This window comes from Synechococcus sp. PROS-U-1 (genome assembly GCF_014279755.1).
Taxonomy (GTDB): Bacteria; Cyanobacteriota; Cyanobacteriia; order PCC-6307; family Cyanobiaceae; genus Parasynechococcus.
In genome coordinates, this window is sequence record NZ_CP047951.1 from 2467650 (window position 1) to 2576003 (window position 108354).

At 59.4% G+C, this 108354-nt stretch carries 108 protein-coding genes (1 of these 108 cut by a window edge); 65 read left to right on the forward strand and 43 right to left on the reverse strand.

Annotated features, from left to right (window positions below; translation table 11 throughout):
• Both speE and speB read left to right on the forward strand, forming a co-directional pair.
• Positions 1–751 carry the 3' portion of a polyamine aminopropyltransferase gene (gene speE, locus SynPROSU1_RS13275; protein ID WP_186572413.1) on the forward strand. 92 nt of this gene lie to the left of the window's left edge, so only the last 751 of its 843 coding nucleotides appear in the window; the start codon falls outside the window, past its left edge; it ends in the stop codon at positions 749–751.
• On the forward strand, positions 748–1638 hold the full coding sequence (speB, locus tag SynPROSU1_RS13280) for an agmatinase (protein ID WP_186570906.1): 891 nt from the start codon (positions 748–750) through the stop codon (positions 1636–1638). Before speE ends, speB begins: the two co-directional genes overlap by 4 nt.
• Here the strand turns inward: speB and SynPROSU1_RS13285 are convergent.
• The gene (locus SynPROSU1_RS13285) at positions 1632–2027 is read right to left on the reverse strand and encodes a cyclic nucleotide-binding domain-containing protein (protein ID WP_186570907.1); all 396 of its coding nucleotides are present in this window, start codon (positions 2025–2027) and stop codon (positions 1632–1634) included. The two genes, speB and SynPROSU1_RS13285, sit on opposite strands and share 7 nt — an antisense overlap.
• A gap of 85 nt (positions 2028–2112) precedes the next feature.
• Positions 2113–2325, reverse strand: a complete 213-nt coding sequence (locus tag SynPROSU1_RS13290) for a hypothetical protein (protein ID WP_186570908.1) — start codon at positions 2323–2325, stop codon at positions 2113–2115.
• Positions 2326–2453: 128 nt separating this feature from the next.
• On the opposite strand from SynPROSU1_RS13290, the gene gcvT reads away from it, so the two are divergent.
• From gcvT to SynPROSU1_RS13345, 11 genes are all read left to right on the forward strand, one after another.
• Positions 2454–3557, forward strand: coding sequence for a glycine cleavage system aminomethyltransferase GcvT (gene gcvT, locus SynPROSU1_RS13295; RefSeq protein ID WP_186570909.1), 1104 nt, complete (start codon positions 2454–2456; stop codon positions 3555–3557).
• Positions 3558–3606: 49 nt separating this feature from the next.
• A complete protein-coding gene (gene aspS, locus SynPROSU1_RS13300; protein WP_186570910.1) occupies positions 3607–5436 on the forward strand; it encodes an aspartate--tRNA ligase in 1830 nt (609 codons plus the stop codon).
• A 103-nt stretch (positions 5437–5539) separates the two neighbouring features.
• Positions 5540–6673 carry an RpoD/SigA family RNA polymerase sigma factor gene (locus SynPROSU1_RS13305; protein ID WP_186570911.1) on the forward strand — a complete coding sequence of 378 codons (1134 nt, stop codon included), beginning with the start codon at positions 5540–5542 and terminating at the stop codon, positions 6671–6673.
• A gap of 29 nt (positions 6674–6702) precedes the next feature.
• On the forward strand, positions 6703–7179 hold the full coding sequence (locus tag SynPROSU1_RS13310; protein WP_186570912.1) for a Dps family protein: 477 nt from the start codon (positions 6703–6705) through the stop codon (positions 7177–7179).
• A gap of 69 nt (positions 7180–7248) precedes the next feature.
• Positions 7249–8898 (forward strand): CTP synthase, encoded by a 1650-nt coding sequence (locus tag SynPROSU1_RS13315; RefSeq protein WP_186570913.1) that lies wholly within the window; start codon positions 7249–7251, stop codon positions 8896–8898.
• A gap of 9 nt (positions 8899–8907) precedes the next feature.
• The gene (locus SynPROSU1_RS13320) at positions 8908–9525 is read left to right on the forward strand and encodes a 7-carboxy-7-deazaguanine synthase QueE (RefSeq protein WP_186570914.1); all 618 of its coding nucleotides are present in this window, start codon (positions 8908–8910) and stop codon (positions 9523–9525) included.
• A gap of 627 nt (positions 9526–10152) precedes the next feature.
• Positions 10153–13191 carry a S8 family serine peptidase gene (locus tag SynPROSU1_RS13325; protein WP_255444695.1) on the forward strand — a complete coding sequence of 1013 codons (3039 nt, stop codon included), beginning with the start codon at positions 10153–10155 and terminating at the stop codon, positions 13189–13191.
• Between the two features lie 3 nt (positions 13192–13194).
• The gene (locus tag SynPROSU1_RS13330) at positions 13195–14049 is read left to right on the forward strand and encodes an NAD(P)-dependent oxidoreductase (protein ID WP_186570916.1); all 855 of its coding nucleotides are present in this window, start codon (positions 13195–13197) and stop codon (positions 14047–14049) included.
• Positions 14046–14726, forward strand: a complete 681-nt coding sequence (gene queC / locus SynPROSU1_RS13335) for a 7-cyano-7-deazaguanine synthase QueC (protein WP_186570917.1) — start codon at positions 14046–14048, stop codon at positions 14724–14726. Before SynPROSU1_RS13330 ends, queC begins: the two co-directional genes overlap by 4 nt.
• Positions 14723–16021 carry an anthranilate synthase component I family protein gene (locus SynPROSU1_RS13340; protein WP_186570918.1) on the forward strand — a complete coding sequence of 433 codons (1299 nt, stop codon included), beginning with the start codon at positions 14723–14725 and terminating at the stop codon, positions 16019–16021. Before queC ends, SynPROSU1_RS13340 begins: the two co-directional genes overlap by 4 nt.
• Complete coding sequence (locus SynPROSU1_RS13345) at positions 16018–16830, forward strand: aminotransferase class IV (protein WP_186570919.1); 813 nt, start codon at positions 16018–16020, stop codon at positions 16828–16830. The genes SynPROSU1_RS13340 and SynPROSU1_RS13345 overlap by 4 nt, the downstream gene beginning before the upstream one ends.
• On the opposite strand, the gene SynPROSU1_RS13350 is transcribed toward SynPROSU1_RS13345, so the two are convergent.
• On the reverse strand, positions 16831–17643 hold the full coding sequence (locus tag SynPROSU1_RS13350) for an HAD-IIB family hydrolase (RefSeq protein WP_186570920.1): 813 nt from the start codon (positions 17641–17643) through the stop codon (positions 16831–16833).
• On the reverse strand, positions 17640–19379 hold the full coding sequence (locus SynPROSU1_RS13355) for an alpha-amylase family glycosyl hydrolase (RefSeq protein WP_186570921.1): 1740 nt from the start codon (positions 19377–19379) through the stop codon (positions 17640–17642). Before SynPROSU1_RS13355 ends, SynPROSU1_RS13350 begins: the two co-directional genes overlap by 4 nt.
• Positions 19380–19448: 69 nt before the next feature.
• On the opposite strand from SynPROSU1_RS13355, the gene SynPROSU1_RS13360 reads away from it, so the two are divergent.
• Positions 19449–20726 (forward strand): glycosyl transferase, encoded by a 1278-nt coding sequence (locus tag SynPROSU1_RS13360; RefSeq protein WP_186572414.1) that lies wholly within the window; start codon positions 19449–19451, stop codon positions 20724–20726.
• Between the two features lie 19 nt (positions 20727–20745).
• Here the strand turns inward: SynPROSU1_RS13360 and SynPROSU1_RS13365 are convergent, their stop codons facing one another.
• Positions 20746–20988 carry a hypothetical protein gene (locus tag SynPROSU1_RS13365; RefSeq protein ID WP_255444696.1) on the reverse strand — a complete coding sequence of 81 codons (243 nt, stop codon included), beginning with the start codon at positions 20986–20988 and terminating at the stop codon, positions 20746–20748.
• Between the two features lie 217 nt (positions 20989–21205).
• On the opposite strand from SynPROSU1_RS13365, the gene SynPROSU1_RS13370 reads away from it, so the two are divergent.
• Positions 21206–21451, forward strand: coding sequence for a DUF1830 domain-containing protein (locus tag SynPROSU1_RS13370; RefSeq protein ID WP_186570922.1), 246 nt, complete (start codon positions 21206–21208; stop codon positions 21449–21451).
• Between the two features lie 19 nt (positions 21452–21470).
• Here SynPROSU1_RS13370 and SynPROSU1_RS13375 read toward each other — a convergent pair whose 3' ends face one another.
• Complete coding sequence (locus SynPROSU1_RS13375; protein ID WP_186570923.1) at positions 21471–21890, reverse strand: hypothetical protein; 420 nt, start codon at positions 21888–21890, stop codon at positions 21471–21473.
• Between the two features lie 223 nt (positions 21891–22113).
• Here SynPROSU1_RS13375 and SynPROSU1_RS13380 point away from each other — a divergent pair, with 223 nt between their 5' ends.
• The 4 genes from SynPROSU1_RS13380 to SynPROSU1_RS13395 all read left to right on the forward strand — a co-directional run bounded on the left by SynPROSU1_RS13380 (position 22114) and on the right by SynPROSU1_RS13395 (position 25503).
• Positions 22114–22596 (forward strand): hypothetical protein, encoded by a 483-nt coding sequence (locus SynPROSU1_RS13380; protein ID WP_186570924.1) that lies wholly within the window; start codon positions 22114–22116, stop codon positions 22594–22596.
• Positions 22597–22713: 117 nt separating this feature from the next.
• Positions 22714–23763: a formamidase gene (locus SynPROSU1_RS13385; RefSeq protein ID WP_186570925.1), complete on the forward strand. Its 1050-nt coding sequence runs from the start codon at positions 22714–22716 to the stop codon at positions 23761–23763.
• A 183-nt stretch (positions 23764–23946) separates the two neighbouring features.
• Positions 23947–25152 carry a formamidase gene (gene fmdA / locus SynPROSU1_RS13390; protein WP_186570926.1) on the forward strand — a complete coding sequence of 402 codons (1206 nt, stop codon included), beginning with the start codon at positions 23947–23949 and terminating at the stop codon, positions 25150–25152.
• 75 nt (positions 25153–25227) lie between these two features.
• Complete coding sequence (locus SynPROSU1_RS13395; protein WP_186570927.1) at positions 25228–25503, forward strand: FmdB family zinc ribbon protein; 276 nt, start codon at positions 25228–25230, stop codon at positions 25501–25503.
• A 65-nt stretch (positions 25504–25568) separates the two neighbouring features.
• On the opposite strand, the gene urtE is transcribed toward SynPROSU1_RS13395, so the two are convergent.
• The 8 genes from urtE to ureE all read right to left on the reverse strand — a co-directional run bounded on the left by urtE (position 25569) and on the right by ureE (position 32671).
• Positions 25569–26324 (reverse strand): urea ABC transporter ATP-binding subunit UrtE, encoded by a 756-nt coding sequence (gene urtE, locus SynPROSU1_RS13400; protein ID WP_370586232.1) that lies wholly within the window; start codon positions 26322–26324, stop codon positions 25569–25571.
• A gap of 21 nt (positions 26325–26345) precedes the next feature.
• Positions 26346–27095: an urea ABC transporter ATP-binding protein UrtD gene (gene urtD, locus SynPROSU1_RS13405; protein WP_186570928.1), complete on the reverse strand. Its 750-nt coding sequence runs from the start codon at positions 27093–27095 to the stop codon at positions 26346–26348.
• A 32-nt stretch (positions 27096–27127) separates the two neighbouring features.
• Positions 27128–28276: an urea ABC transporter permease subunit UrtC gene (urtC, locus tag SynPROSU1_RS13410; RefSeq protein ID WP_186570929.1), complete on the reverse strand. Its 1149-nt coding sequence runs from the start codon at positions 28274–28276 to the stop codon at positions 27128–27130.
• An 18-nt stretch (positions 28277–28294) separates the two neighbouring features.
• Positions 28295–29455 carry a branched-chain amino acid ABC transporter permease gene (locus SynPROSU1_RS13415; RefSeq protein WP_186570930.1) on the reverse strand — a complete coding sequence of 387 codons (1161 nt, stop codon included), beginning with the start codon at positions 29453–29455 and terminating at the stop codon, positions 28295–28297.
• A gap of 74 nt (positions 29456–29529) precedes the next feature.
• Positions 29530–30828: an urea ABC transporter substrate-binding protein gene (urtA, locus tag SynPROSU1_RS13420; protein ID WP_186570931.1), complete on the reverse strand. Its 1299-nt coding sequence runs from the start codon at positions 30826–30828 to the stop codon at positions 29530–29532.
• 120 nt (positions 30829–30948) lie between these two features.
• On the reverse strand, positions 30949–31551 hold the full coding sequence (gene ureG / locus SynPROSU1_RS13425) for an urease accessory protein UreG (RefSeq protein ID WP_186570932.1): 603 nt from the start codon (positions 31549–31551) through the stop codon (positions 30949–30951).
• On the reverse strand, positions 31551–32222 hold the full coding sequence (locus SynPROSU1_RS13430) for an urease accessory protein UreF (protein ID WP_186570933.1): 672 nt from the start codon (positions 32220–32222) through the stop codon (positions 31551–31553). Before SynPROSU1_RS13430 ends, ureG begins: the two co-directional genes overlap by 1 nt.
• Complete coding sequence (gene ureE / locus SynPROSU1_RS13435) at positions 32219–32671, reverse strand: urease accessory protein UreE (RefSeq protein ID WP_186572417.1); 453 nt, start codon at positions 32669–32671, stop codon at positions 32219–32221. The genes SynPROSU1_RS13430 and ureE overlap by 4 nt, the downstream gene beginning before the upstream one ends.
• Positions 32672–32776: 105 nt before the next feature.
• On the opposite strand from ureE, the gene SynPROSU1_RS13440 reads away from it, so the two are divergent.
• From SynPROSU1_RS13440 to SynPROSU1_RS13470, 7 genes are all read left to right on the forward strand, one after another.
• The gene (locus SynPROSU1_RS13440; RefSeq protein WP_186570934.1) at positions 32777–33712 is read left to right on the forward strand and encodes an urease accessory protein UreD; all 936 of its coding nucleotides are present in this window, start codon (positions 32777–32779) and stop codon (positions 33710–33712) included.
• Between the two features lie 18 nt (positions 33713–33730).
• Positions 33731–34033, forward strand: coding sequence for an urease subunit gamma (locus SynPROSU1_RS13445; protein ID WP_186570935.1), 303 nt, complete (start codon positions 33731–33733; stop codon positions 34031–34033).
• Between the two features lie 10 nt (positions 34034–34043).
• A complete protein-coding gene (locus SynPROSU1_RS13450; RefSeq protein WP_186498340.1) occupies positions 34044–34364 on the forward strand; it encodes an urease subunit beta in 321 nt (106 codons plus the stop codon).
• A gap of 3 nt (positions 34365–34367) precedes the next feature.
• Positions 34368–36077, forward strand: coding sequence for an urease subunit alpha (gene ureC, locus SynPROSU1_RS13455; RefSeq protein ID WP_186570936.1), 1710 nt, complete (start codon positions 34368–34370; stop codon positions 36075–36077).
• Complete coding sequence (locus SynPROSU1_RS13460) at positions 36074–36832, forward strand: type 1 glutamine amidotransferase (RefSeq protein ID WP_186570937.1); 759 nt, start codon at positions 36074–36076, stop codon at positions 36830–36832. The genes ureC and SynPROSU1_RS13460 overlap by 4 nt, the downstream gene beginning before the upstream one ends.
• A gap of 214 nt (positions 36833–37046) precedes the next feature.
• Positions 37047–37214 carry a DUF4278 domain-containing protein gene (locus SynPROSU1_RS13465; RefSeq protein WP_186570938.1) on the forward strand — a complete coding sequence of 56 codons (168 nt, stop codon included), beginning with the start codon at positions 37047–37049 and terminating at the stop codon, positions 37212–37214.
• Between the two features lie 80 nt (positions 37215–37294).
• The gene (locus SynPROSU1_RS13470; RefSeq protein ID WP_186570939.1) at positions 37295–37513 is read left to right on the forward strand and encodes a hypothetical protein; all 219 of its coding nucleotides are present in this window, start codon (positions 37295–37297) and stop codon (positions 37511–37513) included.
• An 87-nt stretch (positions 37514–37600) separates the two neighbouring features.
• Here the strand turns inward: SynPROSU1_RS13470 and SynPROSU1_RS13475 are convergent, their stop codons facing one another.
• The 6 genes from SynPROSU1_RS13475 to SynPROSU1_RS13495 all read right to left on the reverse strand — a co-directional run bounded on the left by SynPROSU1_RS13475 (position 37601) and on the right by SynPROSU1_RS13495 (position 44543).
• Positions 37601–38275: a DUF1028 domain-containing protein gene (locus SynPROSU1_RS13475; protein WP_186570940.1), complete on the reverse strand. Its 675-nt coding sequence runs from the start codon at positions 38273–38275 to the stop codon at positions 37601–37603.
• The gene (locus SynPROSU1_RS13480) at positions 38272–39474 is read right to left on the reverse strand and encodes a Zn-dependent hydrolase (RefSeq protein ID WP_370586233.1); all 1203 of its coding nucleotides are present in this window, start codon (positions 39472–39474) and stop codon (positions 38272–38274) included. Before SynPROSU1_RS13480 ends, SynPROSU1_RS13475 begins: the two co-directional genes overlap by 4 nt.
• 181 nt (positions 39475–39655) lie before the next feature.
• The gene (gene asnB / locus SynPROSU1_RS13485) at positions 39656–41680 is read right to left on the reverse strand and encodes an asparagine synthase (glutamine-hydrolyzing) (RefSeq protein ID WP_186570942.1); all 2025 of its coding nucleotides are present in this window, start codon (positions 41678–41680) and stop codon (positions 39656–39658) included.
• A gap of 9 nt (positions 41681–41689) precedes the next feature.
• Positions 41690–42805 (reverse strand): aspartate carbamoyltransferase, encoded by a 1116-nt coding sequence (locus SynPROSU1_RS13490; RefSeq protein ID WP_186570943.1) that lies wholly within the window; start codon positions 42803–42805, stop codon positions 41690–41692.
• A gap of 161 nt (positions 42806–42966) precedes the next feature.
• Positions 42967–43095 carry a hypothetical protein gene (locus SynPROSU1_RS14105; protein WP_255444700.1) on the reverse strand — a complete coding sequence of 43 codons (129 nt, stop codon included), beginning with the start codon at positions 43093–43095 and terminating at the stop codon, positions 42967–42969.
• A 17-nt stretch (positions 43096–43112) separates the two neighbouring features.
• A complete protein-coding gene (locus SynPROSU1_RS13495; RefSeq protein ID WP_186570944.1) occupies positions 43113–44543 on the reverse strand; it encodes a sodium:solute symporter family protein in 1431 nt (476 codons plus the stop codon).
• A gap of 315 nt (positions 44544–44858) precedes the next feature.
• Between SynPROSU1_RS13495 and SynPROSU1_RS13500 the strand changes: the two genes are divergently transcribed.
• Genes SynPROSU1_RS13500 through SynPROSU1_RS13510 form a run of 3 tightly spaced genes read left to right on the forward strand, consistent with a single transcriptional unit; the run spans position 44859 to position 48195 of the window.
• The gene (locus SynPROSU1_RS13500) at positions 44859–46334 is read left to right on the forward strand and encodes a circularly permuted type 2 ATP-grasp protein (RefSeq protein WP_186572418.1); all 1476 of its coding nucleotides are present in this window, start codon (positions 44859–44861) and stop codon (positions 46332–46334) included.
• The gene (locus SynPROSU1_RS13505; protein ID WP_186570945.1) at positions 46328–47323 is read left to right on the forward strand and encodes an alpha-E domain-containing protein; all 996 of its coding nucleotides are present in this window, start codon (positions 46328–46330) and stop codon (positions 47321–47323) included. Before SynPROSU1_RS13500 ends, SynPROSU1_RS13505 begins: the two co-directional genes overlap by 7 nt.
• Positions 47296–48195: a transglutaminase family protein gene (locus tag SynPROSU1_RS13510; RefSeq protein WP_186570946.1), complete on the forward strand. Its 900-nt coding sequence runs from the start codon at positions 47296–47298 to the stop codon at positions 48193–48195. The genes SynPROSU1_RS13505 and SynPROSU1_RS13510 overlap by 28 nt, the downstream gene beginning before the upstream one ends.
• Here the strand turns inward: SynPROSU1_RS13510 and SynPROSU1_RS13515 are convergent.
• The 3 genes from SynPROSU1_RS13515 to SynPROSU1_RS13525 all read right to left on the reverse strand — a co-directional run bounded on the left by SynPROSU1_RS13515 (position 48183) and on the right by SynPROSU1_RS13525 (position 50387).
• Complete coding sequence (locus SynPROSU1_RS13515; RefSeq protein ID WP_186572419.1) at positions 48183–48674, reverse strand: redox protein; 492 nt, start codon at positions 48672–48674, stop codon at positions 48183–48185. The two genes, SynPROSU1_RS13510 and SynPROSU1_RS13515, sit on opposite strands and share 13 nt — an antisense overlap.
• Positions 48675–48753: 79 nt before the next feature.
• The gene (locus SynPROSU1_RS13520) at positions 48754–49797 is read right to left on the reverse strand and encodes a GTP 3',8-cyclase MoaA (protein ID WP_186570947.1); all 1044 of its coding nucleotides are present in this window, start codon (positions 49795–49797) and stop codon (positions 48754–48756) included.
• Positions 49794–50387, reverse strand: coding sequence for a molybdenum cofactor guanylyltransferase (locus tag SynPROSU1_RS13525; protein WP_255444917.1), 594 nt, complete (start codon positions 50385–50387; stop codon positions 49794–49796). Before SynPROSU1_RS13525 ends, SynPROSU1_RS13520 begins: the two co-directional genes overlap by 4 nt.
• 265 nt (positions 50388–50652) lie before the next feature.
• On the opposite strand from SynPROSU1_RS13525, the gene SynPROSU1_RS13530 reads away from it, so the two are divergent.
• Both SynPROSU1_RS13530 and SynPROSU1_RS13535 read left to right on the forward strand, forming a co-directional pair.
• The gene (locus SynPROSU1_RS13530) at positions 50653–52194 is read left to right on the forward strand and encodes a NarK family nitrate/nitrite MFS transporter (RefSeq protein WP_186570948.1); all 1542 of its coding nucleotides are present in this window, start codon (positions 50653–50655) and stop codon (positions 52192–52194) included.
• A gap of 81 nt (positions 52195–52275) precedes the next feature.
• Positions 52276–54507, forward strand: a complete 2232-nt coding sequence (locus tag SynPROSU1_RS13535; protein WP_186572421.1) for a nitrate reductase — start codon at positions 52276–52278, stop codon at positions 54505–54507.
• Here SynPROSU1_RS13535 and SynPROSU1_RS13540 read toward each other — a convergent pair.
• On the reverse strand, positions 54488–54955 hold the full coding sequence (locus SynPROSU1_RS13540; RefSeq protein WP_186570949.1) for a nitrate reductase associated protein: 468 nt from the start codon (positions 54953–54955) through the stop codon (positions 54488–54490). The genes SynPROSU1_RS13535 and SynPROSU1_RS13540 overlap by 20 nt on opposite strands.
• Before the next feature lie 277 nt (positions 54956–55232).
• On the opposite strand from SynPROSU1_RS13540, the gene SynPROSU1_RS13545 reads away from it, so the two are divergent.
• From SynPROSU1_RS13545 to glp, 4 genes are all read left to right on the forward strand, one after another.
• Entirely contained in the window at positions 55233–55544 is a 312-nt protein-coding gene (locus tag SynPROSU1_RS13545) for a hypothetical protein (protein ID WP_186570950.1), read from the forward strand.
• A 66-nt stretch (positions 55545–55610) separates the two neighbouring features.
• Complete coding sequence (locus SynPROSU1_RS13550) at positions 55611–56309, forward strand: carbonic anhydrase (RefSeq protein WP_186570951.1); 699 nt, start codon at positions 55611–55613, stop codon at positions 56307–56309.
• Positions 56306–56782, forward strand: coding sequence for a cyclic pyranopterin monophosphate synthase MoaC (gene moaC / locus SynPROSU1_RS13555; protein ID WP_186570952.1), 477 nt, complete (start codon positions 56306–56308; stop codon positions 56780–56782). The genes SynPROSU1_RS13550 and moaC overlap by 4 nt, the downstream gene beginning before the upstream one ends.
• Entirely contained in the window at positions 56766–58016 is a 1251-nt protein-coding gene (gene glp, locus SynPROSU1_RS13560) for a gephyrin-like molybdotransferase Glp (RefSeq protein WP_186570953.1), read from the forward strand. The genes moaC and glp overlap by 17 nt, the downstream gene beginning before the upstream one ends.
• On the opposite strand, the gene SynPROSU1_RS13565 is transcribed toward glp, so the two are convergent.
• Positions 58013–58810 carry a DUF3598 family protein gene (locus tag SynPROSU1_RS13565; protein WP_186570954.1) on the reverse strand — a complete coding sequence of 266 codons (798 nt, stop codon included), beginning with the start codon at positions 58808–58810 and terminating at the stop codon, positions 58013–58015. The two genes, glp and SynPROSU1_RS13565, sit on opposite strands and share 4 nt — an antisense overlap.
• 60 nt (positions 58811–58870) lie before the next feature.
• On the opposite strand from SynPROSU1_RS13565, the gene SynPROSU1_RS13570 reads away from it, so the two are divergent.
• Positions 58871–59734, forward strand: coding sequence for an NAD-dependent epimerase/dehydratase family protein (locus tag SynPROSU1_RS13570; RefSeq protein ID WP_186572422.1), 864 nt, complete (start codon positions 58871–58873; stop codon positions 59732–59734).
• Here the strand turns inward: SynPROSU1_RS13570 and SynPROSU1_RS13575 are convergent.
• Together SynPROSU1_RS13575 and SynPROSU1_RS13580 are read right to left on the reverse strand one after the other, a co-directional pair.
• Positions 59698–60126, reverse strand: coding sequence for a molybdenum cofactor biosynthesis protein MoaE (locus SynPROSU1_RS13575; RefSeq protein WP_186570955.1), 429 nt, complete (start codon positions 60124–60126; stop codon positions 59698–59700). The genes SynPROSU1_RS13570 and SynPROSU1_RS13575 overlap by 37 nt on opposite strands.
• 3 nt (positions 60127–60129) lie before the next feature.
• The gene (locus SynPROSU1_RS13580) at positions 60130–60366 is read right to left on the reverse strand and encodes a MoaD/ThiS family protein (protein WP_115024668.1); all 237 of its coding nucleotides are present in this window, start codon (positions 60364–60366) and stop codon (positions 60130–60132) included.
• Positions 60367–60411: 45 nt separating this feature from the next.
• On the opposite strand from SynPROSU1_RS13580, the gene moaB reads away from it, so the two are divergent.
• Complete coding sequence (moaB, locus tag SynPROSU1_RS13585; RefSeq protein WP_186570956.1) at positions 60412–60909, forward strand: molybdenum cofactor biosynthesis protein B; 498 nt, start codon at positions 60412–60414, stop codon at positions 60907–60909.
• A gap of 11 nt (positions 60910–60920) precedes the next feature.
• Here moaB and cobA read toward each other — a convergent pair whose 3' ends face one another.
• Together cobA and SynPROSU1_RS13595 are read right to left on the reverse strand one after the other, a co-directional pair.
• Positions 60921–61709 carry a uroporphyrinogen-III C-methyltransferase gene (cobA, locus tag SynPROSU1_RS13590; protein ID WP_186570957.1) on the reverse strand — a complete coding sequence of 263 codons (789 nt, stop codon included), beginning with the start codon at positions 61707–61709 and terminating at the stop codon, positions 60921–60923.
• Complete coding sequence (locus SynPROSU1_RS13595; RefSeq protein WP_186570958.1) at positions 61706–62368, reverse strand: DNA mismatch repair protein MutS; 663 nt, start codon at positions 62366–62368, stop codon at positions 61706–61708. Before SynPROSU1_RS13595 ends, cobA begins: the two co-directional genes overlap by 4 nt.
• Positions 62369–62395: 27 nt before the next feature.
• Between SynPROSU1_RS13595 and SynPROSU1_RS13600 the strand changes: the two genes are divergently transcribed.
• The 5 genes from SynPROSU1_RS13600 to SynPROSU1_RS13620 all read left to right on the forward strand — a co-directional run bounded on the left by SynPROSU1_RS13600 (position 62396) and on the right by SynPROSU1_RS13620 (position 66320).
• Positions 62396–62662 (forward strand): hypothetical protein, encoded by a 267-nt coding sequence (locus tag SynPROSU1_RS13600; protein ID WP_186572434.1) that lies wholly within the window; start codon positions 62396–62398, stop codon positions 62660–62662.
• 257 nt (positions 62663–62919) lie between these two features.
• Entirely contained in the window at positions 62920–64461 is a 1542-nt protein-coding gene (locus tag SynPROSU1_RS13605; RefSeq protein ID WP_186570959.1) for a ferredoxin--nitrite reductase, read from the forward strand.
• Positions 64462–64533: 72 nt separating this feature from the next.
• A complete protein-coding gene (locus SynPROSU1_RS13610) occupies positions 64534–64668 on the forward strand; it encodes a hypothetical protein (protein WP_006851080.1) in 135 nt (44 codons plus the stop codon).
• 34 nt (positions 64669–64702) lie between these two features.
• A complete protein-coding gene (locus tag SynPROSU1_RS13615; protein WP_186570960.1) occupies positions 64703–65590 on the forward strand; it encodes a formate/nitrite transporter family protein in 888 nt (295 codons plus the stop codon).
• A 7-nt stretch (positions 65591–65597) separates the two neighbouring features.
• Positions 65598–66320: a HEAT repeat domain-containing protein gene (locus tag SynPROSU1_RS13620; protein ID WP_186572423.1), complete on the forward strand. Its 723-nt coding sequence runs from the start codon at positions 65598–65600 to the stop codon at positions 66318–66320.
• A gap of 53 nt (positions 66321–66373) precedes the next feature.
• On the opposite strand, the gene cynS is transcribed toward SynPROSU1_RS13620, so the two are convergent.
• A complete protein-coding gene (gene cynS, locus SynPROSU1_RS13625) occupies positions 66374–66859 on the reverse strand; it encodes a cyanase (protein WP_186570961.1) in 486 nt (161 codons plus the stop codon).
• 216 nt (positions 66860–67075) lie between these two features.
• Between cynS and SynPROSU1_RS13630 the strand changes: the two genes are divergently transcribed.
• Both SynPROSU1_RS13630 and SynPROSU1_RS13635 read left to right on the forward strand, forming a co-directional pair.
• A complete protein-coding gene (locus tag SynPROSU1_RS13630) occupies positions 67076–67225 on the forward strand; it encodes a cyanate hydratase (RefSeq protein ID WP_255444703.1) in 150 nt (49 codons plus the stop codon).
• A gap of 72 nt (positions 67226–67297) precedes the next feature.
• The gene (locus SynPROSU1_RS13635) at positions 67298–68368 is read left to right on the forward strand and encodes an anthranilate phosphoribosyltransferase family protein (RefSeq protein WP_186570963.1); all 1071 of its coding nucleotides are present in this window, start codon (positions 67298–67300) and stop codon (positions 68366–68368) included.
• Here SynPROSU1_RS13635 and SynPROSU1_RS13640 read toward each other — a convergent pair.
• The gene (locus tag SynPROSU1_RS13640) at positions 68329–68796 is read right to left on the reverse strand and encodes a GNAT family N-acetyltransferase (protein WP_186570964.1); all 468 of its coding nucleotides are present in this window, start codon (positions 68794–68796) and stop codon (positions 68329–68331) included. The genes SynPROSU1_RS13635 and SynPROSU1_RS13640 overlap by 40 nt on opposite strands.
• Between SynPROSU1_RS13640 and SynPROSU1_RS13645 the strand changes: the two genes are divergently transcribed.
• From SynPROSU1_RS13645 to SynPROSU1_RS13660, 4 genes are all read left to right on the forward strand, one after another.
• Complete coding sequence (locus tag SynPROSU1_RS13645; RefSeq protein ID WP_186570965.1) at positions 68795–70084, forward strand: MFS transporter; 1290 nt, start codon at positions 68795–68797, stop codon at positions 70082–70084. The two genes, SynPROSU1_RS13640 and SynPROSU1_RS13645, sit on opposite strands and share 2 nt — an antisense overlap.
• A complete protein-coding gene (ppk1, locus tag SynPROSU1_RS13650; protein ID WP_255444705.1) occupies positions 70085–72268 on the forward strand; it encodes a polyphosphate kinase 1 in 2184 nt (727 codons plus the stop codon).
• Positions 72269–72471: 203 nt separating this feature from the next.
• On the forward strand, positions 72472–73458 hold the full coding sequence (locus SynPROSU1_RS13655) for an RpoD/SigA family RNA polymerase sigma factor (RefSeq protein WP_186570967.1): 987 nt from the start codon (positions 72472–72474) through the stop codon (positions 73456–73458).
• A 5-nt stretch (positions 73459–73463) separates the two neighbouring features.
• Entirely contained in the window at positions 73464–74114 is a 651-nt protein-coding gene (locus tag SynPROSU1_RS13660) for a diacylglycerol/polyprenol kinase family protein (RefSeq protein ID WP_255444706.1), read from the forward strand.
• A 2-nt stretch (positions 74115–74116) separates the two neighbouring features.
• On the opposite strand, the gene SynPROSU1_RS13665 is transcribed toward SynPROSU1_RS13660, so the two are convergent.
• Positions 74117–75184: a 3-deoxy-7-phosphoheptulonate synthase gene (locus SynPROSU1_RS13665; protein WP_186570968.1), complete on the reverse strand. Its 1068-nt coding sequence runs from the start codon at positions 75182–75184 to the stop codon at positions 74117–74119.
• Positions 75185–75280: 96 nt separating this feature from the next.
• Between SynPROSU1_RS13665 and acnB the strand changes: the two genes are divergently transcribed.
• From acnB to SynPROSU1_RS13680, 3 genes are read left to right on the forward strand one after another with little or no spacing between them, the layout of a single operon-like run.
• Positions 75281–77863 (forward strand): bifunctional aconitate hydratase 2/2-methylisocitrate dehydratase, encoded by a 2583-nt coding sequence (gene acnB, locus SynPROSU1_RS13670; RefSeq protein ID WP_186570969.1) that lies wholly within the window; start codon positions 75281–75283, stop codon positions 77861–77863.
• 18 nt (positions 77864–77881) lie between these two features.
• Positions 77882–79327 (forward strand): ClC family H(+)/Cl(-) exchange transporter, encoded by a 1446-nt coding sequence (locus SynPROSU1_RS13675; protein ID WP_186570970.1) that lies wholly within the window; start codon positions 77882–77884, stop codon positions 79325–79327.
• 56 nt (positions 79328–79383) lie between these two features.
• Positions 79384–80970 (forward strand): radical SAM protein, encoded by a 1587-nt coding sequence (locus SynPROSU1_RS13680; RefSeq protein WP_186572425.1) that lies wholly within the window; start codon positions 79384–79386, stop codon positions 80968–80970.
• Here the strand turns inward: SynPROSU1_RS13680 and SynPROSU1_RS13685 are convergent.
• Both SynPROSU1_RS13685 and purU read right to left on the reverse strand, forming a co-directional pair.
• Entirely contained in the window at positions 80888–82165 is a 1278-nt protein-coding gene (locus SynPROSU1_RS13685) for an O-antigen ligase (RefSeq protein WP_186570971.1), read from the reverse strand. The genes SynPROSU1_RS13680 and SynPROSU1_RS13685 overlap by 83 nt on opposite strands.
• Positions 82162–83016 (reverse strand): formyltetrahydrofolate deformylase, encoded by an 855-nt coding sequence (gene purU, locus SynPROSU1_RS13690; RefSeq protein WP_186570972.1) that lies wholly within the window; start codon positions 83014–83016, stop codon positions 82162–82164. Before purU ends, SynPROSU1_RS13685 begins: the two co-directional genes overlap by 4 nt.
• Before the next feature lie 72 nt (positions 83017–83088).
• On the opposite strand from purU, the gene psbQ reads away from it, so the two are divergent.
• Together psbQ and SynPROSU1_RS13700 are read left to right on the forward strand one after the other, a co-directional pair.
• The gene (gene psbQ, locus SynPROSU1_RS13695) at positions 83089–83538 is read left to right on the forward strand and encodes a photosystem II protein PsbQ (RefSeq protein WP_186570973.1); all 450 of its coding nucleotides are present in this window, start codon (positions 83089–83091) and stop codon (positions 83536–83538) included.
• Entirely contained in the window at positions 83535–84605 is a 1071-nt protein-coding gene (locus SynPROSU1_RS13700; RefSeq protein ID WP_186572426.1) for an FAD-dependent oxidoreductase, read from the forward strand. The genes psbQ and SynPROSU1_RS13700 overlap by 4 nt, the downstream gene beginning before the upstream one ends.
• A 43-nt stretch (positions 84606–84648) precedes the next feature.
• Here SynPROSU1_RS13700 and dnaK read toward each other — a convergent pair whose 3' ends face one another.
• On the reverse strand, positions 84649–86556 hold the full coding sequence (gene dnaK, locus SynPROSU1_RS13705; RefSeq protein WP_186570974.1) for a molecular chaperone DnaK: 1908 nt from the start codon (positions 86554–86556) through the stop codon (positions 84649–84651).
• A gap of 116 nt (positions 86557–86672) precedes the next feature.
• On the opposite strand from dnaK, the gene SynPROSU1_RS13710 reads away from it, so the two are divergent.
• The 4 genes from SynPROSU1_RS13710 (at position 86673) to SynPROSU1_RS13725 (ending at position 88888) form a co-directional block, all read left to right on the forward strand.
• A complete protein-coding gene (locus SynPROSU1_RS13710; RefSeq protein WP_186570975.1) occupies positions 86673–87542 on the forward strand; it encodes a shikimate dehydrogenase in 870 nt (289 codons plus the stop codon).
• A 10-nt stretch (positions 87543–87552) separates the two neighbouring features.
• Positions 87553–88044, forward strand: coding sequence for a Tic20 family protein (locus tag SynPROSU1_RS13715; RefSeq protein ID WP_186572427.1), 492 nt, complete (start codon positions 87553–87555; stop codon positions 88042–88044).
• Positions 88045–88124: 80 nt separating this feature from the next.
• Positions 88125–88502, forward strand: coding sequence for a 30S ribosomal protein S6 (rpsF, locus tag SynPROSU1_RS13720; RefSeq protein ID WP_186570976.1), 378 nt, complete (start codon positions 88125–88127; stop codon positions 88500–88502).
• Between the two features lie 47 nt (positions 88503–88549).
• Positions 88550–88888 carry a hypothetical protein gene (locus tag SynPROSU1_RS13725; RefSeq protein ID WP_186570977.1) on the forward strand — a complete coding sequence of 113 codons (339 nt, stop codon included), beginning with the start codon at positions 88550–88552 and terminating at the stop codon, positions 88886–88888.
• Here SynPROSU1_RS13725 and SynPROSU1_RS13730 read toward each other — a convergent pair.
• Together SynPROSU1_RS13730 and SynPROSU1_RS13735 are read right to left on the reverse strand one after the other, a co-directional pair.
• Positions 88880–90091 (reverse strand): argininosuccinate synthase, encoded by a 1212-nt coding sequence (locus tag SynPROSU1_RS13730; protein ID WP_186570978.1) that lies wholly within the window; start codon positions 90089–90091, stop codon positions 88880–88882. The two genes, SynPROSU1_RS13725 and SynPROSU1_RS13730, sit on opposite strands and share 9 nt — an antisense overlap.
• A complete protein-coding gene (locus SynPROSU1_RS13735; RefSeq protein ID WP_186572435.1) occupies positions 90091–90303 on the reverse strand; it encodes a hypothetical protein in 213 nt (70 codons plus the stop codon). The genes SynPROSU1_RS13730 and SynPROSU1_RS13735 overlap by 1 nt, the downstream gene beginning before the upstream one ends.
• An 80-nt stretch (positions 90304–90383) precedes the next feature.
• Here SynPROSU1_RS13735 and SynPROSU1_RS13740 point away from each other — a divergent pair, with 80 nt between their 5' ends.
• The 4 genes from SynPROSU1_RS13740 to SynPROSU1_RS13755 all read left to right on the forward strand — a co-directional run bounded on the left by SynPROSU1_RS13740 (position 90384) and on the right by SynPROSU1_RS13755 (position 92777).
• A complete protein-coding gene (locus SynPROSU1_RS13740; RefSeq protein ID WP_006850710.1) occupies positions 90384–90653 on the forward strand; it encodes a DUF3134 domain-containing protein in 270 nt (89 codons plus the stop codon).
• Positions 90654–90790: 137 nt separating this feature from the next.
• The gene (gene mraY, locus SynPROSU1_RS13745; RefSeq protein WP_255444918.1) at positions 90791–91825 is read left to right on the forward strand and encodes a phospho-N-acetylmuramoyl-pentapeptide-transferase; all 1035 of its coding nucleotides are present in this window, start codon (positions 90791–90793) and stop codon (positions 91823–91825) included.
• Between the two features lie 536 nt (positions 91826–92361).
• Positions 92362–92610 carry a hypothetical protein gene (locus SynPROSU1_RS13750; RefSeq protein ID WP_186570980.1) on the forward strand — a complete coding sequence of 83 codons (249 nt, stop codon included), beginning with the start codon at positions 92362–92364 and terminating at the stop codon, positions 92608–92610.
• The gene (locus tag SynPROSU1_RS13755; protein ID WP_186570981.1) at positions 92610–92777 is read left to right on the forward strand and encodes a hypothetical protein; all 168 of its coding nucleotides are present in this window, start codon (positions 92610–92612) and stop codon (positions 92775–92777) included. The genes SynPROSU1_RS13750 and SynPROSU1_RS13755 overlap by 1 nt, the downstream gene beginning before the upstream one ends.
• A 116-nt stretch (positions 92778–92893) precedes the next feature.
• Here the strand turns inward: SynPROSU1_RS13755 and SynPROSU1_RS13760 are convergent, their stop codons facing one another.
• Positions 92894–93328 (reverse strand): L,D-transpeptidase, encoded by a 435-nt coding sequence (locus SynPROSU1_RS13760; RefSeq protein WP_186570982.1) that lies wholly within the window; start codon positions 93326–93328, stop codon positions 92894–92896.
• A 137-nt stretch (positions 93329–93465) separates the two neighbouring features.
• Between SynPROSU1_RS13760 and purT the strand changes: the two genes are divergently transcribed.
• Entirely contained in the window at positions 93466–94635 is a 1170-nt protein-coding gene (gene purT / locus SynPROSU1_RS13765) for a formate-dependent phosphoribosylglycinamide formyltransferase (protein WP_186570983.1), read from the forward strand.
• Between the two features lie 51 nt (positions 94636–94686).
• On the opposite strand, the gene SynPROSU1_RS13770 is transcribed toward purT, so the two are convergent.
• The 5 genes from SynPROSU1_RS13770 to recN all read right to left on the reverse strand — a co-directional run bounded on the left by SynPROSU1_RS13770 (position 94687) and on the right by recN (position 104392).
• Positions 94687–95775 carry a hypothetical protein gene (locus SynPROSU1_RS13770; protein ID WP_186570984.1) on the reverse strand — a complete coding sequence of 363 codons (1089 nt, stop codon included), beginning with the start codon at positions 95773–95775 and terminating at the stop codon, positions 94687–94689.
• A gap of 99 nt (positions 95776–95874) precedes the next feature.
• Positions 95875–97998 (reverse strand): HAD family hydrolase, encoded by a 2124-nt coding sequence (locus SynPROSU1_RS13775; protein ID WP_186570985.1) that lies wholly within the window; start codon positions 97996–97998, stop codon positions 95875–95877.
• A 206-nt stretch (positions 97999–98204) separates the two neighbouring features.
• Positions 98205–99701 (reverse strand): alpha/beta fold hydrolase, encoded by a 1497-nt coding sequence (locus SynPROSU1_RS13780; protein ID WP_186570986.1) that lies wholly within the window; start codon positions 99699–99701, stop codon positions 98205–98207.
• Entirely contained in the window at positions 99701–102664 is a 2964-nt protein-coding gene (gene uvrA, locus SynPROSU1_RS13785; RefSeq protein WP_186570987.1) for an excinuclease ABC subunit UvrA, read from the reverse strand. The genes SynPROSU1_RS13780 and uvrA overlap by 1 nt, the downstream gene beginning before the upstream one ends.
• Positions 102665–102709: 45 nt before the next feature.
• Positions 102710–104392, reverse strand: coding sequence for a DNA repair protein RecN (gene recN, locus SynPROSU1_RS13790; RefSeq protein ID WP_186570988.1), 1683 nt, complete (start codon positions 104390–104392; stop codon positions 102710–102712).
• A gap of 76 nt (positions 104393–104468) precedes the next feature.
• On the opposite strand from recN, the gene SynPROSU1_RS13795 reads away from it, so the two are divergent.
• The 3 genes from SynPROSU1_RS13795 to thrC all read left to right on the forward strand — a co-directional run bounded on the left by SynPROSU1_RS13795 (position 104469) and on the right by thrC (position 108094).
• On the forward strand, positions 104469–106328 hold the full coding sequence (locus tag SynPROSU1_RS13795; protein WP_186570989.1) for an AarF/ABC1/UbiB kinase family protein: 1860 nt from the start codon (positions 104469–104471) through the stop codon (positions 106326–106328).
• Between the two features lie 24 nt (positions 106329–106352).
• Positions 106353–106934, forward strand: a complete 582-nt coding sequence (locus SynPROSU1_RS13800; RefSeq protein WP_186570990.1) for an alpha/beta hydrolase — start codon at positions 106353–106355, stop codon at positions 106932–106934.
• Positions 106935–107035: 101 nt separating this feature from the next.
• Positions 107036–108094, forward strand: coding sequence for a threonine synthase (thrC, locus tag SynPROSU1_RS13805; RefSeq protein WP_186572428.1), 1059 nt, complete (start codon positions 107036–107038; stop codon positions 108092–108094).
• Positions 108095–108354 lie beyond the last annotated feature (260 nt).

The window sequence follows — 108354 nt, forward strand, 5'->3', positions numbered from 1 at the left end:
CAGCGTGATTCGCAGTGAGCGCTATGGGCGGGGACTGTTGCTCGATGGCTGCTGGATGACAGCGGAACACCAAGAACGGCATTACCACGAAGCGTTGGTGCACCCAGCGCTCTGCAGTGCCAGCTCCATCGAGCGGGTCCTGGTGATTGGCGGTGGAGACGGCGGCACCGCCCGGGAGTGCCTGCGCCATCCAGGGGTCCAGCGGCTGGACATGGTGGAAATTGACGGGCGGGTGGTGGAACTCAGCCGAGAACACCTCCCAGAGATCGGCGGATCCGCCTGGGCGGATCCGCGTTTCAAGCTCACGGTGGGGGATGGCATCGCCTGGGCCGCCGAGGCTGAAGACCAGAGCTATGACGTTGTTTTGGTCGACGGCTCTGACCCGGCAGGACCGGCAGAAGGTTTGTTCAACCAAGCCTTCTTCGAAAACTGCCGACGCCTGCTCAAGCCCGGCGGGGTATTCGGCACGCAGAGCGAGTCTCCGGAAGCCTTCCGCGATGTCCACATCGCCATGGTGCGGCTGTTACGCGAGGTGTTTGATCACGCCGACCCGCTCTATGGCTGGGTGCCGATGTACCCCAGCGGCTGGTGGAGCTGGACCTTCGCCGCGATGGGAGCGCCCCACTACCGCACTCCCGACCCCGAGCGCACCAAGGCCATTGCCGCAGGATGTGAAATCTGGTCACCGCGCTGGCAACGGGGGGCCATGGACGCCATGCCGGCCTTCATCGAACGGGAGTTGCAGTCATGACGGCAATGCCGCTGAGTGAGCTGCTTGACGGGTTGTTTGACAGCGACGGAACCATTTTCATGGGCTCCCGACGCGACCCTGCCGACTGCCGCGTCGGCCTATTCGGGGTCCCGTACGACGGCACCACCTCCTTTCGCCCTGGCACCCGCTTCGGACCCGCCGCCATCCGAGAGGTCAGCACCGGCCTAGAGACCTATTGCCCGCAGCTCAATCGGGATCTGGAGGATCTCAACTTTGCGGATCTCGGTGCCGTTGATATTCCCTTTGGCAACCCTGAACCCGTTCTGATCAAGGTGAAGCAGGCAACCGAAGCTGTGCTTGCTCTAGGCCTCAAGCCCCTGATGCTGGGCGGGGAGCATTCGATCAGCTCCGGTGCGGTGGAGGCCGTTGCCCAACGCCACCCCGACCTGGTGCTGGTGCAGCTGGATGCCCATGCCGATCTCAGGGACACCTGGCTGGGGGCGCGCCACAGCCACGCCTGCGCCATGCGCCGCTGTTTGGACATCCTTCCAAGCCAGACGCTGTTTCAACTCTCGATCCGAAGTGGAACGCGGGAGGAATTCAACGAACTGCATGGAAGCGGTCGGCTGATGCCAGACATCGATGCCCTTCGACAGGCGCTCTCTCCCCTCAAAGGAAGGCCCCTCTATCTCACCGTCGACCTGGACTGGTTCGATCCCTCCGTTCTTCCTGGAACCGGTACACCCGAACCTGGTGGTTACTACTGGTCTGATTTCGCCCGGCTTGTGGAGGTGCTCCGAGAGCATCACCTGGTGGCTGCCGATGTTGTGGAACTGGCCCCACAACTCGACACCAGTGGCATCAGCTCCGTACTGGCCGCCAAGGTGTCCCGCAGCCTTCTGCTCCTCCTAGGAGCCGATCAATAGAAGTGGCGCGCATCAACCCGCTGCTGCCGCAAACGGCTGTGTTGCTTGCTGAGAAGTTGCAGCACCAGTGTTGGGTGCCGGTGGATGAGCGTCAGAAAGTTGGAACGACTGAGGCGGAACAGCGAAACAGGTGTCACAGCCGTGGCATCACGGCTGTGACACTCGGTGGGATCCACCAGATCCTCATAGAAAAACAATTCACCGGAACCAAACCGAATGCGGTTCAACAGACCACTGCTCAGTTCCATCCATCCACGTTCAATCACATGAATGAACTGCACAGGCTCCCCTGCTCGGAAGACGGTTGTGCCGGTCGGCAACATCATGCGATCTACCTCAGGCTGTTCCTGGATGAGTTCCAAAGGAGTCAGCGGAGCTGAGGCAGACAACGTCAAAAACCTGAATGAATGGAGTATCCCGTGACCGCCGAATGCTGACCATCACAGAGGACACGGCGAATTTGTCGATCCGAGCTCAAGTAAAGCTGCGATCCAGTTCCAGCTGACACTCAGCAACGCCAGTGCTCTGCAGAACAGGAAGCTTTGGAGTACGGGGGGTCCAGTGGTGACAGACCACGAGATCCGAAAGTTCGGAATGCACCTCCAACCGGCGCAGTCGGCACCAACCTTTCGACCCTGCAGCAAGGCTGCAGTGTTGACAACTGCGACAGCAGGGACTGTTGGCCAAGGAGGAAATCTGAGTCCGCCAACGGTAGTGACGGTTTGGGAAACGGACCGCAGCAAAGGGCCGATTTCCGGGTTCCCTTCCGGATGGTGAAGCCCTCCATAAGAATGCGCTTCGCAACGGCCGCCCCCATGTCTCTGCAGCGCACTCCCCTATTCGAGCTCTGCCGCAGTGTTGGTGGCCGCATGGTGCCATTTGCCGGCTGGGAGATGCCGGTTCAATTCAGCGGCCTCATCCAAGAACACAAGGCCGTTCGCGAACGGGTCGGCATGTTCGACATCTCCCACATGGGAGTGCTGCGCCTGGAAGGTGCCAATCCCAAGGATGCGCTGCAACGGCTCATCCCCAGCGATCTGCACCGCATCGGTCCCGGCGAAGCCTGCTATTCCGTTCTGCTGAACGAGCAAGGCAACATTCGCGACGATCTCATCGTTTACGACTGCGGCGCCATCGATGCCGAACGAGGTGCGTTGGTGCTGGTGATCAATGCCGCCTGCGCCGACAGCGATACCGCCTGGATCCGTGACCAGATGGAACCCGCTGGCCTGACGGTGACTGACATCAAAAACGGAGGGGTGCTGCTCGCGCTTCAGGGACCTGAGGCCATGCCATTGCTGCAGGAGCTGAGCGGCGAAGACCTCAGCGGCCTGCCCCGCTTTGGCCACCGGGTACTCCAGCTCAACGGCCTAAGTCAACCGGTGTTCAGTGCTCGCACGGGTTACACCGGCGAAGACGGTGCAGAGCTGCTGCTCAAGGCCGAGGACGGACAAAAGCTCTGGCAGCTTTTGTTGGATCGCGGCGTTACCCCCTGCGGCCTTGGGGCGCGGGACACCTTGCGCCTGGAGGCCGCCATGCACCTTTACGGCCAGGACATGACCGACGAAACCAACCCCTTCGAGGCAGGGCTGGGTTGGCTCGTGCACCTCGAAATGCCCATGGATTTTGTGGGCCGACAAGCTCTGGAGCAGGCGGCGGAATCCGGCCCCGCCAAACGCCTGGTGGGCCTCAAGCTTCAGGGTCGCGCGATCGCCCGCCACGACTACCCCGTCATGCACAACGGGGAGACGGTCGGCATCGTCACGAGTGGAACCTGGTCGCCCACCCTGGGAGAAGCGATCGCCCTGGCCTACGTGCCCCGATCCCTGGCCAAAATCGGCACTGAACTGAGTGTTGAGATCCGCGGCAAGGCCCAACCGGCCACGGTCGTTCGCAAGCCCTTCTACAAACGAGCCTGAACCTCACCGCTGCTGTGGGAAACTCGCTCTTCTCCAGTTGAGATATCCCATGCGCAGCAACGGTTGCGGCGACCTGCGCGAACAGAACATCGATCAGCAGGTGCAACTGTGCGGCTGGGTAGACCGACGCCGTGATCACGGTGGGGTGATCTTCATCGACCTGCGGGACCGCAGCGGCACGGTGCAGATCACGGTGGACCCAGATCTGGGGGCCGACGCCTTCGCCGTCGCCGAGCATCTGCGCAGCGAAACCGTGCTGCAGGTTGAAGGCAAAGTTCGAGCACGCCCTGGCGAATCCCTGAACGACAAGCTGGCCACCGGGGCTGTGGAAGTGCTGGCCAGCGGCATCACCGTGCTGAACAGCGTGAAGGGCAATCTGCCGTTCCCGGTGTCTGTGCACGACGAGGAGAACACCCGCGAGGAACTGCGGCTGCGGCACCGCTATCTGGATCTGCGCCGGACGCGCATGAACGACAACCTGCGGCTTCGGGCCCAGACGATCCAGGCCGCCCGTCGTTTCCTGGAGGACGAAGGCTTCATCGAGGTGGAAACACCGGTGCTCACCCGCTCCACACCCGAAGGCGCCCGCGACTATGTGCTGCCCAGCCGAGTCTGCGGCGGTGAATGGTTCGCATTGCCCCAGTCGCCGCAGCTGTTCAAACAGTTGTTGATGGTGGGTGGGATTGAGCGGTACTACCAAGTGGCCCGCTGTTTCCGCGACGAGGATCTGCGCGCTGACCGTCAGCCGGAATTCACGCAGCTGGACATCGAGATGAGCTTCATGGATCAGGAGCAGATCCTGGAGCTGAACGAATCGCTGATCTGCGCCATTTGGAAGGCGGTCAAAGGCATCGAGCTGCCTCGTCCCTTCCCCCGCATGACCTGGCATGACGCCATGGAGCGCTACGGCACCGATCGGCCGGACACCCGCTATGGCATGGAGCTCACCAACGTCAGCGACATCGTCAAGGACATGGGCTTCAAAGTGTTTAGCGGTGCCGTGAAGTCAGGCGGCGCGGTGAAGTGCATCGCCGTGCCAGGCGGCAATGACGCCATTTCCAACGTACGGATCAAACCCGGCGGCGATGTGTTCAGTGAAGCTCAGAAAGCCGGTGCCGGTGGCTTGGCCTTCATCCGCGTGCGCGATGGCGGGGAGATCGACACGATCGGTGCGATCAAGGACAACCTCAGCGATGAACAGAAGCAGGAGCTGCTCAGCCGCACCGGCGCGGAACCCGGCACGCTTCTGCTGTTCGGCGCTGGCGACACCGCCACGGTGAACAAGGCGCTCGACCGCGTGCGCCAGTACCTGGCCAAGGAGCTGGGCATGGTAAAGGCCGAGCGCGACAACGATCAGTGGAACTTCCTCTGGGTGGTGGACTTCCCGATGTTCGAGTTCAACAGCGACGAGAACCGCTACGAGGCGCTGCATCACCCCTTCTGCGCTCCCAATGCCGATGATCTCGGCAGCGATGCGACGCAATGGGCCGAGACCCTCCCCGGCGCTCGGGCCCAGGCCTACGACCTTGTGCTCAATGGCCTTGAGCTCGGTGGCGGCTCCCTGCGGATCCACGACTCCGCCCTGCAGCGCCAGGTGCTGCAAACCGTTGGCCTGCCACTCGAGGAAGCCCAGGAGCAGTTCGGCTTCCTGATGGATGCTCTCGATGTGGGCGCGCCTCCCCACGGCGGCCTGGCCTTCGGTGTAGACCGCATGGTGATGCTGCTGGCCGGCGAGGAATCGATCCGCGACACGATCGCCTTCCCCAAGACCCAGCAAGCCCGCTGCCTGATGACCAATGCCCCTGGTGGCGTGGCCGACAAGCAGCTGGAGGAACTGCATGTGGCCAGCACCTGGGTGGAGCCCGACCAGGAGGACTGACCTCTGAAGCTGGACTGAGCAGATCCCGAAGGGAATCAGCGCATTTGTCGCACCGCGGTCAACGGCGAGGAACCCTGAAGTTGGACTTCACCAAGGCCAGCTTTTGCCCAGTAAGCCCCGACGGACAGGGGGAACCCGTGAGCGCCGCAGCAGCGGCACGACGGATCTGCTGCGGCTGTATCTCCAGGACATTGGCCGCGTCGACCTTCTCACCAACGAAGAGGAGGTCACACTGGCGCGTCTGGTGCAGCGCCGCGAAGCACTACTGCACCAGCAACGGGATCTGGCCGATAGCCATGCGGCCATTGGGGAACTTCATCGTCTCGAAGAGCTGCAGCGCCGCGAAGCGAACCAGCACAGCCACTGGCCGACCAAGCAAGAATGGGCCCGGGCGGCCGGGCTGCCCTTGCCGGAGTTGCAGCAGCGAATCGACGTGGGCTACCAGGTCTGGGCTGAGCAGGCACAACTGGAGGCCAAAGACTTAAGGGTTGCCCTTCGCAACGGGCGGCGGGCCAAAGACCACATGATTCAGGCCAACCTGCGGCTTGTGGTGGCGGTGGCCAAGAAATATCAGCAGCGAGGCATGGAACTCCTGGACCTTGTGCAGGAAGGGACGCTCGGGCTGGAACGGGCGGTGGAAAAGTTCGATCCCACCCGTGGCTTTCGCTTCAGCACTTACGCCTACTGGTGGATCCGTCAGGGCATCACCAGGGCGATCGCCACCCAGAGCCGCACCATACGTTTGCCCGTCCACGTCACCGAAAAACTGAACCGGATCAAGCGGGTTCAGCAAGAAATTGCGAGCAACGAAGGGCGCATCGCCTCCATCGCGGATCTGTCGAGAGAGCTCGGCATCAGTGAGGACACCGTGCGCCAGACCCTGGCCCGGGTGCCACGCTCGGTCTCTCTGGACACCCGCGTCGGCCGCGAACAGGACACCCAGCTCGGGGATCTGATCGAAGACGGTCATGCCACCCCTGAGCAAACCCTCACCCACCACGAACTCCACAACGATCTGGAACATCTGCTGGACGAACTCACCAGCCGGGAAGCCGCTGTGCTGCGCCGCCGCTTTGGGCTGGAGGACGACACACCCCAAACGCTGGCCCAGATCGGAGAAGAGCTGAAGCTGTCTCGAGAACGCGTTCGTCAGATCGAAACCCGCGCCTTGCTCAAACTGCGACAACCCCAACGACGCAGCAAAGTCCGCGATTACATCCAGGGCCTGGATTCGTAAACCCAAAGCTCACCTGTCCCCAGCAATCCATGGACATGGACATCGACATCGGCCTCTCCCAAGAGCAGCGCAGCACCATCGCCGATGGACTTGGCCGGCTTTTGGCGGACACCTACGTGCTGTACGGAAAAACCCACGGCTTCCACTGGAATGTCACCGGGCCGATGTTCAACACGCTGCACCTGATGTTCATGGAGCAGTACACCGAACTGTGGACCGCACTGGATGAGATTGCCGAACGGATCCGTGCCCTTGGCCTGATGGCCCCCCATGGCGGCAGCACCCTGGCGGCCTTGTCATCCATCACAGAAGCCGAGCAACATCCAGCAGCATTGGACATGGTTCGGGAGCTGGTGGCGGGCCATGAAGCGGTGGCACGAACAGCGCGCAGTGTTTTCGCGTTGGCAGACGCGGCAGACGATCAGCCCAGTGCAGACCTTTTGACGCAACGCCTCCAGGTACATGAAAAAACCGCCTGGATGCTGCGCAGCCTGCTCGACAGTTAGCGCATTCACCGACTGGCCTCTGGAGAACACGACCAACGCCAGGTAATTTGAAGAGTCGCCTGGCAGGTCATGGCCAAATTCGTCTTCATCACCGGTGGTGTGGTGTCCAGCATTGGCAAGGGGATCGTGGCGGCAAGCCTCGGCCGGCTGCTGAAGTCACGGGGCTACGACGTTTCGATCCTCAAGTTGGATCCATACCTCAATGTGGATCCGGGGACGATGAGCCCGTTCCAGCATGGGGAGGTGTTCGTCACCGAAGACGGCGCGGAAACAGATCTCGACCTCGGCCATTACGAGCGCTTCACCGACACGGCGATGTCACGGCTGAACAGCGTGACCACAGGCTCGATCTACCAATCGGTGATCAATAAAGAACGCCGCGGCGACTACAACGGCGGCACCGTTCAGGTCATTCCCCACATCACCGGCGAAATTCGCGAGCGCATCCACCGGGTTGCGTCCAACAGCAACGCTGATGTGGTGATCACCGAGATCGGCGGCACCGTCGGTGACATCGAATCGCTGCCCTTTCTCGAAGCCATTCGCGAGTTCCGGGGTGACGTGGGTCGCAATGATCTGGCCTACATCCACGTCACCTTGCTGCCCTTCATCGGCACCTCTGGCGAGCTCAAGACCAAGCCAACCCAGCACTCGGTCAAGGAACTGCGCTCCATCGGCATCCAGCCCGATGTGCTGGTTTGCCGCAGTGATCGCGACATCAGCGACGATCTCAAACGGAAGATCGGCGGTTTCTGTGGTGTACCAACCCGTGCCGTCATCCCCTCACTGGACGCCGACAGCATCTATGCCGTTCCCCTGACCCTCGAGCAGGAGGGGCTGTGCCGTGAAGTGCTGGACGTGCTGAACCTGGCAGACCATGACAGCGACATGGCGGCATGGGAACAGCTGGTGCATAACCTCCGCAATCCCGGCCCCTCGGTGAAAGTCGCCTTGGTGGGCAAGTACGTCCAGCTGAACGACGCCTATCTCTCCGTTGTCGAAGCACTGCAGCATGCCTGCATTGCCCAGGATGCCTCTCTCGATCTGCACTGGGTTTGCGCAGAACAGATCGAATCCGATGGTGCCGATGCACTGTTGCGGGGGATGGATGCGGTGGTGGTGCCCGGTGGCTTCGGCAACCGTGGCGTTGACGGAAAAATTGCAGCGATTCGCTGGGCCCGGGAACAACGCGTTCCATTCCTGGGGCTATGCCTCGGAATGCAAACCGCTGTGATCGAGTGGGCACGCAACCAGGCCGGTCTCACGGATGCCACCAGTGCCGAATTGGATGCGGGAACTCCGCATCCCGTGATTCACCTGCTGCCGGAACAGCAGGACGTGGTTGATCTCGGTGGCACGATGCGGCTCGGGGTGTATCCCTGCAGGATTGCCCCGGAAACCCTGGCCCAAAGGCTGTACGGAGAAGAAGTGGTCTATGAACGTCACCGCCATCGCTACGAATTCAACAATTCCTATCGCAATCTGTTCTTGGAATCCGGGTATGTGGTGAGTGGCACCTCCCCGGACGGACGACTGGTGGAGTTGATCGAACTGAAAGGGCATCCCTTCTTTACAGCCTGCCAGTACCACCCCGAATTCCTGTCCCGGCCTGGGAAACCACATCCTTTGTTCCGGGGTCTGATCGAGGCAGCCCAACAACGTCTCCCCGATTCACCTGCCCAGGCCCTAAGGCAACAAGGGGACATTGCGATTCCGTGAACCGCATTGATGGCTGACTTCCAACGTCTCCCGGTAGTGGAAACCTTCCATTCCCTACAGGGAGAGGGTCACCATGCAGGGCGCAGTGCTTTTTTCATCCGTCTTGCCGGCTGCAATGTGGGTTGTCCATGGTGTGACACCAAACACTCCTGGCCCGTTGATCAGCATCCCGCCATTGCCGTGGAGACGTTGGCTCAACAGGCTCTGAACGCACAAAACAACGGAGCCGCTTTTGTGGTGGTCACGGGTGGAGAACCTCTTCATCAAGACCTTGCCCCCCTGACACAAGCTCTTAATCATCACGTCGACCTGCCCATTCACCTGGAAACCAGTGGCGTGGATCCCCTCAGTGGACGTTTTGACTGGATCACCCTCTCACCGAAACGCCACCAACCTCCCAGGCATGACCTCTTGCAGGCTTGCCATGAGCTGAAAGTCGTGGTGCATGGCCCGGAAGACATCCGCTTCGCTGCTGCGATGGAGATGAAGTGCCACGACGACACCCTGCGATTGCTGCAACCTGGATGGGAGAGCGCAACAGGAGAACAGCTGGCTGTGAAGCATGTGCTTCAGCACGCCAAATGGCGCCTCAGCATTCAAAGCCACAAATGGCTAGGAATCCGCTGAGGGGCGAGGTTGTCGGCTGTCCTACTTCAGCGAGTTCTCTGCCCAAAAGGACAGACAGAACTTCTAGCCCCAACTGGAGCTATGTTGATCTAATACTGGCTGCAGTCGACACCAATCAATCGTCACGACCAAACCACCGATCAACCTCTTCGATCGATGCCTAACAGAAACCCGTCAAAAAAGACAAAGCAAGGAGCGACGGGGAACAAGGTCACTCAAAAAAATAGCGGGAAATTTAAGCAACAAAACCTAATTCGTCCTTCAACATTTACCTCAGCAAAGGACGACGATGGCAATGGCCTTGTGGATGGGTCTGAGAAAACCGCATATCAGCTCTATAACTCCGGCAATCCTCTTTTTATCTCCACAAAATCAGGGAAAACATTTTCCAACAAAACGTCCACGAAATGGTCCATCCTCGCGGCGGTTCCTGAAAAGCAGGGCCATCTCGCCTTAGTTAACAACAATCAATCCCGAAAGATCAAGCACAAGGTCTGGGAGATCAATGCCCAAGGAATAATTCAATCGAAAGGACGCTGGCTGTCCGAACGGGCACTTGGATCTCAAGGCTATGAAGCTAGTTTTGGCATCGATTTCAACGGCGACGGGGTGATTGAGGCTGATGCCTTGGTCGATGCTGGAGATGCCAGCTACGTCCTGTCAGGAACTGCTGCTGTTGGCGAGAGATTAAAAGTTCAACGCAAGGCTGATGACCCGGACGGCAACGGAAAAGCCGCTATCACATGGCAATCATCCTCAAAGTCTGGAGGATGGACAACAATCGGCACACAAAAATCGCTGAAGGTTCCAACCAACCTTGACGGTTCACAAATCCGCGCGCGGATTGACTACGTCGATAGCGATGGTTTCAAAGAAACTGTTTTCACACCAGCGCTGGATATCCCCTACGTCGACGCGGGAAATGCCAGTTATGTCATTTCTGGAACCGCTGCTGTTGGCGAAATATTGAAGCTAGAGCAGAAGTCTAATGACCCTGATGGCAACGGAAACCCCATCATCAAATGGCAGTCATCCTCAGGGGGGGACAACTGGACCACCATCGGCACCCTCAGCACACTGAAGGTGCCCAGCTCCCTCGATGGCTCACAGATCCGTGCGCAAATCGATTACACCGATGGTGAAGGTTTTGATGAAACTGTTTTCACAAACTCGCTCACCATCCCCTACGTCGATGATGGTGACGCCGCCTTCCTCATCACAGGCACCCCAGAAGTCGGACAAACCCTCTCCATCACAAAGTCCGACAACGATCCTGATGGCGATGGTGATGGCACACGCTCCATCTCCTGGCTCCAATCCACCGATGGGGTCAACTGGTCTCGCAGCAGCTCCGAGAGCAGCTTCAACATCCCCCACGACCTAGAAGGGCATCGCATTGTTGCAACGGTCGATTACACCGATGGACAGGGATTCGCTGAATCCATTGACACCAACATCCTCACCATTCCCTACATCGATGACGGTGACGCCGCCTTCCTCATCACAGGCACCCCAGAAGTGGGAGAGACCCTCTCCGTCACACGCTCAATCAACGATCCCGATGGCGATGGTTCACCATCCATCTCTTGGCTCCAATCCACCGATGGGGTCAACTGGTCTCGCATCAGTTCCGAGAGCACCTTCAACATTCCCCACGAACTAGAAGGGCATCGCATTGTTGCAAAGGTCGATTACACCGATGGGCAGGGATTCGACGAATCCATCAATACAGATGCGCTCACCATTCCCTACGTCGATGACGGTGACGCCACCTTCCTGATCCAGGGCACTCCTCGCGTCGGACAGACCCTCTCCATCGCACGGTCCAGCACTGATCCCGATGGCGATGGCGATGGCGCCATGGAGATCAGCTGGCAAGCCTCGTTGGACGGAATGACTTGGTGGGAAGTCAGCACATCCGATCAGCTGGCGATTACTTCGGAAATCGCCGGTCACCAACTCAATGCCCTGGTCCAATACACCGATGGACAAGGCTTTAAGGAATCGATCTCAACGGAAATCGTCTCCGTTCCAGGGGTCCCAGGGTTGGATCCCGACGGCAACGATGACTACGGCGACAGCCCATCCACCTCAGGGCGCCTCACGGTCAACAACTCAGCGTCAGGCGAGCTTGGAGATCCCGGAGATCGCGACTGGTTTGCCATCGACCTGACGGCAGGTGTGCGTTATCAATTCAACCTTGAAGGAGACAGCCTTGCGGATCCTTTTTTATATCTGCGCAATGCGTCATCTTCACTAATTGATTACAACGACGACAAGTCAGGTTCCAGTCTTAATTCACAGATCACCTTCACCGCCGATACAAGTGGTACCCATTACCTCGACGTCGGTTCTTACTACGACGCATACACGGGCACATACACCCTGAGCGCTACAACGCTGAATGCTCCGGACCCTGGTTTCAGTAGCTCCGATGGTTATGGCCATGTCAATGCGCAACGTGCCTTCGAACAACTGCTGGGGGTTTCGCTCGACTCCGTTGATGCACTTGGAGGAAATCTTTGGGGTCTCGACAATGTCAATGCCCCTGAAGTTTGGGGTGGAGGCGGCTCCTTCTCAGGTGCCACAGGGAGCGGATCCACCGTTGCAGTGATTGACACCGGCGTCGATCTCGATCACCCCGAATTCACAGGACGAATCGTCGGTGGGTACGACTTCGTCGATGGAGACTCAACCGCTGATGACGGCAACGGTCACGGCACCCATGTGGCCGGCACCATTGCCGGCGCAAACGACGGGAATGGCATCACCGGTGTGGCCTACGACGCCAACATCATGCCCTTGCGGGTGTTGGACGATGACGGATACGGCTGGACCAGCGACATCATCTCCGCGGTGCGCTGGGCCGCTGACAGGGGCGCGGACGTAATCAACATGTCTCTCGGCGGCGGGGGCTACAGCCAGGCCATGGCTGATGCCATCAGCTACGCCACAGGACAAGGAAGCGTTGTTGTAATGGCGGCGGGCAACTCCGGTGGAAGCTCACCGGACTATCCAGCCGCCCATGCCATCAACCAAGGCATCGCCGTGGGTGCTGTTGATCAGAACCGGGCACTGGCTGGATTTTCCAATCGAGCCGGCAGCACTGAGCTGGATTACGTCACGGCACCAGGAGTAAACATCTATTCAGCCGTTCCGGGAGGTGGCTACAGCAACGCGAACGGCACGTCGATGGCCGCACCCCACGTCGCCGGTGTCGCTGGCCTGCTGAAGGGCCATGACCGCAATCTCTCACCATCAAGCATTGAAGATCTGCTCACCGGCTCGGCCAGCAACTCCAGTGCCAGCAGTTCCGTGAGCAACTCTCGAGCTTCAGGCGCCTGGAGATCACAAGACACAATCACCGCACAGACCCTGAGCGACTTTCAAGATCACGAACTGAGCGGAACCCTGATCGCCAGCATTGATGGCAATAGCAAGGAGCGGCGTTCCACGCTCCGACAGCTCAAAAGGGGGGTGCGCAACAACAATGCGGCCTACAACGGTCTAGACCACGTCAAGGTCGTTGACGCCAGCAGGAACAGCTTTGCAGTGCTTGAACTCTCCGATGCGCGAACGGTGGATCAACGATCACTTCTCAGCAACCTTCTGGCCAGTGATCAGTTCCATTACTTTGAAGTTGAACAGAAGTTTTCGATCGTCTGAGCCATGACCTCAGTGGCCGTTCTGGGCACAGGGCTCCTCGGAACGGCCATCGCCACGCGATTGCTACACCAGGGGCTCAATGTCCACGTTTGGAATCGTGACTCCTCCCGCATCGCCCCCTTGGCAGCGATGGGAGCCAACGTCATCGACGATCTAGAGCAGGTTGTCGAAAATCACCGGCCAATCATCACCGTCTTGCGGGATGCATCAGCGACAACCTCCGTGATTGACGGGGTTGGACATCTGCAGGGATCAACGGTGATCCCGATGGGAACCATGGGCGTGGAAGAAAGCCGCAACCTCGCCAAGCATGTGGCGGGTCAGGGCGGGAGTTATCTGGAAGCGCCGGTTCTCGGGAGCCGCCCCCAGGCTTTAAACGGCACCCTGCTGGTGATGGCTGGCGGTGAAGCCCTCGACTTCAATCAACAGCACGAGCTTCTGACTCACCTCGCGGAACAGCCAATGCACGTGGGCCCGGTGGGCAGTGGTGCCGCCACCAAGCTTGCACTGAATCAAATGATCGCCAGCCTCACCCACAGCTTTTCACTCTCGATCCGCTTGATTCAGCAGAGCGGTGTTCCGGTGGAGACCTTCATGAAGATCCTGCGCCCCTCTGCGCTCTACGCACCAACCTTCGACAAAAAACTCCAGCGCATGCTGGATCAGCACTACAGCGATCCCAATTTCAGCACCGCGCTCCTGCGCAAGGATCTCCGGCTGTTCCTGGAGGAAGCCGCTGCAGCGGGGCTTCAAACCAATGGACTTCAGGGCCTTGCCACACTTCTGGAGGATGCGCAGGGAGGTGACCTGGATGATCAGGACTATTGCGCGCTTCACGAACTCACCGTCCTGAGATGAGTCAACGCACTGCGATCGCGCTGCTCTCGGGTGGGCTGGATTCCGCCACGGCTGCAGCCCTTGCCCTTGAGCAAGGCGACCGCGTCATTGGCCTCTCCTTCGACTACGGCCAGCGACACCGGCGCGAACTGGAGGCCGCTGCAGCCATTGCCGACCGTCTTGGCCTCGACGAACATCACTGCATCGCGGTGAATCTGGCCAGCTGGGGAGGCTCAGCCCTGACCGACGCCAGCATCTCCATTCCGACCCATGGCGTCGAGGACGGCTGCATCCCGCCCACCTATGTACCCGGGCGCAACACCGTGTTTATTTCCATTGGCCTCAGCCTGGCTGAGGCTCGCGGGGCCGAACGGTTGGTTCTTGGCGTCAATGCAATCGACTACTCGGGATACCCAGACTGTCGACCCGACTACCTCCAGGCCTTCCAGGCTCTGGCGAACCTGGCCAGTAAGGCCGGTCGAGAAGGTCACGGCGCCCAGCTCTGGGCACCCCTTGTGCAGTGGAGCAAGGTTCGCATCGTCGAAGAAGCCCTTCGCCTGGGTGTTCCCATCGCGGCAACCTGGAGCTGCTACAGCGGCGGAATAACCCCATGCGGTGTCTGTGACAGCTGCCGCATTCGAGATGCAGCACTGCGCGACGCAGGACGGGCCGATCTCTGCAGTCAGGCGATCGAATGATCAGCCCGAAGCGGCTTGAACTGCCTTGGCAGGAACCCCAAGCCCTGGCCCGCCAACTGGTCCATATCTATGGGGAGCAAGGCCTGATCTGGCTGGATGGCGATGGCAGCGACCTCGGCCGCTGGGCGACGCTGGCGGTGAACCCGCAAGAGACCATCTGCTGCCGGGGACTGCCTGGCGATCCAGATGCCACAGATCCCTTCGCGGCTCTTCGCGGACTATCACCAGGACATTGGTGTGGCTGGTTGAGCTACGAAGCCGCCGCCTGGGTGGAACCGGGCAATCCCTGGGCCAGCGATGGGATGGCCACGCTTTGGATCACCCGTCACGATCCTGTGCTGCGTTTTGATTTGCAGCACCGCAAAGTCTGGATCGAAGCGACAACAACTGAAGCGCTGCAGACCCTGTCCGAGACACTCAGCCAACTCGTCCCGCCGTCCACGAAGCAAGTGAAGGGCATCCCACTGGGGGCATGGCATCACCACACACCGGTTCCCAGTTATGCCGCCGGCGTGAAACGCATCCAGAACCTGATCGCGGCGGGCGACCTGTTCCAGGCCAACCTCACCGCCTGCTGCAGCACACCCTGGCCTCCAGGGACCAGCAGCATCGATCTGTTTCTCAAACTGCGCCGGGCCTGCCCCGCCCCGTTTGCGGGCTTGATGATCACAGGGCACGAGGAAGCACTGCTCTCCGCATCCCCGGAACGGTTCCTCCAGATGAACCGCAATGGCGTTGTGCAAACCCGCCCGATCAAAGGCACCCGCCCCCGTCATTCGCTGCCCGAACGCGACGCCGAACTCGCTGCAGAACTGGTGAGCAGCGACAAAGACCGCGCCGAGAACGTGATGATTGTGGATCTGTTGCGCAATGACCTCGGCCGGGTATGCCAACCGGGCTCGATCCGCGTCCCCCAACTGGTTGGTCTCGAGAGTTACTCCGCCGTGCACCACCTCACGTCCGTTGTTGAGGGCCAGTTGCAGGACGGCCTGAACTGGGTTGACTTACTCCAGGCCTGCTGGCCGGGGGGTTCGATCAGTGGTGCACCAAAATTGCGGGCCTGCCAACGCCTGCACGCACTGGAACCCACCAGCCGCGGCCCCTATTGCGGCTCGATTCTGCGGATCGATTGGGATGGCACCTTCGACAGCAACATCCTGATCCGCTCCGTCCTGCGCGAGGGAGACACCCTGCGCGCCCATGCCGGCTGCGGGATTGTTGCTGACTCAGACCCCGACAGCGAAGCGGAGGAACTGATGTGGAAGATGCAGCCATTGCTGGAGGCTCTGTCATGAGCACATCCATTGCCTGGATCGACGGCCACTGGGGAACCGCAGCAGCTCTGAGCCTTCCTCTCGACGACCGCGGAGTGCTGTTGGCCGACGGCCTTTTCGAAACCGTGCTGATCCGCAACGGACAGCCGCAGCTCCTGCATGAACATCTGCAGCGATGGACGAACAGTGCTGCGCTGCTGGGCATGGACCCACCCCCGCAGCACAACGAGCTGGAGCCTTTAATTCAAGAAGCGATTCAACGCATTCAGCTGAACGAAAGCGATGGGGCCCTACGCCTCAACTGGAGTCGAGGCAGCACGGAACAGCGCGGCATCGCGCTGCCGAACTCCAGCATCCATCGCTTCTGGCTCGGCCTGCACCCTTGCAGCGCGGTTTTCACACCAGTAACCACAATCACCAGTCGCCATGAGCACCGCAATGCCTCCAGCCGACTGAGCCGTTGCAAGACATTCGCCTATGGGCAAGCCATCCAGGCCCGCAGGGAAGCGCAGGACCAAGGCGTTGACGATGCTCTGCTCTTAAATACAGCAGGAGCCATGTGCTGTGGAACGACAGCCAACCTGATGATCAGGCGTCGCGGACAGTGGCTCACCCCAGCACTCAGCAGCGGCTGTCTTCCGGGGGTGATGCGGGGCCGTGCTCTGGCCCAGGGGCTGGCGGTAGAAACTGAGCTGACGGCAGAGTTCGAAGCAAATGATCAAGCCGTTCTGATCAACAGCCTCAGCTGCCGGCCGATCGCGGCCCACAACGGCAGGCCCATGGCCGCAACGACGCGTGCGTTGGAGCTATGGCACTCCCTGCTCGACTGATCAGGGGGAGCCAGCAACCGCCTCGATCCTGAGAATCCGGCGCACAGCCTCATCCCAACCTATGGCATGGGGGGCTCCGGCCAACTGAAATCGTCCTGAGGCGATGCCGGAACACAACTCCGGGTGGGGGCCGTCAGGCCCAGGAACCACAACAGCGACGTCGGCCACCTCGAGCAGCGGCAGATCGTTGGGGGAATCTCCCAAAGCCAAGACCTTCACCTGCTCGGCTCCCAGATGACGCTTCAGGGTTGCCAAGGCCTTGCCTTTGCTGATGTCCGGACCCAATAGATGCCCCATTCGGTTGCCCTGCACCACCGTGAGGCCCATCCCCTGCGCCAGAGCCTGAAGTCGACACCGACCCTCCGCAGAGGGCGGGACAAAGGGCACGCTGCAACAGCGTCGCTGCGCCTGGCGCAAGGATTCACCACCAAGCCCTAACAACTGCAGACCTTCCTCTTCGCTGAGTTCATCCAAAGGACGAAGAGGCTCTCCAAGCTCGTTCTGGAGACACTGCAACCGAGGCTTCAGCTCGGTCCAACCGGGGCCCAGCGGCAACTCCCAGGCATCTCCATCAAAGGTTTCACCGTGAACCGCGCCACCGTTTTCAACGATGTATGGGTCATGAAGGCTCGCTTTTGCGCGAAAGACACGCACTTCCTCCGCCGTTTTGCTGGTGCATGGAATCACAGGGATCCTGAGCTCTTGCAGCTGGCGGAGAAGATCCTTCGCCGGCGACCAGTCGTAGGTGTGATCCAACAAGGTGCCGTCGAGATCGGTCACCACCCACCACGTCGACTCGACACTCGCGGTCATGGCTGTACCAACCAATGCACCGCGTAAGGCTCTAGCGAATGCAACTGATGTGGTGCAAAGACATGACCGCTCAGGCAATCGGCCCAGGGCTGGTTCACATCACCGCCCAGACGACTGAGGCGCAAACTCAGGCGCGATGCCGTCATGTTGTGAACAGCCACCAACGTTTCCCCCCCATAGGAACGCTGCAGGATGACGCGATCAAGGCGGTCAGCGCTCAGCACCTGCATGGGGGCATCAGGATGCAAGGCCAGATGAACAGCCCTTTCGGCAAGCGCCCGCTTCAGCAACGGAAGCAGCGCCGATGCATCGGCATCAGGGTCCGCCAGGCGTCGCTCCAAGGCCTGGGCCGTGAATTGGGGCCGATTGAGATCCCGTCGATGACCCGTCCGACGAAAACGAGTTAGATCATTGGGAGCCGCCAAAAGCGCCGGCAGATAAAAAGCGGGCACCCCTGGCAAAGCCAGGATCATGAGTTGGGTGAGCAGAAACCGCTCCCGTTGGAGATAGGTGGGATCAATCCCCCCATCCGCCATGGCACTCCACCAACTGATGTTGATCTCGTAGGGAACTTCTTCCCCAGAACTGAGCATCCTGTGGCTGACCAATCCACCCCGTTGCTCACAGCCGATCAACAGTTGAAGCAAACGTTTCTGGGACATCAGTCCCTCCAGCGGCCTTAAGCCGATGCCGTCATGACAGGCGGTGAAGTTGAGCAACCCCGTCTGCTGCGGAAGGTCGGGCCATCGACTTAACCAGGCATTCAGGAGATCGGCCCGACCACTGACGCTGGCCTCCAGCAGCAAGGGCGGCAGTGGAAAGTTGTAGGCCAGATGCGCTTCATCACCACTTCTCAGGTACGAGAGGTTTTCCTGCTCCGGCACGTTGGTCTCGGTGACCACAACGCCATCCGGTCCCACCTGATCGAGGAGCAGGCGAAGCACCTGGACCAGTTGATGCGCCTCAGGCAGATGAATGCAAGAGGTGTTGGGCTGCTTCCAGACAAAACCCACTGCATCCAGACGAATCCAACGCACCCCATGCCGGGCCATGCGCTGCATCAGACGGGCAAAGCCCAGCAGCACCTCCGCACTGCGCCAGTTGAGATCCACCTGATCGGGGCCAAAGGTGGTCCAGACCTGACGCGCACCTTTGGGCCCCCTCAACTGCGTGAACAGATTGGAGCTGCGAGGACGAACGACATCCGACCAACAGGGATCGGGAGCAGCCTCCAGCACACAAGAGCGACCGGGATCTTCATCCCGCATGAACTGCTGCACCCAAGGATGAGACGCCGACACGTGATTGAGAACGAGATCGGCCATAAGCCGTCTCCCCTGGGCCAGGGCGGCAAGGTCGCTCCAATCGCCGAAACGCTTCTCAAGAGACATATGGCTGGCCACCGCAAAACCTCCATCACTGGTGGATTGCAGGAACGGCAACACATGAATCACTGGTGCAAAGGGGTGCAGATGGCGATTCACAAAGGACTTCAAGGCTTGAAGACCAGGCACACCGTCATCACCAATCGTGTCGGCGTAGGTGATCAAGACCACAGCGCGGCCATCCCAACGCTCAACGCGTCGCACTGCATCTGTCTCGGTATCGCCATCTGCAGACGATTCGCTCAAGATCTGCAGCAATTGCGACGACAACTCCTTGCCATCCCCGGAAGAATCATTCGGGTACAAATTGCCAAGCAGGTTCCGCAGCGTCTCTTCGCGCGGGGGCTGCATTGCCTTCCTCCTCAACACCGTTCAGGTATGGGGCAGGACTCTGACCTCTGTTGTTGCATCGAACACCACATGGATTTTCAGCAGGGCCTGATAAGCACCGTTCACGACTACAGCTTGGGCAATCTTGATGCAGTTGCCTTTAACCAGGAGTTGAGTCAGCGACCCACAACGCTGCTGATCCCCTGCTTGATGGAAGAATTCAGCCGCCCGGCCCTCGGCCTGATCCGAGACACGCTCTCTGGACTAAAGGGCCTCAACGAGCTGGTGGTGGCGCTGGCGGCCAAAAGCCCCGAAGACGTCAAAGCAGCAGAACAGTTTTTTGAAGGGATGCCGTTCCCCGTACGGGTGCACTGGACCAACGGCCCCGCGGTTCGGGAGCTACTCGAATCCGTCGGCGACCTGGGGCTCGATGTGACCGGCCCACCAGGCAAAGGATGGGCCGTCTGGCAGGGGCTGGGGGTGGCATGCCAAAACGCTGAGGTCGTTGGCCTGTTCGATGCCGACATCAGAACCTTTGGATCGGCGTATCCGGAGCGCATGCTTCGCCCCTTGCTCGATCGATCCCACGGCATGGCCTATGTCAAAGCCTTCTACAGCCGCCTTTCCCTTGAGACCCAGGCGCTTCAAGGGCGCGCCACCCGCTTGTTTGTAGGCCCGTTGCTGGCCAGTCTGGAACAGATTTTCGGACCGCTCCCCTACCTGGCTTACCTGCAGTCATTCCGCTACCCCCTCGCTGGCGAATTCGCCTTCACCACAGATTTGGCGATGAATCTGCGGATCCCATCGGACTGGGGACTAGAGGTCGGCTTGCTATCAGAGGTCTACCGCCACGTGGCACCGAGCCGAATTGCTCAGGTTGATCTGGGATTGTTCGACCACAAACACAAAGAACTGGGGCAGCAACCGACAGAGGGCTTGCAACGCATGGCCGGCGAAATTTTTGGCACGGTCTTACGCGGCCTGATGGAACATGAAGGCTGCGTGATGTCGATGGATCAACTGCCGACGCTGGAAGTGCTCTATCGACGCGTTGGCGAAGATCGCGTGCGTCAGTTCGGTCTCGACTCAGCGATCAACCGACTGCCCTACGACCGTCATGGCGAGGAACTGGCTGTTCAGAACTTTGCAGGCCTCTTACGGCCTGGTCTTGCAAAACTGATGCAGGCACCTATTGCGCATCAACTGCCCAGCTGGTCGCGGCTTCGGAGCTGCAATTCGGCGTTACAAGCTGATCTGGCTGCAGCGGGACAAGCTGATCGAGGATCCCAGATCTTGAGAGGGGATCAGCCATCCTTAAAACGACCCAACCACAACCCGCAGCTCCTTTCTCCTGAGATCGCCGCGTAAAACCAGCCGAGGACCACACTCAGCCCAACTGTTGCCGCTGCCTCGCCACCCAGGCAGTTGCGGCACGCTGCGAATGCCAAGCCTGGAGCAATCGCTGGGCAAGCATCTGCAATTGCTGAGCGTCACTTGTTGAATCGATGGCTCGATTCATGCGCTCAACATCAAACTGCTGAGTAATACTCAAGCTGACTGATTCTTCCACTCTCAATACCTCTATTGACAGAGCAATGATGCGGAGAGCAAAGAAAAATAATTGTTTCATCCGAAACGAATTCAGTCGTTTATGTTCACTACGCAACAAAGACTCCCTCTCCCCGAGAGGCAAAACGTGAACATGAAATTTGTCGCCGCTACTACCGAATCAACAGGCTTTGTATCCCTCCGTCTAAACGAAATCTAAAGGTGTGAGGATTCGGTGACGAAATAGACACCTCTCGAACCCCAACACAGCGAAATTGTCAAGCAATGGCTTGACTCAAATGATGGAATGCATCTATCGCAACGACACCGACCGGATGGTGATCGTGAAGTGCATTGGAACCGATCACTTCTACATAGAAAAAGTGGTGATGCCCACCGAGATGTTTTGGTTTGAAGCTCCCAGGGACGCCAGGCTGGAAATCTGGAAAATGTCGATCAGCGGCCAGATGCTGCATGTACGAGCCGACGTCAGCGACTACGCCAGAGAAGACGAACCAGTAGCCGAAACCCTCTGGGCGAGCTGATCACGACAGACCAACCGCCTTAGTACGCAATACCTCGATAAACACGGGTTGACTTGGCCCTCGTGCAATCCAGCTTCAGCAGATCAGCCGTAGCGCGAGACCGCACAACACCACGGGGCCGCACAGGAGCACCAGCAGCTTTCACGGGATTGATGCCGAGCAATTCGGCTGTCATGCGAGAGCGAATGACACCTCCCTGTTGAATCGGAGCACGGTCAAGCCGCTTGGCCTGAAGCGAGCGAACCGGAACACCGCGATACACAAAGCGGTTGTTCTCTTTGGGGCCCTCTAGTTGAAGCAGCTCCGCTGTGGGAGCCGAGCGAATGACCCGCTTCTCTTGAACAGCTGAGCGATAGACCAGCTGCTTAACAGGAGCTTCAGAGCCGGAAGACAGAGAACCCCGTTCGTAACGGACTCCGCGGAAGGTGAGAACTGACATGGCGACGACGGCAAGAGACGAGCCCCCGTTCCTTGGCTCGTTGTAGATGCGCCCTGATCCAGGGTGAACGCAGTGTAGCCGTTGCTACAGACAGAGTTTGACCATTGACTTTCCTGGCATGGCGTTCATAGGGCTACACACCGGCAGAAAAAAAACTTTTTTTAATGGTTGGCCTGCGATGTAGACAGAGAAGCGTCTTGGACCACAGGGGCGTTGCAGCGTCATGCCAAAACAAGTCATCTCAGCGCAGCTGATCCTGCTCACCACGGCAGTCGCCTTGGCCTGCCAAGGCTGCAGCTCATCTGCGCCAAAGGAGACACGACTTCACGAAGCCCAGCCTGGCGATGTTCTGGTGATCGAAGGCAAGACAACCATCAAGCTCAGCAAGGCATTTCGGCCCGGAACACCCAACGGACTATTCGATGGCGGGGTTTTGGTCAGCAGTCCTGAAATGGAAGAGAGGGCCGCGGAGGTCAACGCCGTTTGCAGCATGCCGGACCTGCCGAACTGGCCCGAGTACGACAACATCTACGGTCGCTGGCTGGAAGAAGACGAAACCCCCGGCTCGGAAGGTGGAGATACTGATTGGCAACTCTTGATTTACTTCAACGGGACGACACAAAACAAAGGGAGACAAGAGGCTCCCCCCTGGGCCCAACGCCTCGCCAAGAACGCCTGCCGCAAAGAAGACTTCCGCGACAACTGATCACTTAAACGGTATCAATAGCAACTCTTTACGACCAAAAGGCTGAAAGATGCAGCAAGAGATACAGCTCCCCAAAAACCCCGAAGACACAATGAGAATGATTCCCATTCCTCCTTTATGGCAAGCACCGGCAGCGTCAGCTCCTGGGACGAATCCCTGCTCGTCGCAATGATTCAGTATCCGGTCCCTGTGATCAAAGGACCGGAAGACATTCAGACCCAGGTTGATCAGATCTGTAAAGCAGTTGCTTCAACCAAGGCCGGCTATCCAGAGGCAGACTTGATCGTGATGCCGGAGTACTCGACTCAGGGTCTCAACACAGCGATCTGGACCTACGACGAGATGCTACTGACCATCGACTCACCAGAAATCGGCCGCTTCAAACAAGCCTGCAAAGATAACGATGTTTGGGGTGTATTTTCCTTAATGGAGGTCAACGATGACCCAAGCAAACCACCCTTCAATACAGCCATCATCATTAATTCAGATGGCGAGATAGCACTTCACTACCGCAAACTGCAACCCTGGGTCCCCATCGAACCCTGGTCTCCAGGCAACTACGGCATGCCTGTCTGTGATGGCCCTAAAGGTTCCAAGCTTGCAGTCTGCATCTGCCATGACGGCATGTTCCCAGAACTTGCAAGGGAAGCTGCTTATAAGGGTGCGAATGTCTACATCCGCATCTCGGGTTATTCCACGCAAGTGAATGATCAATGGATTTGGACGAACCGAACCAATGCTTGGCAAAACCTGATGTACACCATTTCGGTGAACCTTGCTGGTTACGACGGTGTGTTCTACTACTTCGGCGAAGGAACAGTCTGCAACTACGACGGAAACGTTATCCAGCAAGGCCATCGCAACCCATGGGAAATCGTTACAGCAGAACTATTCCCACGCCTGGTTGATAAGGCAAGAGAAAATTGGGCCCTCGAAAATAACATCTTCAATCTGGGATGTCGTGCCTATGTGGGCAAGCCGGGAGGAGAAAAAGAAAATTACCTCACCTGGGTTGAAGACCTGGCTAAAGGCGAATACAAACTCCCTTGGGACAGCAGCATCAGGATTCGTGACGGGTGGAAGTACTACCCCGAAGGAGTGAAGCTGGGACCGATGCCGAAGAACGGAACAACAACTGCCAAACCAGCTGAGTCAGTCTCGGTATAGGCAGGCTTGCGCCCGGAGCTGTCCAACGCCAACTCCGGGCCTTATCAAAAGCACGATCAAGTTTTAGTGTCATCTAATACCAATATATTCAAACCGAAAAACCATTCAGGAAAATAAGTATCAGCCACAACATCTCAGCTTTTTTCTGCTGATTTGAATGTTGTTGGTTGATAGTGCCTTTTCATGCCCGAGACCCTGTTCAAGGTGGATCTCACCAAGCCCATGGACCAGCAGGAGATGCCTGGTCACAACAGGTGGCACCCCGACATTCCTGCTGTTGCCTCAGTCAATCCAGGCGACGTCTTCCGCATTGAATGCAAAGACTGGACCGATGGACAGATCAAGGACAACGACGACCCGCAAGATATTGCCGACGTCAACTTGGAAGTTGTTCACGTTCTGAGTGGGCCGATCTGGGTGAACGGTGCCCAACCCGGTGACATCCTTGTCGTGGACATCCTCGAGGTGGGAGCCCTACAAGGGGATGAATGGGGTTTCACAGGAATTTTCGCTAAAGAGAATGGCGGTGGCTTCCTCACCGATCATTTCCCCAAAGCAGCAAAAGCCATCTGGGATCTTGAAGGTGTATACACCTCGTCACGACACATTCCTGGTGTGCGCTTCGCAGGCATCACGCACCCTGGCTTGATCGGCTGCGCTCCTTCCATGGAACTGCTCAACGAGTGGAACCGTAGGGAAACGGAACTGGTCAACACCGCCCCGGATCGCCGGACCTACGGCGCTGGACTCTCCGGCAGTGAACCTGTGCTGGCTGCTCTACCCAACCCCAACAGTGCCATCCTCGGCAATGTGGGGGCGGGTGATTTCGATCGCATCGCCAATGAAGCAGCACGCACCGTTCCACCCAGAGAACATGGCGGCAACTGCGACATCAAAAACCTCACCAAAGGCACACGGATCTATTTCCCCGTGTACGTAGAAGGGGCGAAACTTTCCATGGGTGACATCCACTTCTCACAAGGTGATGGTGAAATCTCCTTCTGTGGTGCCATCGAAATGTCGGGCTATCTCGACCTGCATGTCGATCTAATCAAAGGTGGCATGGCCAAATATGGAATGGTCAATCCCATGTTCAAGACCAGTCCCGTTGAGCCTCATTACAGTGATTACCTCGTCTTCGAGGGAATTTCTGTTGATGAATTCGAAGGCAAGCAGTACTACATGGATGTGCATATTGCTTACCGTCGCGCTTGCCTGAATGCCATTGAGTACCTGAAAAAATTCGGTTACACCGGCGAACAGGCTTACTTGCTCTTGAGTTGTGCACCTGTCGAAGGCAGGATCAGCGGCATTGTCGACATCCCCAATGCCTGTTGCACCCTGGCCTTGCCGACGTCGATCTTCGACAAGGACATTCTTCCTTGCTGAGGGACAACCCTCCCCACGCAACAGCGAAGGAGTCAATCGCGTGTTTGACTCCTTCTTTTTGATTTCCTCGAAACAATGCCCGTTTACGAATTCGCCTGCTCGACCAACCAATGCCCAACCTATGAAGTGTGGAGGTCAATCTCAGATCGCGACACCAGCACGGAATGTCCGGAATGTGGAAGTCACGGGAAGCGATTATTCAATCCACCAATGATGCTTACCGGTGGGTTGCGCTTGAAAACTGAACGGAGGGAACCTGAACTCGTTACTAAAAAAGTGCGGGAAACTTCCACCAAACCAAGGCTTCAGGAAAGCACCACCCGGCCTTGGATGCTGAATCGCGGTTGCTGATTTAAGTAACCAACCCACGACAAAGCCCCCGCAACAGATAGCTGCGGGGGCTTTTTGATGAGGAGTTAAACCGTCAAGAACTCTTGGATGACAGTGTCAGACAAGGAGGACGTTGGGCCACTGGACACAATTCCACCGCGCTGCATGGCGTAGTAGAAGTTCGATTGACGAACAAAATGCAAATGTTGTTCAACAAGCAAGACGCTGATACCGGTCTCTTTGATGATGCGCTGAACAGCACGCTCAATGTCAAGGATGATTGATGGCTGAATACCCTCGGTTGGTTCATCCAGCAAAAGTAGCTTAGGCTTACCGAGCAATGCACGAGCGATAGCCAACTGCTGTTGTTGACCACCACTCAAGTCGCCACCACGCCGATTCAGAAACTCTTCAAGAATTGGGAAGAGTTCGTAGATGAAGGGATCGATATGGCGATTTTTGCCCATTCCGCCAGGTAGAGCCTCCATACCAAGCATCAGGTTCTCACGAACTGTTAGGCGAGGAATAATGTCGCGGCCCTGGGACACATAACCAATGCCATGACGAGCACGGCGATACGGAGGTTGCTTCAAAAGCTGGTTTGACTCGTATTCAATCGAGCCACTTTTCTGCTGAAGCAGACCAATCAATGTTTTCAGAAATGTGGTTTTACCCACACCATTGCGACCGATCAGGCAAACCATTTCTCCCTTGGGAATTTGCAGATCGACATCCCTAAGGATGTGACTTTCACCGTAGTAAACATTGACACCTGATGACTTGAGAATCAAGTCAGAAGAAGTTGGATGCATGGTAGATGATTCAAGGATTGCAGTCGGCATGACATCTAGTTCAAAGAAGATTTAGTGATCATCAGATTCACCGAGATAAACCTCAATCACACGGGGATCAGTCTTCACCTCATCCATGGTTCCCTCCGTCAATTTCCGGCCTTGATGAAGCACGGTGACAGGGGCTCCCAGGTCGCGAATGAACTCCATATCGTGCTCGATCACCACAACGGTGTGCTCACCAGCAAGAGATTTGATCAAATCGGCAGTTTTGGAGGTTTCCTCATCCGTCAAACCGGCAACAGGCTCATCCAGGAGAATGATGTCTGGAGACTGAGCCACCAACATCGAGATGGCGAGCCACTGCTTCTGACCATGGGACAACGAACCCGCCTGCCACTTGGCGTAAGGAGCCAAGCCCACATACTCCATGATTTTGAAGACTTCGTCCTTGACGGTGTCATTCAATGATTCCGTCAACAACGACAACGGATTCTTTTTGGGTGACGCGGTCAGTTCGAGGTTGCGCTGAACCGTCAGATTCTCAAAGACGCGAGGTGTTTGGAACTTACGACCAACACCCAGACGAGAGATCTTTTGCTCGGAGAGGCCAACAATGCTGCGACCGCGCAACATCACATCCCCTTTGGTGGGACGGACTTTTCCGGTAATCACATCCAGGAATGTGGTTTTTCCGGCTCCGTTAGGGCCGATAATCGAGCGCAGCTCACCCGGACGCAGCGAAAAAGAAAGGTCAGTGAGAGCATAAAAGCCGTCAAAACTGACGCTGACGTCGTCTAGATCAAGAATAGTTTGAGACATGGAGAACCTTCAAGAAATCAGAGTGAAAACATTTAGGCAGATGCAGACTCACTTTGAGCAGATTCGTCAAGGTCGATCTTTGGATAAGTCGGAGATTTCTTGGCAAGACCGAAAGCAGCGAGCATGGTACGGAAGCCACCTTTGGTAAACCATCCATAGATTCCGTCAGGCATCAGGACAACAACAAAGATAAAGAGTGCACCTTGCACAAACAGCCAAGCCTCCGGGAGTGCTTCACTGACCAAACTCCTCAGGTAGTTGACAACAACAGCACCGATAATCGGACCCACCAGCGTGCCGCGACCACCAACAGCGACCCAAATCACCATCTCAATCGACATCGAAATCGACATAAATTGAGGAGAGACAATGCCCGACTGGACGGTGTAAAGGGCACCAGAAATACCCGCTAAAGCACCAGCCACAACAAAGACAATCACCTTGAAGGGAGTTGGATTGAATCCTGAGAAACGCAAACGCGGCTCATCATCACGAATCGCGATCAGAGAATCACCAAAACGACCAGAGGTCAGATATTTGCAGAGTAAATAGGCAAAAGGAAGGAGTATCAGAGTGATGCGGTAAAACAAAACCTGTGCATCATCTGAACCAGCAACCAACCCGAAGATTTCCGTCGTACTGGTCTTCAAACCATTGGTTCCATTGACAAGTTTTTGCTGACCATTGAAGAAATGGTAGAAAACCATCAAGGACGCCTGAGTGATGATCGAAAAATACACACCCTTGATTCGGTTCCTGAAGATCAGATAACCAACCAATCCCGCCACAACGGAAGGAACGATGAAAATGGCAAAGATGGAAACAGGGAACGACCAGAATGGTTCCCAGAAAAAGGGCAACTGATCGACACCATAGTTCTCGAAAAACTTAGGCAATCCGTTGGCTCCTGTTGTGAAGTCATTTTTGGTGACCAGCAACAGGTGCATCGCAATGGCATACCCCCCGAGGGAGAAGAAGATTCCCTGGCCCAGACTCAGCAAGCCTGTATAACCCCAAATGAGGTCAATTCCGAGAGCAACAAACGCGAGTGAAAAGTAACGACCAAACAGGTTCAGTCGAAACTGAGAAAAGCCAAACAACTCGCTATCTGCCATGGCAGGCAAGATAAAAAAGGCAAAAGCCAGGAGGATCCAGGGGATCAGGCGCTTAAAAAGTTTCATTGAAATAATGCAAAGTCATTAAGCATCAACTGAGCGTCCCTTTTGAGGGAACATGCCTGTTGGCTTGAACTGAAGGAAGGCAATAATAAAAATAAAAACAAGCACCAACGACATACTCGTCGTTGCGAAAAACTCGGTCACAGCCCTCAAACCAGATGGCATATCTGGGAATGCAATCAACAACGAACCAGAGCCAATAATCGATTGAATGATGCCGAGCATCATCGAAGCAATCACTGTTCCAACAAGGTTCCCGACACCTCCAAGAACAATCACCATGAAGCAGGAGACGATGTAGGAGGCCCCAAGGTTTGGTCCAACAGAGCCAAGCAAGGTGATGGCACAGCCAGCTACCCCAGCAAGACCAGATCCAATGCCAAAGGTGATGCTGTCAACACTATCGGTAGGTATTCCAAGACAGTTACTCATTTCACGGTTCTGAGTTACCGAGCGAATTCGGACACCCCAGACACTTTTGGTTAGGAACCAAGCAACAGCTGCGAGCAAAAGTGCCGACAAGACAATGATGAAGATCCTGATTCCTGGCAATTCGATCCCAGCAATGGAGCCCCAACTTCCTTGCAACCATTTTGGAGCAGTGACGTCAATGTTGCGTGGTCCAAACCAGGGGTTTGAAAAGAAGCGACCAAACGAAGCGAAAATATTGATCGAAAGGATGCCAAGCACACCAGCAACACCCCAGAGAGCCCCACCCAGATAACTTGAATAGGATGCTTCTTTCAAAGAAACAGGCATAAATCGTTTGGCCAACCAGCCCAGCAATGCCGTCACACCAATTCCCAGCATCATGGCGAGGGAAACGCTGCGGACAAACTGAATCAGAATCAGGCTGACACCCCAGGTGGCTAGGAGTGTTTCAAGAGGCCTCCCATACAACCGCCGAATCAATGTGCGTTCCAGCAGAACACCCACCAGAGCGGTCACAACAAAAGAGGCGACAAGCGCAACGAGGTAATACAGCTCAAAAACAGTTCCCCCAAGTGGGCGAAACATGTTTTGAACCACAAAGGTGACATAGGCACCAAGCATCATGAATTCACCATGGGCGAGATTAATCACACCCATCAATCCAAAGACGATTGCCAAGCCAGTCGCCGCGAGCAGAAGCACCGAACCGATACTTAAGCCATCAAGAATCTGCGAAAAAACTAGCTCCATGATTTCATCGGATAATAAAAAAGGTGGATCAAACTAAGTCTGACCCACCCAGGATTAGATTTCTGAATCAAGAATCACATCTTGAACTTACCAGCATCCGGACGATCCAGAGTCCAGTCGCATGCAAAGCCCTTGGTCTCAGGAACGTACTGGTTCCAGGTGATCGGAGCAACGGGAGTTTTGCTATCCCAGAGGATTTCAAACTGGCCATCATCCTTGGCTTCACCGATGCGAACGGTCTGAGAGATGTGGTGGTTGGGATACATCTCGATGGGACCTTGAGGTGCATCCATCTTGATGCCGATCATGGCATCGCGAACGGCATCCAGATCCTCATAGGTACCAGCCTTCTCAACAGCAGCCTTCCAGAGGTAGACCATGTTGTAAGCGGATTCCATCGGGTCGTTGGTCACCCGATCGTCGCCATACATCTCAATGAAAGCTTCATTGAAGGTGTTGGAAGCTTCTGTTCCAAGCGACATGAAATAGTTCCAAGCCGCATAGGTGCCGCCGACGTAGTCAGGGCCGATCTGGCGAATCTCTTCTTCCGCGATGGAGAAGGACATGATCGGATACTTGTCCGGAGTGATGCCAGCTGCCTTGAACTGCTTGAACAGAGCAACGTTGGAGTCACCGTTCAGGGTGTTGATGATGATGCCGCCATCAGGGAACTCCTTCTTGATCTTGGCGATGATCGGAGCAACTTCAGTGTTACCCAGGGGGATGTAGTCCTCTCCAACCGTTTCACCACCCAGGCTCTTGACCTGCTCTTTGATGATGGTATTTGCGGTACGCGGATAGACGTAGTCAGATCCGACGAGATAAACCTTTTTGCCGTACTTGTCAGCAAAGGTATCGAACAACCAATCAACAGCAGGCTCAGCCTGCTGGTTGGGAACAGCACCGGTGTAGAAGATGTTCTTGGAACACTCCTGACCCTCGTACTGGATGGGGTAGAAAAGGAAGTGGTCCTTGGCTTCGTAGACGGGAAGCATGGCCTTACGGCTGGCTGAGGTCCAGCCACCGAACACCACGGCAACCTTGTCGGCGTCGATCAGCTTCTGAGATTTCTCAGCGAAAGTGGGCCAATCAGAAGCACCGTCTTCAGAGACGTAGGTGATCTTGTAAGACTTGTCGTCGATTTTGACGCCGCCTGCGTCATTGATCTCCTTGATTGCCATCTCCTCAACCTCTTTGAGGGTGGTTTCGGAGATCGCCATGGTTCCACTCAGGGAGTGGAGGATGCCCACCTTGATTTCGCCGTCGAAATCGCCACCGGAAGAATCACCGCCGCCACCGCAGGCCGTCATGGTGACGCCAACAGCTGTTGCAGCAAAGCCAGCAAGGACTCGCTTTGAAAGTGAACTAATCATTTCCCGAAAGACACGCGAAGAAACAAAGACCGCCTAGGGGCGTTCTCAGAAGGTATTGAGGGCAACAACCAGAGAAATGTATCCAATCGCACTATTTGCCGATTCCAAGGTTTTTGGCAATTAGTTCGGTAGCTGTTGCAACAAGAAGTCCACCACCTTCTCCAATCCCTGACCGTTATGGAGGTTGGTGAAACACCACGGCCTATCTCCGCGCATCCGCCGGGTGTCCTGTTCCATCACCGCAAGGTCGGCACCGACCTGAGGAGCCAGATCAATCTTGTTGATCACCAGCAAATCCGAGCGCGTGATGCCTGGCCCTCCCTTGCGGGGGATCTTGTCGCCAGCCGCAACGTCGATCACATAAATGCAGAGATCCACCAACTCAGGGCTGAAGCTCGCCGCCAGGTTGTCGCCGCCACTCTCAACAAGAACAAGATCAAGATCAGGAAATTGCGCCTCCAGCTCTGCCACAGCGGCTCTGTTGATCGAGCAGTCTTCGCGGATCGCCGTGTGAGGGCAACCACCGGTCTCCACCCCACGGATCCGCTCTGGATCCAGGGCACCGGCACGGGTGAGGAACTGGGCATCCTCCTGGGTGTAAATGTCATTGGTGACCACCGCGAGCTGCAGGTCGTCGCGCAAGCGGCGACAGAGCGCCTCCACCAGTGCGGTCTTGCCGGATCCCACAGGACCCGCCACCCCCAGGCGCAGTTTGCTGCTCATCAGCTTCGAAATAGGCGTGAATACAGCTCAGCATGGGCAAGCTGCGCCATGCCCGCACCAACGCCACTGCTCCAGAGCTGCTGCGGATCGGCCGCCTGGAGCAACAGCGCTTGCGACGCAATCATCGGCAGCAGACGCCGTTGAAGAACCTGCGCTCGGGACGGACCTAACGGCAGCAGCCGTACCGCTGCACTGAGCTGATTGGCGACCCAGCCGTAGAGGTACCCCTCCACCATGTCGTTAGCTGGAACCGACAAGCCCACAGCGGCCCAGGCCCAGGCCGCTGGCCAGCTCAAGGGAACGGGTTCAGGCAGGTCCTGTCCCATGTCAGACATCAACTGCAGCAGCGACATCCCCATCTGACGCTGTTGCGCACGAAGCTCTGCCGCTTCACGGGTGGCCAACAACCAGGCATCCAGATCGAGAAGGCGCGCTTTGGCCGCGCCATCCGCCTGGGTTGACCACCCCACCAACGCCTCTGCAAGGGGCCTCAAGGCAGCGGCCTCCAGTCGCACCGCGCCCCACTGCAGCTCAGCCTCCAACCAAGCCTGAACGGCCTGCTCATCAGCGATGGAGCCAGCCTGGATCAGCACCTCCAGACCCTCTGAGTAGCTGAAGGCACCAACGGGCAACGCCGGGCTGACCAATTGCAACAACGCCAGGGATGTCATCCGTGCTGATGCCCCCCATAGGCACCACCTTCGGGAGCAAACGGCTGTAGGCAGCGACTGACCGTCAAACCGCGCCCTTCCAGCATCGTGGCCAGCACGGAATCGTCTGGAAGCAACAGCTCCTGCTCATGCAGCTCAAGAGCGACATGGCGATTGCCCAGGTGATATGCCGCCTGCAACAGCTCCAGGGGATGCGACCCCTGCACCCGCAACAGCGCTTCCGGGGCTGCCGTCACCTCCACAACGGTCAAACCGGACTGATCCCCCAGCAGATCACCAGGTTGCAGAGATCCCACACGGGGCAACTGAAGCAGCACCGGACGACCGCAGGAGGTGGTCCGACGACCGCGCAGCACCGTGCGCTCTTCGGCTGTCAAAGGCAAGTGCAGGGTTGCCGTGGCACTGCTGTTCTGCAGGCGCTGCTCCAGCACGACCACCGCATCCGTCACCAGCGCCTCCTGTCCAGATCCACAACGAAAGCGTGCCGACAGAACAGCTGCACTTTGGTGTTCATTGCTACAGAGTCGAAACCGGCGGCGGCGGAGCGTGAGGCCATGCAACGTCTTGATCCTTGGCACGGCCGCTGCGACCTGCAGTTTCATGCCACCAACGGCAGCACCCGACACCAGGGGGGCTGCACGGCTCCGTTCAAGCTGCTTCGCAGCGAACGCGGTGATGACGGACGCTGCGAGCTGCCGGTGCTGCACACCGCTGGAGGCCTGGTGGGCGGCGATCAACTCAGCCTCGACATCAAGCTTGAAGCCAGCAGCCGCGGCCTGATCACCAGCGTGGCGGCGCAGAAGGTTTACGGGTCGATCGGCCGCAGCCGCCTGCAACCCGAGGGTTGCTTTGCCCATCAACAGGTGCGCTGCTCGCTGGCCAACGGCAGTGATCTCGAATGGCTGCCGCAGGAACTGGTGCTATACGCCGATGCCTTGTTCGAGCAGGAGCTGACGGTGACCCTGCCCGAGGACGCCTCCTTTCTCAGCGCAGAAATCGTGCGCTTGGGTCGAACCGCCGCCGGCGAAACCCTCCAGCAGGGACGCTGGCGGTCGCACCTCACCATTCAGCGCGTCGCGGCCAGCAGCTCAACCTGGGAGCTGGCGGATCGCGTGGAACTGGGCGGCGCCAGCCTGGACAGCCCGCACGGGTTAGGAGGCGCCCCTGTGTTCGGCACGCTGGTCTGGGCCGCGCCGATGGCCATGGGCGCCAAAACAACAGAAAAACTGCTGGAAGGAGCAAGGGCCGACCGAGAGGGACTGACGGGCACGATGCGCTGCGGCACCCTCGATCAGGGATTAATCGCGCGCTATTCCGGCACTTCCAGCCGCGATGCCCGCTTCTGGTTCAGCCGAATCTGGGAGCGCACACGAAGGCTCCGGGGCCTGACAACACCTCGCATCCCCAGGGTCTGGCCCCTGCAGGAGCAGCCTCTGCGCCGACAAACGTCCACCGTGAACGCTTTCGAGGCTGCAGCAGAGACACACTGAAGAAGACCGAGCTTCGCCATGCATCTCAGTCCCCAGGAAAAGGACAAACTCCTGATCGTGACCGCGGCACTGCTTGCCGAGCGGCGCTTGAACCGCGGCCTCAAGCTCAACCACCCCGAAGCGGTGGCCTGGCTCAGTTTTCTGGTGTTGGAAGGCGCCCGTGACGGCAAGAGCGTGGCGGAGCTGATGCAGGAGGGCACCACCTGGCTGCAGCGCGACCAGGTGATGGAGGGCGTACCCGAGCTCGTCCATGAGGTGCAGATCGAGGCCGTCTTCCCCGATGGCACCAAGCTCGTCACCCTGCATGACCCGATTCGCTGAGACAGAACCCATGGCACCTCTCATTCCAGGCGAACTGCTTCCCGAACCGGGTGAACTCGAACTGAATGCAGGCCGACCCGTCACCACGGTGAGCGTCTCCAACAGTGGGGATCGCCCTGTGCAAGTGGGCTCCCATTTCCATTTCGCCGAAGCCAACGCCGCCCTGCAGTTCGACCGGGCCGCAGCCCGCGGTCAACGGCTCGACATCCCCGCCGGCACGGCCATCCGCTTTGAACCCGGCGACAGCCGCGACGTGAACCTGATTCCCTTCGCCGGTGCGCGACGCGTCATCGGCTTCAACGGCCAGATCAACGGACCCCTCGACGCCTGACCCATGCCCTACCGCATCTCCCGCCAGGCCTACGCCGAGACCTACGGACCCACCACCGGCGACCGGGTTCGCCTGGCCGACACCGAGCTGATCCTCGAAGTCGAGAAGGATTTCACCGTGTACGGCGACGAGGTGAAGTTCGGCGGCGGCAAGGTGATTCGCGATGGCATGGGCCAGTCCCAGACCCCTCGAGCCGAGGGCGCCGTCGACACGGTGATCACCAATGCTCTGATCCTGGATTGGTGGGGCATCGTCAAAGCCGATGTCGGACTGAAAGACGGTCGGATCGTGGGCATCGGCAAAGCCGGCAACCCCGACACCCAGGAAGGGGTGACCATCGTGGTGGGCCCCGGCACCGAAGCGATCGCTGGGGAAGGTCACATCCTCACGGCCGGTGGCATCGACACCCACATCCACTTCATCTGCCCCCAGCAGATCGAAACAGCTCTGGCCAGTGGCGTCACCACCCTGATGGGAGGCGGCACCGGACCAGCCACCGGCACCAACGCCACCACCTGCACCCCTGGCGCCTTCCACATCGGGCGAATGCTCCAGGCCGCTGAAGGCCTGCCGGTGAATCTGGGCTTCTTCGGCAAGGGCAACGCCAGCACCCCTGAAGCTTTGGAAGAACAGGTGCGCGCCGGCGCCTGCGGCTTGAAGCTGCATGAAGACTGGGGCACCACACCCGCAACGATCGATGCCTGCCTGTCGGTGGCCGACCGGATGGATGTGCAGGTGTGCATCCACACCGACACCTTGAATGAAGCCGGCTTCGTGGAAGACACGATCGCCGCCATCAAGGGACGCACCATTCACACCTTCCACACCGAAGGTGCCGGCGGCGGCCATGCACCGGACATCATCAAGATCTGCGGCGAAGCGAATGTGCTGCCAAGCAGCACCAACCCCACCCGGCCCTACACCCGCAACACGCTCGAGGAGCACCTCGACATGCTGATGGTGTGCCACCACCTCGATCCGAAGATCCCGGAAGACGTGGCGTTCGCCGAATCCCGCATCCGACGAGAGACGATCGCGGCCGAAGACATCCTTCACGACCTCGGCGCCTTCTCGATCATCGCCAGCGACTCCCAGGCCATGGGGCGCGTGGGCGAAGTGATCACACGCACCTTCCAGACCGCCCACAAGATGAAGGTGCAGCGCGGTGCGCTCCCGGAAGACTCCAGCCGCAACGACAACCACCGCCTCAAGCGCTATATCGCCAAGGTGACGATCAACCCCGCTCTCGCCCATGGCATCAGCAGCGAGGTGGGCTCGATCGAAACCGGCAAGCTCGCCGATCTCGTGCTGTGGAAGCCGGGCTTCTTTGGCATTCGCCCTGAACTGGTGATCAAGGGCGGTTCGATCGTGTGGGCCCAGATGGGCGATGCCAACGCCTCCATTCCCACCCCCGGCCCCGTGCACGGCAGGCCCATGTTCGGCGCCTTTGGCAAAGCCTTGGCTCCCAGCTGCCTCACCTTCGTGAGCGAAGCAGCAATGGATGCTGATATTCAACGCCAGCTGGGTCTGGAACGCACCTGCATGGCCGTGAAGGACACCCGCAGCGTGGGCAAAAGCGCTCTCAAACTCAACTCCGCCCTGCCGAAGATGAGCGTGGACCCGCAGACCTATGAGGTGTTCGCCGACGGTGAACTGCTCACCTGCGAGCCCGCCGACGTGCTGCCCCTCGCCCAGCGCTACCTGCTGCTTTGAGCACCACGCTGCTGGTGATCCAGCACGTTGACCACGAAGGGCCCGAACTGGTGGGACAACTGGCGCGGGAACGGGGAATGGACCTCCAGACCCTGCGGCCGGACCGTAGCGACTGCCTGCCGAACCCAAGCGAATGCCCGAACAGCATCGCGCTGGTGCTGGGGGGACCAATGGGCGTGAACGAACGGCATCAACCAGACCTGCACTGGCTCCAAACCGAGCTGAACTGGCTGATGGCTTGGCACCGGCAGAGCCGACCTGTACTGGGCATCTGCCTGGGGGCTCAGCTCTTGGCTGTTGCTGCAGGTGGCTGCGTCAAACCCCTGCAGGTTGGAGCACCACCGCAGCAGCTCAAGGAACTGGGACTGGGCGCAATCCACTGGGTCGCTGATCCGACCCATGAGGCCCTACTGCAGGGACAACCGAGCGGCAGCTTGGCGCTGCATTGGCATGGCGATCGCATCCACCTGCCAGCCGATGCAACCCTGCTGGGTTCCTCGCTGCACTGTGCGGAACAGGTGTTTCGAATCGGCGATCACGCCATTGGCCTGCAATGCCATCTCGAGATCAACGGAGATGCACTGCAACGCTGGATCGCCAACGACCACACCTATGTGATGAGTGCCCTTGGGCCTGAAGGGCCCGAACGCCTGATGCGGGAGTGGCGCTGGCTAGGAGACGAGCTGCAGGAGCAAGGTCGACACTTTTTCAATGCTGCACTCGATCAACTGCAGGACTGCTGCATGATTCAGTGATTGGTATCAACAAGGCCTACTAATTCCTACGGACAAAAATAAACAAAACCAAAAACTTTTCTGTACAAGTATCGACCCGAACATCGCCTCAGGGGAGGCAAGCGCTTGAATAGTTCTGTAGCAACAGCTACCGATCGTTCACTTCGCGCCACGCGAAGCGCAGTTCGCCTCAGGCCATGGAACGGGGACCTGAGCTTGCTTCGAGGACCATCCAATGACCACCCTTCTCTATCGCGGGCATCAGTACCAGCAAAGCAACGCCACTGAGGGCAAACCTGGTGTGCAGCTGGTCTACCGCCGCAACGTGTACCAAGCCCGTCAGATCAACAGCCACCGCACTCCGGTGCAGCTCGTTTACCGCGGGGTGGGCTACACGCGCTAGGCCAACTTCTCAATCTGTAGCAAGTCGAACATTCCGGTTCCGAGGATTAGGGCGTAATAGATCCAGCTTCAGCAACGACGTTGGATCTCATCACTTCCCGCCTCGACAAAGGCCTTGTGCAGGTGAATCCCTCCAGCGTGCACGGCGTGTTCTGGCTGCAAACCCACTTTCCGGCGAACGAATGGGATGCCTTGCTGTCTGGACAAGCCGCCTTTGGCATGGACTGCATCGATGATCTGGTCAGTGATGCACGCGAGGCTGGATTGAATGTGGAGTGGGAAGCCTCCGTCCCCAGCTGAGCCATCTCAAATCTTTCAAACTTTCAAAAAGACCCTGCACACTTCGGTACTGCAGGGTCTTTTTTTGACATGACCTGTGGCTGATCCCTACGCCACCAGACGGTTCAGCATTGGCAATTCCGACAGTTCGTCCCTCCACTCCTGAGCCCAAAGGGCCTGGCTGCGCTCATACACCTCCATCAACTGCTCCACCGCACGCTCATGGAAATCAACCCGTAGGTCCAACAACGGAAAGGCAGCTTCACCACTCACCTGTACCGCTGCTGAAGTGCAGAAATCGGAGCGGTGATCGCCTCCAGCAGCCTCCCCAGCCTGCAGGGCAGCCATCAGGCGACGACCAAGTTTCCAGCTGGGATCGCTGGTGAGATACGCCTGCTCCATCGCCTCCACAACACCATCGTCCACTAAACAATTTCCGGCGACAGACAGGTCACGCCGATGGCGGTGCCCAGCCCAAGCCCCGCAATCCTGCCCCGTCCAACAGGCCGTTCGACCATCCAGATCGATCAGGTGAAACTGACGCCGGTCACGATGCTGATCATCCGCCAGAAGGCTGGCCAGAACACTCTCGGCATCCGAACTCTGCTCCAGGCGTTCAAGGCCACAGATCCCCAGATAGGGATTGGTGTGGGCCTGGGTCGCCACAGCGCCAACTCCGGCGCGGATGTGGGGCACGGTGGATCCAACGGCCAGATGACAGGTGGCAACAGCCACGCCAAAGCGGCCGTTGTTGGGATCACGGGCCAGGATCGAAAAAGTCACGGCAGCTGACGGTCAAGCCGCAGCAACGTTTCGAGCAGCACCGCAGTGCCCGCCCAGCACTGTTCATCGCTGGTGAACTCCGCAGCGGAATGACTCAAACCACCCCGGCTGGGGACAAAGATCATGCCCATCGGCCAACGGCGACCGACTTCCTGCGCATCATGGCTGGCGCGGCTGGGGAGATGGCTGTGGGACAGACCGAGGTCGGCAGCGGCTTCTGCAATCGTCGCCATCACCACAGCATCAGCAGGGGTGGGATCAACACTGAACTGTGGGTCCACCGAAATCGGGCAGCCCGTTTCAGCACCGATGCTTTCGACCTGCTGCATCAACTCCTCCACCAATTGATCGAGCACACGTCGATCCACATCCCTTAAATCAACTGTCAGGGAGACAGCACCAGGGACGACGTTGGCGGCATTGGGCCAAACCTCAAGACGGCCCACCGTCGCCACAGGATCTCCTGGATGACTGGAGGCCATGGCCTCGACAGCGAGAACAATGCGCGACGCCGCCACGAGGGCGTCCTGTCGCAGACCCATCGGTGTAGTGCCGGCATGGTTGGCCTGTCCCTGCACATTGATGCTGAACCGGCGCTGACCGACGACACCCTCCACAACACCGATGGCATCACCGCGTTGCTCGAGAACACCGCCCTGCTCAACATGCAATTCCAGGAAAGCGGCGTAAGCCTCATCGGAGCGGCGGGCGGAGGCCAATGACGGCCAATGCCCCCCGATGCGTGCCAGGTTCTCCTGAATCGGCTGGCCATTGCTGGTGGCGTAACTCTCCGGATCAGTGGAGGCCGTGCCCGCCAAACCCTTGCAACCCACCATGGTCGACTCCTCGTCGGCAAAGGCGATCAACTCGATTCCATGCCGCAGCCGCATGCCCTTGTCTTGAAGAGCTCGGCAAGCTTCGAGACCTGCAAGAACACCCAAGGCTCCATCGAAACGTCCGCCTGTGGGAACGGTGTCGAGGTGTGACCCGGTCACCAAAGCAGGACGATGTGGCTCGAGGCCGTCAAGACGCCCGATCAAATTGCCAGCGGCATCAACACGAACCTGCATGCCCAGCTGCTTCATCCAACTGGCCAGCAACTCACGGCCCTGGACGTCTTCAGCCGAAAACCCCCGTCGACAGACGCTGCCATCCGGCTTGGAACCAATGCTGGCCAGCTGCTGAATTGATCCGACCAAACGATCACGGTTTGCACGCGTCGCAACTTCGACTGGCTCGACCCTCGATGCAGGGGTGGTCGGAGACGCCGAGATGAGCGATGGCAATGCCGTGACCTTCAGTTCAAAGGGTTCGTCATCTTGACCTGAATCAACCGATTGGCGTGTAGCTAGTGCAACGATTTAACCCTGATCAAAGAATTCAAACGGGCATCAGCACCCGCCATCCAAGGCGGTCGGCCTCCCGACGGGCCAGGGCGGGCACGTCTTCAGCCACAAACATCCGGTGCAGCATTTGCACACCCAGCAGATGATTGATCACGGCATCCATCTGCACACGCTCCGCATCGGTGGTGGCTGGGTCCTCATGACGCGAAAACAAGGCGCGTACGCCGGCTTTGCTCAATAAACCAGCGGCATCAATCGCCTCATCACTGAGGTAGTCATCAGCGAGTTGCTTCATCTGCGCCCACTTCTCGGGCTCCGTGTGGGCAGGCGGCGCCATGAAGGCGAACTTCTCTCGCCGATACAACACCTCGGGCAACAAACCCGCCATGGCTTCCCGCAGCACGTATTTCTCGGTTTTGCCCTTAATACGCAGTTCGGGAGGCACTTGCACGGCAACAGCGGCCAGATGGTGATCCAAAAATGCCGGTCGCGCCTCCATGGAATTGGCCATGTCGACCCGATCACCACCCCAGGTCAAAATCTGGCCCTCCAACATGGTTTTGATCCAGACGTACTGCGCCTTGTCGAGGGCATGGCGCCCGTCCAGTTGATCCGCATCCAATTGCGCCGCAATCGCTTTACCCGGGGAGTAATCCTGCAGAGCTGCAGCATGAGACTCCGCCAGAAGCTCCGGCACCAAGGGCGCGCAGGCCAGCCACGGCTGCAGGCAACTGGGGGTGAAGCCAACCACCGCATCCAGGTCTGGATCGTCGACCTGGTTTTCAGCCAACATCGCTCCCTGCACCAGGGCATTCGACTGCTGAAGCAGGCTTTCCCAGGTATCGCGCTCCTCCTGAGGCAGGTCATCCAGACCGTGCAGGAACATGTCGCGGCGAAAGGCGGGATAACCGCCGAACAACTCATCTGACCCTTCACCGGTCATCACGACCTTGTAGTCAACATCGTTGACATGGCGACTCATCAAGAACTTCGCCACCGCCAACGTGTTGTAGATCGTTCGCTCCGCATGCCAGATGGTGCGCTCCATATGGCCATAAAGCTCTTGGCCCGACAGACGCATCAGATCCTGCTCAGCCCCCGTGGCCTCAGCCATCTCCTGGGCAATCGGCGACTCGTCGTAACGGGCGTCATCGAATCCGATCGTGAACGCCTTCACCGGTGCCTGGCTGACAGCTGACGCCAAACCGAGAATCGAACAACTGTCGATGCCACCGGACAGATAACAGCCCACAGGCACGTCGGCCACCATGCGCAGCTCGACGGCCTCCAGCAAAGCCGCACGAACTGCAGCGATGTGGTCGGCCTCCGTGAGGCGGCGATCGCGCTGATCCTGACGCGGAAAGTCGACATCCCAGTAGGTCGACTCCGACACCTCCAGCCGCCCGTTCGCACGTTGCACCTTCAGCACATGGCCAGGCTGCACCTGGTGCACCCCAGCAAAAGCCGTGGTGCCAGGAACCATGGTCTGCATCAACTGGTGGAACAGACCTTCTGAGGTAAAGCGCCGCTCCACCGCCGGATGCGCGAACAGCACCTTCAACTCGGAACCAAACACCAGACCCTCAGGCGTCATCACCCAGTACTGCGGTTTGATGCCGAAGCGATCCCGCACCAGGTAGAGGCAATCCTCCACACGATCAAACAATGCGAAGGCAAATTCCCCGCGCAACAAGGGCAGAGTCGCCTCCAATCCCTGGCGCTGGTAGAGCCGGAGCAGGATCTCGGAATCGCTCTTGCTGCTAAATCGCACCCCTTGGGCGGTGAGGTCCGCCCTGATGCGCTGAAAGTCGTAGAACTCGCCGTTGTGCGCCATCAGCACCTCACCGTCATCGGTGAGAAAGGGCTGACGGCCACGTGACTCGTTCAGATCGATGATCGAGAGGCGGGCATGGCAGAAACCAACACCAGCCTGATCAAGCACCTCGACGCCGAAGCCGTCGGGCCCGCGATGGGCCTGGATCGCCGCCATGTTGACCAGCAGCTGGCGGTCCACCGTCTGACGACAGTCAGCATTGAAAACACCTCCGATTCCGCACATAACGCTCGCTCAGACGACATCCATGACGCGTTCGGCCCGGTTCACCATGCAGGTGAGAAGTGCCATCCGCAGGAACACAGCTCCCCTGGCCTGGCTGAAGTACCAGTTGTGGGGTGTGTCATCCAGGCAGGTGCTCAGTTCCGCTCCCCGTGCCAAGGGGTGGAGCACGATCGCTTCAGGCTTGAACGGCATATCGCGGGTGAGGCGAAATCCGCCACCGTGCACTTCATAGGTATCGCCAATCCAGGCGATGGCGTTGATATAAATGACATCCAAATCGGGCACTTCAGCCTGAAGATCGGTGCTGCAGCGCACCTTCATTCCACAAGCTTCGAGCTCCTCCAACTGCCCTGGGTCAAACAGCTGCAGATCCGAATCGAGCCCGGGAGCATGGATCACCACCACCTCATCCACGGTCTGCGGGAATTTGGCCAGGATCCTCAGCAGTGAGCGAACCGTTCGCATCCGGGATGGAATCCCGACGATTCCGATGCGAATCCGATCAGCCGCAGCCACCTCAACTTCAGCGAGCTTGGGACGCCACTTGAAGATCGTGTACAGATCCGCCATCGCCTGAGTCGGATGTTCATCAATGCCATTGCCTGCATTGATGATGGGAATCCGCAGGGTTGACGTCATCGCATAAACAGCACCGGGATCGCTGTCCCGTAGCACCACGCAATCGCCGTAGTTGTTGAACATGTGGGCGACATCTTCCAGAGACTCGCCTTTGGCAATCCCCGTGGTTGCCCTGTCGGTGATGTTGATCGAGCTGCCACCAAGACGATGCCAAGCGCTGTCAAAAGACAGGCGGGTGCGGGTGCTCGGCTCGTAAAACGCGTTGATCAGAATCTTGCCGGTCAGGGGCGTGTTGTGACGGCAATACCGATCTGGATTGCTCTCGAACTTCGCCGCCAGCCGAAACACCTGCAACAAGGCCTCGGGTCGAAACGGTTGGATCGACACCACATGCTGATTCACCAGATCCAGCAACGGCTCTCCGTCCTCGGCAATCGCAGCCAGCAGCTCCTGGGGTTGGTTCTGGCCATAGACATCGGGACCCATCGGCTGAAACCGAATCTGTACCGACGTGGCGTCCACAACTGCTGAATTGGCCTGTGCCATAGCGGGATCAGATCAACACTCTGTTTGCCAAACCAAGTGCTAAATCCAGGAACTACATCTTTTACCGGTAACAACAACAACACCCCTTCGTCCACAAAGAAGCAGGTTCTTAAGCAAAGATCCCGAAAAAATGTTCAGCTGGTTACTAACACTTGCAGCCGTCACCACACACGACCGTTCCGCCACTCAACCCACCAAATCAGTAACAAGACGAACACAGACAACACCAAGGCAAGCTGACTGGCCACCAGCAGAAACTGAAAACCGGAGAGTCCAACGAGGCTGGTCATCAAAAGAAGACTTTGGATCATCCCTCCTCCTGCAACAAAGTGAAGTCAAACCGTTCCGGCCACGTGCGACTGCCGATCAGCATCACGACTGCTGACACGGCCGCCGAAAACACAGCGGCGCAGTAAGGCGCTATCAGCACATAAGCGAGCAGGCCAACAACGCTGCCGGCGAGCATGGCCGCAATGGCAGCCGTGCGATTGGCCGTGCGCCAGTACAGGCCGCAGGCCACAGGCCAGACCGTGGAGGCCACCAGGGCACCGGTGAAGAACAGCACCGACGCCAAAGAATCCAGCCGCGGCCAGGACAGCGCCAGCGTGACGACCGCCAACCCCACCACCATCAGCCGCGCAGCCTGCTTCAGCTGCAGGTCACTGGCTTGGGGCCGCAACAGGCGGAAGTACACATCCTCCGCCAGAAGATCGGCGGTGGATGCCAACAGCGAATCCAGGGTGGAGGTGAGCGACGCAAACACCACCACAAACACCAGAGCAGCGCCGCCGGCTCCAAGCAGATCAGCCGCCATCACTGGAAACACCATGTTCACTTGCTCGAGAGGCAACTCACGCGCCAAGGCCACCAGGCCGATGGAGCCCGTCACCATCGGCACGCTCATCCAGGCGACCCCCCCCAACACAAATGACGTCATCACCACCGAGCGACGGCTTGCGAAAACCCGAGACCACCAGATGTTGTTGTGAAACACCTCGCCCATCGAGAACAGGGCGGAATTCCACGCGATCAACAAACCGGCAGGCAACAGCAGATCGAGCCGATCGGGATGCCGGGCGAGCAACGAGGCATGCACCTCGGGCATCGGGAATTGCCGGAAGGCGAGCACCGCCACCACCGCCAGCAGCACCATGATCAAAAGCGACTGGATGAAATCGGTGCCGATCACGGCCCGCATCCCGCCGAACAGGGTGTAAAGCGTGGCGACACCAATCACCACCACCATCCCCACGTGGTAATTGAAGCCTGAAAGGGCCTGCAGCAGCAGTCCGGCACCCATCGCCTGGGTCATCAGAAAACCCAGGGTGTAAATAGCGGTGATCACCATGAACACCCACCACGCCAGGCGCCCGTAACGCAACCGAATGAAATCGCCGCTGGTGCGCCCGTTGGGCATCAGCTGCTTGATCCGCGAAGCCAGGGGGGCAAACAGGATCAGTCCAAGCCCTGCCAGGGCATAGCTGAACATGCCCCAAAGCCCGGTCTTGTAGCCGAATTCAGGGGCAAGCAACGTGGTGTTGCCGGTGACCCAGGAGGCCATCAACGTGGCGGTGCTCAGGGCCAGCCCGATGTTGCGCCCCGCCAGCATGTAGTCATCGGCATTGCCTTGACCGCGCCGACCCCAAGCAATCCCGAGGGCAACCCAGAGAACGGAGAACAACACCACCAGCGCCCAGGCGATCCCGGGCTGGAGGAAGGGAACCGAGTCAGCGGACATCCGTCGACCCCCTGCGGTTCCAATAAAGATGTCCGCGCAGAATCATCACCACAGTTGCCACGGTTACGGCTGCACCGAGGGCAAAGATCAGTCGCGCCCAGAGCAATTCATCCAAAGCGAAGACCCTTTGAACTCCAGAAACAGATAAGCAAAGGAGTCTTCCCCGCCTGGCCCTTCGCCCTCGATTCAGGTGCCTTCGGATACGCAAACATCAAGCAATCAGCGCCCTGTCACCTGAAATTGCGGAATATGTAGCAACTACAACCCGAGGGGGTTGGGGCGACGCCTTGGATGAAATGTGCCCAGACCATCGGAATGTTCACCGACTACAAACCCACGGTCGGGTTCGACGAATATTTCTGCAGTGAAACGGCGAGGCCTCGCGACGATCTGGCAACGCTGCTTGCATCGCTGGGGCAGATGGGATTGCCCGAGCTCAACCGCAGTCATGCCTCCGCCAGCCAGCTGCTGCGTCGCCTCGGTGCCACGTTCCGCCTGAACGATTCCGGCCTGAAGGGCAGTGAACGGATTCTTCCTTTCGATCCCTTGCCCCGACTGATCGGCCGCAGCGACTGGATCAACCTGGAGCGGGGACTACTGCAACGCCTGGAAGCCATCGACTGCTTCCTCGCCGACATCTATGGCCCCCAGCAGATCCTCAAGGACGGTGTGATCCCGCGGGAAGACGTGGAAAGTTCCTCCGGCTGGCGACCTCAGATGCAGGGCATCAGCCTGCCCCTCAACCGCTGGTGCCACATCTCCGGACTCGACCTGATCCGCGACGGCAATGGCACCTGGCGTGTCCTGGAAGACAACCTGCGCTGCCCGTCAGGGGTGGCCTACTTCCTCGAGAATCGTCGGGTGATGAAACGGTTGTTCCCTGGCCTGTTCGAGGGCCGTGCCGTTCAACCGATCGACGCCTATCCCTCCCATCTGCTGCGCACCCTTCAGGACCTGGCGCCCTGGAGTGAAAGCCCTCGCGTGGCAATCCTGACGCCCGGGGTGTTCAACAGCGCCTATTTCGAACACAGCTATCTGGCCCAGCAGATGGGCATTGCACTGGTTGAGGGACGCGACCTGGTCTGCGACAACGGCCGGGTGTGGATGCGCAGCACCAACGGGCTCAAGCCCGTGGATGTGATCTACCGCCGTATCGACGACGATTTTCTCGATCCCACCGTGTTCCGGCAGGACTCGATGCTGGGGGTGCCGGGCCTGATCGACGTGCTTAGGCAAGGACGGGTTGCCATCGCCAATGCCCCCGGCACCGGCGTCGCCGACGACAAGCTGATCTACGCCCATGTGCCGGCAATGATCCGCTACTACCTCGATGAGGAGCCGATCATCGAGAACGTTCCCACCTATCTCTGTGCCCGGCCCGACGATCAGCGCTATGTGCTCGACCACCTCGAACAACTGGTGGTGAAATCGGTGGCGGAAGCCGGGGGCTACGGAATGCTGATCGGCCCCCAGGCCAGCCGATCGGAACTGGCTGACTTCGACACCAAAATCCGTGCGAATCCCCGCAACTTCATCGCGCAGCCCACACTGCAGCTCTCCACCGTGCCATCCCTCAGTGACGGTGAGCTGTATCCCTGCCACGTGGATCTGCGCCCCTATGTGCTGCGCGGCTCAAACAGCTGGGTGAGCCCTGGTGGGCTGACGCGCGTGGCCCTCAAGCGGGGCTCACTGGTGGTGAATTCGTCCCAGGGGGGCGGCTGTAAGGACACCTGGATCGTCGACGACCAACGGATGTCGGCACCGCAGCCAAAGGAGGCTGTGCCGTGTTGAGTCGCGTTGCCGATTCGCTCTACTGGATCAACCGCTATCTGGAACGCGCCGAAAACGTCTCACGTTTTCTGGAAGTGAGTGAAGCGATGGCGCTGGACAGTCCTCCAGGGAGCGCAGAACCATGGTTGCCGTTGGTGGAGGTGACAGGAGATCGGAACCGCTTCGACGCGGCCTATCCCGATGCCACTCCCAAACAAGTGGTGCGCTTCCTACTGCTGGACCGCAGCAATCCCAACAGCATCGTGAGCTGCATTGCGATGGCTCGGGAAAATGCAAGGCAGATCAGGGATGTGATCACCACGGAAATGTGGGAGCAGATCAATGATCTGCACTGGAGCTTGCAAGACGACGAAGACATCTGGCGGGAACCCGTGCAGGAGCAACTGCAGATCATCCGCCGCGGCTGCCAGCTTGTGTACGGGATCACCGACACCACACTGAGCCGCGATCTGAGCTGGCTATTCAGCCAGCTGGGACGTCTGATCGAACGCGCTGACAAAACATCCCGCATCCTCGACGTCAAATACTTCCTGCTGCTGCCGTCCACCGAGGAGGTCGGCGGGGTGCTGGATGAACTGCAGTGGATCACCCTGCTGCGCACGGCGGGCGCGTATCAGATGTACCGCCAAAGCGTCCAACAAGCGATCAGCCCCGCATCGGTGGCCCGCTTTTTGCTGCTGGATCCATTCTTTCCTCGGTCGGTGCGCTACTGCCTCCAGGGCATCAGCGACACCTTGCAACAGATCCAACAGCACCCGAGCCAAGACACGCCAGACGATCTCGACTGCTTACGCGGACAGCTCCTGGCCCGCTGGAGCTACGTAAGGATCGACAACCTGATCGAATCCGGTCTGCATGAAGCGATTGACCGGCTTCAACAGGACCTCAACCAACTCCACAACCTGCTCCAGACCCGCTACTTCACCAGCGCTGACCTCCGTTCCACCCCCACCGATCCCGCATGCGCGCTCTCATCGTTCACCGCCTGACGTATCGGTATGACGCCCCGGTGAATCTGGGGGAGCATCGCCTCTGTCTGCGGCCCCGGGGGCAGGGGTTCCAGACCCTGCTGGACCATCACCTCTACGTGCTGCCGGAACCGGAACAACGTCGGGAACTGGTGGCCGCCAGCGGCGACGAAATCCAACGGCTCCGCTTTCTCGGCAGCACCGATGAACTGATCTTTGAGGCCCGCAGCCTGGTGGAGACCCGGTCGGCACCACCGCTGCAAAGCTGCTTCAACGGACTCGAACCTCCACTGCCCTACCCGCAGGGGCAACTCAACGGCGATCTGCAGGGCGCCCTAAAGGGTTGGTTGCCGAATGGCCAGCACGAACCCGCAGCCATCGACCTCACCCAGGAAGCGCTGATGGGCAGCAACCAACAGACCCTGGCCTTTCTGAAGCAACTCATTGAACTGATTCAAGAGAGGGTGAAATACACCCAACGCCATATGGGGCCGGCCTGGCCAGCGGGCCGAACCCTGCGCGAGCGGATCGGCTCTTGCCGAGATCTGGCCATGCTGATGGTGGCCTGCTGCCGCGTAGTGGGTCTTCCGGCCCGATTCGTGAGCGGCTATCAACTGCAGCAACCTCCCCCGGAGGAGTACGACCTCCATGCCTGGGCGGAGGTCTACCTGCCGGGAGCGGGCTGGCGAGGCTTTGACCCCAGTGCCGGCACGGAGGTCAACGATCGCTATGTGGTGCTGGCCACCTCCTCCAAGCCGGAACTCACCGCGGCCGTAAGCGGCAGCTTCAGCGGTCCCCCCGGAACAAGCAGTGAGCTGAACTGGCAGATTCAGATCAACGAAGAAGCCTCCGAACCGGAGAACTCACAACGCAAGCTGGTTCAGGCTGCCTGAAGCAGAGGTTCCACCCCGTGCAACTGGGGCTTCAGAGCAGAAATATGGGTTGCCGCCATCAAGGCCGGGATCTTGGCGCTGTTGTAGACGCGAAATTCCCGCACAAGAGAGACGCCTTCCTGACGAACCGCCTGGTTCAGAACGACAGAGCCATTGGGATCGGAAATCGAGCGGTGGAAGGTGCCGGGGGGGATGCGGAGGATGTCACCACCACTCTCCAGCCGAACGATGTGAAAGGGCTGGTCCCAGGCCAGGTTCACCAAGAAGAAGGTTCTGCCGCCACTGGCCGCAAGCAGGTTGTCTTCCTGATGGGGATGCAGATAGAACTGCCATGCTCCGCTCTCAGGGTCGTTGGGTGGGGACACGGCCGGCCCGCTGTGAATCACCAGGTCGCGTGCATTCGAGGTGTCCACGGTGACGTCGAAAAAACGAACCGACGGAGTGTCGCGGAAGCGCTCGTAGGCCAGCAGTTCAAACATGTCGATGGATCCCTCTGGATCCTTCAGCTGCCCCGTTGTACCGGGAGCATCAGGCAAAAACGGTGACGATCACGACGGTTCAGCCCCCCAGATACGCCATCTCGGCATGGGTTGACGCAGCGGCGGCTGGATCACGCTCCTCGCTGTAGCGGTCTTGGCGCCGCTGCCAGAGATCGCGCATGGCCTGCTCGAGGCGAGACTCCGAGACGAGCGCGGGCTTGAGATCCGTGCCATCAGCCGAGAACAAACAGGTGAACGCCTGTCCATCGGCGGTGACACGCAACCGGTTGCAATCCCCACAGAATGGCTCACTGATGGAGGCGATCACACCGATGGATCCAGCTCCATCGCCATAGCTCCAACGGCAGGCCGTCCCACCCCTCGGGCGACCCAGAGGCTCAAGGGGCCAACGGGTGTGAATGCGCTCCACCATCTGCGCCGCCGGCAGCACCTGGTCCAGCGACCACTGGTTGCGGTTGCCCACATCCATGTATTCGATCAAACGCAGCTCGATCCCCTGCTGCCGCGCCAAGCCGGCCAAGGGCAACAGCTGATCGTCATTGATCCCCCGTTGGATCACGGCATTGAGCTTGAGCTCACCGCATGAGGGATCAAAACCAGCGGCGCGGGCCGCCGCGATACCGTCCTGCACCTGGCCCACCAGGCGGTCCCCAGCCACGGCGCCACCCTGGAGACCAGCCATGCGCGCCGCTGCATCCCCTTCCGCTGCATCCAGGCTGATGGTGATGCGATCCAGCCCTGCGGCACGCAACGCGCAAGCCATCGGTTCCGACAGCAGCACCCCGTTACTGGTCAGCGCCACAGTCTGAAGACCGGCCATCGGATCCCAACGATCCCGCCGGGCCTGCGTCACCGCCTCCAACAAAGGCAACAAGCGCCGGCTCAACAACGGCTCTCCACCCGTAAGACGCAGGGTTTGTGCCCCGAGGCGCGAGGCCACGCGAATAACGCGTATCTGCTGCTCAAGCGTGAGCAGGCCCGGGGGCTCCTCCACATCCGGACAGCAGTACGGACAGGCGAGATTGCAGCGCGCCGTCAGCGACAGCCGCAGCACCCCGATGGGCCGGTTGAAGCGATCTGCGAGCGGCAGCGTGGTGCTCATCCTTCCAACGCTGACAGATCTGCAGAACAGTTGGCATTCAGCAGAGCCTCTGCAGGCAGAGGGACCGATCGATAGGGAACACGGGTCAACCAGTCCATCCAGCGCAACTCTCCACGTTGCAGTTGCTGATCAAGACAGGAGCGGAATGGAGACGTCGAAGGAATCACCGCCAGCAACGGCTGCAGCCGTTGCCCGTCATGGGCCACCGCCGCATGCTCAGGAGCACGGTTCCAAGCCGCAATGAGCTGATGAAAAACGGCCGTCCGCAAGCGCGGCATGTCCACCGGGAGAACCAGCAACGCCTCCCCGGGTAGCGGGGGCAGAACCTTGGCAAGCGCCTGCAGAGGGCCATTCCAGGGAGGGGGCTCCAACAGAACGGAACACCCGGGTCGGAGCCCCAGCACCTCTGCATGCTCGCGATGGCGACTCAACACTTGCACCGGATACCCCAGAGGAAGCAGCTGATCGACCAATGCGGTGAGCCAGACACCACCCGATGGATGCGGCAACAACGCCTTGTCACGCCCCATGCGACGACTGTCTCCGCCACTGAGCAAACAAACCCGCAAGCCTTGATTCACATCGCCGATCAACAATCTGCACCAGCAAAGACCAACCGCTCGACAAAGTTGCAACCGCTACCAAATCATCCATATACAAGAAGACCTGATCCAAGCAATCAGCTCCATTGATGTTTGCTTAGGAACACAAAAACAGCAATTGGTAACCAATCTGACCAAACAAAGGCCCAACGAGTTGATTAACTGCGCGAGTTAAACGGATCTTCTTTTCGACCGTTTTGCCATCCCCGGGCACCCTTCGTTTTGACGCCCGAGGTTTCATTTCTTCTTCTCAATGCTTGGCGACCTCTGGTCGTTCCAGGGCAGGTATCGAACCCTTCACCTGACCTGGATCGCCTTCTTCCTGACCTTCGTGGTCTGGTTCAACCTGGCCCCTCTGGCCACCACCGTTAAAGCAGACCTCGGATTAACCGTTGGTCAGATCCGCACCGTGGCCATCTGCAATGTGGCCCTCACCATCCCGGCTCGCGTGCTGATTGGCATGCTTCTGGACAAATTCGGACCCAGGGTCACCTATTCCTCGATCCTGGTCTTCTCAGCCTTTCCCTGCCTGCTGTTTGCCTCCGCTCAGGACTTCAACCAACTGGTGGTGGCCCGTCTGCTGCTCTCCATCGTGGGCGCTGGCTTCGTGATCGGCATCCGAATGGTGGCTGAGTGGTTCCCGCCCAAGGAAATCGGCCTCGCGGAAGGCATCTACGGCGGCTGGGGCAACTTCGGTTCCGCCTTCTCCGCCCTCACGATGGTGGCCCTCGCCGGCTTCCTCTCCTTCTCCGGTGGGTTCGAACTGCCGACCGGTGCTGTTCTGAACTGGCGCGGTGCGATCGCCCTCACCGGCATCGTTTCGGCTGCCTACGGCTTCTTCTACTTCTTCAACGTCACCGATACACCCCCCGGCAAGACGTACCAGCGTCCTGAGAAGACCGCAGGCCTGGAAGTCACCTCCATGCGCGACTTCTGGGGTCTGCTCGGCATGAACGTGCCCTTCGCAGCCATCCTCTGCGTGCTCTGCTGGCGTCTCGGCAAGGTGGGCTTCCTCACCGCTGCCACCTACCCGCTGGCCCTCGGTGCCGTCGCCGTCTGGTTTGCGTTTCAGACCTGGGGAATCATCCGCACCAACCGCGACCTGATCCTCGGCAACAAGGTTTATCCCAAAGAAGACCGCTATGAGTTCCGCCAGGTGGCGATCCTCGAGCTCACCTACATCGTGAACTTCGGCTCCGAACTGGCCGTGGTTTCGATGCTGCCCACCTTCTTTGAAACCACCTTCGATCTGCCGAAGGCCACCGCGGGAATCCTGGCGTCCTGCTTCGCTTTCGTGAACCTGGTGGCCCGCCCTGCTGGCGGTCTGATCTCCGACCGCGTCGGCAGCCGCAAGAACACCATGGGCTTCCTCACCGCCGGTCTCGGCGTGGGCTACCTGGTGATGAGCATGATCAAGCCGGGCACCTTCAGCGGCACCACCGGCATTGCGGTTGCCGTGGTGATCACCATGCTCGCCTCCTTCTTCGTGCAGTCCGGTGAAGGCGCCACCTTCGCGCTGGTGCCCCTGGTCAAGCGTCGCGTCACCGGTCAGGTGGCCGGTCTGGTCGGTGCCTACGGCAACGTTGGTGCTGTGACCTACCTGACCATCTTCAGCCTCCTGCCGATGTGGATGGGCGGCGGCGGCGAACCCACCCCCGAGGTGATCGCAGCTTCCAACAGTGCCTTCTTCCAGATCCTGGGAGTAGCTGGTCTAGTCGTGGCCTTCTTCTGCTTCTTCTTCCTGAAAGAGCCCAAGGGGTCCTTCGCAGACCTGCACGAAGGCGAAACCGCCTGATCCATCTCCCTCCGCAGCACCATGTCGCTGCACAACGACCCGGAGCTTCGGCTCCGGGTTTTGTTCTTTTTTGGTTCTTGCATGGTCAACTCCCCCCGCAGCGTGCGCAGCCAGTGCCCCTACTGCGGAGTGGGCTGTGGCCTGGAGCTGCTCCCTCCTGCTGTGAAGGGTCAAGCCGTGAAGCGGGATGGTGAAGGCAATCCAATGTGGACGGCCCGCGGCGACCGCGAGCACCCCTCCAGCCTTGGCCAGGTCTGCATCAAGGGCGCCACCGTCGGCGAAACCCTGGCCCCAGGCCGCCTGCGCCAACCCCTGTTCCGCGCAACCCTCGAGGACGACTTCGCGCCGATCAGCTGGGACGAGGCCCTCGACAAAATCACCGGACAAATTCAGGCAAGCGTGACCCGGCGCGGCAATGCCGATGGCATCGCCATGTACGGCTCCGGCCAATTCCACACAGAGGATTACTACCTGGCCCAGAAACTGCTGAAAGGGGCACTGGGCACCAACAATTTCGATGCCAATTCGCGGCTGTGCATGAGCTCAGCAGTGGCGGGCTACACCCGCAGCCTGGGGTCCGATGGTCCTCCCTGCAGCTACGAGGATCTCGACCACTGCTCGGTGGCGTTTCTGATCGGCACCAACACCGCCGAGTGCCACCCGGTGCTGTTCCAGCGTCTTCTGAAGCGGAAACGAAAAAACCCCGGCAGCGTCACCATCGTGGTGGTGGATCCCCGTCGCACCGACACCGCCAAAGCCGCCGATATCCACTTGCCAATTGCACCGGGCAGCGACCTGGCTCTGCTTCACGGCATTGCCCACCTGGTGCTCCGCGAGAACGGCCAGGATCCAGCTTTCATCGACGACCATACCGAGAATTACGACGCCTTTTTTGACGTCGCCGCCCGCTGGACACCGAGGCGGGTTGCCCTGTTCTGCAACATCCCCGAAAAACGCCTGCGGGAAGTGGCCTCTCTGTTCCACCGGCGCGAAAAGGTGCTCAGCCTCTGGTCCATGGGGGTGAACCAACGCCGTGAAGGAACAGCAGTGGTGCAGGGGTTGATCAATCTGCATCTGCTCACCGGCCAGATCGGCAAAGAAGGAGCGGGCCCGTTTTCCCTCACCGGCCAGCCGAATGCCATGGGCGGGCGCGAGGCCGGAGGCTTGGCACATCTGCTGCCGGGCTACCGCTTGGTCGCCAACGCTGACCACCGTGCCGAAGTGGAACAAGCCTGGCGGCTGCCTGAAGGACGCATCAACGCCACACCTGGATTGGCGGCCTGGCAACAGATCGAAGCGATGGAACAGGGCGCGCTGGATCTGTGGTGGGTAGCCGCTACCAACCCCTTGGTCAGCCTCCCGGATCTCGACCGGGTGAAGTCAGCCATGAACAAGTGCCCGCTGGTGGTTGTGAGCGAGGCCTATGCCGACTCGGAAACGTCCCATTACGCCCACCTGCTTCTGCCCGCAGCCCAGTGGAGTGAGAAGGCCGGTGCCATGACCAATTCCGAACGACGGGTGACCTATTGCCCGGCCTATCGACGCAGCTTCGGCGAAAGCCGGCCCGACTGGGAGGTGTTCGCTGACGTGGGACGCCGCTTGGGCTACTCCGAACAATTCAGCTTTGATTCAGCGGCCGCGGTTTACGCCGAATTCACCGAACTGACCCGAGGGCGCCTCTGTGACGTCAGTGGCCTGAGCCATGCACTGCTTGAACAGGACGGTCCACAGCAGTGGCCATACCCCCACGGCAGCACCCCCAGCGCAACGGCGAAACGCCTCTACGAAGACCATCAATTCCCCACCCCGAACAAGCGCGCCCGCTTCAGCACCGATCAACCGCTCGGGCTGGCGGAGCCCCCCTGCGAGACCTACCCCCTGGTACTGACGGTGGGCCGCTATCTGGGGCAGTGGCACACCATGACCCGCACAGGGAAGGTGGAACGGCTGATGAAACAGCATCCCGAGCCGCTGCTGGAGATTCACCCCGGTGACGCTCAGGATCTAAAACTGCGTAACGGCGAACTAGCAGCGATCAGCTCGCGCCGCGGTCACCTCACCGCCACCGTGAAGGTCACCGATCGCATTCGGCGTGGATCGGTCTTTCTGCCAATGCACTGGGGATTCACCCAGGAGAAGGCCTGCGAGGCCAATACCCTGATGCACGACGAGGCCTGCCCAGTATCGAAGCAGCCGGAACTCAAGGCCTGCGCGGTGATCGTGGCTCCGGCCGTCTCGGTGGTGAAGCCCGTTGAGCAGCAGAAAGGAAAGCTGGAAGCCCTGCGCCGACTGCTCACACCAGCACTTCGCTGAAGGCTGCCTCAAGGTTGTGATGATCGTGCCCCGGCCGGGCCAACTTGCACAAGGCAAAGCGCTCCAGCTCACTGAGCTGGGTCCATTGCTCCAGGGTCAGCACCACACCCCGCACTGTGGCGGCCTCCTGCACCACAGCGGGCAGCTCGGCCAGCTGTTGCCAGGGGGCACCGCTCACCGGTGGCAGATCCTTGGCCATGCCATCGGCCATGGGGCTCGTGCAATCGCGCAGGTGTTGGCAAAGCTGCTCGAGAGCATCATCTGCATCCGGCCAATCCACCAGGGCTTGACGTTGCTCATGGGAAAGTTCAAGCCAGTGGTTGAGCTTTAACTTCACCCCACACAGATCCAATTTGCGTCGCACACACAGGGGAATGCAGCGCCAGTTGCCGATGAAGTCCTGTTCAAAGGCAAAGCAATGGCTGGCGGAATCACGACGGCTGGACATCAACCAAAGCCTTGATCGGTGTCAATGATGACAACGGAAGTCCACGAAAACAGAGATGTTTACCTCGATACAAAATTGGTCTGTGCGCTTCGCCCTCTCCCTCGGAATGTTGCTGGGAATGTCCCATGGATGGGTCACAGCTGAAGCATTCCAGCACCAGCCCGTGCAGGACTTTGATCCCATAGAAACTGTTAATTCCGCTACACAATTCAGCCCGTTTAGTAGTCGTTCACACCAATTCTTTCCATACTGAAGCTCTGTTCAAAGAGTTTCTGCCGTGACCAGCAGCATCTCGTCCGCTTCCGGCCGCAGCCCCATCACCCTGGCCGCCGGCTTCCTGGGTGCCTTCATCATTGGTTCCCTCGCCGTGCAACTGGTGCGCAGCCAGACGGCCTCCGTTCAGGCCGGCGCTACTGGCGTCGAGCCGGTGATCGCAGGTCCTGCCGCTCTCTGGGCTCCCTTGGGCGAGCGCGACATCGCCAGCGCCAACACAGCCGCAACCGCCCAACCCGCTGCTGCCATCCAGCCCGCTGTGGAGCCTGTTGTGGGTTCCGAAGCCACCCTCTGGGCACCCTTCGGCGAGCGCTGATCGCAGGGGCCAAATAGAACAGCCCCGATCGCACAACCCACCAGCCGGCCCACATAGGCTGCCGGCATGGGGATTCAGCGCCGTCACTTCCTCCAGCAAACGGGCGGTCTGGCCTTAGCCGCCCTGATGCAGGCGCGGCCTGTTGAAGCAGCTGAAGACGGGTTCTGCGTTCCTGATGATCCACTCCAGGCTCTGATGGCGGGAAACCGCCGGTTTGCAGAGGCTTGGCGCAGGGCCGATCAAAACAACTGGGCCACACAGCAAGCACCCAGTCCAGACCCACGCTGCTTCAACTCCCCTCGAGCTTTGGCCAAAAGCCAGCACCCCTGGGCGACTGTGCTCACCTGCTCTGATTCACGGGTATCGCCGAGCTGGGTGTTCGACACCACCCCTGGAGACCTATTCGTGATTCGCAACGCCGGCAACAGCGCGTTTGACGAAGCGATCGCTTCGGTGGAGTACGGCGTCAGCGTTCTCAAGACGCCACTGGTGATGGTGATGGGACACAGCGGCTGCGGAGCCGTCACGGCAGCGATGGACGCCAACCCGCTCACCCCTTCGCTGGACCGGCTAATCCAACCCATCCAGGAGAGCATCAACGGCAGCAGCGATCTGGCGGAGGCCGTCAGGAGCAATGCCCTCGCCAGCGCCTCCACGCTGATCCAACGCAGCGCCGTTCTGGCCGATGCCAAAACCAGCGGTGCGCTGAAACTGGTGGTGGGTTATTTCCAACTCAGCAGCGGTGTTGTCACCTTGATCGAATGACGCAAAACCTGAGTCATCTGAACCAGCAAGGCGAGGTTCACATGGTGGATGTGGGGGACCGTCCGGCCACCAACCGCGAGGCCCATGCCCGTGGGGCCATTCGCATGGAAGCCACAACCCTCGGCCTGATCCAGCGGGGCGAGACACCAAAAGGAGATCTTCTGGCGGTCGCCCGGGTGGCGGCCATCCAGGCAGCCAAACGAACCTGGGAACTGATTCCCCTGTGCCACCCACTGCCGCTCAGTGGCATGGATGTGACGATCGACGCCGACGCATCGCTGCCTGGCCTGGTCGTCAACTGCCGTTGCCGCACCACAGGCCAGACCGGGGTGGAAATGGAAGCGATGACGGCGGTGTCCGTGGGGTTGCTGACCCTTTACGACATGCTCAAGGCCGTCGATCCAGCCATGACGATCGAGGCGATCCAACTGGAGTTCAAAGAAGGTGGGCGGAACGGTGTCTGGAAACGCTGAGCCCTACGGACGCGAAGGGCTCCCCCTGGAGGAGGCACGTCGACGGGTTCTGGCGGCGATCCAACCGATCACGGCGACCAGCACGGTGCCCCTGCAGGAGGCCCTCGGCCGCATGAGCGCAATGGCAGTGCAAGCCACCGCAGCCGTTCCCGGGTTCCGGGCTTCGATCATGGACGGCTACGCCCTGGGGCAGAGCCACCAGCCCAAGCTCCGAGAGACCTGGCAGCTAAAAGGACGCTCCGCCGCCGGCCAACCCTTCAACGGGACCCTCGTGAACGGCGATGCGATTCGGATCCTCACCGGAGCTCCACTCCCGGACGGTGCTGGCTGGGTGCTGCCCCAGGAGCTGATCACCGTGGACGGCACCACCATCCAGCTGGCGAAAGACGCATCGGATCGTCCCTGGATTCGCCCCGAGGATGAGGAATGCCGACCAGGAGACCTGCTGCTGGCCGCTGGACGGCGCCTGGGTTCAGCCGATCTCGCACGGCTCGCCGGCTGCGGCATCGCCGAGTTAACCGTTGCGAAGCAACCCCGCATCGGGCTGCTGATCAGCGGGGACGAGCTGGTGCCACCCGGAACAGCGCGGCACCCCGGTGCCATCTGGGAGAGCAACGGCACGCTTCTGGAGACGATGCTCCAGGCCCTCGGGCAGTCGGTGACCCAGCGACGGGTGGTGGCCGATCAACCCAACGCCCTGCGGCAGGCCCTGCTTGATCTGGCCAACGACTGCGACGTGGTGGTGAGCACCGGCGGCGTCTCCGCCGGTGACACCGATTGGATCCGACCGCTGGTGGCGGAGCTGGGTGCCGTGGACTTCTGGAAACTGTTCCTTCGCCCGGGTCGCCCCTTCGCCTTTGGAAGCATCGGTGAGGGCGTGCCATTTTTCGGACTACCAGGCAATCCGGTGGCGGCGGCGGTCACCGCTCTGCAACTGCTCTGGCCCGCTCTGCAGGTCCTGGAGGGCCAGACCGAACCGGAGCTGTTCCCCCGGGTGATGGTGGAACTCGCCGACCCGTTGTCCCGCCGACCGGGACGGCCGGAACTGGCCCGGGCCCGCCTTGACACCAACGCCGCAGGCACGCTGCTGGCACGGGTGGATGGCTCGCAGGCCTCCTCCAGGATCGGCTCCCTGCAACACGCCGATCTGCTGTTGGAACTGCCGGCGGAGGCCGGCTCGCTGGAGAGCGGCACCCGCCTCTGGGCACAGGTGATCCGTCAGCGGATTTTCTAAGCCTCATCAGACCGAAAGCGTCGACGCTCCCAGGCCATGAGCTGGCCCGATGCATCGAAATGGATGCTGATCTGCTGAAACAACTCAGCGCCGAGACGCCCACCGATCTCAAGGCTGAAGGGCTGCTCCGGTATCTCACTGGGCACCGAGAACACCAAGCCGTCGGGCATCACGGCTGAGCAGTCGTTGTGCAACAGCTGGCTTGGATCGAAGACCAGTGGAGCGGCATCCTCAGCCTGGCCGTTCACCCCCACTTGCGGCCTGAGCATCTGCCGCTTGCCACTCCATCCCTGCACCGGCGCCAGCAGGGCCTCGGGTGTCCCGCCCGCGGGACGGTCGGGTTCCGGATCGGTGCTGTTCAAGCAACGGAAACCCACCGCTCCAACGCGCTGCAAACGCCAACGGCCGTTCCGCGGTTCCCAGAGCAGCACCAGCATCGAGCGGGAGCGACCGCAGAACAGGTTGATCTCGTGGCCGAAGCGCGGACGATCGGCATCCAAGCCAAGGCTGGACTGGCCCCCCGCCCCGGGAAACTGCCAGCAAACGCCAGCGGCGTTGTAGGTGGCTCGACTGATGGGATAGGTGGCCAGGCCACCGGGAGCAAACGCCAGACCCGAGCCATCCCACACCCCGTGGTCGTCATCGGAAAAGGAAATCACGTAGGTGGTGGGGTCAATCCGGCGCGACGGACGCTGCAGATCCAATCGATTGCTGCCGTCCCGTTCAAACCAGTGGCCACAGCCCTGCCAGTGGCCGGCGAAATTGCGGCGGTTGAGGGTCCATTGATCAGTCATGTCAGTGACGGCATGGAGCAGTCGATCTTCTTAAGGTCGCTGCAACAGCCATCCCCCGCCATGGACCTGACCATCGTTGGCTGCGGGTATTTGGGGCTCGCCCTAGCGGAGCGGCTGCAACTGAGACGGCCACAGCTGAGGCTGACACTGACCACCACCACCAGCGAACGGCTGGAACAACTCAGCCCCCTGGCGGATCGGGTGCAGGTGTGCGACGCCACCGACCCCGCCCAATTGCTGGACGCACTGCGACAAAGCAGCAGCGCGGTGTTTTGTCTGGGTCCCAAAGGAGATCGCCAGGTGGATACCAACGGCTATCGCCACACCTTCGTCGACAGCTTCCGCTGCCTGATGTCGCTGTTGCCACAACTGCCAAATCTGCGACAGATCGTCTACACGAGCAGTTGCTCGGTGTACGGCGATGCCCAGGGTGGCTGGGTGGATGAAGAAACGCCAGCCGAGCCAGGCCGTGGCCATGGCGATGTTCTGCTTGAAAGCGAGCAATTGCTCAGCGGCATCAGCGACCGGCGGGTGTGCATCCTGCGCCTCGGAGCGCTGTATGGCCCCGGACGCGAGCTTGATCGACGCTTGCGCGGGCTCGCCGGAGTAGAACGCCCCGGCAACGGAGCCTCCTACAGCAACTGGCTGCACGTGGCGGATGCCGCCGGTGCCCTGGAAGCAGCACTTGATGGTGAATGGATCGGCGTGGTGAATGTGGTTAATGACGAACCAATTCGACTGCGGGATCTGGTGGGGAAGAGCCTGCAGCGCCAGGGTTTGGCGCCCGTGCACTGGCTTGGACACGACGAACCAGGGTCAGCGGGCCGACGGATCCGCAACACCCGACTCAAACAGCTGGGTTACGAACTGCAGCACCCAAACGTTGATCAGAGCGGTGTGTTCTCCGCCAGCCAGGTGCCCTGACCAGCGCACCACTCCCGCTTCCAGAATGGGGCCTGGTGCTTGAGATGCTCCAAAAGGGCGGCTGAGCAGCGCTGCGCCGCACCACGACGATCCGCCTGCACTGCGACCAGAACGATCGGGTCTCCAGGGGCGAGCCTCCCCACCCGATGCAGCACCAAAATCGGCCCTACCCGGTGCTCGTGCTGCAAACGCTGCGCCATGGCCGTGATCTGACGTTCGCAAAGGCCAGGGAAGTGCTCCAGCTCAAGCGCCTGCAGAGGCCTGCCATCCATGGTGGTGGGACGCACCCGACCAATGAAGATCGCCGCGGCCGCGGCATCCCCACTCCAGATCGCGAGCTGCTGCCAAGGATCAAAGGGATCCGGGCACACCTCCACACAACAACTGGTCATGCTTCAACCCCCCGTGAACGGTGGAAGGAACGCCAGCTCATCACCGGCCTGCAACCGCTGATTGGCACCAACCAACTCCTGGTTGACCGCGATGCTGATGCCCTCCAGCGGGCCAAGATCCAACTGGTTCCAGACCTCACGGGCCGTCGATACCCCTGGCGTGAAGGGGAGGGAACGCTCGGCCCAACCGGCGCGTTCTCGCAGGGAAGCGAACAGCAGCACCTTCAGCACCGCGTCCATGGCAGCTGGAGCGGTTCTAGCGTCCGAAGGCTCCGCCGCTGTGCCATGGGCCTGTCCATCGCCCTGCTCACCATCTCCGACACACGCACCCTTTCGGACGACAGCAGCGGAGATCAGCTGCTGCGCAGCCTTGAAGCCGCCGACCATCGGCTTCACGAGCGACAACTCTGCCCGGATGATCGCTATCAAATCCGCCGTGAGCTGAGCCGCTGGATCGCTGATCCCGCGGTTGATGTGGTGATCACATGCGGCGGTACCGGCTTGACCGGCCGCGATGGCACCCCTGAAGCCGTGGCACCTCTGCTGGACAAAACAATCGAAGGATTCGGAGAACTGTTTCGCGTGCTCTCGTTCGAGCGCATCGGCACCAGCACCCTGCAAAGCCGCTGCCTTGCCGGCGTGGCCAACAGCACCTTTGTTTTTGTGCTGCCGGGATCTCTGGATGCGGTGACTACAGCTTGGGACCGACTCATCCGAGCTCAGCTGGATGCCGACACCCGCCCCTGCAACCTGGCCCAGCTCCGGGCTCGCTTGAAGGAATAGAGCGGGGATGGTCAGAACGGAATCGGCATCGTGACCGCTGCCGGTGTGGGCATGCAGGCTTCAACCTGCTGATCAATCACCTCACCCACCACAACAATCGAGGGTGACTTGAAGGCTTGCGATCGGCATTGATCAGCAACGTCAACCAAGGTTGCTTTGAGGCAACGCTGCCCCGCCACCGTGCCCTGCTGGATCACCGCCACAGGGGTTGTCGCGGCCAAACCACCCGCCAGCAGTTCCTCCGCAATCCGGGGCAGGTTGTGCAGCCCCATGTAGATCACCAATCCGTCACTGGCCGCGGCCAAGGCACGCCAATCCACAGAGGGACGGCGCTTGTCGATTTCCTCATGACCGGTGACAAAGGTCACCGATGACCCCGCCCGCCGGTGCGTGACGGGAATTCCCGCATAAGCAGGGGCAGCGATGCCGGCCGTCACGCCCGGGACCACCTGAACAGAGATGTTCCTTTCCGCCAAGTAAGCCGCTTCTTCACCTCCACGACCAAACAGAAAGGGATCACCCCCCTTCAACCGCACCACCGTGCTGTGTTTCTGGGCCATTTCCACGAGCACGGCGTTGGTGCTCGGTTGCGGCACTGAATGATGCCCACGACGCTTGCCGACAAAACGGCGTTCGCAGGCATCAGGGACAAGATCCAGCACTTCCTCGGGCACCAGCGAGTCGTACACCAGGGCATCGCACTCACGAAGCAGCCGATGCGCCTTCAGCGTGAGCAACTCGGGATCGCCAGGACCGGCTCCCACCAGATAAACGGTTCCGGATTGTTCAGCGGTGCTCACGGCAGAGAAACAAGCAGATCGATCAAGGCCTGACGGGTGGGGGGATGCTCCAGCAGAGGAGGCAATCCACCAGCTTCGCTTAGCGCCTCCGTCATGCGATTCGGAGCTAGAGCCAACGGGAGTGGCCGGGCGCGGGGATGGCGCTGCTGGAACTCCGGCCAAGCATCGAAGGAAACCAACGGCAACGCCAATCGAGACGACAGCATCGTGAGAAACCGATCCGCCACACCTGGACGGAGAGGATGGTGCACCAGCACGGCATCACGGCGTTCAGGCAGAGGAAGCGCTGACAGCACAGCGTCCCACCAGGAGGTCCATGCACCAAGAAAGGGCAGCAAACGCACACTGGCCCCAACTCCATGAAGCCTGTCCCGAATTGCCGGCACGTCCGTTCGGGCGTGAGCTCCAGGCAGCAACAGCAAAGGAACGATCCAAGCGGGTTGGAGAGGAGGCGAAACGGCCTGTTCAGCTGTCAGCACCTCGAGCTGTACCGGCGCCGATCGCCGCTGAGCCAGAAGAGGCGGCAGGGATGCCAAACAGTCGGGAACAGCACCGCCACTGCGGCCGTGCACCACGAGATGCAAACCACGCCGTCTCCCATCGGAAGCGTCATTCCGTAGCAATTGCCACGGATCGATGACCCTGCCGGCTGATGTCATCGGGTTGTTCTGAACGTTGAGGAAGTCATGGCGCCCCGCCGTAATTTTGATCGTGCTCCATTGGACAGCCGCTCCTACCGCGAGCCTCTGGACGGAGGAATCGAGCGCTACGACGCCCGGAACGACCGCTACCGCAGGGGATATGACCCCAGGGACGCCCACTACGACCGACGTCTGGACCGCCCGACCGTGCCCTCCGAGCTGGACCAAGACTTCGCTGCGATGAAGCGCGTTTGGCAAATGCTCCGGGCCGGAGCGGTGCGGATGGTTGGCGAAATTGGACGCCAATACTGAGGCCTAAGCAGGTTGCCTTTTACGGCCTCACGGGAACCACCAGATGTAGCCGGAATTACAAATTGGCCAAATCACAGCCCTGCAATCGATCAACACCAAAAGTGTTCTCTTTGTTACGGACCAGGGCTGCCTTCGCGTTGTTAATTCACTCATCCCAACGCTCCCCTTCATTTTGAAGCGTTGCCGGTCTTCGGGCCATCTCGATTGATTCGCGCCTCGTCTTTGAGCAATCAATCCGCCCACTTTTCAATCGACTTATGACTACTAGCTCTCCCTCCAGGCCTTACCTGGATGGCAAGAAGCTCAACAAGATCGAGCAGAACAAGGCGGCCAAAGATGGCCTGTTGGTCGGTAGCGAGATTGAAAAATTCGCAGAACTCGGCTGGGAGCAGGTGGATGAGACCGACCTTCAACTGCGTTTGAAGTGGTACGGCATGTTCTGGCGTCCGAAAACGCCAGGCAAGTTCATGCTCCGCCTGCGTGTGCCCAATGGAGTACTGACCTCAGATCAACTTCGTGTGGTTGGTTCGATCGTCGAGCGCTACGGCGAAAACGGCAGTTGCGACATCACCACGCGGCAGAACCTGCAGTTGCGTGGTGTGCTGCTGGGCGACCTGCCAGAGATTCTTAAACGACTAACGGAAGCAGGTCTTAGCACGATTCAATCCGGCTTCGACAATCCCCGCAACGTCACTGGCAACCCAATCGCCGGAATCGATCCCAACGAGATCGTCGACACGCGGCCCTACACAACCGAGCTGCAGAACTTCCTCACCAACAACTGCCAAGGCAACCCGGAGTATTCCAACTTGCCCCGCAAGTGGAACACAGCCGTTGCAGGGGCGAAGGACAACTTCCTGCTCCACAACGACATCGTCTTCCACCCCGTGGAACGAGATGGGGTGATGGGATTTGGCGTGTGGATCGGCGGTGTTCTGTCATCGCAGATGAACGCCTATGCCGTTCCCCTGAACGCCTGGGTGAAGCCAGACGAAATCTGCAAGATGACCGACGCCGTGATCCGGCTCTGGCGCGACAACGGCGAACGGGACAAGCGCCCCAAAGGCCGCTTCCGCCTCTATCTGGATCAGGTGGGCCACGACGTGTTCCGCAGCCAAGTGGAAGAACTCTTCGGTCCGCTGACACCGGATCCTGGCTCCGTGTTCAACACCACGCCCCGCTCCCACTACGGATTCCACCCGCAGAAACAGGAGGGCCTGTCCTACGCCGGTCTGCACGTTCCAGTCGGCCGCCTGACCGCCCAGGATCTTCAGGATTTGGCCACCGCAAGCCTCAACTACGGCAGTGGTGAGGTGCGTCTTACCGAAGATCAGAACGTCATCCTCGTGGGCCTTGCGAACGACAAGCTCGACGCCCTGAAAGCCGACACCCTGGTGCAGCGCTTCCCGCTGGAGCCCGGCCATATCGCTGCCGGAACGGTGTCCTGCACCGGCAACACCTACTGCGGCTTCGCCCTCACCAACACCAAGGACCAAGCTCTCGAGGCGGCCAAAGAACTCGACAAAGAGCTCAATCTCCCCGAGGAGCTGAAGATCCATTGGACCGGCTGCCCCAACACCTGCGGACAGGCCTACATGGGTGCCATCGGCCTCACCGGCACCAAGGCAAAAAACAGCGAGGGAGTCATGGGTGAGGGCTACACGATGACCATCGGCGGTTCCCAAGGCGCCAACCCAAGCATCGGCGAAATCCACCGCAAGGCCATCCCCGCCGATGAGATCAAGGCAGCGCTGAAAGAGGTGTTGATCGACAAATTCGGGGCCACCCCGAAGGCCTGATCGCTGTCGTCGCCGTGACGCTTCCTTTCGAAGTCACGGCTCCAACGCAACGACCACTTCCCCCTCACCGTCATGGCCAACCGCAACGACGTGTTCTCTCGTTTCGTCAACTGGCTTAGTGCCAGTGGTCGCGACGGAGCCGCCATCAACCGTCAGGGCGGCAGCCCTGATCTGTTCTCCCGCCTGATGAACCGCATCAGCGGCTGACATCAAACCTTCGTCCAACTCTCAATCTCAACCGATGGACTACGTCCTACCCAATGAGCTTGTCGACGGCATGATTGCCGCCGGCGGCAAAAAATCAACGGTCAGCGTGAAGAACCTGCTGATCCGCGGCTTTTACTCCGGAGCCATTCTTGGCCTGGCGGTGATCCTGGCCCTGACCGTGGGCATCACCGTGAAAGCGCCCTTCGTCGGCTCACTTCTATTCCCCTTCGGCTTCGCCAGCATCGTGCTGTTTGGCATGGAGCTGGTCACCGGCAACTTTGCGCTGCTGCCGATGGCCACCTGGGCTGGCAAAAGCACCTGGGGCGCCACCTTCCGCAATTGGGTCTGGGTCTGGATCGGTAACTGGATCGGCACCGCAGTTGTGGCCGTGATCATGGCGATCAGCCTCACCAGCGGCACCATGGATGGCGCTGCTGACAATGTCGGCCCGCCGATCTGGGATGCCGTGGCCCAGAAGATCATGGCTCTCAATCAAATCAACGTTGAGAAGAAGTACGAGGCCCTGGGAAGCATGGGCTTTTTCCTCGCCTTCCTGCGCGGACTGGTGGCCAACTGGCTGGTCTGCCTTGGCGTAACCATGGCTCTGGTGAGCAAGAGCGTTCCTGGCAAAATCCTGGCCTGCTGGCTTCCGATCACGGCCTTCCAATCGATGGGCATGGAGCACATCGTGGTGAACCAGTTCCTGCACACCGCTGGGCCGATCCTTGGTTCAGGTGTCCCCTTCACCAAGGTGATCTTCTGGAACTTCCTGCCGGTCACCCTGGGCAACATCGTGGGCGGCATGGTGTTCATCGGCATGCTCTTCTACAGCACCCACCGCACACATATGGAGAACGTGCTGCCGACCGAGCACGATGAAAAGCTGGAGCGTGAGCTCGCTGCTGAACTGGGTGCCCGCTGATCCATCGATGAACGACGAAGCCGTTCTCTGGGAACGGCTCGCCCGATCACGACGCGCTCCTTTGGAGCCCGCTTGGCTGGGGGAGGTCTACTCCCCCAGCCTTTCTGTTGATCTGCAGCGAGCCCTCTGCGAAAAACTGGGGATGCAGGCCGAGCGGGGCTGGCCCGTCATCCAAGAACTCCTCGCCAACCATGGGGTTCTGCCTGATTTGGTCATGGCAGCAGGGCTGTGCCACCAGAGCGAAGCCCGCGATTGGTTGTTAGTTCAACTCGAGCAAACCTCGGACAACGAGGACGCCAACCTGCTAGTGGTTCAGGCTCTGGCCTGCTGGGGAGCCGAGGTTCCGGAATCAGTTGTGGTGAATTGCCTGCATCACCCAGGCCAACTGCACCGCCTCGCCGGTCTGCAACTGCTCAGCTTCCGGTCCCACTGCCTCGACGACGGCGAACTGCTGCAGTTCTGCCAAGAAGTCTTGAATGATTTTCGCGATCCAGTCGTTGTGGCCGCTATTCGGGTTCTGCAACGCCGCGATGGCGTATTGATCAGCGAAAAGCTGGCAGAACTGTGTCGCAACGGTTCCCTCCCTGTTGCAGAGGCAGCATTCCGCGCGCTGGGTTGCATCGCCACACCTGCCAGTCAGCGCTGTCTGCTGGAACTGAGCGAAGAACTGAATGACGACACTCGAAGGAAGATGGCAAGCACCCAGCTCAGCCAACAGTTCCGCCCATAAAAAAACCCCGCTTTTGCGGGGCCTTGATGTCTTTAATCAAGACAACTGGTTGTTCACCACTTTTTGTAAGGCAGAAACTTGCCGCACATGGTGATTTTGACCCGATCACCTTTGGGATCTTCCACTTTGTCGACATCGAGGGTGAAATCGATCGCGCTCATGATGCCATCACCAAAGTGTTCCTGGATGACATCCTTCAGAGGCATTCCATAGACCTGCATGATCTCGTAGAAGCGATAGATCAAGGGATCGGTGGGGATCACAGGATCAAGACTTCCCTTGGTGGGGAACTCCTGCAAAGCCGCAGTGATGGCCGGATCAAGGGAGAGAAGCGCAGCCAGCTTGTCAGCCTCTTCCTTGGAAGCCGTGGCTTGACCGTAGAACAATGAAGCAATCCAGACCTCATCAAGGCCCAAGGCCGCTTCCAGGTCGGCAAAGCTCATGCCCTTGGCTTTCTTGGCAGCCATCAAGGTGGCAGTGACGGTCTCCTGAGAAGGAGCTGACAACGACGGGGTCGAAGGAACAGCTGAAACAGTCATGATTAAACGAAAAGTTGTTATGGCCGCCTCAAAAACAGCGTCCCGAACCGGAACGTCTCAGCAGCTCAGAAACTGTTGCGCAAACACTGACTTAACAATGAAGCATCAACTACAAAACAACAGCCTGTTTTGAAGCAACAAGCACAGCCAACAGGGTCGTGCTGCGAGTGAAATCAACGTCAACGCAGGATTCCAATGAGCCAATTTTTTCAATCCATGGCCACCCTGCTCCAAGCGCAATTCCTTCCCGCGACCACAGCCCCCCAACTGATGCTCGAACGGCTCTATTACGCCGAAGGCCGCCATCACCCAGAGCATCCACGGCATGGCAGCTTCGAGGGGTTATCGCGGCTGAGCAGGCCCTGATCTTTCGTAGCAATTGCTACCTCTATTGGGTCAGTCGCTCCTGAAGACTGACCACAGCTTCAGGCCGGACCTTTGACGAGCGCAGTTCTCTCCGGCCGAGACCGCTTCAAACAGCACCTGCGCAAGGTGGGAAGCGGTGAACACACCAGCAAAGGCATGAGTCGCGAGGAAGCGGCTGATGCCATGGAGCTGATGCTGCAGGGCGAAGCGACGCCAGCACAGATCGGCGCCTTTCTGATTGCCCATCGCATCCGCCGGCCCGAACCCCAGGAACTCACGGGCATGTTGGACACCTACCGCGCCCATGGTCCGGTGCTGCAATCCGCAGGCGGCAATCGAGCACCGCTGTGTTTCGGCATGCCGTACGACGGGCGCACGCGGACAGCACCGATCTACCCACTCACCACACTGGTGCTTTTGGCCTGTGGCCAGCCGGTGGTTCTACAGGGCGGTGACCGGATGCCGATCAAATACGGCGTCACCGCTGCGGATCTGTTCCGCCTCCTTAATCTCGACCTCACGGGCCTGCCAATCAGCGTTGTTGCAGACGGCTTCCAGCAGAACGGCTTCGCCCTGATCCATCAACCGGATCACTTTCCCATTGCGGAAACACTGATCGGTTACCGCGAAGAACTGGGCAAGCGCCCCCCGGTCGCCAGTCTGGAACTGCTCTGGACTCCCCATCAAGGCGACCACCTTCTCGTCAGTGGCTTTGTACACCCCCCTACCGAAGCCCGCGCCTGGGAAGCCCTCAAGCAAGGCGGCGAGACCGATATCCTCACTGTGAAAGGTTTGGAGGGAGGAACCGACCTCCCGATCGGCCGGGCCTGCATCACGGCACGGGTGCGGAACGGTGAAGCGGAGCGGTTAATCCTGCATCCCCGCGACCATGGTTGCCATGACGCCGACGTCGAATGGGCTGACGAAAGCACCTGGGCCGAGCAGGCGCTGAACGCCCTGCAGAACAAAGGCCCTCTCTGCGATGCCCTGCGCTGGAATGCCGGCGCCTATTTGTGGTTCTCCGGTTGCAGTGAATCCCTGGAACAGGGCATTCAACGGGCGGAATCCGTCATGCAGACGGGCAAGGCCCAAGCCAGGCTGGATCAACTGTGCGCTTGGCGAAGCAGCTTGACCATCCGATAGCGCTCAAAAGGAACGCCTCCGATCAGGATCGTTTCCGGAGACTCCACCCGCCAGCCAAGGCGCTCCAGCAACGGTCGGCTGAACTGACTGGCCTCCGTGCGGAAATGACGGATTCCCGCCGCCCTCGCATCCGCTTCAATCTGATTGAGAAGTGCACTGCCATGGCCGCGCCGCGATGCCCGACCTCGGCAGTAGAGCAGCGACAGACGGTCTTCAGGATGACGGATCGCAAACGCTGAACCATCGGTGGTGAGCCATCCCGAGCCCTCACGGAACGTGGCGTCGAGCACGCCGGGCAACCACGCCAAAGCAGCCCAGGCCCTGACTTGTGCGTCGGTATAGAGAAGAGGCGCCTGCGATTCGATCGCGTCGGCATAGATCTCCCGCAGAAGCGCTTGATCCTCCGGAGCAATCGGACGCAAAGCCATGGCAGCCGCCTGTTGGAATGTGAGTCTCACCTGCGTGGCAGCCAGCTTGCAGCGTCCTCGGATTCCCACACTGCTCAGCGCATTCCTCACGCTGCTCAACGACCGACTCAGCGAGAGCATTGTTTTTCCACTGTTGCCATTTCTGCTGGCCCAGTTCGCTCCAGACGGGCGAACCCTTGGTTTGCTAGCGGGAAGCTATGCACTCGCTCAGTTCCTGGTCACCCCGTTGATCGGAGCGCTGAGTGATCGTTACGGGCGGCGACCCGTGATCAGCATCTGCGTCGCAGGCTCCGTGCTGGGACTCGGGCTGTTTGCGGTGACCGTTTCGCTGCCTTGGCCTAGCCAAAGCCTTCTGCCCCTGATGCTGCTGTTCGCAGCACGCATCATTGACGGCATCAGTGGCGGAACAGCTGCAACGGCCAGCGCAGTGTTGGCCGACATCACGCCTCCCGACAAGCGGGCCCGTGCCTTCGGATTGATCGGCGTGGCCTTTGGCTTGGGTTTCATCCTTGGCCCCTTCGTCGGTGGACAACTGGCCCGGGTGGCAGTGGCACTCCCCGTTTGGATCGCCACAGCATTCGCTGCACTCAACCTCTTGGTGGTGCTCAATCTGCTGCCGGAAACCCATCCCCAGGACTCCCGCAAAAGCCTTCCCAGAAAACGCGACTTGAATCCATTTGCACGGCTGAGCCAAGTGCTGATGAACCCAAGCGTGGGTCGACTCTGCGCTGCATTTTTCCTGTTCTTCCTGGCCTTCAATGGATTCACAGCCATCCTTGTGCTCTATTTCAAGCAGCGCTTCGGCTGGGGCCCTGAGCTGGCCACCACAGCATTCCTGGTGGTGGGGGTGGTTGCCACCGTGGTGCAGGGAGGGCTGATCGGTCCTCTCGTGAAACGGTTTGGTGAATGGCGCCTGACCTTGATGGGTCTGGGCTTGGTGATCATTGGATGCCTGCTGATCCCCAGCGTGGGCTCATCAGAGCGGGCCGGTGCGATTTTCACCGCCGTTGGAATCCTTGCGCTGGGCACAGGCCTGGTCACACCCAGCCTGCGCAGCCTGGTGTCGCGACGCCTCGGCCGAGAGGGACAAGGCAGCGCCCTGGGAAGCCTTCAGGCCCTGCAAAGTTTGGGCAGTTTTCTCGGCCCACCCTTGGCGGGGTTGAGCTACGACCTGCTCGGTCCGGTGAGTCCCTTTGCAGCGGCGGCAGTTGTGCTGGTGCTCGTGATCGGCCTGGTGGCCGGAAGCCCGCTCCCGGACATCTCCGACACACAACCAAGCGAATCCTGATTGCTACGTTTCAACCAACGAAACGAACGCCAGGCCGTTCAACCCATGTGCGCAGCAGCCCTTGCCCCGGAGCATTACATCAACCGGGAGCTGAGCTGGATCGCCTTCAACGAGAGGGTCTTGGCTCAGGCCCTTGATCCACGCACCCCCTTGCTGGATCAAGCCAAATTCAGCGCCATCTTCAGCAACAACCTCGACGAATTCTTCATGGTTCGCGTGGCGTCCCTGAAGTCACAGGTGGAGGCTGGCGTCAGCAAACCGAGTGAGGATGGCAAGTCACCCCTGGAGCAGCTGCTTGCGATCCGAGAGCAACTCATTCCCCTGCTGAAGCAGCAACAGGTGCATTACCGCCAATACTTGAAGCCGAAGCTGCTGGAACACAACGTTGCGCTGCTCGATTACAAACAACTGAACGACGACCAACGCAACTGGGTTGACAACACCTTCCAGACGTCGGTGTTCCCAGTGCTGACACCCCTGGCTGTCGATCCAGCCCATCCTTTCCCGTTTGTCAGCAACCTGAGCCTGAACGTTGCCGCGGTGGTTGTTGATCCAGAAACAGGTCAACGTCAATTTGCACGGGTCAAAGTTCCGCAGAAGAATCTGGCCCGGTTCATCGCCATCCCCTCAGAACTGAGCGGAACTGAGGACAAACCAGTTCACACCGCCATTGCTCTCGAGCAGGTGATCGCCTTCAACCTTGAGGTGCTGTTTCCCGGCATGACGATCGAAGGTCACTACTTCTTCCGCGTGACGCGGGATGCGGATCTGGAACTGAGGGATCTGGAAGCCGATGACCTGATGCTGGCCCTGGAACAAGGGCTGCGGAAACGACGGATGGGCGGTGAGGTGGTGCGCCTCGAAGTTCCCAACGAGATGCCCAGAGACGTTGTGGAGATGCTGATGACCGGGCTGAGCGTGGAAGAGGAAGACCTTTACGTGATCGATGGACCCCTGGGCCTGGACGACCTCTTCGGGCTGACCGGGCTATCACTGCCGAAACTCAAAAGTCGTACCCAGGGAGGCCAAACACCGGCTGTGCTTGCACGCAGTCAGCAGCACCTGGTTGAAGAGGGCGCGATCAAAGCGGATGAATTCGAATCGATCTTCTCGGTGATTCGCCGTCAAGACATCCTTCTGCATCATCCCTACGAGCTCTTCTCCACAACCGTCGAAGAGTTCATCAATCAGGCAGCGGACGATCCCCAGGTGATGGGCATCAAGATGACGCTCTACCGCACCTCCAAAGACTCTCCGATCATTGCTGCCCTGATCCGTGCTGCTGAAAACGGCAAGCAGGTGATGGCACTGGTGGAGTTGAAAGCGCGATTTGACGAGGACAACAACATTCAATGGGCCCGGCACCTGGAGCAGTCGGGGGTTCACGTTGTCTACGGCGTGCTTGGGCTCAAAACGCACACCAAGATCGTTCTGGTGGTTCGTAAGGAGAAAGAGAAGCTGCAGAGCTATGCGCACATCGGCACTGGCAACTACAACTCAAAAACGTCCAAGCTCTACACCGACCTGGGCCTACTCACAGCCAACCAAGAGCTGGGGCAAGACTTGGTGGAACTATTCAATTACCTCACCGGGTTTTCGAAACAACAAAGCTTCCGTCGGTTGCTCGTGGCCCCCGTCACGTTGCGAAAAGGAATGGAGCTGTTGATCCGCCGAGAGATTGAGCATGCCCAGCAAGGTCGACAGGCTGTGATCCGAGCCAAAATGAATTCCCTGGTTGACCCCAGCATCATTTCGCTGCTCTATGAAGCATCCCAAGCTGGGGTCGTGATCGAATTGATCATTCGGGGCATGTGCAGCTTGTATCCCGGTCGCCAGGGTCTGAGTGAAAACATTCGTGTGATCAGCATCATCGGCCAGTTCCTGGAACACTCCAGAATTTTTTCGTTTGCCAATGGCGGCTCTCCAGAGGTTTATATCGGCAGTGCCGACTGGATGAGCCGCAATCTGGACCGCCGCATTGAAGCGGTCACACCGATCGAAGATCCAGAACATCGCCAAAAACTGGAACGCCTGCTGCAGCTTTACCTGGACGACAACCAGGGCGCCTGGGACATGCAAAGCGACGGCACTTTTGTGCAGCGCAAACCAGAGAACAAGACCTCAGAACGCAATAGCCAGATTGATTTAGTCAAAGAATGGAGCAACGGCATCCAATCCGAATAATTCTTTGGGTTTTCACGCGTCCTGCATCTGTGACATCCGATACAACATTCCTTCAAAAACAAATCTGAAGCGACAACGATCACACCCGCAACAGTTATTTCGAAAGCAAAAAGATTCAGCTCCTGAAATTCTTCCGATTCGAGACAGTCATCGCTGTTGCTCGGTGCTAAGTTCAGCCCAAATTCATTCAGGAGACCAGGGTGATGGGGATCCCTCTGGAATCTTCCGGCACGACACAACAGTCGTCTCGGAAGGAACCTGCGTTGCCGTCCACTGGACGTCGACCATCTGCACGACAGGGAGGGCGGCTAGCGACCGACTCCATCGGTTTTTATCTGAGCAGCATCGGACGTATTCCTCTGCTGACAGCAGCTGAAGAAATCGAGCTTGCACATCATGTGCAAGAGATGAAGCAACTTCAAGAGTTGCCAGAAGAGGAGCAGACCTCCCGACATCGGCACAAAATCCGCATGGGCAAACGGGCCCGAGACCGGATGATGGCAGCCAACCTCCGCCTCGTTGTGAGTGTTGCCAAGAAATACCAGAACCAGGGCCTTGAACTGCTCGACCTGGTTCAAGAAGGTGCCATTGGCTTGGAGCGAGCGGTCGACAAGTTCGACCCCGCCATGGGCTACAAGTTTTCCACCTATGCCTACTGGTGGATTCGCCAGGGCATGACGCGGGCCATCGACAACAGCGCCCGAACCATTCGCCTACCAATCCACATCAGCGAAAAGCTCTCGAAGATGCGTCGCATCTCCCGGGAGCTATCCCATCGCTTCGGTCGTCAACCGAATCGCCTGGAGTTGGCGAGTGCCATGGGAATCGAACCCCGAGAACTGGAAGACCTGATCTCCCAGAGCGCACCCTGTGCGTCGCTGGATGCCCATGCCCGTGGCGAGGAAGATCGCAGCACCCTGGGCGAATTGATCCCAGATCCCAACGGTGAAGAGCCGATGGAAGGGATGGATCGCAGCATCCAGAAGGAACATCTGGGGGGCTGGCTGTCGCAGTTGAACGAGCGCGAGCAGAAGATTCTGCGGTTGCGGTTCGGTCTTGGCGGTGAAGAGCCTCTAACCCTTGCGGAGATCGGTCGTCAGATCAATGTGTCCCGTGAGCGCGTGAGGCAACTCGAGGCCAAAGCGATTCTCAAGCTGCGCGCCATGACCAATCACCAACAAGCCGCCTAAGCAACTTGCTTTCCATCACCGGACCCATCGCCATCCTCTCCTGGATGGCGATGGTGATAGCAGCTGCCGTGGTGTGTCGTCGCCTCAGGCCGAACCAACGGGAACTCAGTCGAAAAGTTGTGCACATCGGAACCGGGGCCGTGGTTCCTTTGGCCTGGGTCTTTCAGATTCCTTTCGTGGTCGCCATCCCTGTTGCGGTGGTGATCACCCTTGCCACGACGATCAATCACCGATGGCGCTTCATCCCCGCCGTTGAGGATATCAATCGCAACAGCTACGGCACGATCGCCTACGGGATAGCGATCACGACCCTGCTCCTGCTCTTCTGGCCAACCCGAGCCGATGCTGTTTCCGCAGGGGTTCTTGCCATGGCCCTGGGAGATGGCCTTGCAGGATTGATCGGCCGCGGCGTTGACTCACCAAAGTGGGTCCTCTTTGGTCAGACCAAATCAACTGTCGGCACCATGACCATGGCGTGTGTCACGGGCCTAGTGCTGATCGGTCTGGCGCATTGGTCAAGGGCTGACCTACCCCTGCCAGCAGCCCTCAGCATGGTGGCCATCGCAACCGGTCTGGAACAGCTCAGCTGGCGCGGACTCGACAACCTCAGCGTTCCCCTCAGCGTTGGAGTGATGTGGAGTCGACTGGTGGTCTGATCTCAAGCAGTGACCGTCTGTTTGCGACTGGCAACGGCCGCGGCCAGATCATCCAGCAGGGCTTCGGTGGTCTCGAGGCTGATGCAGGCATCCGTGACGCTCTGGCCGTACGTCAGCTGCGTCAGGTCGGCGCTGAGCTTCTGATTGCCTTCCACCAGATGGCTCTCAATCATCACGCCCATCACGTGGCTGGAGCCACCCCGCAACTGCTCGGCAACGCTGGCCAGCACCTCCGCTTGTCGGCGGAAGTCCTTGTTGCTGTTGGCATGGCTGCAATCCACCATCAGTCGATCCTGCAGACCGGCCTGGCTCAACTCCGCCGCGGCTGCCTGCACGGCCTCCAGGTGGTAATTGCTGCCACGGCTGCCTCCGCGCAGCACGAGATGTCCATAGGGATTGCCCGTGGTGCTGACGATCGAAGCATGGCCCTCACGATTGATGCCGAGAAAATGATGCGGCTTCGAGGCAGCCTGCATGGCATTGATCGCAATCGTGGCGCTGCCGTTCGTACTGTTTTTGTAGCCGATCGGCATCGACAGACCAGAGGCCATTTCGCGGTGGGTCTGACTCTCGGTCGTCCTTGCACCGATCGCGGTCCAACTGATCAGATCGGCGATGTACTGCGGAACCACGGGATCGAGCAGTTCCGTTGCAGCGGGCATTCCCTCACGCGCGAGATCGAGCAGCAATCCCCGGGCCCGACGCAGTCCCGTGTTGATGTCGTAAGAGTCATCGAGATGGGGATCGTTGATCAGTCCCTTCCAGCCGACCGTGGTCCGAGGCTTCTCGAAGTACACCCGCATCACCACATCCAACTGATCCTTCAGGCGCTCGCGAATGGGTGCCAAGAGCTGGGCATAGTCGCGGGCTGCTTTGACATCGTGAACGGAGCAGGGACCCACCACCACCAGCAGGCGGTCATCTCGACCGCTGAGAATGTCCTGGATGCGCTGGCGGGCGGATGCCACGGTCTCAAGCGCTGCCGCATCCATGGGCAGCTCCTGATGCAGCACCGCAGGGGCAACCAGGGGACGTGTCTCCACCACATGCAAATCGGAGGTGGTGGCCATGGGTGGACGCGAGACTCCGACCAAGGCTACGCACCCTGCTAACTGTCAACAGACACGGTCCGGAAGAATGGTGAGAGTCCCTGAACAGAGATCTCCATGCTGAGCGCTTACCGCGAGCTGGCCGCCGCCCGGGAAGCCCAGGGCGTTCCCGCTCTTCCGCTCAACGCCGAGCAGACCCAGGGACTGACCGCACTGCTTCAGAACCCGCCTGCCGGTGAAGAGGCGTTCCTGCTGCACCTGCTGAGCGAACGGATCCCCCCGGGTGTGGATGAAGCCGCTTACGTGAAGGCCACTTGGCTCAGCGCCGTGGCTCAGGGAGAAGCCACCAGTCCCCTGGTGTCACCGCTGGAAGCCACGCGGCTGCTGGGGACGATGGTGGGTGGATACAACGTGGCCGCCCTGATTGAGCTGCTGAAACACCCCGACGCTGCTCTGGCCGGCTGTGCTGCAGAGGGACTCAGCCGAACGCTGCTTGTTTACGACGCGTTCAACGAAGTGATGGATCTGGCGGCAGACAACCGCTTTGCCCAACAGGTTGTGGACAGCTGGGCAGCAGCCGAGTGGTTCACCTGCAAGCCCGAACTGGCCGACAGCATCACCGTGACGGTGTTCAAGGTCGAGGGCGAAACCAACACGGACGATCTCTCGCCAGCGACCCACGCCACCACCCGGCCGGACATCCCCCTCCATGCCCTGGCGATGCTCGAAACCCGCGATCCAGAGGGTCTGAAAACGATCGCGACCCTCAAAGACAAGGGCCATCCCGTGGCTTACGTCGGTGACGTGGTGGGAACAGGAAGCTCCCGCAAAAGCGCCATCAACTCGGTGCTGTGGCACACCGGGAATGACATTCCCCATGTGCCCAACAAACGGGCCGGTGGCGTGATTCTCGGCGGCAAGATCGCCCCGATCTTCTTCAACACGGCCGAGGACTCCGGCGCCCTGCCAATCGAATGCGATGTCAGTGAACTGAACACTGGTGATGTCATCACCATCCGACCCCATGCCGGCACGATCGAACGCGACGGCACCGTGGTGAGTCGGTTCGAGCTCAAGCCCACCACGATCAGCGACGAGGTGCGCGCCGGCGGTCGCATCCCCCTGATGATCGGTCGCGCCCTGACCGACAAGGTGCGCGCAAAGCTCGGCCTCAACCCTTCGGATCTGTTCATCCGCCCCTCAGCTCCGGCGGACACAGGCAAGGGCTTCACCCTGGCTCAGAAAATGGTGGGCAAAGCCTGCGGCCTCGCTGGCGTCCGACCCGGCACCAGCTGCGAGCCGCTGATGACCACCGTCGGCTCCCAGGACACCACCGGTCCAATGACGCGGGACGAAATGAAGGAACTGGCCTGCCTGGGCTTTTCCTCCGACCTGGTGATGCAGAGCTTCTGCCACACCGCCGCCTATCCGAAGCCGGTGGATCTGCAGACCCAGAAGGACTTGCCCGACTTCTTTGCCCAGCGCGGTGGCGTGGCTCTGCGGCCAGGTGACGGCATCATCCACAGCTGGCTGAACCGGATGCTCCTTCCCGACACCGTCGGCACCGGTGGCGACAGCCACACCCGCTTCCCCCTCGGCATTTCCTTCCCAGGGGGCTCCGGGGTTGTGGCCTTCGCGGCCGCTATCGGCGCCATGCCGTTGGACATGCCTGAATCGGTGCTGGTGCGCTTCAGCGGGTCATTGCAACCCGGTGTCACCCTCCGGGATGTGGTGAATGCCATCCCCTGGGTGGCCATTCAGCGGGGGCTGCTCACCGTTGAAAAGGCCAACAAGAAAAACCTGTTCAATGGCCGCATCATGGAGATCGAAGGCCTCCCAGACCTGAAGCTGGAGCAAGCCTTCGAGCTCACCGATGCCAGCGCAGAGCGCTCCTGCGCCGGCTGCACCATCAAGCTCTCCGAAGACACAGTGAGCGAATACCTGCGCAGCAATGTGGCGCTGCTCAAAAACATGATCGCCCGCGGCTACAGCGATGCCCGCACCCTGGCCCGCCGGATCAAGGAGATGGAGGCTTGGCTGGCAAACCCACAACTAATGAGCGCCGACCCTGACGCTGAATACGCCGAAATCCTCGAGATCAACCTGGACGAGCTCACCGAACCCGTGGTGGCCTGCCCCAACGACCCCGACAACGTGAAGTTGCTCAGCGAAGTGGCCGGTGACCCGGTGCAGGAGGTCTTCATCGGCTCGTGCATGACCAATATCGGTCATTACAGAGCCGCAGCGAAGATCCTGGAAGACGCCGGCCAGAACACAGCGCGCCTCTGGGTCTGCCCCCCGACTCGGATGGACGAGGAAACCCTGAAAGCCGAGGGCTACTACGCCACCTTCGAGGCCGCCGGGTCCCGCATGGAGATGCCGGGCTGCTCCCTGTGCATGGGCAATCAGGCCCGCGTGGAGGACAACACCACCGTGTTCTCCACCAGCACCCGCAACTTCAACAATCGCCTGGGCAAAGGTGCTCAGGTGTACCTGGGCAGCGCTGAACTGGCCGCCGTCTGTGCCCAGCTGGGTCGAATCCCCACTCCAGAGGAGTACAGCAGGATCGCTGCCGAAAAGATCGATCCCCTCTCCGACGAGCTCTACCGCTATCTGAACTTCGATCAGATCAGCGGTTTTGAAGACCAGGGGCGGGTGGTCAGTGCGGACGACGAAGCAACCGTTCTGGCTCAGGCCTGATCCCTGATCACCTCATCTGTGCCTGCCCTGAGCGAACCCAAACAACGACGCCACCTCCTGGGCTCCAGCCGAAGCATCAGGAGGTTGTTGGAGCGCCGCTGGCTGGTGGTGGTGCTGGCTCTGGCGCTCACCGGACTCGGAGCAGCCATCACCGGCCTGCTGTTCACCAGCGGCATCAACCTGCTGCGCGACTGGCGGCTCGATCTGCTCGATGAATTTCCCGCCTGGGTGGTGCTCCCCGCCCTCGGCGCCATCGGCGGGATGATCTCGGCCTGGCTGATCACCAACCTGTCCCCGGCAGCTGGCGGAGCGGGAATCACCCACATCATGGGCTTCCTGCGCCACCGATCGGTACCAATGGGGCTTCGGGTGGGTCTGGTGAAGCTCGTGGCCGGCATCATTGCCATCGGCTCAGGGTTTCCCCTCGGCCCAGAAGGCCCAGCTGTGCAGATGGGCGGCTCCGTGGCCTGGCAGATGTCCCGCTGGCTGCGGGCACCGGTGGCCTTTCGGCGGGTGATTGTCGCTGCGGGCGGCGGTGCAGGCATTGCCGCCGTGTTCAGCGCTCCCATCGGTGGATTCATCTACGCCATCGAGGAGCTGCTCCACTCCGCCAGGCCCGTGGTCCTGTTGCTGGTGATCATCACCACCTTCTCCGCCGACACTCTGGCGGATGTGCTCGGCTTCCTCGGTCTCAATCCCGGGGGCGGCGGACTCAACAGCACCATCGGCTTTCAACTGGAACGGGAATACACCCCCCTAGTGCGCTTCCTGCCTGTCGATCTGCTGTACCTGATCGCTCTCGGCATTGTGATCGGCGTGCTGGCGGAGCTTTACACCCGCTACGTGCTCACCATGCAACGGCAGGGCAACCGTTGGTTCGGTGATCGGTTGATTCTGCGCATGACCCTGAGCGGACTCGTGCTGGGCTGCGTCTATGCGGCCCTGCCCGACGCTTTCCACAACCCCAGCGAACTCAAACACCTGATCGGAGCCGGCAAGGCCGACATCAGCCTGGCCCTCGCCAGCTTTGTGGTGCTGTTCTTCAGCACCGGTCTGGCGGCGGGCTCTGGAGCACCGGGGGGACTATTCATGCCAATGCTGACGTTGGGAGGAGCCATTGGTTTGGCCGGCGGCATTGGCGTTGAGGCCCTCACTGGCCATGTGCCCACCACCTACGTGTTCGCTGGCATGGGCGCCTTCGTTGCCGGCTGCTCGCGAACCCCGATATCAGCCATGTTCCTGGCGTTTGCGCTCACCAAGGATCTGCTCATCCTCAAGCCCATCCTGGTGGCCTGCCTCACCAGTTTCTTGGTGGCCCGGTTGTTCAATCCGGATTCCATCTACGAGCGCCAGATGGGCATGGAGCTGGCCTCCGAAGACCGAATGCAACTGCGCTTGAACCGTCACCGTCGACCGTTTGAAGCCCCCACACCACCCAAAGGCCCTTCAGGAGATCCACTCTGAACCAGGAAACGCTGCTGTTTGAGCCGGCCTTGCCGGAGCCCGGAGCCCTGCAGGCCGTGTTGGCCTTTCCCAGCACCTATTCCGTGGGGATCACAAGCTTGGGCTATCAGATCGTCTGGGCCACGTTGGCGCAGCGCAGCGATGTGGACGTTCGGCGACTGTTCACAGACCAGCACGATCCCTTGCCCAGGCGTTGCGATCTGTTCGGGCTCTCCCTGAGCTGGGAACTGGACGGCCCTGTGCTGCCGGAGCTGCTGCAAAACCAGCGGATCCCTGTCTGGGCTCTGGAGCGGGGGGATGAGGACCCCATCGTGTTCGGTGGCGGACCGGTGCTCACGGCCAACCCCGAACCCCTGGCACCGTTCTTTGATGCCGTGCTGCTCGGAGACGGCGAACTTCTCTTGCCCGCTTTCATCGATGCTCTGCAGAGCTGCCGGCAGGCATCGCGGGAGGAACGACTCAGATACCTGGCTCAGATACCAGGGGTGTATGTGCCTTCGCTGTATGCCCCGCAGTACGACCCAGACGGGGAGCTGATCGGCATCGAACCGATCGATCCAGCGGTTCCGGCCCTTGTCGAAAAACAGACCTGGCGAGGCAACACCCTCAGTCATTCAACGGTGGTCACCCCTGAGGCCGCTTGGCCCGACATCCACATGGTGGAGGTGGTGCGCAGTTGCCCTGAACTGTGCCGGTTCTGTCTGGCCAGCTACCTGACCCTGCCATTCCGAACGTCGTCGTTGGATGACGGTCTGATCCCAGCTGTGGAAAAAGGCCTGAAAGCCACCAAACGCCTCGGCCTGCTGGGTGCTTCCGTCACCCAGCATCCCCAGTTCGCCGACCTCCTGCACTGGCTGGATCAGGACCGTTTCGATGACACCCGCGTCAGCGTCAGCTCGGTGAGGGCAGCCACCGTAACTCCCGATTTGGGTCGAATCCTGGCCAAACGGGGCAGCCGCTCCCTCACCATCGCCATCGAAAGCGGCAGTGAACGGATGCGCGACGTGGTGAACAAGAAACTCACCACCGAGGCCATCCATGAGGCGGCCCGCCATGCCAAACAAGGCGGCCTCTCGAGCCTCAAGCTCTACGGGATGGTGGGCTTGCCGACGGAATCGGATGACGACGTCGAAGCAACGGCGGATCTCCTGCTGGCTCTTAAGAAAGGAACCGCCGGACTGCGCTTCACGCTGGGGGTGAGCACCTTTGTCCCCAAAGCCCAGACCCCCTTCCAGTGGCAAGGGGTTCGACCAGAAGCTGAGAAGCGCCTCAAACGCCTGGCCAAAAGGTTGAAACCGAAGGGAATCGAATTCCGACCGGAGAGCTATGGCTGGAGCGTGATTCAGGCCCTGCTCTCCCGCAGTGACCGTCGCCTGGCCCCGGTGATCGCAGCCGTTGGCGAGAGCCGCGAAAGCATGGGGGGTTGGAAAAAGACTTACCGGGCTGCCCTCAACGGTGAGCTCCAACCGATGCCCGGACCAGCCCTACCGCTGCCGCCGCCATGGAGCACCGTCATCCACGAACCATGGGAGGCCTCAAAAACCCTCCCCTGGACCCACCTCAGGGGGCCCCTGGCTCCGGCGCTGCTTCGGGACCATCACGATCAGGCCTTGGCTCTGGAGTCTCCCCAACCTCCTGATTGAAGGCAGCCAAACCCGCCAACAATGTCCAGCCGAGAATGTTGAGGCGACTGTCAAAAAACGGCAGATCGGTGGCATGCATCGCCACCAGCACGAGCGTGGCAGTCCACCAGGCCCGTTCCATCGGCGCTTTCTGCAGGATTCCCCGCCGCAGGGCTACCACCAGCAACAGCAGAACCGTTCCAACAATCAACAGCATCACCGGAAGACCGTGGCTGATGGCCAACTCCAGGGGGAGATTGTGGGAATGGCCATGCCAACGCTTGGCCGCATAGATCGGATAGAGCACGCTGAAAGCGGCTGCCCCCCAGCCCAGCCAGGGACGGGCCGCAACCAACTCCAAGGCATACCCCCACTGGCCCAGACGGGTGTGTTTCCAGGCGGTGGGCCCTCCCCGCTCCAGAAGCCGCTCGAGAATCGGCTCCGGCACCACAGCCATGGCCAGTTGACGCCATCCAGGGGGGACACCGGGCAGCACCACCAAGAACAACGGAGAGGCCAACAACAACAGGAGGGGGAGCAACCAGAACCACTGCATCGGTCCCAGAACGAAGGGAACCGCCAAGGCCAGTGACCCCATCGCATTGCGCGACTGGGTGAGCAAAACAGCAAAAACCGTTGAAAGCGTGAGCACCAGAGCAGCACCACGCCGCCACCAACGATCCGGTCGCAGCACAGCCGCCAGCATCAACGGCCAGACCACTCCGAGCCAGGCTCCGGCGATGTTTGCGTAGTCAAACAAACCCGACAGGCGCCCTTGCGGTTCGCCACCGGGGGCAACGAACCAGATGATGGCGCCGCCTCCGAGTTGCCAAGGGCCCTCCCAACCCAGAAACATTTGCCCCAGGCCGGTGAGCAGCACCGGCAAGGTTCCGGCCACCAACATCCAGGCCGCCTGGCGGCGCTGCAGTTCACTGGCGAGATGGGGCCGAAAGGCCCAGAAAGCCCAGAAAAATGGCAACCAATTGCCCAAACCAGCCCAGGCAAGGGATCCTGTTTCGGCCCCCAGAGACCCCAGCAGCATTAACAGGGAAGCGACAAGAAACGGTTGCGTCCAGCGGTCCTGCCAAACAGGACAATCTCTGCCACGACTTCCGCTGACACAAGCTACGAAGAGACAGATGCCCGACAACAAAGCGCTGGACGGAAGCAGAAAGAGACCAAGCCGGAACGCCTGATGACCGCGATGAGACGTCATGCAAAAACGGCCGTTCGACCGCGATACACCATCACTTGACGGCGCAGATGCATGCGAAGGGCCCGCGCCAGAGCAAGGCGTTCGGTGTCACGGCCCTTGCGGATGAGATCCTCCACCTCGTCCCGATGACTGACGGGAACCGTGGTTTGCTCAATGATCGGCCCATCATCCAGATCCTCGGTGACGTAATGCGCTGTGGCACCGATCAGCTTGACCCCACGGTCCCAGGCCCGGTGGTACGGCTGAGCACCCTTGAAGGCTGGAAGAAAAGAATGGTGAATGTTGATCACCTGAGGAAAGCGCTCAAGGAAATCACCACTGAGAACCTGCATGTATTTGGCTAGCACCGCGAGCTCAACGGTGTTCTCCTCAAGCAGCTGCAGCATCCGCTGCTCCGCTTCCACCTTGGTCTCCCTGCTGACAGGCACACAAACGAAAGGAACCTCGAACGCCGCACACAGGGGTTCCAGATCCGGATGATTGGCGATGACCAAGGGAACCTGCATCGGCAGCTCACCGCTTTGAACACGCCACAGCAGATCCTGCAGGCAGTGGCTCTGCTTGCTGGCAAAAATCGCCACACGAGGAAAGGCGTCGGAAAAATGGAGCTGCGCCTCCCCACCAAGCCGTTCTCCCAGGGCCTGAGCTGCCTCGGGAAGCGCATCCCGCGGAATGCCAAAGCCCTTGAGTTGCCATTCAATGCGGCTGAGAAACAGCCCCGCTCCGGCGTCGGTGTGGTGATCGGCATGGCGAATGCTGCCGCCATTGGCTGCCACCCAACCCGCTAATTCGCTGACCAGGCCTGGACGATCAGGACAGATCATCTGGAGGATGACCGTGGCGTCACTCACAACAACCTTTGAAAAACAAATTCTCCCGCGCAGGAGGGGCTGGTTAAAGTCGCAGAAAATTTTTTGATCACCATGCTGAAGGCTCTGAGACGCCTGGCTGCGTTCTGCCTCTGCGTCGCGTTGAGCATGGGTCTGATGGCCCCGGCTGCTGTCGATGCTGCCGGCATCAATCCTGATGATCTGGGGGTGATCCGCCGCCAGGCCGCGGCATTTGAAGCCACCAAGTCTCGTCTGCCTGATCTAGCCCGGCTGGTGAGTGAAGAAGACTGGGTGTTCACTCGCAACCTCATCCATGGCCCGATGCAGGAAGTGGGCCGGGAAATGCTGTACATCAACCAGCGCTTGGATAAGAGCGACCGCAAAGCGGCCGACAAGGTGGCCCGCTCCTTGAAGGAAGCCATGGCTGATCTGGATGAAGCCGCACGACTGCAGGATTTCAGCCGCATGCAGAAGTCCTACAGCGCCGTGGCAGCTGGATTTGACGCCTACAGCGATTTGATCCCTGCTGAGGCCTTCAGCTGACCTGCTCCGTCGGTGTCATTGGTGCTGGGGCCATCGGCCTCGGCACCTCCTGGCATTTGGCTCAACAGGGTCATGCGGTCTCCGTTTACGACCCACGCCTGAACGCGCCCGTTCATCGTCGGGGATCAGCAAACGATCTCAGTGGCACGTCGGCATCCCTCGGGGTGCTGATGGGCCACGTGTTTCGCCGCAACAGCGGTCGGGGCTGGAGGCTTCGCCGCAGGAGCATGGAGCTCTGGCCCCAGTGGGTCAGGGCACTGAAGATCCACCAGCCTGAGCTCAAACTCCATCGGGGCCTGCTGCAAATCGCTGAAGACGAACAAGCGGCTCAGCGCATGGAGTGGCTCGCCGCCCAACGCGTCGAGCTGGGCCTGCAAACGATGACCAAGGAAGACTTCAGAACGGTCTGGCCGACAGCCACCCATGGTGGGCTTCACTCATCTGATGACGGTCGCATCGACCCACTGCTGCTCCAGCTGGCCCTGCGAGAGGCTCTGAAGGAACAAAGCGTGGAGCTGAACGCCACAGCAGTGGTCCGCCTGGAGCGCGATAACCACCACTGGCGTGTGCATCGAACCGATGGAGACAGCCAAATCCACGACGTCGTCGTGCTCTCCACAGCTCTGACCACGGACGCCCTGCTGGAACCCCTGGGACACGCCCGACCGATGACACCAGTGTTGGGTCAAGCGCTTTCACTCCAGCTGGAGACGGGACCAACGAACTGGAGCAACTGGCCCTCGGTGCTGGTGGACCAGGGCTTCAACCTGATTCCCACGTCACCTGGACAGTTGCTGCTCGGGGCAACCGTGGAACCGGGTGATTGCGCTTCGGCAGACCCTCTGATCTTGATGCGCAGCCTGAATGAACGAGCACCGGCATGGCTGCGCACTGCCACCGTGGTGAGCCACTGGAGCGGCCTGCGAGCCCGACCCGTGGATCGCCCTGCACCGCTGCTGGAGGAGCTGGAGCCTGGACTGATTCTTGCCAGTGGCCACTACCGCAACGGCGTGCTGCTCGCACCTGCCACAGCGGAATGGGTCGCCGCTGCACTCGAGCAGCCATGAAAAAAGGGCCCCGCAGGGCCCTTCACATCGATGGGTCAACCGATCACTTGGTCTCGGTGAACTCAGCGTCGATGACGTCGTCACTCGCGTCACCACCACCAGCACCGGCACCGGCATCAGCACCAGGAGCTCCAGCACCAGCTGCTGCCCCTTCCTGCTGATAGACGGAAGCACCAACGGTATAGAGCTCCTGCTGCAGTTCTTCCAGCAGGGTCTTCATCGCGTCGTAGTCGTCCTTCTCGGTGGCTTCCTTGAGCTTGAGGCGCTTCTCCTCCAGCTTCGCCTTGGCGTCAGCATCGACCTTGTCGCCGAGTTCGCCCATCTGCTTTTCAGCTTGATAAACGAGGGTTTCGGCCTGGTTCTTGAGGTCGATCTTTTCGCGCTTCTCCTTGTCAGCGCTGGCGTTGGCCTCGGCGTCCTTCACCATCTTGTCGACCTCGGTGTCCGACAGGGTCGACGCACCGGTGATCGAGATGGACTGTTCCTTACCGCTGCCCTTGTCTTTAGCGGTGACGCTGAGAATGCCGTTGGCGTCGATGTCGAAGGTGACCTCGATCTGTGGCACACCCCGGGGAGCCGGAGGAATGCCATCGAGACGGAAGGTTCCGAGCGACTTGTTGTCGGAAGCCATCTCGCGCTCACCCTGGAGCACGTGAATCTCCACGTTGGTCTGACCATCCACAGCCGTGGAGTAGGTCTCGGTCTTCTTGGTGGGAACCGTGGTGTTGCGGGTGATCATCTTGGTCATCACACCGCCGAGGGTCTCCACACCCAGGGAGAGGGGCGTGACGTCGAGCAGAAGGATGTCCTTCACCTCGCCGGCCAGCACGCCACCCTGGATGGCAGCACCGACAGCCACCACCTCATCGGGGTTCACCGTCTGGTTGGGATCTTTTCCGGTGATGCGCTTGACCAGCTCAAGCACAGCCGGGATGCGGGTGGAACCACCCACCATCACGATCTCGTCCAGCTCACCGGAGGACAGCTTGGCGTCCTTCAGCGCCTGCTCCACAGGCATGGCGCAGCGGTCGATCAGCTTGGAGGCCAGTTCCTCGAACTTGGCGCGGGTGAGGGTGAGATCCAGGTGCTTGGGACCCTCAGGCGTGGCCGTGATGAACGGCAGATTGATCTCGCTCTGGGTGGCGTTGGAGAGCTCAACCTTGGCTTTTTCAGCGGCCTCGGTGAGGCGCTGCAGGGCTTGCTTGTCCTGACGCAGATCGATGCCTTCGTTGGCTTTGAACGTCTCGGCCAGGTGATCAACGATCACCTTGTCGAAATCGTCACCACCGAGGTGAGTATCACCAGCGGTGGACAACACCTCAAACACGCCGTCGCCAACTTCCAGCACAGAGACGTCGAAGGTGCCGCCGCCCAGGTCGAAGACCAGGATGCGCTCATTGCTCTTCTTGTCGAGGCCGTAGGCCAAAGCCGCAGCGGTGGGCTCATTGATGATGCGCAGCACCTCAAGGCCAGCGATCTTGCCGGCGTCCTTGGTGGCCTGACGCTGGGAGTCGTTGAAGTAGGCCGGAACGGTGATCACCGCCTGGGTCACCGTTTCGCCGAGGTACTTGCCGGCGTCCTCAGACAGCTTGCGCAACACCTGGGCGGAAACCTCCTCAGGCGCGAATTGCTTGTCAAGAACCGGGCACTTCACCTTCACGTTGGAACCGGCCTTCTCAACGCCGTAGCTCACTTCCTTTGATTCCTCGTTCACCTCATCAACCCGACGGCCGATGAAGCGCTTGACGGAATAGAAGGTGTTGTCTGGGTTCATCACCGCCTGACGTTTGGCGATCTGACCCACCAGCTGATCCTGGTTCTTGGTGTAAGCAACCACGGAGGGCGTCGTGCGGAAGCCCTCGGCGTTCGCGATGACGGTGGGCTTGCCGCCCTCCATCACGGAAACACAGCTGTTCGTGGTGCCAAGGTCAATGCCGACAACCTTGCCCATCGGTGCCCACCTCCTGAAATGTTGATTTGAATGGGCTCATCCTCCACAGCAGACCCGGTGGGAGGCGAGGTGTGGTTCCCGAACAGGCAGGCTGGTGAAGCAATCCGGCCCTGGCAATGATCAACGGCGGCACCAGCCTTTTGGGCCTGCTTGGCAATCCAGTGCGCCACTCACTTTCGCCGGTGATGCACAACGCTGCTCTCAAAACGATGGGGCTCAACTGGCGCTACCTGGCCCTGCCCTGCGAAAGCGAGAGCCTTGAGCTGGTGCTGCAGGGTCTCAGGGCCGTTGGCTGCCATGGGCTCAACGTCACCATCCCGCACAAACAGGCCATCGCCGCACTCTGCGAGGAGCTGAGCCCTCTGGCGGAGAGGCTTGGTGCCGTCAACACCTTGGTCCCCGGGGCAGGCGGTGGCTGGTACGGCACCAACACGGACGTGGAGGGCTTTCTGGCTCCACTCGGTGCCAATGAAGCCTGGGCCGGACGCCATGCCGTGGTGATTGGCTGCGGTGGATCTGCTCGAGCGGTTGTCGCCGGTCTGCAGAGCCTGAACCTCAACTCGATCACCGTCGTGGGACGGCGACGCGAGGCACTGCAGGCCTTCATCACGGATCTGCGACAGGACAACGCCCCTTTGACGGCCTGTCTCGACAAGGCGGCCCAGCTCAAAGACGCCGTTTCTGGAGCGGCTCTTGTGGTGAACACCACCCCGGTGGGCATGGCCCAGCATGGCGATACCAAGGCCATGCCACTGGGTGCGGAACTCTGGTCAAGCCTGCGTGCCGAAGCGATTCTGTACGACCTCATCTACACACCAAGGCCCACCAGCTGGCTCGCTGCCGGGCAACGCCAAGGCCATCGCTGCATCGATGGCCTCGAAATGCTGGTGCAGCAAGGTGCTGCGTCACTGCGGCTCTGGAGTGGGCACGATGACGTTCCAATCGAAGCGATGCGAAGCGCCGCCTTGACTGCTCTTGCGACCTAACGTCGCAGCAATTCCAAGCTCCACCGTGCAGATTCCCCTCTGGCAGCGGCTACTCGCACCGCTGGTGTACCTGCTCCCCTGGAGTGACGCCATTCCCTTTGGCCTCGGGGCTGACGGCGTGTTCAACCAGATCCCGTTGCTCAGGCTGCTGATCGTTCCAGCCGTTCCTCTGATCCAACTGGATCGAGGGGTTCCTTTCGGTGGTCTTCTGCTCTTTTTCGTGCTTTTCCTAGCGGTGGTACGCAATCCAGCTGTTCCCTACTTCCTGCGGTTCAACACCCTGCAGGCCCTGCTCACCGACATCGTGATCGTTGTTTTGAGCTTCGCTTTTGGAATCCTGCTCCAACCGCTTGCTGGAGGCAGTCTGCTGATGAGCACCCTCTCCAGCACGATCGTTATCGCTGTGCTGGCAATCCTGGTGTTCGCCCTTGTGGAGTGTGGGAGAGGCCGTGAACCAGATCTGCCAGGCATCAGTCAGGCCGTGCGCATGCAGCTCTACTGAAGGTTGAGGGTCACGCCGGGGGATAAGGTGTTGGATCCGTCGCTCACGCTGGTGAGCCAGAAGCCCCTTAGGAGCTGCCCATGACGCTCGATCCGTATTACGAAACCATGTACATCCTTCGTCCGGACATTCCGGAGGAGGAAGTTGAAAGCCATCTCACCAAATACCGCGACATGCTCGTGGAAGCCGGTGCCGATGTGCTGGACAACCAAATGCGCGGCAAGCGCCGTTTGGCCTATCCGATTGCGAAGCACAAGGAAGGCATCTACGTGCAACTGAGCCATAACGGCGATGGCCAGCACGTTGCTGTTCTCGAGAAGGCCATGCGCCTGAGCGAAGACGTGATTCGCTACCTGACGGTGAAGCAGGAGGGTCCTCTCCCCGCACCTCGGGTGATGCCTGGCAGTGAAGCCGCCCAGCCCCAAGCGGAAACAGCAGCACAAACCACTGAATCCTGAGCCTGATCAGGCTTGTTCCATGCATGGGCGGGCGATAGCGTCCGCCTATGAATCCCTTGGATCAGCAACATCAGGCCCCAGAGCCCCAGTGGATCCAACCGGTTGAACCGGCTGATCAATCGAGCGTTTATCTGCGTCGGATCGCAGAACTCGAGCAGCAGGTCGAAACCTATGAAGCATTGCTCGATGAACTGCCGGATCTGTTTGAGCGAAAGTTTCAACAGCGATTGGAACCATTGATCGAGCGCTATCGCTTGTTGGCGGATGCAAGCGGACACCCCAATTGGCTCGAAGCAACTCCAACACCGACGGGAAGGGGAAACGTCATTCGCTTCCCCCACTTCGAGCTGCCGGGCTTTCTCAAGACACGGCAGCGTTCAGCCTGAGCGGCGGTGAGACGCTGACCAGAGTCGGGTAGGCAAACCCCAGACGTAAATGAAGCCCTCCGCAGCGCGGTGATCGAACTGATCCTCACTGCCGTAGGACGCCATCTCAGGGACGTAAAGACTGCTGTCTGCTGAGCCCCGACCGGTGACCGTGGCCGTTCCCTTTTGAAGCCGGAGACGGACGACACCATTGACGGTGGTCTGGGTGCGGTCCATGAAACCGTCCAGAGCATCCTTGAGAGGACCGAACCAAAGGCCCTGATAGACGAGATCGGCCCACTGCATCTCCAGTTGCCGCTTGCTGCGCAGAACATCGGCGGCCAGGGTCAGGCTTTCCAGTTCCTGGTGGGCCTGAATCAGAAGCAACAGTCCAGGCGTTTCGTAGATCTCCCGAGATTTAATTCCCACCACCCGGTTCTCGATCATGTCGAGTCGACCAATGCCGTGGGTGCCCGCCAAACGATTGGCTTCACGAATCAACGCCACGGGGTCCAAACGCTGGCCGTTGATCGCAACGGGATTGCCCACTTCAAAGGCAATCTCGATCTCTTCCGAGGCATCGGGAGCATCCTCCACCGAACGGGTCATCGCGAAGACCTCTTCCGGCGGAGCCACCATCGGATCTTCGAGAGGTCCAGCCTCGATGCTGCGGCCCAGCAGATTCAGATCAATTGAGTAGGGCGACTTCTTGCTTACCGGGGCGGGCATCCCAAAGCGTTCGCCATAAGCGATGGTCTCTTCTCGGCTCATGCCCCACTCACGGGCTGGAGTGAGGACCTTCAGATCCGGAGCCAGCGCTGCGATGGCGACATCAAATCGCACCTGGTCGTTGCCCTTGCCTGTGCAGCCATGGGCGACAGCATCAGCACCCACTTCCTGGGCCACCTCAACCAGGCGCTTGGCAATCAGAGGCCTGGCCAGAGCCGTAGAGAGGGGGTAGCGGCCTTCGTACAAGGCATTGGCACGAATCGCCGGAAAAGCGAAATCCTTGATGAACGGCTCGATCAGGTCTCCCACCAGCGACTGACTGGCACCGGCATCGAGGGCTTTCTGACGAATCGGTTCCAGCTCATCGCCCTGGCCGAGATCTGCAGCGAATGTGATCACATCCTCCACACCCCATTCCTGCTTGAGGTACGGGATGCAGACACTGGTATCCACTCCCCCGGAATAGGCGAGTACCACCTTCTTGGCGCGGCCCATCAATGGGTCTCCTGATCACTTTCTTCTGATTCTCTCGTCTCGCCGGCCGCATCTTGAGGTGAGGTCACAAGCAGCCATGCAGCCAAGACAGCAGCAGGGGAAAAGACCAACAACAGCGCCAGGCTCCAGGAGGGCTGCAACGCTTCAGGACGCTGCAGACCCCACCAGTGCAACCCAGCACTGATCATCAGAGCCAGACACCACATCACCACCAGAAATGCAGGTTTGTTCAGCTGGAGGACAAAAACAGCACGTGGTTTATCTTGGTTGATTGGCCTGCGTCCCTCCCTGCATGAGCGCTCTGGTTGATTTAAACGCCCTGGACAGCGTCAACCCGTCCCTCACCCGCTACGGGCGCCGTGATCCAGCGCCCGTGCTGCCCTTGCGAGAGGAGCCCGATCTTCTGTCGTGGCTGGAGACCAGCGGCCGTCTTGTCGCCGACGAAGAATCCGGTTCACCCGAAGTGAGCACTGTCGAAGAGGAAGAGCTCTCAGCGCTCATGGGTGAGAAAGAGGACTACAACAAGGATGATGAGCAAAATGAAGAGCAATGGGAGGACTGACGTCCCCCAGCCACTAACTGGTCGTCTCTAAGCGACTCATTTAGGGTCCCAGCGACCAGTCCAGTACTGCCTTGCAATCCACGGATTCGACCCATCGTCCTTGGTGGGAAAGCGGCTCTCTGAGTGCCTGCTTGCTCATGCTGGTGGTCTTGGCCACCAGCTTTGCAGCTGACAAGTGGATTCCGAATGCGCAGCTGAGCCTGCCTCTGTTGATTTCAACGGTCTGTGCAACGGCTGTCGCAGCCTTGGGGATACCCCTTTTGCGTGGCCTGAAGATGGGGCAGTTCATCCGCGAGGAGGGACCGGAAGCCCATCGGAGCAAAGCAGGAACGCCAACGATGGGAGGCCTGCTCGTGGTTCCCATCGGGGTCATTCTCGGCAGCCTGATCACACGGGATCCCGTGGCGTCGCAACAGCTGCTCAGCTTGGCGTCGCTGACGTTGGCGTTCATGGTGATTGGGGGCATCGATGACTGGAGCAGCCTCACCAAACACACCAACACCGGCCTGACACCTCGTGGAAAATTGCTGCTGCAGGCCATTGCGGCTGTGGCCTTTCTGGCCATCGCGGCCTGGCAGGACTGGATCAACAGCAGCATTGCTTTGCCCTTTGGTCTTGAGCTTCCGCTGGGGATCCTGATCTGGCCTTTGGGGTTGTTTGTCGTTCTGGCAGAGAGCAATGCCACCAACCTCACCGACGGCCTGGATGGTCTGGCCAGCGGCTGCGGAGCACTCGTCTTTACGGGTCTCGCGCTTCAGATGATGCTGCGAGGTGACAACGGCGATCCAGCCCTAGCTGGATTTTGCATGACCATGGCTGGGGCATGGCTGGGGTTTCTCATGCACAACAGGAACCCGGCTCGCGCCTTCATGGGCGACACGGGATCCCTGGCGATGGGTGCAGCCCTCAGTGGTGTTGCCCTGTTGTCCAACAGTCTGTGGCCCCTGCTGGTGATGGGAGGCGTGTTCTTGGCGGAATCACTCTCTGTGATTATCCAGGTGTGGGTGTTCAAGGCCACGAAGGGCGCTGATGGACAGGGCCGGCGCGTGTTCCGCATGGCGCCACTCCATCACCATTTTGAGCTGGGAGGCACCGACGAAAGAAGTGTGGTGCCTGCGTTCTGGCTGGTCACGGTAGGGCTTGTCCTGCTGGGACTCGTTCTACGTCCCTGAGGACGAATTAGCTGTAGGGATCGATAACCAGAACATCTCCGGAGCCTTGATCTTGAACCGCCAGACTCGATGGAGCTGTATCCCAAGGAAAAGGCACATCAGCCCAATCCTCAAACTTTCAACTAAAGAAATCAGTTTTATTCAAGCTGCATCAAGGCGATATGACCAGAAATCCATTCAACGTTAATAACATTAAAGCTTGAATTTTCTTGAAAACCCGATACACACAAGCAGCTAACTCGGTCAAGAAAACACGATCATCGATACAAAAAATTAGATCTTCAATACGCATGTTTTGAATCGATCTCAAGACCATCATCTGCGAATATTTGATTGAGTCGATGTTCTTGTCGAGCAATGTGTCGCCCGAAAGACGATTGATGGTTCAAGAAAGCAAGAGGCGATCACAGCAGAAAAACCCCGGGAATAGCGGATCTCAGCTGACAAGCCGATGATGAACAGATTTGCATCTCCGGCAAGAAAGCTCGCTGCAGCTCACATCCCTTAAGGTTGTGCTTTCGAGGCATCAAGGCAGGATGACCTACTTCACATGGCGTGAATCCGGTCTCACAGCTGACTGTTCAAGCCTCGAGGCCATGGCTTCCCGCTTCGAGGAGTCAGCCAGTTTGATGCGACGCATGTCAAGCGAAGGGTTCCAACTGGAGCGACATGGAACCGAGCAGCGCATCACCCATCCCGATCCCACAGTGTTTGAAGCTTGGGGATTCGTCAGCGAAGAATCGCCGGTCCGCCAACTCACGCTGATCCCGGATCTTCAGAACTGATGGAGAACTTGCTTGCCAAAACCGCTGAGCTGCTGGCCAATGCAGCGGCGGATCCCGATCGGGTTCTGCGTTGGGTGCTGATCTATTTCGGCCTGTCGTCGCTGGGGTTCATGGGCGTGTGGTTGATCGGAGAAGTGCGACGTCAGAGCAACGCCGATTCGAACTGAACCCTCAACGACTCGCTTCCACAGAACGCTGACGCCACTGAGGTGACTGCTCCATCGATTTCAGCTGCTCAGCGCTGGGGCGTTCAAGCGCATCCAGAAGATGCAGTGGTTCCGCTTCAAAGTGAAGGTGAGGACCAGTCGACCAGCGACCCGTGTTCCCACAAAGACCAATGATCTGGCCCCGGTTGTAGGAGCCAGCGGGATCCCAAGGGGTTTCGGCCTCCTGGAGGAACCAGAGCTCCAGTGCCTGGATGCCTCCAAACGGGATTCACCGTCTTGAACACCACCCGATGCTCTCCAAGAGGCGTTTCCCAACCTTGGGTGCCGACAGCGGCAGGCACACGCAGACGAAGCTGACCATGCTCCAGCAGGATCAGCTGACGGCTGGAGCGATACAGCACAAGCTGTTTGGTGGAACGGGAGCGGACGGCAGCCGGCAGCAAGGCGAGCGCCTCTGCATCACTCAGCCAAGGAGCAACCGGAGGAATCGGATCAGCGGGCCTGGCTCTAACCACCCCGAGCTGAAGACATACTCCAGCGAGAACCGCCATCCATGTCGCCCGAAGCACTGGACTTCATCAAGAACGCATCCTTGACGTAGCGGCACATCGAGCCCTGCACTCCCAGGCTGCGGAAAGTCTCAGGACTTGCGTTGATTGATGATGCGGCCAGCCATTAAAAGATCGCCATGCCGTCGTTTCCTCGCACCGTGATGCTGCTGGGCAGTGGGGAACTGGGGAAAGAAGTCGCCATCGCTGCCCAACGGCTCGGCTGCCGGGTGATCGCCTGTGATCGCTATGCCGGTGCTCCGGCCATGCAGGTGGCTGACGATGCGGAGGTGCTGCCAATGACCGATGCCGATGCCTTGCTGGAGGTGGTCAGGCGCCACCAACCCGATGTGGTAATCCCGGAGATCGAAGCGCTCGCAGTTCATGCGCTGGCGGAACTCGAACAGGAAGGGATCACCGTGATTCCAACGGCCCGTGCGACGGCCGTCACCATGAATCGAGACCGTATCCGCGACCTAGCGGCAGGCGAACTTGATCTCCGAACAGCACGATTCGCCTATGCCTCCAGTGCTGAAGAACTCAAAAAAGTGGCAGAACCCCTGGGCTGGCCGGTCGTTGTGAAACCGGTGATGAGTTCTTCGGGCAAAGGCCAGAGTGTGGTGGCCAGTGCAGACGATCTGCCCAAGGCCTGGGATGCCGCCATGGCCGGGGCTCGGGGCACCTCAACTCAGGTGATTGTGGAGGAATTCCTCCACTTTGATCTGGAAATCACCCTGCTCACCATTCGTCAGCGCAATGGCGAGACCCTGTTCTGTGCACCGATCGGCCACGAACAAGAAGGTGGCGACTACCAGTGCAGCTGGCAGCCAGCTCAACTCACGGACCAACAACTGCATCAGGCCCAGGCCATGGCAAAGACCGTGACCGACAACCTCGGCGGTGCAGGACTCTTCGGTGTTGAATTTTTTCTCTGTGGTGATGAGGTGATCTTTTCGGAACTCTCTCCGCGCCCCCACGACACCGGTCTGGTCACATTACTAAGCCAAAACTTGAATGAGTTCGAGTTGCATTTGCGGGCAGTACTCGATCTTCCGATTCCAGAAATCACGACCGCTGATGCGGCTGCCAGCCGAGTGGTTCTGGCAAACAATCACATGGAAAGCGTGACTCTCACAGGAGTAGAAGAAGCCCTTCGGGAACCTGACACCCAGCTGCTGCTGTTTGGAAAACCAACAGCACGGCCAGGACGACGCATGGGAGTTGCTTTAGCCCTCGATACAGATGTGGAAAGAGCGAAGGCAAAAGCCGACCGAGCAGCAGCCTGCGTCAAAGTAAAGATAACTCAATAAAAAAAAGGCCGACACTTGCAACACAAGTGTCGGCCTTATTAAACGTATATGCTACCCATGCATATGCAAAGCATGAGCTTTATCAACATACTCACTTCCCTTAACATCAACAGGATTTTGAAGATCGATATTCCATTCAATAGCAGTTCCCCCATTTGCGAACCCAGGAACAAACATATTTACGGCCTGAATCAATGTTTTCTGCAAAGGACCCTTCTGAATACCGGAAGGATCACCTTGAAGTCCGTCAACATAATAAGAACTAAATATATTTTCAATATCCCCACCTCCATGAGCGCTTTTTTCGATTCTGTCCAAAGCCAAGAGACCACCTGAACCCGAAGCATCTTCAATAGGAATCAACGCAGCATCTTCCTTGGAAATCGAAATCTCCTTACCAAATATCTTTATATCACCCCAAAACTTCCATGCCAAGTCGTCGGCATACCACGTACCCTCGCCTGTCAGAGGATCAATTTTACCGCCAACCTGTCCAATCTCAACCTCAGATAAAATGGAACCAGACGCAAATGTGTTATCAATTTCCTGTGTGTTTTGGGGACAGAGAACTGAGATCACATTACCGTCATCGTCGATTCCTACAGACACCCTATAATTTTTTTTATATTCAAGCGTGCCAGGCCCTGGCTTACCATCAAGCACAGGCTTTGGCTTGTATTGAAAAAGAACATCTTCAGATGTCAAAGATTTAGTAACGTCGGCATCTCTAGAGTGGTTTTCAATTAAACCCTTATCAGTCACAGCTTTAAAAGTTGACTTCCGCAACTCTTTCTTTGACAATCGGCCATTGCCATTATGGTCCATAGCAGCTATAAGATATTTGATATCCTCATCTTCTACATCAAGATAAGGCTTTCCATTTAAAATATCTATCTGCGCTTCAAAATGAACATTTGGTGACACAGATAAACCAGATTCACCGTCTCCATTCTTTCGACCTCCTCTAGCTTTTCCAGAAGTTTTAGTGATAAGCTCAAACACCATTCTAGAACCCGTCAGGGATCCTATTGGATCAAATCTTATCGACTTATTTTTTCCAAATTTTACCTTGAAATCAGGAAAAAGATTGCCAACTGGACCCAAATAACGACGCGGATTAACGGAAAGACCGATCGACACAGGAAATACTCATTGCAAAAGAAGCTTATTCATAAATTCTTCATCATATTCACTTTTAAGATTTAAATAATTTTCCTGATGAAAGAAAAAACTGTCTTTTCAAAAACTAGTTTTAAATTTGAAATGATCTATCCCGTCCAATACAGCTCCAACACTGGGTCTCTTAGAGATGAAGACCCGCTGCTGATGACGCTGGACCAGCAGACAAGGATCGTGATCTGCAGGCAAGACTGTGGCGGGTAAACCGTCCAATAACTCTCCATCACCCTGCTGACTGGCCACCACCAGAACCCGCTCCAGGGAGAGCCCCCAGGACTGGGCCAGGAAACGGATGGCCTCACTGCGGGACGCGCGCTGCGGCAAAACATCCAGGAACCAGTGGCAGCGGAGCTGGGGTTCCGCCTGCAGGCCATGGCGCCGCAAGCACTGACGGGCCAACCCGATCAAACCGCCGTTGGAAGCACGCAACAGATAGCTGACCTTGAAACGACTTTGATGATCAAGATCCTGAAGCTTGATGTGTTCCTGAAGTTGCCCCATTGCTGCAAGAACAGCATCGCGATCCCAGGCCTGGCTGATCCGCTGCGCCCAGGCGGAATCCTCTATGCAATCCACCGCGTGGTGAATCTCAGTTCCAGCGCGGCAGATCCAGGCCTTGGGAGCGGGAAGATGCAACTCCTGATAGCGCTGACGCGCCTGACCCAGGGAGCGCCCCGTCAGGATGACCAACCCGGTCGTAGCAGCAAAGGGTTCGGCTTGTAGCCGATCGCGCAGATGCGCGAGGGAGCGTTGCTCCGGCAAGTCCAAGCTGCTGTCAAGATCCAACGCCAGCATCCTGGAAACAGGGCTCGGCCGCCGCACCACCGACAACGCTCGAACGGGTGACAGACGGATCTTTTGCTGCATCAGAGCGAGGTACTGGCACACGTGGGCATCCCAGCTGAAATAACGGCTGATCGCCTCGACCCCGTTGTCACTCCAACGTCGCCAACGGGATGCATCACTGCCAGCCAGTTCCAGGGCTTCCTGAAGTGCCCCAGGATCGGTGACGTCTGCCAAAAGACCGTTGTCGCAACGGTGTTGGATATCCCGTGGCCCCCCATCGTCGGTCGCCACCATCGGCAACCCACAGGCCGCGGCCTCCAGCAGGGTGAGTCCGAAGGGTTCCGTCAACGCCGGATTCACAAACAGACCTCCACGCCGCGAAGCCCAGCGATACAGGGCGGGAATCTGGGCACGACTGTGTTGTTTGGGATAGGCCACCTGGCCATAGAGATCAAAGCGATCCACCAGATCGAACACCTGCTGAAGCACATCGCGCTGCTGCTTCTCGAGCTGACGCGGGTCATCCCGACAGCCCAGCACAAGCACGAGGTTGTGACGCTGCCGCAGCACCGGTGACTGGCCATAGGCCTCCACAAGCGCAGGAATGTTCTTGCGACGAACCGCACGGGAAATCGCCAGTAAGGGCGGACGATCTGGCTCCCTGAGGAAAGGCTGCAACAGGCTTTCCACAGCAGAGCATTCCTGCGAGGAACCGTGCGGATGGAACCGTGTGGCATCGACCCCGGGGGGGACCACCTCCGCCTGAGCCGCCTGAAAGTGGCCGTAGCGCGAGTACTGCTGATCAGCTTCCTGACGGGTGCTGGTGATCACCAGATCGGCTTGCGCCAGAGCGCGCTCTTCGGCGTCGATGCGTCTGCTGATGGCATAGGTCTGCTCAATCTGAGATCGATCCAGACCACCGGCCAAGAGGCGTCGCTGTTTCTCCCGACCGAGGGAATGGCCGGTGAACACCAGCGGAATGCCCAGCCGCTGACTGACCAAGGAACCCACCAAGCCGGCATCGGCGTAATGGGCATGAATCCAATCCACCCTCTGGCCGGGCTGGCTCAGATGTTGGACCAAATGATCCGCCAACTCCTCGAGATGGGGCCAAAGCAACTCCTTGCGCAGATACCGCTTCGGACCGAATGGGAAACGCAGGATGCGGGCACCCGGACAAATGGCCTCCTCCGGTTGGCTGTAGTCGAGCTCAACGCGACGGTCCTGAATCAACCGCGTCACCACATCAACCTGCTCGACCTCCGCCCGCTGCGCCAGGCTGCGCGCAAGCTCGAGGACGTACAGCGTCTGGCCACCGGTGTCAGCATCCCGTCCCAGTTCGAGCTCATGGGAACGAAACAGACCGTGAAGATGCAGATGCAACAACCGGATCCCCATTCGCTCACCTCACAAACAACAACGGAACACAAATTCAGTGCCGTTGGTTTTTCTTTAGAGGCGGAAGAAGGGCTAAAAAATGAAAAAAACCTTAGAAGCCACGTAAATCAAACTGATTAAAAAAGCTGAGTCTCCCTCTCCTGCAGGAGATCTGAGCTCAAGAGACTACGGTCATACCGGCGGTTGTATGTAACAACCCGGCAATGTCAGAGGCGATCACTGACATCAACAAGGCTGCCCTGTTCGTCGCCCCAACCACCCTTGGAGAAGGTGATCACGCCATCCACTTCAAGCTGCTCATTGATCCAGCCGAGGATGACCGGCGCAACCCGTGCTGGAGACGCTTCATCACGAAAACTGCGGAGGCTGAAGTGGTCAGCACCCTGCACCAACACCAATCGATGCCCCCACTGCGCTGCCTTGTTATCGCGCATCGGAGCGATCGCTTCCGGACCCGAAGGCACCACCCAGTCGCGCGTGCCGCTGATCAGCAACACCTTTGCTGGAAGGGTCTCCAAGCGACTGCCATCAAACAACAAACGCAGCGGCGGACTGACGGCCACAACAGCCTTGACCCTTGGATCCGAAACAGCGGCTTGATTGATCCCCGATAGCCAACTGCACTGGAGCACCCAGCTGATGTTTCGCTCCGGATGCTTCAGGTCGTTGCACCGGGATTTGAGTCTGGAATCGGTGGGAACACCACCAGCCAATTGAAGGCTGGTGGTGCCTCCCCAGGAATGACCCACCACCGCAACGGCATTGGTGTTCAACTTGGCGCCTGCCAGAAGACGCCCTGTGCTGACGCCATCCAGCAAAGCGGACACATCAAGGGGTCGGAGCCGCAGTTCTTCAGGGCCTGGGGGCGGCGCAGCACCGGCGAGCATCGCCTTCTGCTGATTGAAATCACTGCCTGGATGGTCCGGCATCAACACCGTGTACCCATGGGCGGCCAGCACCTCGCCCCACCCCTCAAAGGATTCCGGATCGTCCCAAAGCCCATGGGAAATCACGACCAGACGACCATTGGCCGACGATGCAGGCTGAAGGATCAAAACCCGCAGGGTTTGCGGGCGGTGGGGCACAGAAACCTGAACCACCTCACGGGACCAGCTGGAGCGGAGTGGAACACGCATTCCGGCCGTCACAGATGCGGCTTCAGTGGAATTCGCCAAGGCAACCCCGTTCTCAAGATTGGTTTTGAGCCGGTTGGCCACCTCAACAAGGCGCGACAGATCGATCGACGCCTGCTCTCCCGGCAACTCCCTCAAAAAACCAAGAATGTTGGGTTGTCCTCTGCGTTCAGAACGGAGCAGGGCATCCGTCAGCATCCGTCCACTGACATCCGGTTCAAAGTCCTCAAGTTCGACCAGCTGCGTCGCTGCATGGAGAGCCTGCTCCAGGAGAGGCTGACCGGTCGATCCCGCCAGCAAGGCTTTTGTTTCCAGAGGCAGTGGTGTGAGGAACACCTGGCGCAGGAAGTCCATCAACTTGCCACCACTGGCCAATTGCAGATCCTGCAGATCCGGACTGGCCTGGATCAACTCCTCAGCGGACTGACCACCGGAGAGATTGATCGTGACCTGAGTTTCCAGAAACGGCAGTCGCAGCACAAGGCGCTCCAGGGCTGAAGCGGGCCCCCCGGTCAAGGCCAAAGAGAGACCGACACCCAGGGCAGCCAGGTGTGTGCGAAGTCGAGCCATCAAGCTGCCAGGGGAACAGGAAGTTCAGGGGGATGCTGCTGCAAAACCCGGCTGAGGTAGCGCCCTGTGTGACTGGTGGGGTGCTGGGCGACGTCCTCTGGAGTCCCCGTCACCAGAATCTCGCCACCCTTGTCACCGCCTTCAGGGCCAAGATCGATAACCCAGTCACTGCAACGGATTACATCGAGATTGTGCTCGATGCAGATGATTGAATTGCCCTTGTCCACCAACCGCTGCATCACGTCCATCAGCTTGTGCACGTCGTAGAAGCTGAGGCCAGTGGTGGGCTCATCAATCAGATAAAGAGTCTTGCCGGTGGCACGCCGCGACAGTTCCGTGGCCAGCTTCACGCGCTGGGCTTCACCCCCCGAGAGGGTTGGCGCCGGCTGGCCGAGCTTGACGTAACCCAAACCCACATCCACCAGCGTGCGCAACCGATCTGCCGCCTGAGGAATCGCATCAAACACCTCAGCGGCTTGCTCCACCGTCATCTGAAGCACATCCGCAATGGTGTAGCCCTTGTATTTCACCTGCAGGGTTTCACGGTTGAACCGGGCGCCCTTGCAAACATCGCACTGGACGTAGACGTCCGGCAGGAAATTCATCTCAATCACGTTCACGCCCTGACCACGGCAGGCCTCACAACGGCCGCCCTTCACGTTGAAACTGAACTGCCCCACCTGGTAACCGCGGGCCTTCGCCTCCACCGTGGCGGCAAACACCTGACGGATCGGATCAAAAGCACCGGTGTAGGTGGCCGGGTTGGATCGGGGGGTTCGTCCGATCGGGCTCTGGTCGATCACGATCACCTTGTCGATCGACTTCAACCCCCGCAGCTCGCCCACCCCCTGGGGGAAGGGGACTTTGAGACCGAGTCCGTTCTCCAGAGCGGGATGCAGCAACTCATTCACCAGAGTGCTCTTGCCGCTGCCGCTCACACCGGTGACGGACACCAGCCGACCCAAGGGGAACTCAACCGAAACGTTCTTGAGGTTGTTGCGGTTGCAATCGATCAGCTTGAGGGAACGTGAGCCGCTCTGCCGGCGTTCGGCCGGCGTTGGAATCGAACGCCGGCCGCTCAGATAGGCGCCAGTCAGGGATTCGCTGCTTGCAACCAAGTCATCGAAACTTCCCTCAGCCACGATGTGGCCCCCATGGACACCAGCACCGGGACCGATGTCCACCACGTGATCCGCAGCGCGGATGGTGTCTTCATCGTGTTCCACCACCACCAGGGTGTTTCCGAGATCCCTGAGCCGCACCAGAGTGTTCAGGAGACGATCGTTGTCCCGCTGGTGCAGGCCGATGCTCGGCTCATCCAGCACATAAAGCACCCCTGTGAGGCCAGCACCGATCTGGGTAGCCAACCGGATGCGTTGGGCTTCACCACCGGAGAGCGTCATCGCCGGACGATCCAGGCTGAGGTAATCCAGACCGACATCCAGCAGGAACTTCAAGCGCAGGCGGATTTCCCTGAGCACGAGATCACCGATCTGAATCTGACGGGCGCTCAGCAAAGGATCAGAGCCCTCATGGGCACCCACGCCCATCAGTTTTTCAATCCGTTCCAGGGTCTGACCGACGCTGACGGCCGTGAGTTCTGGAATCCGATACGGACCCACCGTCACCGCTAAGGCCTCAGGTCGGAGCCGCTGACCGGCACAGCTGGCACAGGGAACCAACTCCAGATATTTCTCCAGTTTCTGGCGCTGAGACTCGCCGCTGGCATCACGCAGCTGCCGCTCAAGGATGGGGAGAATGCCCTCAAACGGGCGGGTGTAACCCCCTTTGCCCTTGCGATACCGGCTGTCGGCCTGAATCAGAATCGGTTCACGGCTTCCGTTGAGCAGCACATCCCGCTGTTCATCAGTCAGCTCATTCCATGGGGTCTTGATCTCAAAGCCGAAGGCTTCACCAACCGAGAACAACAGGGAGAAGTAGTAGCTGTTGTCTTTCTCCGCCCAAGGAGCGACCGCGGAATACACGGGCTGACTGGGATCTGGAATCACCCGGTCCACTGTGAATTTGCGCAGATGGCCGATGCCATGGCAAGCCTCACAAGCACCGTAGGGACTGTTGAACGAAAACAGCCGTGGCGACAGTTCCTCCATCACAGCGCCGTGAACGGGGCAGGCGAAGTTCTCGGAATAGAGACGTTCCCGCTCAACGCCGTCGGGAAGCTCCTCGCCTTTCTTGGGCACTACCTCCACAAGCGCCAAACCATCGCCGCGTTTGAGAGCCGTGCGCAACGAATCGGTCAAACGTTCCTGGACCCCCTCACGGGCCACAAGGCGATCGACCACCACCTCGATGTTGTGGCTGTGGTTCTTGTCGAGTTCAATGTTGTCGGCCAGTTCGCGCACCTCACCGTTGATGCGCACCCGGGCAAAGCCCTCAGCCGCCAAGCCACTGATCAGCTTGGTGTGGGTGCCCTTTTTGCCGCGAACCACCGGCGCCAGCAACTGATAGCGGGTTCCCTCCGGCAGGAGAAGGATCTGATCGACCATCTCGTCGATGCTCTGCGGCTTGATCGATCGCCCACATTTAGGGCAGTGGGGTTCGCCAGCCCGGCCGAACAGCAGACGGAGATAGTCCTGAATCTCCGTAACGGTGCCCACCGTGGAGCGTGGGTTGTGGCTGGTGGATTTCTGATCAATCGAGATCGCAGGGGACAACCCTTCGATCGCATCGACATCGGGTTTGTCCACCTGCCCCAGGAACTGCCGGGCGTAGGCCGACAGACTTTCGACGTAGCGACGTTGTCCCTCCGCGAAAATCGTGTCGAACGCCAGCGAACTCTTGCCGCTGCCACTCACCCCGGTGAACACCACCAGCTTGTTGCGAGGGATGGTGACATCGACGTTCTTGAGGTTGTGCTGCCGTGCACCCCTCACCCGAATCACGTCGTCCTGAGTCGCCAGCGGGCCAGCTGAGTCAGCGATCTTGGCAGCAGTTCGCGCCATCAGGACCCGTTGGAAAGCTCATGAGCTTAGGAAGAACTCAAGCCTTCAAGCTGTTCGCTGGTCCAGCAGGCTCGCTGCATAGGCATCGGCCTGATCTCCACCAGCGAGATCAGCCAGCTCCTGGCGTCGTTCCTGAGTGTCCCGCAGTCGGGACACTCGCGAATGGGTCACGCCGCCCTCGACATGCTTGCTGACCCGGAAATGGTGATCGGCCACCGCCGCCACGAGCGGTTGATGAGTGACGCAAAACACCTGGCGCTGACGGGCAAGAGTCTGGAGAAGATCCGCCATCGCTCCACTAACGCGTCCACTGACGCCGGCATCAATCTCGTCGAACAAAAGCGTGCTGGACCCATCCACTGCGGCCAGGGTCGTCTTAAGCGCAAGCAGAAAACGGGACATCTCACCACCGGACGCCACCTCCGTCAGCGGTGCCATCGGTTGGCCGGGATTGGCGGAGAACAGAAATTGCACAGCATCCGCACCATGGTCAGCGGGATCACAGACAGTGAGATCCACCTTGAAGCGCACATTGGCCAAACCCATGGGAGGCAACAGCTCAAGCAATGACGCCTCCAGAGCCGCAGCCGCCTTGGAACGCTCATGATGCAAGGCCGCATTGGCTTGATCACGCCTCTGGCGTCGGTCGTTCTCGTTCTGATGCAGGCGAGCGAGTTCAGCCGCAAATCCTTCGGCACCCAGACGATGCAGCAAATCATCGCGACGCTGAATCAAACCAGCCAGATCGAGGCCATAACGACGCTGCAGGCGTTTGAGAACCGACAGACGGTCTTGGATCCTCTCGAGATGGTCCGGATCACTCTCAAGCGCCAGACCGTATTGATCGAGGGACCGCAACAAGGCCTCAACACCAGCTTCGAGATCCAGAGCCTGATCCCGCAGCGGCTCAAGCGAACCATCCAGCTGGGCCATGGCCTGCAGCTCCTGGATGGACGCCGCGAAATGATCCTGCAAAGAAGGACTCTGATCAGCGCCATCGCGGAGACGCCCAAACAACAGGGCCAGACCCTCAAGAAGCCGAACCCCATGAACGAGGCGATCCTGATCCTGTTCCAACCGCTGCTGTTCGTCTGGGTCATCCAGATCAGCAGCTTGAAGCTGCTCCAGCTGCTCTTCTTGTTCAGCCTGCTCCTGCTCGGAGCGTTGCTGTTCCCGCTCAAGAGCCATCAGAGCATCTGCAGCCACGCGCCAGTCCGCCCAGGCATCAGCCACCTTTGACTTGATCTCTGCCAGAGAGGAACCACCAAGACGGTCCAGCCAAAGCCGTTGCTGCCCCGCTCGCGACAACAACTGGGTCTGGCCCTGAACGGTGAGGTCAATCAGCAGGGGTCTGAGCTCAAGCAACTGCTGACGATTCACCGTGCTGCCATTCAGACGACAACGACTGGAGAAGCGATCACCCTCCTGCCGTTTCCATTCACGACTGATCAGAAGCTCCTCTTCGGGATCAAAGTCCGCCGCAATCAACCACTGTTCAAGGCCAGGGCTGAGTTGAAAGGCAGCCTCGATCCTGGCTCGATCAGAACCACTGCGCAGCAGACGAACGCCACTGGCCCCCTGCCCTCCCCCAAGAACCGCATCGAGGGCATCAAGAAGAATCGACTTGCCTGCGCCGGTTTCACCAGTAAGCACCGTGAAGCCGGAGCTGAACTCCAGTTCAAGACTCTCGATCAGAGCGATGTTCTGCAGCAGCAGACCGGTGAGCACATCCAGCCCTGTGGTGATGCCGACCGTAGCGGCGGCCTGGGTCGTTTAGAAGGGGGGTCGCACATCCCTTTTATTGATGGCGCAAGAGCTCGGGGATTTCATCGAAGCCGCGGGGTTGCTCGAGTACGACCCCGCCGCCATCACGCGGATTTATGCAGGCCATCCCCAGCGGCTGATCCGACGGCTCTGGCAAACCCTGGTGCCCATCGGCTTGTTGCTCCTGGGTGTCATCTTCGACTGGATGTTCCAGTTGCTGAAAGACGAGCAACGGGCCCGGGGTCGAGCCCGCGAATGCGCTGAACTGCTGGTGGATCTCGGCCCCGCCTTCATCAAAGCCGGCCAGGCTCTGTCCACACGACCCGACATCGTCCCCCCGCTGCTGCTTGAAGAACTGGCCCAGTTGCAAGACCAACTGCCTGGCTTCGACAGCGGCCTGGCCATGGCCTGCATCGAGGAAGACCTGGGGGCAACGGTCGATGAAATTTTTGAACAGCTGGACCGCGATCCGATTTCAGCCGCCTCCCTTGGTCAAGTGCACAAAGGAATCCTCAAGGATGGGGCCAGGGTGGCTGTGAAAGTTCAACGCCCAGGCCTACGCGAACAGATCACCCTGGATCTGTACATCGTGCGCAACATCGCAGCCTGGCTCAACAGCAACATCGGACTGATCCGCAGTGACCTCGTCGCCTTGATCGACGAGCTGGGGCGACGGGTGTTCGAAGAGATGGACTATCTCAACGAAGCGTCAAACGCCGAAACCTTCGCCGAACTGCATCAAAGCAATCCTCGAATCGCCGTTCCGAAGATCTACCACAGCGCAACAAGCAGGCGCGTGCTGACGATGGAGTGGATCGACGGGGTCAAGCTCACCAACCTGGATGCCGTTCGGGAGCTCGGTGTGGATCCAGACGACATGGTTGAAGTGGGCGTGAACTGCAGCCTTCAACAGTTGTTGGAGCATGGCTTCTTCCATGCCGACCCCCACCCCGGCAATCTCCTGGCACTGGAAGACGGACGCCTTTGCTATCTGGACTTCGGAATGATGAGCGAAGTCAGCCGCGAATCACGCACGGGTTTGATCCAAGCGGTTGTCCATCTTGTGAACCGGAACTTCGGGAAGCTCTCCAAAGACTTCGTCACCCTTGGATTCCTTGCGGAAGACGTGAACCTGGAACCCATTGTTCCAGCGTTTGAGAAGGTCTTCAGCCAAGCCCTTGAAGCCGGCGTCAACCGCTTGGACTTCAAAGCGGTCACCGACGACATGTCCGGTGTGATGTACAAATTCCCGTTCCGGGTGCCGCCCTATTACGCCCTGATCATCCGATCGCTGGTCACCCTCGAGGGCATCGCGCTGAGTGTGGATCCGAACTTCAAGATCCTCGGTGCGGCCTACCCGTACTTCGCCCGGCGACTGATGGAAGATCCCGATCCCCAACTGCGTCAGAGTCTCAAGGAGATGCTGTTCGACGGGGACGCCTTCCGCTGGACCCGTTTGGAAAACCTGGTGTCCAGCGCTGCAAGTCAAGCTCAACTGGACCTGGAAGCACTATTGGATCAACTGCTCGACTTCCTGTTCTCCCACAAGGCGGGACTGCTTCGGGATCAATTGGTGACCGCCGCCGTGGACCGAATCGATGCTCTGGGCTGGTCCACGATGCAGCGCCTCGGTCGACGCCTGCCCAAACGACTGCAACCCTCCGCCATCGCCCAGACGCCCCCTGGGCTCTCAGATCCACTGATGCAACTGGAACCAGTCCGAGAATTAATTCAGGTGTTGCAGTCATTGCCGGGGTTCAAACCGGAACTTCTGCTCCGACGAATGCCACGTGTGCTGAATGAGCCTGACACCCGCCGTATGGGATTCCAGGTGGCTCAAGGGCTGGCCGAACGTGGAGTTGTCCGCCTGGTGCGGGTCGCCGCTGGAGTTCCTGCCTAAGTTCCTGAGAACACCCTCAGCGTGATGCGTCTCAAGCCCTTCACCCGTTCCTCAATGCTTGCCGTAGCGGCAGGACTAGGACTCGGTTGGAGCAGCGTCATGCAACCTCTGCATGCCGCCACGGATGTGGCCCTTGTGAGTGGTGCCTTCCGCCGCTCAATTCCCGTCAAGGAATTTGAACACCTGGCTGAGACTGGTGAAGCCATCGGACTCTTGGGCGATCTGCTTGAACTCTCCGGGCAAGAGCCTCAGGAGGTGTCGAAAATGCTCAATCAAAGCCTCGAGCTTCCACTGGTGCTCACCAGCCGTTTAATCAACACACGAATCGGTGAAGCCATCCTGCGTCGTGCTTCACGCATCATCTACCCGATCTACACACCAGAACCTGAGGTCAGTGTTCCGGCGATCCGTGCCGGGGTGATCAATGGATTGCAAAGCGAAGAAGGTCTCACCGCGGTGAGCTTTCTCAAGGGCTATCCCAATGCCGTGATGGCGGTGAACCTGCCAGCCCTGTTTGGGGTCATTGAGAAAGCGGAATCAATTGCTGGCCTGGTGCAGTTTTTCTCCGACTCCCCTCTGGACGGGATGAAGGACGCGCAACCCTGACTATTCCCTGAACGGACGCCGCCTAGATTCCGGAAATCCCCCCATCCCAGCCGGTGTCCCTGTTTCAGAACCTCCGTCGGCGTTTCACTGCCACCCCTGTGATGCAGGACTGGCCAGGACTGATCGAGGCCTATCGCAGCTGGCTTCCCGTCTCCGATGCAACCCCGGTGATCAGCCTGCGGGAGGGAGCCACGCCTCTGATTCCCGTGCCATCGATTGCGGAGCAGATCGGCAAGGGCGTGAAGGTGTTCGTGAAATACGACGGCCTGAATCCCACAGGGTCCTTCAAGGACCGGGGCATGACCATGGCCATCAGCAAAGCCAAGGAAGCCGGTTGTGAAGCGGTGATCTGTGCAAGCACAGGCAACACCAGTGCTGCCGCAGCGGCCTATGCCCGCCGGGGAGGGATGCGGGCCTTCGTGTTGATCCCCGATGGCTACGTTGCCCAGGGAAAACTTGCTCAAGCACTGGTCTACGGCGCCGAGGTCTTGGCAATTCGCGGCAACTTCGATCGCGCCCTGGACATCGTTCGGGAAGCGGCGGAGAAGTACCCCGTCACTCTGGTGAACTCGGTGAATCCCTACAGGCTGCAGGGGCAAAAGACGGCTGCCTTCGAAATTGTGGATGCCCTTGGAGACGCACCCGATTGGCTTTGCATTCCCATGGGCAATGCAGGCAACATCACCGCCTATTGGATGGGTTTTCAGGAATATCAGCAGGCGGGCCAGAGCCGGAAGCTCCCCCGAATGATGGGCTTCCAAGCCAGTGGATCAGCTCCTTTGGTGAACGACACCACGGTGACGGACCCGGAAACCATCGCCACGGCCATCCGCATCGGCAACCCGGTCAACCGAGCCAAGGCACTGGCAGCACGCGAAGCCAGCAAGGGTGCGTTCCTGGATGTCACCGATGCAGAAATCATTGCGGCCTACAAACTCCTGGGCGGTCAGGAGGGGATCTTCTGTGAACCCGCCAGTGCTGCCTCCGTGGCAGGTCTGCTCAAACGCAAAGATGAAGTACCTGCTGGCTCGACGGTGGTCTGCGTCCTGACCGGCAACGGCCTCAAGGATCCCGACTGCGCCATCAGCAACAACGACGCCTCCTTCCACACCGACCTCAATCCTGATCTGAGCACCGTTGCCAGCGTCATGGGCTTCTAGAAAACGGGTTCCATCAACGGACTCAGCCCCCGAATGGGGGTTTTTTCATGGCCATTTGGCCCAACCAAACAACAAAGCGGCTGCGGAAGACGACCAAAAAACCCCTCAACACACTGTGGAAAACAAACGAAAACACCCCCTTCTTCACAGCCGGCGGTTTTCCACCTGCTGTGAAGACGTGGAAAACGAGCCATTGCTCCCCATCCTCTGAAAAATTTTCCTCAACCATGATCAACCCAGAATCTCTGTAATGACTGGTT

What these genes read in the sequence shown, in the direction of transcription:
- speB (WP_186570906.1), top strand. Translation starts at nt 748, where the DNA reads ATGACGGCAATGCCGCTGAGTGAGCTGCTTGACGGGTTGTTTGACAGC.
- gcvT (WP_186570909.1), top strand. Translation starts at nt 2,454, where the DNA reads ATGTCTCTGCAGCGCACTCCCCTATTCGAGCTCTGCCGCAGTGTTGGT.
- aspS (WP_186570910.1), top strand. Translation starts at nt 3,607, where the DNA reads ATGCGCAGCAACGGTTGCGGCGACCTGCGCGAACAGAACATCGATCAG.
- SynPROSU1_RS13310 (WP_186570912.1), top strand. Translation starts at nt 6,703, where the DNA reads ATGGACATGGACATCGACATCGGCCTCTCCCAAGAGCAGCGCAGCACC.
- SynPROSU1_RS13315 (WP_186570913.1), top strand. Translation starts at nt 7,249, where the DNA reads ATGGCCAAATTCGTCTTCATCACCGGTGGTGTGGTGTCCAGCATTGGC.
- SynPROSU1_RS13320 (WP_186570914.1), top strand. Translation starts at nt 8,908, where the DNA reads ATGGCTGACTTCCAACGTCTCCCGGTAGTGGAAACCTTCCATTCCCTA.
- SynPROSU1_RS13330 (WP_186570916.1), top strand. Translation starts at nt 13,195, where the DNA reads ATGACCTCAGTGGCCGTTCTGGGCACAGGGCTCCTCGGAACGGCCATC.
- queC (WP_186570917.1), top strand. Translation starts at nt 14,046, where the DNA reads ATGAGTCAACGCACTGCGATCGCGCTGCTCTCGGGTGGGCTGGATTCC.
- SynPROSU1_RS13340 (WP_186570918.1), top strand. Translation starts at nt 14,723, where the DNA reads ATGATCAGCCCGAAGCGGCTTGAACTGCCTTGGCAGGAACCCCAAGCC.
- SynPROSU1_RS13345 (WP_186570919.1), top strand. Translation starts at nt 16,018, where the DNA reads ATGAGCACATCCATTGCCTGGATCGACGGCCACTGGGGAACCGCAGCA.
- SynPROSU1_RS13350 (WP_186570920.1), bottom strand. Translation starts at nt 17,643, where the DNA reads ATGACCGCGAGTGTCGAGTCGACGTGGTGGGTGGTGACCGATCTCGAC.
- SynPROSU1_RS13355 (WP_186570921.1), bottom strand. Translation starts at nt 19,379, where the DNA reads ATGCAGCCCCCGCGCGAAGAGACGCTGCGGAACCTGCTTGGCAATTTG.
- SynPROSU1_RS13360 (WP_186572414.1), top strand. Translation starts at nt 19,449, where the DNA reads ATGGATTTTCAGCAGGGCCTGATAAGCACCGTTCACGACTACAGCTTG.
- SynPROSU1_RS13365 (WP_255444696.1), bottom strand. Translation starts at nt 20,988, where the DNA reads ATGAAACAATTATTTTTCTTTGCTCTCCGCATCATTGCTCTGTCAATA.
- SynPROSU1_RS13370 (WP_186570922.1), top strand. Translation starts at nt 21,206, where the DNA reads ATGATGGAATGCATCTATCGCAACGACACCGACCGGATGGTGATCGTG.
- SynPROSU1_RS13375 (WP_186570923.1), bottom strand. Translation starts at nt 21,890, where the DNA reads ATGTCAGTTCTCACCTTCCGCGGAGTCCGTTACGAACGGGGTTCTCTG.
- SynPROSU1_RS13380 (WP_186570924.1), top strand. Translation starts at nt 22,114, where the DNA reads ATGCCAAAACAAGTCATCTCAGCGCAGCTGATCCTGCTCACCACGGCA.
- SynPROSU1_RS13385 (WP_186570925.1), top strand. Translation starts at nt 22,714, where the DNA reads ATGGCAAGCACCGGCAGCGTCAGCTCCTGGGACGAATCCCTGCTCGTC.
- fmdA (WP_186570926.1), top strand. Translation starts at nt 23,947, where the DNA reads ATGCCCGAGACCCTGTTCAAGGTGGATCTCACCAAGCCCATGGACCAG.
- SynPROSU1_RS13395 (WP_186570927.1), top strand. Translation starts at nt 25,228, where the DNA reads ATGCCCGTTTACGAATTCGCCTGCTCGACCAACCAATGCCCAACCTAT.
- urtE (WP_370586232.1), bottom strand. Translation starts at nt 26,324, where the DNA reads ATGCCGACTGCAATCCTTGAATCATCTACCATGCATCCAACTTCTTCT.
- urtD (WP_186570928.1), bottom strand. Translation starts at nt 27,095, where the DNA reads ATGTCTCAAACTATTCTTGATCTAGACGACGTCAGCGTCAGTTTTGAC.
- urtC (WP_186570929.1), bottom strand. Translation starts at nt 28,276, where the DNA reads ATGAAACTTTTTAAGCGCCTGATCCCCTGGATCCTCCTGGCTTTTGCC.
- SynPROSU1_RS13415 (WP_186570930.1), bottom strand. Translation starts at nt 29,455, where the DNA reads ATGGAGCTAGTTTTTTCGCAGATTCTTGATGGCTTAAGTATCGGTTCG.
- urtA (WP_186570931.1), bottom strand. Translation starts at nt 30,828, where the DNA reads ATGATTAGTTCACTTTCAAAGCGAGTCCTTGCTGGCTTTGCTGCAACA.
- ureG (WP_186570932.1), bottom strand. Translation starts at nt 31,551, where the DNA reads ATGAGCAGCAAACTGCGCCTGGGGGTGGCGGGTCCTGTGGGATCCGGC.
- SynPROSU1_RS13430 (WP_186570933.1), bottom strand. Translation starts at nt 32,222, where the DNA reads ATGACATCCCTGGCGTTGTTGCAATTGGTCAGCCCGGCGTTGCCCGTT.
- SynPROSU1_RS13440 (WP_186570934.1), top strand. Translation starts at nt 32,777, where the DNA reads ATGCAACGTCTTGATCCTTGGCACGGCCGCTGCGACCTGCAGTTTCAT.
- SynPROSU1_RS13445 (WP_186570935.1), top strand. Translation starts at nt 33,731, where the DNA reads ATGCATCTCAGTCCCCAGGAAAAGGACAAACTCCTGATCGTGACCGCG.
- SynPROSU1_RS13450 (WP_186498340.1), top strand. Translation starts at nt 34,044, where the DNA reads ATGGCACCTCTCATTCCAGGCGAACTGCTTCCCGAACCGGGTGAACTC.
- ureC (WP_186570936.1), top strand. Translation starts at nt 34,368, where the DNA reads ATGCCCTACCGCATCTCCCGCCAGGCCTACGCCGAGACCTACGGACCC.
- SynPROSU1_RS13465 (WP_186570938.1), top strand. Translation starts at nt 37,047, where the DNA reads ATGACCACCCTTCTCTATCGCGGGCATCAGTACCAGCAAAGCAACGCC.
- asnB (WP_186570942.1), bottom strand. Translation starts at nt 41,680, where the DNA reads ATGTGCGGAATCGGAGGTGTTTTCAATGCTGACTGTCGTCAGACGGTG.
- SynPROSU1_RS13490 (WP_186570943.1), bottom strand. Translation starts at nt 42,805, where the DNA reads ATGGCACAGGCCAATTCAGCAGTTGTGGACGCCACGTCGGTACAGATT.
- SynPROSU1_RS14105 (WP_255444700.1), bottom strand. Translation starts at nt 43,095, where the DNA reads ATGACCAGCCTCGTTGGACTCTCCGGTTTTCAGTTTCTGCTGGTGGCC.
- SynPROSU1_RS13495 (WP_186570944.1), bottom strand. Translation starts at nt 44,543, where the DNA reads ATGTCCGCTGACTCGGTTCCCTTCCTCCAGCCCGGGATCGCCTGGGCG.
- SynPROSU1_RS13500 (WP_186572418.1), top strand. Translation starts at nt 44,859, where the DNA reads ATGTTCACCGACTACAAACCCACGGTCGGGTTCGACGAATATTTCTGC.
- SynPROSU1_RS13510 (WP_186570946.1), top strand. Translation starts at nt 47,296, where the DNA reads ATGCGCGCTCTCATCGTTCACCGCCTGACGTATCGGTATGACGCCCCG.
- SynPROSU1_RS13515 (WP_186572419.1), bottom strand. Translation starts at nt 48,674, where the DNA reads ATGTTTGAACTGCTGGCCTACGAGCGCTTCCGCGACACTCCGTCGGTT.
- SynPROSU1_RS13520 (WP_186570947.1), bottom strand. Translation starts at nt 49,797, where the DNA reads ATGAGCACCACGCTGCCGCTCGCAGATCGCTTCAACCGGCCCATCGGG.
- SynPROSU1_RS13530 (WP_186570948.1), top strand. Translation starts at nt 50,653, where the DNA reads ATGCTTGGCGACCTCTGGTCGTTCCAGGGCAGGTATCGAACCCTTCAC.
- SynPROSU1_RS13535 (WP_186572421.1), top strand. Translation starts at nt 52,276, where the DNA reads ATGGTCAACTCCCCCCGCAGCGTGCGCAGCCAGTGCCCCTACTGCGGA.
- SynPROSU1_RS13540 (WP_186570949.1), bottom strand. Translation starts at nt 54,955, where the DNA reads ATGTCCAGCCGTCGTGATTCCGCCAGCCATTGCTTTGCCTTTGAACAG.
- SynPROSU1_RS13550 (WP_186570951.1), top strand. Translation starts at nt 55,611, where the DNA reads ATGGGGATTCAGCGCCGTCACTTCCTCCAGCAAACGGGCGGTCTGGCC.
- moaC (WP_186570952.1), top strand. Translation starts at nt 56,306, where the DNA reads ATGACGCAAAACCTGAGTCATCTGAACCAGCAAGGCGAGGTTCACATG.
- SynPROSU1_RS13565 (WP_186570954.1), bottom strand. Translation starts at nt 58,810, where the DNA reads ATGACTGATCAATGGACCCTCAACCGCCGCAATTTCGCCGGCCACTGG.
- SynPROSU1_RS13570 (WP_186572422.1), top strand. Translation starts at nt 58,871, where the DNA reads ATGGACCTGACCATCGTTGGCTGCGGGTATTTGGGGCTCGCCCTAGCG.
- SynPROSU1_RS13575 (WP_186570955.1), bottom strand. Translation starts at nt 60,126, where the DNA reads ATGACCAGTTGTTGTGTGGAGGTGTGCCCGGATCCCTTTGATCCTTGG.
- SynPROSU1_RS13580 (WP_115024668.1), bottom strand. Translation starts at nt 60,366, where the DNA reads ATGGACGCGGTGCTGAAGGTGCTGCTGTTCGCTTCCCTGCGAGAACGC.
- moaB (WP_186570956.1), top strand. Translation starts at nt 60,412, where the DNA reads ATGGGCCTGTCCATCGCCCTGCTCACCATCTCCGACACACGCACCCTT.
- SynPROSU1_RS13595 (WP_186570958.1), bottom strand. Translation starts at nt 62,368, where the DNA reads ATGACATCAGCCGGCAGGGTCATCGATCCGTGGCAATTGCTACGGAAT.
- SynPROSU1_RS13600 (WP_186572434.1), top strand. Translation starts at nt 62,396, where the DNA reads ATGGCGCCCCGCCGTAATTTTGATCGTGCTCCATTGGACAGCCGCTCC.
- SynPROSU1_RS13605 (WP_186570959.1), top strand. Translation starts at nt 62,920, where the DNA reads ATGACTACTAGCTCTCCCTCCAGGCCTTACCTGGATGGCAAGAAGCTC.
- SynPROSU1_RS13610 (WP_006851080.1), top strand. Translation starts at nt 64,534, where the DNA reads ATGGCCAACCGCAACGACGTGTTCTCTCGTTTCGTCAACTGGCTTAGT.
- SynPROSU1_RS13615 (WP_186570960.1), top strand. Translation starts at nt 64,703, where the DNA reads ATGGACTACGTCCTACCCAATGAGCTTGTCGACGGCATGATTGCCGCC.
- SynPROSU1_RS13620 (WP_186572423.1), top strand. Translation starts at nt 65,598, where the DNA reads ATGAACGACGAAGCCGTTCTCTGGGAACGGCTCGCCCGATCACGACGC.
- cynS (WP_186570961.1), bottom strand. Translation starts at nt 66,859, where the DNA reads ATGACTGTTTCAGCTGTTCCTTCGACCCCGTCGTTGTCAGCTCCTTCT.
- SynPROSU1_RS13630 (WP_255444703.1), top strand. Translation starts at nt 67,076, where the DNA reads ATGGCCACCCTGCTCCAAGCGCAATTCCTTCCCGCGACCACAGCCCCC.
- SynPROSU1_RS13645 (WP_186570965.1), top strand. Translation starts at nt 68,795, where the DNA reads ATGGCAGCCGCCTGTTGGAATGTGAGTCTCACCTGCGTGGCAGCCAGC.
- SynPROSU1_RS13640 (WP_186570964.1), bottom strand. Translation starts at nt 68,796, where the DNA reads ATGGCTTTGCGTCCGATTGCTCCGGAGGATCAAGCGCTTCTGCGGGAG.
- SynPROSU1_RS13655 (WP_186570967.1), top strand. Translation starts at nt 72,472, where the DNA reads ATGGGGATCCCTCTGGAATCTTCCGGCACGACACAACAGTCGTCTCGG.
- SynPROSU1_RS13665 (WP_186570968.1), bottom strand. Translation starts at nt 75,184, where the DNA reads ATGGCCACCACCTCCGATTTGCATGTGGTGGAGACACGTCCCCTGGTT.
- acnB (WP_186570969.1), top strand. Translation starts at nt 75,281, where the DNA reads ATGCTGAGCGCTTACCGCGAGCTGGCCGCCGCCCGGGAAGCCCAGGGC.
- SynPROSU1_RS13685 (WP_186570971.1), bottom strand. Translation starts at nt 82,165, where the DNA reads ATGACGTCTCATCGCGGTCATCAGGCGTTCCGGCTTGGTCTCTTTCTG.
- psbQ (WP_186570973.1), top strand. Translation starts at nt 83,089, where the DNA reads ATGCTGAAGGCTCTGAGACGCCTGGCTGCGTTCTGCCTCTGCGTCGCG.
- dnaK (WP_186570974.1), bottom strand. Translation starts at nt 86,556, where the DNA reads ATGGGCAAGGTTGTCGGCATTGACCTTGGCACCACGAACAGCTGTGTT.
- SynPROSU1_RS13710 (WP_186570975.1), top strand. Translation starts at nt 86,673, where the DNA reads ATGATCAACGGCGGCACCAGCCTTTTGGGCCTGCTTGGCAATCCAGTG.
- rpsF (WP_186570976.1), top strand. Translation starts at nt 88,125, where the DNA reads ATGACGCTCGATCCGTATTACGAAACCATGTACATCCTTCGTCCGGAC.
- SynPROSU1_RS13725 (WP_186570977.1), top strand. Translation starts at nt 88,550, where the DNA reads ATGAATCCCTTGGATCAGCAACATCAGGCCCCAGAGCCCCAGTGGATC.
- SynPROSU1_RS13730 (WP_186570978.1), bottom strand. Translation starts at nt 90,091, where the DNA reads ATGGGCCGCGCCAAGAAGGTGGTACTCGCCTATTCCGGGGGAGTGGAT.
- SynPROSU1_RS13740 (WP_006850710.1), top strand. Translation starts at nt 90,384, where the DNA reads ATGAGCGCTCTGGTTGATTTAAACGCCCTGGACAGCGTCAACCCGTCC.
- mraY (WP_255444918.1), top strand. Translation starts at nt 90,791, where the DNA reads ATGCTGGTGGTCTTGGCCACCAGCTTTGCAGCTGACAAGTGGATTCCG.
- SynPROSU1_RS13750 (WP_186570980.1), top strand. Translation starts at nt 92,362, where the DNA reads ATGACCTACTTCACATGGCGTGAATCCGGTCTCACAGCTGACTGTTCA.
- SynPROSU1_RS13755 (WP_186570981.1), top strand. Translation starts at nt 92,610, where the DNA reads ATGGAGAACTTGCTTGCCAAAACCGCTGAGCTGCTGGCCAATGCAGCG.
- SynPROSU1_RS13760 (WP_186570982.1), bottom strand. Translation starts at nt 93,328, where the DNA reads ATGGCGGTTCTCGCTGGAGTATGTCTTCAGCTCGGGGTGGTTAGAGCC.
- purT (WP_186570983.1), top strand. Translation starts at nt 93,466, where the DNA reads ATGCCGTCGTTTCCTCGCACCGTGATGCTGCTGGGCAGTGGGGAACTG.
- SynPROSU1_RS13775 (WP_186570985.1), bottom strand. Translation starts at nt 97,998, where the DNA reads ATGGGGATCCGGTTGTTGCATCTGCATCTTCACGGTCTGTTTCGTTCC.
- SynPROSU1_RS13780 (WP_186570986.1), bottom strand. Translation starts at nt 99,701, where the DNA reads ATGGCTCGACTTCGCACACACCTGGCTGCCCTGGGTGTCGGTCTCTCT.
- uvrA (WP_186570987.1), bottom strand. Translation starts at nt 102,664, where the DNA reads ATGGCGCGAACTGCTGCCAAGATCGCTGACTCAGCTGGCCCGCTGGCG.
- SynPROSU1_RS13795 (WP_186570989.1), top strand. Translation starts at nt 104,469, where the DNA reads ATGGCGCAAGAGCTCGGGGATTTCATCGAAGCCGCGGGGTTGCTCGAG.
- SynPROSU1_RS13800 (WP_186570990.1), top strand. Translation starts at nt 106,353, where the DNA reads ATGCGTCTCAAGCCCTTCACCCGTTCCTCAATGCTTGCCGTAGCGGCA.
- thrC (WP_186572428.1), top strand. Translation starts at nt 107,036, where the DNA reads ATGCAGGACTGGCCAGGACTGATCGAGGCCTATCGCAGCTGGCTTCCC.